The 115343-nt window shown below is 64.4% G+C and carries 96 protein-coding genes and 13 pseudogenes (2 of these 109 running past the window's edge); 47 read left to right on the top strand and 62 right to left on the bottom strand.

All coding sequences use genetic code 11. From position 1 onward, the window contains the following. The 3 genes from P5W99_RS33325 to P5W99_RS33335 all read right to left on the bottom strand — a co-directional run. On the bottom strand, positions 1-590 hold the 5' portion of the coding sequence (locus tag P5W99_RS33325; RefSeq protein ID WP_434665522.1) for a CoA transferase subunit A. It extends 298 nt beyond the left edge of the window; 590 of the gene's 888 nt are visible here — the first part of the coding sequence; it begins with the start codon at positions 588-590; the stop codon falls past the left edge of the window. A gap of 3 nt (positions 591-593) precedes the next feature. After that, positions 594-1511, bottom strand: a complete 918-nt coding sequence (locus P5W99_RS33330) for a VOC family protein (RefSeq protein WP_421028111.1) — start codon at positions 1509-1511, stop codon at positions 594-596. A gap of 342 nt (positions 1512-1853) precedes the next feature. Then, a complete protein-coding gene (locus tag P5W99_RS33335) occupies positions 1854-2906 on the bottom strand; it encodes an IS630 family transposase (RefSeq protein ID WP_421026256.1) in 1053 nt (350 codons plus the stop codon). A 35-nt stretch (positions 2907-2941) separates the two neighbouring features. Between P5W99_RS33335 and P5W99_RS33340 the strand changes: the two genes are divergently transcribed. Further along, positions 2942-3322 carry a hypothetical protein gene (locus tag P5W99_RS33340; protein WP_434665526.1) on the top strand — a complete coding sequence of 127 codons (381 nt, stop codon included), beginning with the start codon at positions 2942-2944 and terminating at the stop codon, positions 3320-3322. Between the two features lie 150 nt (positions 3323-3472). Here the strand turns inward: P5W99_RS33340 and P5W99_RS33345 are convergent, their stop codons facing one another. The 8 genes from P5W99_RS33345 to P5W99_RS33380 all read right to left on the bottom strand — a co-directional run bounded on the left by P5W99_RS33345 (position 3473) and on the right by P5W99_RS33380 (position 13649). Next, positions 3473-5077, bottom strand: coding sequence for a FadD3 family acyl-CoA ligase (locus tag P5W99_RS33345; protein ID WP_421028113.1), 1605 nt, complete (start codon positions 5075-5077; stop codon positions 3473-3475). A 110-nt stretch (positions 5078-5187) separates the two neighbouring features. Beyond that, complete coding sequence (locus P5W99_RS33350; protein WP_421028114.1) at positions 5188-6270, bottom strand: 2Fe-2S iron-sulfur cluster-binding protein; 1083 nt, start codon at positions 6268-6270, stop codon at positions 5188-5190. 11 nt (positions 6271-6281) lie between these two features. After that, positions 6282-7046, bottom strand: a complete 765-nt coding sequence (locus tag P5W99_RS33355; RefSeq protein ID WP_434665529.1) for an SDR family oxidoreductase — start codon at positions 7044-7046, stop codon at positions 6282-6284. Between the two features lie 16 nt (positions 7047-7062). Further along, on the bottom strand, positions 7063-8832 hold the full coding sequence (locus tag P5W99_RS33360) for an FAD-binding protein (RefSeq protein ID WP_434665531.1): 1770 nt from the start codon (positions 8830-8832) through the stop codon (positions 7063-7065). Between the two features lie 20 nt (positions 8833-8852). After that, positions 8853-9389, bottom strand: coding sequence for a flavin reductase family protein (locus tag P5W99_RS33365; RefSeq protein ID WP_421028117.1), 537 nt, complete (start codon positions 9387-9389; stop codon positions 8853-8855). Further along, the gene (locus tag P5W99_RS33370; RefSeq protein ID WP_434665534.1) at positions 9386-11140 is read right to left on the bottom strand and encodes an FAD-dependent oxidoreductase; all 1755 of its coding nucleotides are present in this window, start codon (positions 11138-11140) and stop codon (positions 9386-9388) included. Before P5W99_RS33370 ends, P5W99_RS33365 begins: the two co-directional genes overlap by 4 nt. Before the next feature lie 10 nt (positions 11141-11150). Beyond that, positions 11151-12344: an acyl-CoA dehydrogenase family protein gene (locus P5W99_RS33375; RefSeq protein ID WP_434665537.1), complete on the bottom strand. Its 1194-nt coding sequence runs from the start codon at positions 12342-12344 to the stop codon at positions 11151-11153. Positions 12345-12509: 165 nt separating this feature from the next. Next, the gene (locus P5W99_RS33380) at positions 12510-13649 is read right to left on the bottom strand and encodes an LLM class flavin-dependent oxidoreductase (protein ID WP_421028120.1); all 1140 of its coding nucleotides are present in this window, start codon (positions 13647-13649) and stop codon (positions 12510-12512) included. Positions 13650-13887: 238 nt separating this feature from the next. Between P5W99_RS33380 and P5W99_RS33385 the strand changes: the two genes are divergently transcribed. Beyond that, positions 13888-14238 carry a VOC family protein gene (locus P5W99_RS33385; RefSeq protein WP_175195135.1) on the top strand — a complete coding sequence of 117 codons (351 nt, stop codon included), beginning with the start codon at positions 13888-13890 and terminating at the stop codon, positions 14236-14238. Between the two features lie 105 nt (positions 14239-14343). Here P5W99_RS33385 and P5W99_RS33390 read toward each other — a convergent pair whose 3' ends face one another. Then, complete coding sequence (locus P5W99_RS33390) at positions 14344-15519, bottom strand: helix-turn-helix transcriptional regulator (protein WP_421028121.1); 1176 nt, start codon at positions 15517-15519, stop codon at positions 14344-14346. A 320-nt stretch (positions 15520-15839) separates the two neighbouring features. On the opposite strand from P5W99_RS33390, the gene P5W99_RS33395 reads away from it, so the two are divergent. Genes P5W99_RS33395 through P5W99_RS33410 form a run of 4 tightly spaced genes read left to right on the top strand, consistent with a single transcriptional unit; the run spans position 15840 to position 19775 of the window. Continuing rightward, a complete protein-coding gene (locus P5W99_RS33395) occupies positions 15840-16787 on the top strand; it encodes an alpha/beta hydrolase (protein WP_434665541.1) in 948 nt (315 codons plus the stop codon). 42 nt (positions 16788-16829) lie between these two features. Further along, positions 16830-17699, top strand: coding sequence for an enoyl-CoA hydratase-related protein (locus tag P5W99_RS33400; RefSeq protein ID WP_434665544.1), 870 nt, complete (start codon positions 16830-16832; stop codon positions 17697-17699). Beyond that, positions 17696-18865 carry a bifunctional 3,4-dihydroxy-2-butanone-4-phosphate synthase/GTP cyclohydrolase II gene (gene ribBA / locus P5W99_RS33405; RefSeq protein ID WP_434665547.1) on the top strand — a complete coding sequence of 390 codons (1170 nt, stop codon included), beginning with the start codon at positions 17696-17698 and terminating at the stop codon, positions 18863-18865. Before P5W99_RS33400 ends, ribBA begins: the two co-directional genes overlap by 4 nt. Positions 18866-18917: 52 nt before the next feature. Beyond that, positions 18918-19775: an SDR family NAD(P)-dependent oxidoreductase gene (locus P5W99_RS33410; RefSeq protein ID WP_421028125.1), complete on the top strand. Its 858-nt coding sequence runs from the start codon at positions 18918-18920 to the stop codon at positions 19773-19775. A 21-nt stretch (positions 19776-19796) separates the two neighbouring features. Here the strand turns inward: P5W99_RS33410 and P5W99_RS33415 are convergent, their stop codons facing one another. From P5W99_RS33415 to P5W99_RS33425, 3 genes are all read right to left on the bottom strand, one after another. After that, on the bottom strand, positions 19797-20150 hold the full coding sequence (locus tag P5W99_RS33415; protein WP_421028126.1) for a hypothetical protein: 354 nt from the start codon (positions 20148-20150) through the stop codon (positions 19797-19799). Further along, positions 20129-20278 carry a hypothetical protein gene (locus P5W99_RS33420; protein WP_421028127.1) on the bottom strand — a complete coding sequence of 50 codons (150 nt, stop codon included), beginning with the start codon at positions 20276-20278 and terminating at the stop codon, positions 20129-20131. Before P5W99_RS33420 ends, P5W99_RS33415 begins: the two co-directional genes overlap by 22 nt. Before the next feature lie 111 nt (positions 20279-20389). Continuing rightward, on the bottom strand, positions 20390-20512 hold the full coding sequence (locus tag P5W99_RS33425) for a hypothetical protein (RefSeq protein ID WP_421028128.1): 123 nt from the start codon (positions 20510-20512) through the stop codon (positions 20390-20392). A gap of 142 nt (positions 20513-20654) precedes the next feature. Between P5W99_RS33425 and P5W99_RS33430 the strand changes: the two genes are divergently transcribed. The 6 genes and pseudogenes from P5W99_RS33430 to P5W99_RS33455 all read left to right on the top strand — a co-directional run bounded on the left by P5W99_RS33430 (position 20655) and on the right by P5W99_RS33455 (position 24908). After that, complete coding sequence (locus P5W99_RS33430) at positions 20655-21398, top strand: GntR family transcriptional regulator (RefSeq protein ID WP_421028129.1); 744 nt, start codon at positions 20655-20657, stop codon at positions 21396-21398. A gap of 695 nt (positions 21399-22093) precedes the next feature. Next, on the top strand, positions 22094-22810 hold the full coding sequence (locus P5W99_RS33435; RefSeq protein ID WP_434665552.1) for an ABC transporter permease: 717 nt from the start codon (positions 22094-22096) through the stop codon (positions 22808-22810). Beyond that, complete coding sequence (locus P5W99_RS33440) at positions 22807-23742, top strand: glycine betaine ABC transporter substrate-binding protein (RefSeq protein WP_434665555.1); 936 nt, start codon at positions 22807-22809, stop codon at positions 23740-23742. The genes P5W99_RS33435 and P5W99_RS33440 overlap by 4 nt, the downstream gene beginning before the upstream one ends. Positions 23743-23752: 10 nt before the next feature. Beyond that, positions 23753-23875, top strand: a pseudogene (locus P5W99_RS33445) (choline ABC transporter permease); the annotation flags it as partial. Positions 23876-23891: 16 nt separating this feature from the next. Next, complete coding sequence (locus P5W99_RS33450; RefSeq protein ID WP_421028132.1) at positions 23892-24446, top strand: MarR family transcriptional regulator; 555 nt, start codon at positions 23892-23894, stop codon at positions 24444-24446. A 228-nt stretch (positions 24447-24674) separates the two neighbouring features. Continuing rightward, positions 24675-24908 carry a hypothetical protein gene (locus P5W99_RS33455; RefSeq protein WP_434665558.1) on the top strand — a complete coding sequence of 78 codons (234 nt, stop codon included), beginning with the start codon at positions 24675-24677 and terminating at the stop codon, positions 24906-24908. Positions 24909-25388: 480 nt separating this feature from the next. Here P5W99_RS33455 and P5W99_RS33460 read toward each other — a convergent pair whose 3' ends face one another. Continuing rightward, positions 25389-27395 (bottom strand): sigma-54-dependent Fis family transcriptional regulator, encoded by a 2007-nt coding sequence (locus P5W99_RS33460; RefSeq protein ID WP_434665561.1) that lies wholly within the window; start codon positions 27393-27395, stop codon positions 25389-25391. Positions 27396-27809: 414 nt separating this feature from the next. On the opposite strand from P5W99_RS33460, the gene P5W99_RS33465 reads away from it, so the two are divergent. From P5W99_RS33465 to P5W99_RS33480, 4 genes are all read left to right on the top strand, one after another. After that, a complete protein-coding gene (locus tag P5W99_RS33465) occupies positions 27810-28280 on the top strand; it encodes a lecithin retinol acyltransferase family protein (RefSeq protein WP_434665564.1) in 471 nt (156 codons plus the stop codon). Positions 28281-28498: 218 nt separating this feature from the next. Next, positions 28499-30643, top strand: a complete 2145-nt coding sequence (locus tag P5W99_RS33470; RefSeq protein WP_434665566.1) for a hydantoinase/oxoprolinase family protein — start codon at positions 28499-28501, stop codon at positions 30641-30643. An 11-nt stretch (positions 30644-30654) separates the two neighbouring features. Continuing rightward, positions 30655-32979, top strand: a complete 2325-nt coding sequence (locus P5W99_RS33475) for a hydantoinase B/oxoprolinase family protein (RefSeq protein WP_434665569.1) — start codon at positions 30655-30657, stop codon at positions 32977-32979. Between the two features lie 23 nt (positions 32980-33002). Further along, the gene (locus P5W99_RS33480; RefSeq protein WP_434665572.1) at positions 33003-33512 is read left to right on the top strand and encodes an acetone carboxylase subunit gamma; all 510 of its coding nucleotides are present in this window, start codon (positions 33003-33005) and stop codon (positions 33510-33512) included. Positions 33513-34006: 494 nt separating this feature from the next. Here the strand turns inward: P5W99_RS33480 and P5W99_RS33485 are convergent. The 8 genes and pseudogenes from P5W99_RS33485 to P5W99_RS33520 all read right to left on the bottom strand — a co-directional run. Then, positions 34007-35110, bottom strand: a pseudogene (locus P5W99_RS33485) (IS110 family transposase); the annotation flags it as partial. A gap of 82 nt (positions 35111-35192) precedes the next feature. Further along, a complete protein-coding gene (gene ltrA, locus P5W99_RS33490) occupies positions 35193-36896 on the bottom strand; it encodes a group II intron reverse transcriptase/maturase (RefSeq protein ID WP_421073582.1) in 1704 nt (567 codons plus the stop codon). A gap of 584 nt (positions 36897-37480) precedes the next feature. Continuing rightward, positions 37481-37735 (bottom strand): annotated as a pseudogene (locus tag P5W99_RS33495) (hypothetical protein); the annotation flags it as partial. 595 nt (positions 37736-38330) lie between these two features. After that, a complete protein-coding gene (locus tag P5W99_RS33500) occupies positions 38331-39188 on the bottom strand; it encodes an IclR family transcriptional regulator (RefSeq protein ID WP_421028134.1) in 858 nt (285 codons plus the stop codon). Between the two features lie 87 nt (positions 39189-39275). Continuing rightward, positions 39276-40676 carry an MFS transporter gene (locus P5W99_RS33505; RefSeq protein ID WP_421028135.1) on the bottom strand — a complete coding sequence of 467 codons (1401 nt, stop codon included), beginning with the start codon at positions 40674-40676 and terminating at the stop codon, positions 39276-39278. 112 nt (positions 40677-40788) lie between these two features. Further along, positions 40789-41622: a sugar phosphate isomerase/epimerase family protein gene (locus P5W99_RS33510; RefSeq protein ID WP_434665576.1), complete on the bottom strand. Its 834-nt coding sequence runs from the start codon at positions 41620-41622 to the stop codon at positions 40789-40791. Positions 41623-41635: 13 nt separating this feature from the next. Next, the gene (locus P5W99_RS33515) at positions 41636-42247 is read right to left on the bottom strand and encodes an NIPSNAP family protein (protein WP_434665578.1); all 612 of its coding nucleotides are present in this window, start codon (positions 42245-42247) and stop codon (positions 41636-41638) included. After that, positions 42234-44006 (bottom strand): FAD-dependent oxidoreductase, encoded by a 1773-nt coding sequence (locus tag P5W99_RS33520; RefSeq protein WP_421028138.1) that lies wholly within the window; start codon positions 44004-44006, stop codon positions 42234-42236. The genes P5W99_RS33515 and P5W99_RS33520 overlap by 14 nt, the downstream gene beginning before the upstream one ends. Positions 44007-44149: 143 nt before the next feature. Between P5W99_RS33520 and P5W99_RS33525 the strand changes: the two genes are divergently transcribed. After that, positions 44150-45055 carry an NAD-dependent epimerase/dehydratase family protein gene (locus tag P5W99_RS33525; RefSeq protein ID WP_421028139.1) on the top strand — a complete coding sequence of 302 codons (906 nt, stop codon included), beginning with the start codon at positions 44150-44152 and terminating at the stop codon, positions 45053-45055. A gap of 4 nt (positions 45056-45059) precedes the next feature. On the opposite strand, the gene P5W99_RS33530 is transcribed toward P5W99_RS33525, so the two are convergent. Continuing rightward, complete coding sequence (locus tag P5W99_RS33530) at positions 45060-46124, bottom strand: Gfo/Idh/MocA family protein (RefSeq protein ID WP_421028140.1); 1065 nt, start codon at positions 46122-46124, stop codon at positions 45060-45062. A 214-nt stretch (positions 46125-46338) separates the two neighbouring features. On the opposite strand from P5W99_RS33530, the gene P5W99_RS33535 reads away from it, so the two are divergent. The 8 genes and pseudogenes from P5W99_RS33535 to P5W99_RS33570 all read left to right on the top strand — a co-directional run bounded on the left by P5W99_RS33535 (position 46339) and on the right by P5W99_RS33570 (position 56751). Beyond that, positions 46339-47652, top strand: a complete 1314-nt coding sequence (locus tag P5W99_RS33535) for an ABC transporter substrate-binding protein (RefSeq protein ID WP_434665583.1) — start codon at positions 46339-46341, stop codon at positions 47650-47652. Positions 47653-47674: 22 nt separating this feature from the next. After that, positions 47675-48544, top strand: coding sequence for a branched-chain amino acid ABC transporter permease (locus tag P5W99_RS33540; protein WP_434665586.1), 870 nt, complete (start codon positions 47675-47677; stop codon positions 48542-48544). Further along, positions 48541-51099, top strand: coding sequence for a branched-chain amino acid ABC transporter ATP-binding protein/permease (locus tag P5W99_RS33545; RefSeq protein WP_434665588.1), 2559 nt, complete (start codon positions 48541-48543; stop codon positions 51097-51099). Before P5W99_RS33540 ends, P5W99_RS33545 begins: the two co-directional genes overlap by 4 nt. Further along, positions 51096-51947, top strand: coding sequence for a shikimate dehydrogenase family protein (locus P5W99_RS33550; RefSeq protein WP_434665591.1), 852 nt, complete (start codon positions 51096-51098; stop codon positions 51945-51947). The genes P5W99_RS33545 and P5W99_RS33550 overlap by 4 nt, the downstream gene beginning before the upstream one ends. After that, on the top strand, positions 51944-52684 hold the full coding sequence (locus tag P5W99_RS33555) for an SDR family oxidoreductase (RefSeq protein WP_434665594.1): 741 nt from the start codon (positions 51944-51946) through the stop codon (positions 52682-52684). Before P5W99_RS33550 ends, P5W99_RS33555 begins: the two co-directional genes overlap by 4 nt. Positions 52685-52760: 76 nt before the next feature. Further along, entirely contained in the window at positions 52761-53978 is a 1218-nt protein-coding gene (locus tag P5W99_RS33560; protein WP_434665597.1) for a porin, read from the top strand. A 147-nt stretch (positions 53979-54125) separates the two neighbouring features. Next, entirely contained in the window at positions 54126-55955 is a 1830-nt protein-coding gene (locus P5W99_RS33565) for an FAD-binding protein (RefSeq protein WP_434665600.1), read from the top strand. A 32-nt stretch (positions 55956-55987) separates the two neighbouring features. Continuing rightward, positions 55988-56751: pseudogene (locus P5W99_RS33570) on the top strand (aldo/keto reductase). 261 nt (positions 56752-57012) lie between these two features. Here the strand turns inward: P5W99_RS33570 and P5W99_RS33575 are convergent. Next, positions 57013-57539, bottom strand: a pseudogene (locus P5W99_RS33575) (ISNCY family transposase); the annotation flags it as partial. 1228 nt (positions 57540-58767) lie between these two features. Here P5W99_RS33575 and P5W99_RS33580 point away from each other — a divergent pair. Beyond that, positions 58768-61287 (top strand): EAL domain-containing protein, encoded by a 2520-nt coding sequence (locus P5W99_RS33580; protein ID WP_434665603.1) that lies wholly within the window; start codon positions 58768-58770, stop codon positions 61285-61287. A gap of 298 nt (positions 61288-61585) precedes the next feature. Here the strand turns inward: P5W99_RS33580 and P5W99_RS33585 are convergent. The 8 genes and pseudogenes from P5W99_RS33585 to P5W99_RS33620 all read right to left on the bottom strand — a co-directional run. Then, positions 61586-61786 (bottom strand): annotated as a pseudogene (locus tag P5W99_RS33585) (methyl-accepting chemotaxis protein); the annotation flags it as partial. A 112-nt stretch (positions 61787-61898) separates the two neighbouring features. After that, a pseudogene (locus P5W99_RS33590) lies at positions 61899-62120 on the bottom strand (IS6 family transposase); the annotation flags it as partial. A gap of 56 nt (positions 62121-62176) precedes the next feature. Then, a pseudogene (locus tag P5W99_RS33595) lies at positions 62177-62896 on the bottom strand (IS6 family transposase). 521 nt (positions 62897-63417) lie between these two features. Continuing rightward, complete coding sequence (locus P5W99_RS33600) at positions 63418-64146, bottom strand: amino acid ABC transporter ATP-binding protein (RefSeq protein WP_434665606.1); 729 nt, start codon at positions 64144-64146, stop codon at positions 63418-63420. Positions 64147-64217: 71 nt separating this feature from the next. Then, positions 64218-65177, bottom strand: a complete 960-nt coding sequence (locus P5W99_RS33605) for an agmatinase (RefSeq protein WP_434665608.1) — start codon at positions 65175-65177, stop codon at positions 64218-64220. A 29-nt stretch (positions 65178-65206) separates the two neighbouring features. After that, the gene (locus tag P5W99_RS33610; RefSeq protein WP_434665611.1) at positions 65207-65869 is read right to left on the bottom strand and encodes an amino acid ABC transporter permease; all 663 of its coding nucleotides are present in this window, start codon (positions 65867-65869) and stop codon (positions 65207-65209) included. After that, positions 65859-66539, bottom strand: a complete 681-nt coding sequence (locus P5W99_RS33615) for an amino acid ABC transporter permease (protein ID WP_434665614.1) — start codon at positions 66537-66539, stop codon at positions 65859-65861. The genes P5W99_RS33610 and P5W99_RS33615 overlap by 11 nt, the downstream gene beginning before the upstream one ends. Before the next feature lie 11 nt (positions 66540-66550). Continuing rightward, entirely contained in the window at positions 66551-67402 is an 852-nt protein-coding gene (locus P5W99_RS33620; protein WP_434665617.1) for a transporter substrate-binding domain-containing protein, read from the bottom strand. 122 nt (positions 67403-67524) lie between these two features. On the opposite strand from P5W99_RS33620, the gene P5W99_RS33625 reads away from it, so the two are divergent. Beyond that, the gene (locus P5W99_RS33625) at positions 67525-68400 is read left to right on the top strand and encodes a LysR family transcriptional regulator (RefSeq protein ID WP_434665620.1); all 876 of its coding nucleotides are present in this window, start codon (positions 67525-67527) and stop codon (positions 68398-68400) included. A gap of 13 nt (positions 68401-68413) precedes the next feature. On the opposite strand, the gene P5W99_RS33630 is transcribed toward P5W99_RS33625, so the two are convergent. Continuing rightward, entirely contained in the window at positions 68414-69457 is a 1044-nt protein-coding gene (locus tag P5W99_RS33630; protein WP_434665623.1) for an asparaginase, read from the bottom strand. A 143-nt stretch (positions 69458-69600) separates the two neighbouring features. After that, positions 69601-70614 carry a LysR family transcriptional regulator gene (locus P5W99_RS33635; RefSeq protein WP_434666624.1) on the bottom strand — a complete coding sequence of 338 codons (1014 nt, stop codon included), beginning with the start codon at positions 70612-70614 and terminating at the stop codon, positions 69601-69603. 65 nt (positions 70615-70679) lie between these two features. On the opposite strand from P5W99_RS33635, the gene P5W99_RS33640 reads away from it, so the two are divergent. From P5W99_RS33640 to P5W99_RS33660, 5 genes are all read left to right on the top strand, one after another. Then, positions 70680-72389, top strand: coding sequence for an alkaline phosphatase family protein (locus tag P5W99_RS33640; protein WP_434665626.1), 1710 nt, complete (start codon positions 70680-70682; stop codon positions 72387-72389). Further along, complete coding sequence (locus P5W99_RS33645; protein ID WP_434665629.1) at positions 72379-72831, top strand: cupin domain-containing protein; 453 nt, start codon at positions 72379-72381, stop codon at positions 72829-72831. The genes P5W99_RS33640 and P5W99_RS33645 overlap by 11 nt, the downstream gene beginning before the upstream one ends. A gap of 91 nt (positions 72832-72922) precedes the next feature. Then, positions 72923-74311: an MFS transporter gene (locus P5W99_RS33650; RefSeq protein WP_434665631.1), complete on the top strand. Its 1389-nt coding sequence runs from the start codon at positions 72923-72925 to the stop codon at positions 74309-74311. Further along, positions 74308-75150, top strand: a complete 843-nt coding sequence (locus P5W99_RS33655) for an alpha/beta hydrolase (protein ID WP_434665634.1) — start codon at positions 74308-74310, stop codon at positions 75148-75150. The genes P5W99_RS33650 and P5W99_RS33655 overlap by 4 nt, the downstream gene beginning before the upstream one ends. Before the next feature lie 210 nt (positions 75151-75360). After that, positions 75361-77100 carry an IS1634 family transposase gene (locus P5W99_RS33660; RefSeq protein WP_434661312.1) on the top strand — a complete coding sequence of 580 codons (1740 nt, stop codon included), beginning with the start codon at positions 75361-75363 and terminating at the stop codon, positions 77098-77100. Between the two features lie 192 nt (positions 77101-77292). Here the strand turns inward: P5W99_RS33660 and P5W99_RS33665 are convergent. From P5W99_RS33665 to P5W99_RS33675, 3 pseudogenes are all read right to left on the bottom strand, one after another. Beyond that, positions 77293-77871: pseudogene (locus tag P5W99_RS33665) on the bottom strand (IS6 family transposase); the annotation flags it as partial. Positions 77872-78147: 276 nt separating this feature from the next. Beyond that, positions 78148-79167 (bottom strand): annotated as a pseudogene (locus tag P5W99_RS33670) (IS110 family transposase). Positions 79168-79293: 126 nt separating this feature from the next. Then, a pseudogene (locus P5W99_RS33675) lies at positions 79294-79416 on the bottom strand (IS6 family transposase); the annotation flags it as partial. A 34-nt stretch (positions 79417-79450) separates the two neighbouring features. Between P5W99_RS33675 and P5W99_RS33680 the strand changes: the two are divergent. Further along, on the top strand, positions 79451-81022 hold the full coding sequence (locus P5W99_RS33680) for a beta-lactamase hydrolase domain-containing protein (protein ID WP_434666627.1): 1572 nt from the start codon (positions 79451-79453) through the stop codon (positions 81020-81022). A 33-nt stretch (positions 81023-81055) separates the two neighbouring features. Next, positions 81056-81859 carry a sulfite exporter TauE/SafE family protein gene (locus tag P5W99_RS33685; RefSeq protein WP_434665636.1) on the top strand — a complete coding sequence of 268 codons (804 nt, stop codon included), beginning with the start codon at positions 81056-81058 and terminating at the stop codon, positions 81857-81859. A gap of 136 nt (positions 81860-81995) precedes the next feature. Here the strand turns inward: P5W99_RS33685 and P5W99_RS33690 are convergent, their stop codons facing one another. From P5W99_RS33690 to P5W99_RS33700, 3 genes and pseudogenes are all read right to left on the bottom strand, one after another. Further along, the gene (locus P5W99_RS33690) at positions 81996-82343 is read right to left on the bottom strand and encodes a carboxymuconolactone decarboxylase family protein (RefSeq protein WP_421048255.1); all 348 of its coding nucleotides are present in this window, start codon (positions 82341-82343) and stop codon (positions 81996-81998) included. 230 nt (positions 82344-82573) lie between these two features. Continuing rightward, positions 82574-82813: pseudogene (locus tag P5W99_RS33695) on the bottom strand (DUF6691 family protein); the annotation flags it as partial. 193 nt (positions 82814-83006) lie between these two features. Continuing rightward, positions 83007-83867: a transposase gene (locus P5W99_RS33700; protein WP_434665639.1), complete on the bottom strand. Its 861-nt coding sequence runs from the start codon at positions 83865-83867 to the stop codon at positions 83007-83009. Between the two features lie 113 nt (positions 83868-83980). Between P5W99_RS33700 and P5W99_RS33705 the strand changes: the two are divergent. The 3 genes and pseudogenes from P5W99_RS33705 to P5W99_RS33715 all read left to right on the top strand — a co-directional run. Then, a pseudogene (locus tag P5W99_RS33705) lies at positions 83981-84514 on the top strand (ABC transporter permease); the annotation flags it as partial. Continuing rightward, a complete protein-coding gene (locus P5W99_RS33710) occupies positions 84511-85692 on the top strand; it encodes an osmoprotectant ABC transporter ATP-binding protein OsmV (RefSeq protein ID WP_434665642.1) in 1182 nt (393 codons plus the stop codon). The pseudogene P5W99_RS33705 and the gene P5W99_RS33710, both read left to right, overlap by 4 nt. 147 nt (positions 85693-85839) lie before the next feature. Then, a complete protein-coding gene (locus tag P5W99_RS33715; protein WP_421028143.1) occupies positions 85840-86127 on the top strand; it encodes a hypothetical protein in 288 nt (95 codons plus the stop codon). 35 nt (positions 86128-86162) lie between these two features. On the opposite strand, the gene P5W99_RS33720 is transcribed toward P5W99_RS33715, so the two are convergent. The 3 genes from P5W99_RS33720 to P5W99_RS33730 all read right to left on the bottom strand — a co-directional run bounded on the left by P5W99_RS33720 (position 86163) and on the right by P5W99_RS33730 (position 89099). Continuing rightward, the gene (locus P5W99_RS33720; RefSeq protein ID WP_421028144.1) at positions 86163-86414 is read right to left on the bottom strand and encodes a hypothetical protein; all 252 of its coding nucleotides are present in this window, start codon (positions 86412-86414) and stop codon (positions 86163-86165) included. A gap of 138 nt (positions 86415-86552) precedes the next feature. Further along, a complete protein-coding gene (locus P5W99_RS33725; protein ID WP_421028145.1) occupies positions 86553-87764 on the bottom strand; it encodes a M20 aminoacylase family protein in 1212 nt (403 codons plus the stop codon). Between the two features lie 39 nt (positions 87765-87803). Beyond that, positions 87804-89099 (bottom strand): MFS transporter, encoded by a 1296-nt coding sequence (locus P5W99_RS33730; RefSeq protein ID WP_421028146.1) that lies wholly within the window; start codon positions 89097-89099, stop codon positions 87804-87806. 243 nt (positions 89100-89342) lie between these two features. Between P5W99_RS33730 and P5W99_RS33735 the strand changes: the two genes are divergently transcribed. The 5 genes from P5W99_RS33735 (at position 89343) to arsH (ending at position 93140) form a co-directional block, all read left to right on the top strand. Continuing rightward, on the top strand, positions 89343-90356 hold the full coding sequence (locus P5W99_RS33735; protein WP_421028147.1) for a LysR family transcriptional regulator: 1014 nt from the start codon (positions 89343-89345) through the stop codon (positions 90354-90356). 91 nt (positions 90357-90447) lie between these two features. Then, complete coding sequence (locus P5W99_RS33740; RefSeq protein ID WP_421047586.1) at positions 90448-90792, top strand: ArsR/SmtB family transcription factor; 345 nt, start codon at positions 90448-90450, stop codon at positions 90790-90792. Next, positions 90789-91283, top strand: coding sequence for an arsenate reductase ArsC (locus P5W99_RS33745; protein ID WP_434665649.1), 495 nt, complete (start codon positions 90789-90791; stop codon positions 91281-91283). The genes P5W99_RS33740 and P5W99_RS33745 overlap by 4 nt, the downstream gene beginning before the upstream one ends. Before the next feature lie 17 nt (positions 91284-91300). Then, positions 91301-92374 (top strand): ACR3 family arsenite efflux transporter, encoded by a 1074-nt coding sequence (gene arsB, locus P5W99_RS33750; RefSeq protein WP_434665652.1) that lies wholly within the window; start codon positions 91301-91303, stop codon positions 92372-92374. Positions 92375-92417: 43 nt separating this feature from the next. Further along, a complete protein-coding gene (gene arsH / locus P5W99_RS33755; protein ID WP_421028151.1) occupies positions 92418-93140 on the top strand; it encodes an arsenical resistance protein ArsH in 723 nt (240 codons plus the stop codon). 46 nt (positions 93141-93186) lie between these two features. Here the strand turns inward: arsH and P5W99_RS33760 are convergent, their stop codons facing one another. Genes P5W99_RS33760 through P5W99_RS33775 form a run of 4 tightly spaced genes read right to left on the bottom strand, consistent with a single transcriptional unit; the run spans position 93187 to position 95825 of the window. Next, on the bottom strand, positions 93187-94563 hold the full coding sequence (locus P5W99_RS33760) for an ATP-binding protein (protein ID WP_421028152.1): 1377 nt from the start codon (positions 94561-94563) through the stop codon (positions 93187-93189). Continuing rightward, positions 94560-95300: a response regulator gene (locus P5W99_RS33765; protein WP_421028153.1), complete on the bottom strand. Its 741-nt coding sequence runs from the start codon at positions 95298-95300 to the stop codon at positions 94560-94562. The genes P5W99_RS33760 and P5W99_RS33765 overlap by 4 nt, the downstream gene beginning before the upstream one ends. Before the next feature lie 7 nt (positions 95301-95307). Then, positions 95308-95457, bottom strand: a complete 150-nt coding sequence (locus tag P5W99_RS33770) for a hypothetical protein (RefSeq protein WP_421028154.1) — start codon at positions 95455-95457, stop codon at positions 95308-95310. Then, complete coding sequence (locus tag P5W99_RS33775) at positions 95454-95825, bottom strand: GFA family protein (RefSeq protein ID WP_421028155.1); 372 nt, start codon at positions 95823-95825, stop codon at positions 95454-95456. Before P5W99_RS33775 ends, P5W99_RS33770 begins: the two co-directional genes overlap by 4 nt. A 162-nt stretch (positions 95826-95987) precedes the next feature. On the opposite strand from P5W99_RS33775, the gene P5W99_RS33780 reads away from it, so the two are divergent. Continuing rightward, entirely contained in the window at positions 95988-96722 is a 735-nt protein-coding gene (locus P5W99_RS33780) for a metallophosphoesterase family protein (protein ID WP_421028156.1), read from the top strand. Between the two features lie 26 nt (positions 96723-96748). On the opposite strand, the gene P5W99_RS33785 is transcribed toward P5W99_RS33780, so the two are convergent. Then, positions 96749-97285, bottom strand: a complete 537-nt coding sequence (locus P5W99_RS33785; protein WP_421028157.1) for a transferase hexapeptide repeat family protein — start codon at positions 97283-97285, stop codon at positions 96749-96751. A 182-nt stretch (positions 97286-97467) separates the two neighbouring features. On the opposite strand from P5W99_RS33785, the gene P5W99_RS33790 reads away from it, so the two are divergent. Next, a complete protein-coding gene (locus tag P5W99_RS33790; RefSeq protein ID WP_421028158.1) occupies positions 97468-98913 on the top strand; it encodes a DEAD/DEAH box helicase in 1446 nt (481 codons plus the stop codon). 204 nt (positions 98914-99117) lie between these two features. Here the strand turns inward: P5W99_RS33790 and P5W99_RS33795 are convergent, their stop codons facing one another. The 9 genes from P5W99_RS33795 to P5W99_RS33835 form a co-directional block, all read right to left on the bottom strand. Beyond that, positions 99118-100140 (bottom strand): Ldh family oxidoreductase, encoded by a 1023-nt coding sequence (locus tag P5W99_RS33795; RefSeq protein WP_421028159.1) that lies wholly within the window; start codon positions 100138-100140, stop codon positions 99118-99120. Continuing rightward, on the bottom strand, positions 100133-101725 hold the full coding sequence (locus tag P5W99_RS33800) for an aldehyde dehydrogenase (NADP(+)) (RefSeq protein WP_434665659.1): 1593 nt from the start codon (positions 101723-101725) through the stop codon (positions 100133-100135). Before P5W99_RS33800 ends, P5W99_RS33795 begins: the two co-directional genes overlap by 8 nt. Before the next feature lie 83 nt (positions 101726-101808). Next, entirely contained in the window at positions 101809-102729 is a 921-nt protein-coding gene (locus tag P5W99_RS33805) for a dihydrodipicolinate synthase family protein (RefSeq protein ID WP_175195211.1), read from the bottom strand. Positions 102730-102937: 208 nt separating this feature from the next. Continuing rightward, on the bottom strand, positions 102938-103708 hold the full coding sequence (locus P5W99_RS33810) for an AraC family transcriptional regulator (RefSeq protein WP_421028161.1): 771 nt from the start codon (positions 103706-103708) through the stop codon (positions 102938-102940). A gap of 127 nt (positions 103709-103835) precedes the next feature. After that, entirely contained in the window at positions 103836-105113 is a 1278-nt protein-coding gene (locus tag P5W99_RS33815; protein WP_434665663.1) for an FAD-dependent oxidoreductase, read from the bottom strand. Continuing rightward, the gene (locus tag P5W99_RS33820) at positions 105110-105397 is read right to left on the bottom strand and encodes a 2Fe-2S iron-sulfur cluster-binding protein (protein WP_434665666.1); all 288 of its coding nucleotides are present in this window, start codon (positions 105395-105397) and stop codon (positions 105110-105112) included. Before P5W99_RS33820 ends, P5W99_RS33815 begins: the two co-directional genes overlap by 4 nt. Continuing rightward, on the bottom strand, positions 105390-106568 hold the full coding sequence (locus tag P5W99_RS33825; RefSeq protein WP_421028756.1) for an NAD(P)/FAD-dependent oxidoreductase: 1179 nt from the start codon (positions 106566-106568) through the stop codon (positions 105390-105392). Before P5W99_RS33825 ends, P5W99_RS33820 begins: the two co-directional genes overlap by 8 nt. Positions 106569-106576: 8 nt before the next feature. Then, the gene (locus tag P5W99_RS33830; protein WP_421028164.1) at positions 106577-107527 is read right to left on the bottom strand and encodes a 4-hydroxyproline epimerase; all 951 of its coding nucleotides are present in this window, start codon (positions 107525-107527) and stop codon (positions 106577-106579) included. A 125-nt stretch (positions 107528-107652) separates the two neighbouring features. Then, entirely contained in the window at positions 107653-108606 is a 954-nt protein-coding gene (locus P5W99_RS33835) for a DMT family transporter (RefSeq protein WP_421028165.1), read from the bottom strand. 252 nt (positions 108607-108858) lie between these two features. Here P5W99_RS33835 and P5W99_RS33840 point away from each other — a divergent pair, with 252 nt between their 5' ends. Next, positions 108859-109380, top strand: a complete 522-nt coding sequence (locus tag P5W99_RS33840; RefSeq protein WP_421028166.1) for a hypothetical protein — start codon at positions 108859-108861, stop codon at positions 109378-109380. A 10-nt stretch (positions 109381-109390) separates the two neighbouring features. Here the strand turns inward: P5W99_RS33840 and P5W99_RS33845 are convergent, their stop codons facing one another. Beyond that, complete coding sequence (locus P5W99_RS33845) at positions 109391-111661, bottom strand: TonB-dependent siderophore receptor (RefSeq protein ID WP_434665671.1); 2271 nt, start codon at positions 111659-111661, stop codon at positions 109391-109393. Positions 111662-111944: 283 nt separating this feature from the next. Between P5W99_RS33845 and P5W99_RS33850 the strand changes: the two genes are divergently transcribed. Further along, positions 111945-112493, top strand: a complete 549-nt coding sequence (locus P5W99_RS33850) for a hypothetical protein (RefSeq protein ID WP_421028168.1) — start codon at positions 111945-111947, stop codon at positions 112491-112493. A gap of 109 nt (positions 112494-112602) precedes the next feature. Here the strand turns inward: P5W99_RS33850 and P5W99_RS33855 are convergent, their stop codons facing one another. After that, positions 112603-113733: an MBL fold metallo-hydrolase gene (locus P5W99_RS33855; RefSeq protein ID WP_421028169.1), complete on the bottom strand. Its 1131-nt coding sequence runs from the start codon at positions 113731-113733 to the stop codon at positions 112603-112605. Between the two features lie 151 nt (positions 113734-113884). On the opposite strand from P5W99_RS33855, the gene P5W99_RS33860 reads away from it, so the two are divergent. Then, positions 113885-114790 (top strand): LysR family transcriptional regulator, encoded by a 906-nt coding sequence (locus tag P5W99_RS33860; protein ID WP_421028170.1) that lies wholly within the window; start codon positions 113885-113887, stop codon positions 114788-114790. A gap of 64 nt (positions 114791-114854) precedes the next feature. Here the strand turns inward: P5W99_RS33860 and P5W99_RS33865 are convergent, their stop codons facing one another. Further along, positions 114855-115343: the end of an MFS transporter gene (locus P5W99_RS33865; RefSeq protein WP_421028171.1), read on the bottom strand. It continues 816 nt past the right edge of the window; 489 of the gene's 1305 nt are visible here — the last part of the coding sequence; its start codon lies beyond the right edge, outside the window; the stop codon is at positions 114855-114857.

Here is a 115343-nt window from a genome sequence, read left to right on the forward strand (position 1 = left end):
CTCACGAAGGTGCGCTTCGCGGCGCGCGCGAACCAGGCGTCGAAGAACGGATCGGGACCGTCGATGCGCGTGTTGCCCATCGCGTCGGCAGCATTCACGTGCAGCAGCGCAGCGTCGAGCTCGATGGCCGGCATCGCGAGTAAGGTTTCAGCATCGTCATAGGGCGAGCGAATCGTGCGCAGATGCGGCGCATGGCGCAGCAAATCGGTGCCCAGGCCCACGCGCGTGGGCAAGAACGGCAAGCGCGCGGCCGCCGCGCGCAGGCCCAGTTGCAGAAGGCCCTCGTCGAGTTCCCAGACATCGATCGCACCGGTCTCCCGAGCGCGGCGGAAATGCGCTTCCAACGGAATCACGTCGAGCGAGACGAAGCCGAACACCACCTTCTTGACCTTGCCCGCGGCACACAACAGGCCCACGTCGGGGCCGCCATAGGCGACCACAGTGAGATCGCGCAGCGACGAGCGCGCAATCTCGCGCACCAGCGCCATGGGCTTGCGGCGCGGACCCCAGCCGCCGATGCCGATAGTCATGCCGTCTTCGAGCTGAGCGACCACGTCGCGCGCGCTCTGGCGTTTATCGATCGTTTTCATTCGTTATCCTCTAAATCCGATGCTGAAATCGTGGCCCCAGAGACTCACGCGCGTGGCTTCGTAGACGCTGTGCTCGCGCCAGTCCACCTGCAAGCCGCCATAGCCGTATTCGAGGTCGAAGCCGCCCGGCGTCTTCATGTAGAACGACGTCATGTGGTCGTTGCAGTGGCGGCCGAGCGTGGCCGAGAGCTTCACGCCATGCGCGTTCATGCGGTCGAGCGCGCGCCCCACCTCGTCCATGGACGGCACCTCGGCCATCACGTGGATGCAGCCCGAAGGCACGGCGAGGTCCATGATCGCGAGGCTGTGATGGCGCGCGTTGCCGCAATGCAGGAAGTGGATGCGCTTTTCGGGCTCGGCCGGATCGGCGGAGAAGCGCACGCGGTAGATATCGGAGAGCGCGAAGCCCAGCACGTCGCGCAGGAAGCGGTCCGTGGCGTCGAATGCGGGGGCGGGCAGCACCGTGTGGCCGAGACCGATGGCGCCGGTCACGAAGCCCGGCACGCCCACGGGCGAGACGAAGCGGCGGAAGTCCGAGCGCACGCCCCAGAAGAACTCGTGGCGGTTGCCCGAAGGATCCAGGCACCAGACCATCGCCTGGACGCGGCGCAGCGCCGTTTCTTCTGCGCTGGCGCGGCGTGGTTCGACACCGGCTTGCTCCAGCCGCGCAACCATCGCGGCAAGCGCTGCTTCGTCGGCCAGTTCCCAGCCCGAGGCAAAATAGCGGTCTTCGGCGCCCGGCACGATCAGATAGCGGAAATCGCGCTCGTCCATCTTGAGGTAGAGCGCGCTGCCTGGCTCATTCGTGCCCTGATTCGCCTCAAGCGCCTCCATGCCAAGCACGTCCCGCGCATAGTCGCGCCACTTGTCCATCAGTGCCGACTGCACGACGACGTAGCCCAACGCTCGCACATCGCTCATCTTCGCCCCTCCAGAAAGCCCGTTGTAGTGAGGTCTATTCTGGCCGCCCGGGGCGGTGGCAACATCGTCTGTTGGGACTATTGGATGGGGGTTGGTTTGGCTGGGAGTGCCGGCGATGTGATCCGGGTATTCCCCAAGTTCATTCAAGGCTGGTGGCCGGTTCAAGCACTCTGGGGCAAAGTTCGACCGTCCGAATAATTCGCTATCTCAGGTCGGATTTATCGACAGTCAAACCAGGTATGCGTTCACGCGTGGCGCGCGCCTTACCTTGACTCGAACGCTAACGCTAACGGTATCGAGCGCCTTCGCAGCGGTTGCAATCCTTGGGGCTAGTCCGCTGCGTCATTGAATTGGCACCACTCGAATCCGACGCGAAGGATCGTCATATTTCCACTTGATCGGCTTCGGGTTCTTGTTGTGCTCGCGAATGTAATGCATCAGTTTGCGATCCAGATCCTTCACCGAAGTGAAGATGCCGCGCGCGATAACATCGCGCTGGATGCGCGAGAACCAGTTCTCCACCTGGTTGAGCCACGACGAGTAGGTCGGCGTGAAGTGCAGGCGCACGTTGCGATGCGCATCGAGGAACTCGGCGACCCGATGCGTCTTATGGCTGCTGACGTTGTCGCAGATAACATGGATTTCGCGGCGTTTGGGCTGGCTGGCGACGACGTCGGTCAGGAAGGCCACGAACTGTTCGCTGGTGTGGCGTGCTGCCGTTTTGCCCAACACCTCGCCGGTGGCGGTGTTGAATGCCGCGAACAGACTGAGCGTGCCGTTGCGCTTGTACTCGAAGCCGTGGCTCTCGGCACGCCCCGGTGACAGCGGCAGCATCCGGTCCTTGCGGTCGAGCGCCTGGATCGCGGTCTTCTCGTCCACGCAGAACACCGCTGCGTGCGCCGGTGGGTTCAGGTACAGCCCGATCACGTCGGCCGCCTTGGCCTCGAAATCCGGGTCGTTGGAGACCATGTGCCGCCCCAGCTGCTGCGGTTTGATGCCGTGCTTGCGCCAGATGCGCTGCACGGTCGAGACCGACACGTCGCTGAGTTCTGCCGCGAGTTTGTAGCTGCTCCAGTGTGTCGAACCGTCGGCAGGCCTGTGTTTGAGGGTTCGGTTGAGCACCCGCGCTTCCAGTCTCGCGGGAGGCTGCCTGGGCGCACGCCCGGGGTGCCGGGCATACATGCCGGCCAGCCGCTCACTGAGGAATCGCGCCGACCAGCGCGCGATGAAGCGAGAATCACAACCGAGTGTGCGCATGATGCTGTCACGCGACTCGCCGTCCTCGAGCATCAGGATCAACTTCGCGCGTCGCACGTCCGCCGCACGCACCGTCCGGCTACGCGCCGCCGACAGCAGTTGCTCCCGCTCAATATCTGTCAGATTCATTTTTCCCATGACCTAGATCTGAACACAGACGGGGTGCTAATTCAATGACGCAAGCGACTAGTGGGCGCTATGTGTATGAATTGCATGCCCACTATCAGCACGCACAGGCGGCAAGGCCCGTTGTTGCAAACTTCGATTTTATGTACATGGCGATAGCAACGCGCGACGTGCAGACGTACACCAAGGCCGAGGGAAGCGCGGCGAAACCCACCCGCATCGTCCCGCAATGGGAGCGCTGCGTGATTGATGGCCCATCGTGCAACGGGCATCCAAAACAGGCACACGTGCTCTGCAAAAGCGGCGTCGTGTACGTCAATGAACCGGACTGGAAGGCATTTTCCCTAATCCCTCGGGAGAACCTGCCGGGCGCTATCGCCATGAGGTCCATGAACCTCTGCGCGCCCGGCAATTTTCCGGACAACTGAGGCAACCAATTGCGACGACGAAAGCACCGTGAATGACCCAACGCCACAAAGTTGAACAGACCCTAGTAGTAACCCCAAGGCCTGAATCCTGCATTTCACAGGACTCAGGCCTTTCAGTTTGAGCCTGAGGTGTTCATGGCCCAAACCGCCCTAAGCCGCCACCCCTTCCCGCAATCGATACTTCAGCACCTTCCCCGCCGCGCTCACGGGCAGCGCTTCAACAATCTCGATGCGCCGAGGCACCTTGTAGTTCGCCATATTCCCGCGCGCCCATTCGGTCAGCGATACCGCATCCGCCCGAGCACCCGCGCGCAGCACGACATACGCATGCCCCACCTCCCCCAGTCGCTCATCGGGCATGCCCACCACGGCAATCTGCGCAACCGCCTCGTGCGCCGCGAACAACCGCTCGATTTCCGCCGGATAGCAATTGAAGCCGCCCACGATGAACATGTCCTTGATGCGGTCCGTCACGCGCAGATAACCGCGCTCATCAAGCGAACCAAGATCGCCCGTGTGCAGCCATCCCTGCGCATCGACCGCTTGCGACGTGGCCGCCGCATCGTTCAGATAGCCGCGCATCACGTTGTAGCCGCGCACCCACACTTCGCCGGTCTCGCCGGCCGCGAGCGGTTCTCCATCCGCGCCTGCAATGCGCAACTCCATGCCCGGCATCGCGCGGCCCGAAGTTTGCGCCACGGTTACGGCGTCGTCGCCGTGTCGGCACAATGTGGCGAAGCCGCACGACTCCGTAAGGCCGTAGCCCGTGAGCACGGTCTCGAAGTTCAACTCCGCGCGCATGCGCTCGACGAGGCTGGGCGCGATCGCAGCTGCGCCCGTCACCGCCACGCGCAGCGAAGATAGATCGAGTCCTGCGAGACCCGGCGTTTCGAGCAGCGCGTGATAGAGCGTGGGCGGCCCGGGCAGCACGGAAATGCGCTCGCGCACGACCCTCGCGAGCACCGCCTTCGGATCGAACACGAGATGCGGCAGCACGGTCGCGCCGCTCGTGAGCGCCGCGAGCCAGCCCGCCTTGTAGCCGAATGCGTGAAAGAACGGGCTCACGATCAGATAGCGGTCGCCCTCACGCAACGTCGCGATCTCGGCCCATCCGTACGCCGCCCGCACGTTCTGGCCATGTGCGGTCATCACGCCCTTCGGGCGGCCCGTGGTGCCCGAGGTGAACATCACGTCCATCAGCGTGTCCGGACCCACTTGCGCTTCGCGTGCGCGAAATACTTCGAGCGGCGTTCGCGAGGCACGCGCGAGAAACCGCTGCCAGCTTTCGTCGCGGCCATCGGCATGCAATACGTCGCCGAACACGACTACGCGCTCGAGCGTAGCGGGCCGGTGCGGCGCGAGCATCGCCGGATAGTCCTCGCCAAGGAACGCTCCGCAGCTGAACAGCACGCGCGCGCCACTGTCCGCGAGAATCGCGCTTGCTTCAAGGCCCTTCATGCGCGTGTTCACGGGCACAAGCGCCGCGCCCACGCTCTGAATCGCGAGTGCGGCAACGATCCATTCGGCCAGATTGGGCGCCCAGACGGCAACGCGTTCGCCTGGTTCGATGCCGCAGGCCATCAGCGCGCGCGCCGCCTCGATGCGCGCGGCGTCGAGCTGGGCATAGCTCAGGCTGATTTCAGATGTTTCGACCGCAATGCGCGCGCCGTAGCGTGCCGCGCCGCGTGCGATCAGCGCGGGGGTCGTCAAGGGTTCGTGGAGCGTCGTCGGGTTGGGCGTCGGGTTGAGCGTCATCTAAGGACTCCGGAAATACTTGCGCCGCCGCTGCGTGCGTCCACGACGGCACGCGTTGCGGCAGCGCTCAGGGTCAGGCACCTCGCATGCACGGCGTGCACGCGCGGCGCTTAATCGGGAAAGACGATGCGCAGCTCGGCGCTCGCCGGCGTCGCGCTGCACGCGAGCGTCCAGCCAGCAGCGCGCTCCTCGTCGTCGAGCACGCCGTTCTCGGCCAGCGTTACGCTGCCCGCCTCCACGCGGCACATGCACGCGCCGCACAAGCCGCTGCGGCACGAACTGGGCGGCGAGAGACCCGCGCGCTCCATCGCGTCGAGCAGCGTCTCGTTGGGCTCGCAAGTGAATTGCGCGCTGGCGCCGTCGAGTTGCGTTACGATGCGCGCGGTTTGCGGGGCGCTTTCGGCCCCGCCTTTCGTAGCATCACGTTCGACGCTTTGCGCCGGCGGCTGGACGCGCGCGGACGGTTCCGTCTGCGCGGGCCGGTCCGGCAGCGAAGCAAAGCGCTCGACATGAATCTTCGCGCGCGGCAGCCCGAGTGCGAGCATCGCGGCCAGTGCGCTTTCCATGAAAAGCGCCGGGCCGCAAATAAAGCATTCCTGACGACTCCACGGCCGCGCCAGTTCCTCCAGGTGGCGCTGTTGCGGCACGCCCTGCACGCTGTCGAGCCAGTGAATCACGCGCAGCCTGCCGGGATGCCGTTGCGCGAGCTCGCGCAGCGCCGCGCCGAATATCACCACGGATTCGTCGCGGTTCGCATAGATCAGCGTGAGCATGCCGCGCCCGCCCACCAGCGCCGCCTTGAGAATCGAGAGCACCGGCGTGATGCCGCTGCCGCCCGCGAACAGCAGCAGGTCGTCGTCGAGCGAGCGCGGTGTGAAGACACCCGCGGGCGCCATCACGTCGAGTTCGTCGCCGGGGCGCACGCTGTCGCACAGCCAGTTGGAGGCACGGCCCTCGCGCACGCGCTTGACGGTGATCTTCGGGGCCGTATCCACGCCTGGTGCGCTCGACAGCGAGTAGCAGCGCTGCAACGGCGCCTGCTCGCCCGGCAGGCGCAGCGTCAGGAACTGCCCGGGCCGGTATGCGAATGCGTCGGCCAGCGCCACGGGCAGTTCGAACACGAACGAGCGCGCATCGGCGCTTTCGGCTATCACGTCGGCTACCCGCAGCCGATGAAAACGCGCTTCGGTCATGATGGATTACCTCAGGCAACGCCCATGATCATCTGCGCATTGTCGATGCGGTACTCGCTGCCGTTGATGAAGCGCGATTCATCGGAGGCGAGGAACAGCACGAGTTGCGCGATGTCTTCGGGCAGGCACATGCGCGCGCGCGGGTCGACCGATTCGGTGATCTGCGGGCGCCCCGCTTCTGCCGAGCCGAAGAACGGCTCGGTCATGGGCGTGAGAATGCCGTCCGGGTGAATGGTATTCGCGCGAATCTTGTACCCCTGCTGCTTGCAGTGCGCGGCGATCGAGCGCGTCATGGCCGTGACCGCGCCCTTACTCGCCGAGTAAGCGCAGAACGCGCCCAGACCGCCCAGCGCCGCCACCGAAGACATATTGACGATCGAGCCGCCCTTCTCCTTCATCGCACGCACCGCGGCCTGGCAGCCAAGGAAGTAGCCTTCCGCGTTGATGCGCAGCACGCGCTGCCATTGTTCGAGCGTGGCATCTTCGATGCTGCCGAGTTGCAGGATGGCCGCATTGTTCACGAGCACGTTGGGCGCCCCGAACTGCTTTTGCGCAGCGCCGAACACGTCGTTCCAGCCCGATTCCGAGGCGATGTCGTGGCGCACGAACAGCGCCGCATCGCCGATCTGCGCGGCCACGGCGCGGCCCGCTTCCTCGTTCACGTCGGTGAGCACGACACGCGCGCCTTCGGCGGCGAACAGCAGCGCGTCGCACTTGCCCACGCCACTAGCGGCGCCCGTGATTACGGCGATCTTGCCTGTGAGTCTGTCTCCCATCTTCGTTCTCTCTTCGTCAGTGTGTCAGTGGATAAAGCGGAATGACTTTCGCGTTTGCCGTGTTAATTGTGGATGCGGTACGTTCGGCATCCTGATCATTGAGTATCCGCTCGTGCGCGGCCTGTGTTTGGCGCGCTGCCGCGCGCCCCGCCTGGCGGCCCGACCAGATGCAGTCCGCGAGCGAGAGGCCGCTCACGTAGTGATTCGAAGCGAGGCCGCGCGCGGCGCGCCCCACTGCGTAAAGCCCTTCGACGACGCCGCCTTCGGCGCGCAGCACGGCGTTGGTGGTTTCGTCCACGCGCAGGCCACCCAGCGTGATCGCGGGGCACGCAAACGTGCGGCTCCCCGCCGATATGTCGAGCGCATAGAACGGCGCTTGATCGAGCGGCGCGAGCATCGCGGCGGATTTGCCGAAGGCCGCATCGCGTCCTTCCCGCGCGGCGGCGCGATACGCGGCCAGCGAGCGTTCGAGCGTGGCGGCGTCGGCGCCGATCTGCTCGGCTAGCTGCGCAACGGTAGCCGCGCGCTTGCGTCCGCCCAGCATGAGCATCAGCGCGGGCACGCTCTGGAACGCCCACAAGCGGCCACGCACGCACTCGCGCAAGGCCTCGCGCACGAGCGCGGCGTCGAGGATCAGCCAGGCGCGTCCGTCGCGCGTCTCGCACATTTCATGGCCAAGCTTTGCACCGTAGACCTCTTCGTTGCAGAAGCGCTCGCCGCGCGCGTCCACCACGCAGCCGCGCGCCCACGCGAACGGCGGGTTGATGAAGCGCCACGCGGAGACGCGCTCCATGCCGTCCGCGATGCCGCCCGCCGAAAGACCCAGGCGAATGCCCGAGCCGTCACAGCCAGTGGTGCCGAGACGCCAGGTGGAGAGATAGCGCGGCGCGTGCTGCGCGACCATTTCGCGGTTGAAAATGAAGCCGCCCGTGGCGAGCACCACTGCGTCGGCACGGATATCGAGCGCACGGCTCGCGCGCAGTTCCAGCCGAAGCAATGCTGCGCGCAGGCGGTCGGCCAGCGCGGGCAGGCCGTTGTGCAACTTGTCGGCCCAGCGGGCGAGGCGCGCGTGCTGGCGCTGCGCGCGGCCCGGCTCCACGCGCCAGACCTGCGCGCCGATCACCTTGCCCGTTGTATCGACGATGAGCCTGCGCACGCCCGCTTGGCGCACGATCTCGACATTGGGCTCGGCCTGCACGGCGCGGCGCAGCGTGTCGAACAGCACGCGCCCCGACATGCCGCGCCCCTTCGTGCGATGCCCGCGCGGCGCGGGCGGCACGACGGGCGCGTCGCCCACGGCCTCATTGCCCGAGTAATAGAGAAACGCGCGCTCGGGCGGATAGGACGTTTTGCGCGCGGGCATTGTCGAGCCGAAGCGCACGCCCTGGCGTTCGAGCCACGCGAGCTGCGCAACGCTGCCGTTGCAAAAGCGTTCGAGCGCGTCCGGCGAAACCGCGTCGCCCACCTCGCCTTGCAGGTAGGCGGCCATCGCCTCGGGCGTGTCCGCATAGCCGGCCTCGCGCTGGTAGGTCGTGCCGCCGCCCGCATAGACCACGCCGCCGCTCTTTGCGCTAGCGCCGCCGCCCTCGAAGCGCTCGACGATGCGCACGCGCGCGCCGGCCTGCGCCGCCTCCAGCGCGGCGCACGCGCCCGCCGCGCCAAAACCGGCAATCAGCACGCCGCAAGCGTCGTCCCAGCGGTGCGCCGCTGCATCGGCGACGACGAGCGGAGGCTCCACGGGCGTCGCGCTCGCGCCTGCGTGGGCGTGCGTGTTCGCGTCGTTCATGGCGTGGGCAGCGCGCGCGTTCATACGGTGGCGCAACGTGCGAGCGCGGCGGAAGCCGCCGCCGTGGTGGCCGTGGTGTAAGCGCCATCCACGTACACAAGCGGATCGATATCGCCGCTCAGCTTCACTTCGAGCAGCCGGCCGATGAACACCGTATGCGTGCCGTAGTCGAAGCGGCCGTCCTGGCGACACACGAGATTGGCCTGCGCGCCGTGCAGATAAGGCACGCCATCGGCGGAACGCTGCCAGTCGCCGGTGGAGAAGCGCTCCTCGCCTTTCAGGCGCCCGCTGCAATCGATGGCGATGCCCTGCTGCTGCGCCGCCAGCAGGTTCACGCAGAAGTCCGCACCCGCCGCGAGCGGCGGATAAATCGACGAAGCGCGGTTGATGCAGACGAGCAGCGAAGGCGGCTCGGTCGACAGCGAATCCACTGCCGTGGCCGACATCGAATAGCGGCGCTCCACGTCACAGCAGCTGATGACGGTGACCGAACGCGCGAGGCGGCGCATCGCTTGCAGCATGTCCGCGCGCAGCGGTTCCAGGGAAAGTTCGCTCATTGTGTGACTCCACGAAGCTCGTCTTGGTGGTCGTTTGATACGTATACCGAATTTTTTGGATCGGCGAGGTCATTGGCGGCGCGGTAGCCGAAGGTCATCGCTGGCCCGAGCGTCGATCCCGCGCCGGGATAGCTCGCGCCCATCATCGAGGCGCTCGTGTTGCCGATGGCATAGAGGCCCGCGATGGCGCTGCCATCGGCGCGCAGCACGCGCGCGTCGGCGTCGGTGAGCAGGCCGCCCTTCGTGCCGATGTCGCCCGCATCGATGCGCACCGCGTAGAACGGCGCTTCGCCGATCGGCGCGAGGCACTGGTTCGGCTGCACCGACGGGTCGCCATAGTAGGTATCGAACACATTGCCGCCCTTGCCGAATTCCTCGTCCACGCCGCTTGCCGCGTAACCGTTCATGCGCACGACGGTCTCGCGCAGGCCGGCCGCATCCACGCCGATTTGCGCGGCCAGCGCATCGAGCGAATCCGCGCGCTGCAGAATCGAGCGAAACGCGGCGGGAATGCGCGAGTCCGGCATCATCGATGCGGGCATGATCGGGCCGCACGGGTAGTGCTTGCGAAAGCGCGCGTCGAAGATCATCCACGCGGGCACGCTCGCGCCCGTTGCCGCGTGATCGCGGTACATCGCGGGCACGAACTCCGAGTACGGGGCGGCCTCGTTGACGAAGCGCCGCCCGAGCGCGTTGACGATCACGCAGCCGGGCAGGTTGCGCTCCACGAACAGCGCACGCTGCTTTTCCTCGCCTTCCACGCGCACCGTGGGTGCGCCCCAAACGTGTTCCATGAGCGCGAGCGCGCCACCCGCCTGTTCGCCTGCCACGATGGCATCGCCGGTGTTGTACGGCGGCGTTGCGCTCCATTGCGTCTCAGTGGGCTGCGGCAGATAGCGCTCGCGCATCGCCTGATTGCGCTCGAAGCCGCCCGCCGCGAGAATCACGCCGCGCCGCGCAAGCAGGCGCACCGTCTTGCCCCGGTGCTCGGCCACCACGCCCGTAATGCGGCCGTTCTCCTCGATCAACTCGCGCATGGGCGTGGAAAGCCACAGCGGCACCTTGCGTTCGAGCAGCGCGTAACGCAGGCCGCCCACGAGCGCATTACCGAGCGTGAGCCGCCGGTCGCGCCGCGAGCGCAGTCGCGCGCCGATATCGAACCAGTAGCGCCCGAATTCGCGCAGCGCGAGCGTGACAAAGCCGCGCTCCTTCGCGAGCAGCGTATGCGCCTCTTTGGAGGTCACTGCCACGCGGCCGCCGATCAGCGTGCCGGGCGAAGGCGGACGCAGCCGCGCGAGTTCGGCACCCAGACGCCCGCCGTCGAACGGCAGCGGATCGAGCGCGCGATAACCGGGCATCGCGCCGGGCTGGCTCTGGAAGTAGTCGGCATAGCGCGAAAGCGACTGGTAGCGCACAGGCGTGCGCGCCTCCAGATAGCGCAGCATCTCGGGCGCAGTGTCGAGATAGGCGTCGAGACGCCCGTTGGTTGCCGCGCCTTGCGTGCAGGCTTCCATATAGATGCGGGCGGCCTCGCGCGTATCCATGCCGCCTTCCTCAGCGATATGGTGATTGCACGGCACCCAGATGCCGCCGCCCGACACCGCGGACGTGCCGCCGTAATGCGGGCTCTTTTCGAGCACCAGCACCGAGAGGCCGAGATCGGCGGCGCGGCACGCGGCGAGCATGCCGCCCGCGCCTGAACCGACGATCAGCACATCGAACGTTTCAGTTTCCGTGGACCGATCGTTCATGAGCGCCGCCTCAGATAAAAAAGTCGGTGTTGGTGCGACCGAGCATCACCGCGCCGAGGTTTTGGCCGAAGCGGTCGAGATTGTTGGCGTAGTGCGCGCGCGCCGCGTGCAGGTCGAGAAAGCGCCGCACGAGCGGGTTGCGCCGATAAATGCCGTTGCCGCCCGCGTAGCGCAGCAGCGCATTGGCCGCCTGCGCGCAGCGCTCTGCCACCTGCGCCGACTGATAGCGGAAATGCACGCGCCGCTCGATCGATACTTCGGGGCCACCCTGCACCCCAGCGAGCAGTTCATCGAAGTTGCGGCGCAACAGCACCTGCATTTCGTCGATGGCAACAGCCGCGTTCGCGCAGGCGCTTTGGGCGCCGGTGTCGTCGGCGGTCTTTGCGCCGCTATTGGCGCTCACGCGGTTGGTCGCGTAGGCGCGGAAGTCGTCGACTGCCCCTTGCAGCGCGCCGATGCACGCCGTGCAAACCGCGCGCACGAAGATCTGCGCGAACGGCAAACGGAACAGCGGCGCATCGTTCAACGCGAGACCCGGGCTCGTGCCCATCATGCCGTCCACGGCCTTGTGCGTGCGGTATTCAGGCACAAACACGTCGTTCACCACGATGTCGTGGCTGCCCGTCGCGCGCAGGCCCAACACGTCCCAGTCGCGCTCGATCGTGTAGTCGGACTTCGGCAGCAGGAAGGTGCGGTATTCGGGCGGCCCGCCCGCGCGCGCCGGCGGCACGAGCGCGCCGAGGAACACCCACTCGCACAGTTCGCTGCCGCTGGAGAATTTCCAGTGGCCCGAGAGCCGGAAGCCCCCTTCCACCGGCGTGACCTTGCCTACCGGCATATACGTGGAAGCAATGAGCGTGGCCGGGTCCTTGCCCCAGACATCCTGCTGCGCGCGCTCGTCGAACAGCGCGAGTTGCCAGTTGTGCACGCCCACCACGCCGTACACCCAGGCCGTGGACATGCAGCCACGCGCGAGCGCCATCTGGATTTCGAAGAACGTTTGCGGCTCCAGTTCATAGCCGCCGTAGCGCTTCGGCTGGAGCACCTTGAAGAAGCCCGCCGCCTGCATGTCGGCAATGGTCTGCGCCGGGATGCGGCCCGCGGCCTCCGCCGCGTCGCCGCGCTCGGCCAGCACGGGGGCGAGCGCGTGGGCGCGTGCGATCAGTTCGGCCGCAAGGGCATTCGATTCGTGGTCTCGGTGCACCGCTGTCTCCTATGTCTTCTTCGGTGGCGCCGTGCGCCACGGTGGTTCGTCGTCGATTCGATCTGCTGGGGCGCCCGAGCCCGGCTGGCCGCTTTTCAGTCGCGGCTTGTCGCAACTTGCATCGCGACCTGCGCCAGGCCGGGCGCGTGTGCGCTTGCGCCTGGATCAGGCGGCGGCGCGCGCCTTGACGCGGCTGAAGTACGGAATCACGTGCTCGCCGATATTGCGGATCGATTCCATCGAAGCTTCATGCGGCACCGTGCCCATCTGGACGAGGAACAGCACTTCGTCCACGCCCGCTTCCATCAGGCGTCCTACGTAGCCGATGCAATCGTCCACCGTGCCGTACGCGTGGTTGGGGTTCATCATCGAGAGCGCCGGGTCGCTGAAGTCCACCACCACTTCTTCCGAAGCGAAGCGCGAGCGGATCACCATCTGGCCGCTATCGGCTTGCACGAGGTCGTCGCCCCACTTCGACGGGTCCGGACGCTCGCCGCCCGTGTACCAGTACGCGAGCGACTCCATGAAATAGCGCTGGCCGCGAATGCCGATCTTGCGGGCCTGCTGGCCGTCGCCCATCACGATAGCCGGGCACAGCGCGGCGAGGTGTTCGGTCGGGCGGAAGCCCACCTGCTCCTCGGCCTTGCGCGTGCTGTATGCCTGGCGATAGAGCGCGTTCTTCTTCGCCACTTCGTCGGGGCCGCCGAAGCCGAGCACGAGCGCGCCAAGACCGCGCTGGCCAGCGCGCGTCAGGGCGTCGCTGTTGGTGCAGGCCATGTACATGGGCGGATGCGGATCCTGATACGGCTTCGGGTGAATCGGACGCTTAGGAATCTTGATGTATTTGCCGTCGTGCTCGATCTCGTCCTGCACGAACATCTTGGGCACGAGATACATCGACTCGTCGATCATCGGCTGCAACTCGCCCAGGTCATAGCCGAATGCGCCCGCTTCCTGCTGGCTGCCGCCCTTGCCCACGCCGAAGTGCACGCGGCCCTGCGAAAGAATGTCGAGCAGCGCAACGCGCTCGGCCACCTTGATCGGGTGATTCATCGCGGGGGGCAGGCAGACGACGCCATGGCCGAGACCGATGCGCGTGGTGCGGCCCGCGAGATAGGCGAGGAACGTTTCCGGCGCGCTCATGTGCGCATAGTTGGTGAGCGAGGTGTGCTCGACGCACCAGACGGTATCGAAGCCCATCTGCTCGGCGAGCAGTGCCTGCTCGACGGTCTCCTTGAAGATGCGGTGGTCGCCTTCGCGGGAGGCATCGGTCGTCTGGGCTTCGTAAATCAGGGAAAACTTCATCGCAGCTGTCTCCTTGTTTGTCGGACGGGGGCGGCGGGTGCCGCGCTGCCGCCGCAGGTGTGATCGTGACGGTCCACGAGATGAAGTTTCTGTGCGCCGGGCAAGCGATGCATCGTCTGTTTGGATTAGCGAAGGTTTAGGCACACCTCTAGTCCAATCGGACATGGCGCGCGCCCATACGCGCGCTAGCATCCCCACATGGCACAGCCGCGCCAGACCAACTCAAGGGGAAAATGCAATGAAGGCTTCGATGATGCTGTACCCGGTGGACGCGATCGAGACGGCGCTGCCGTTCTTCGTCGACGGGCTTGGACTCACGGTGAAAATGCGCGACGGCGAGCGGTATTGCGCGCTGGAGGGCGGTCCGCTCACGATCGCGCTGGTAGCCGGCGACGAGCGCATTGTCGAGCGTCCTGCTCTAACGTTTCGGATTGCAGAGGATGACGATCTCTATGCGGCCATGGAGCGCGTAGTGGCCACGGGCGCCAGCGTGCGGGCGCCCGTGCAGCAGGGTCCGCACGAATTGCGCGCAGTACTGGAGGACCGCAACGGCGCGCTGCTCGTGCTCACGCAAAAGAACCGGCCGTGAAATGCAAAAGGGCAGCCTGCATGAGGCCGCCCTTTACTTTACCAACGATAGACAACATCAGGCGCTTTGACGTACGAGGAAAGCGCCACAAAGCGCGCGCGCCCTTCAACCCAGCGGCACCACGCTGCCAAGCAGAATGCGCACGAGCGTCGCCTGCCGCGTCACGCCCGTCTTCGAGAAAATCGAGCGTAGATGGGCGCGCGCCGTGTTCTTGCTGATGCCCAGTTCTTCTGCTGCCTCTTCCAGCGTAGGGCCATTGGTCAGCAGCAGCGCGAGCGAGGTCTCGGCAGGCGTGAGATCGAACAGCTTGCGCACGATTTCCTGCGAGCGCTGCGACTTGCGGTCCGGATCGCGCAGGAACAGCACGGTGGCGGGCCGGCGGCGATTGTCCTCCGACCACTCCGAAAGCGGCACGGTGCGCACCAGCACGCCGAGCTTCGGCCGGTCGCCGCTGCGCGTCACGGGCATGGCCTCCACCAGCGGACCGGCGGTGCCGAAGTGGCCCATCATCGCGTGGCGGATCAGCCGCTGCAGCGTGCGGTTCTCCTGGCTGTCCATGGCCTCGACGGCCCCCTTCGAAATGCGCAGGCCGTCGCTTTCCGCGAGGATTTCATCGGCGACGCTATTGGTGTTCATGATCGCCCCGCTCTCGTCGAGCGTGACCATGCCCACCAGCATGCGGTCGATGGCGCTCGCATAGAGCGTGCGCTCCGACTCCACCACGTCCAGACGCGAATGCAGCTCCACCGCGCGGCGCAGATGCGGCAGCAGCAGCGCGCAAAACGCCTTGTCGCGCGCCGTGAACTGCGTGCCGGCGTGCTTGCGGCATACGCGGAAACGGCACTCCACGCCCGACTCGGTGCGCAGGTCGGCGCCCATGATATAGCGCACGTCACTGGGCTTCAGGAATTGCTTGTACAGCTCGCTCGAGAGCCAGCCGGTCTCGCCGAACACCTCGTCCACGGTCACGACACGGTCCGCCGGCAGGCCGACGAAGGGATCGAGCGAATAGTAATAGTCGTTATACGATGACTCATCGGGTATGCCGCTCTCCGATGCGTGCACCATCAGCCCGCGCCGGTCGCTCGAAGGCGAGCGCAGGATCAGCGTGGCATAGGCTGCGTCCAGATGCTGGCGCACCAGTTCGAGCGCCCCGGACCATGGCACCGTTTCCAGCGGCCCCTGGTACACGCGCGCCATCAGCGCGCTGAATTGCGAAAGGTCGACGCCAGCCATGACACCGGCGTCCTGGCCCTCTTCCGGGGCCCATCTTGTCTCCATCAACACAGTCTCCGTCCTCCATGCCGCCCCTAGCGACGGCAAACTTTACGGGGCTGTCTCGCCGCTGCCATCGGGATATTCCCCTGGCTGGCGCGTTCGCCTTTTCATTTGTATTCATCCGCGTCCCCCAACTGCTTCGGGCTTTTTTTGGGGCGATCGTGCGGGCCGTGTGCCTGCATTGCGGATGTCCGGACATTACGCCGGTCACGGTCCACGCTCCTCGTCTAATCGGACGATGCAAGCGCTTCGCGCAAGCGCTCCAATGCGCTAAACGGCGCCAACAAGGCGCGCTTCGATGACGTTTTCAGGGAGACACCTTCATGGCGCTGGACCCACAGGCCGCCGCACTGCTCGCCACGCTCGCCGGCATGCCCGCCCCCGATTACAGCCGGCTCGACGCCGCCAGCTATCGCGCCGCCATTGCGGCGGGCGGCGCATCCAGCCTCGTCAACCAGGGCGACGCCATCGCTGCCGAAGAAGACCTGGCGCTGCCAGGCGCGGCCGGCCCGCTCGCCGCGCGGCTCTATCGTCCGATCCCTCAGCCCCATGAGGGCGGGAGAACCCTGCCGCTGCTCGTGTTCTTCCATGGCGGCGGCTTCGTCGCTTGCGGGATCGACACGCACGCCAATATTTGCCGCACGCTCGCGGCGCGCGCAAACGTGCTCGTGCTATCGGTCGATTACCGGCTCGCGCCGGAGGCGCGCTTTCCGGCCGCCGCACACGACGCGATCGCGGCGGTGCGCTGGGCAGCGGCCCACGCCGCGCAACTGGGCGCGATTCCGGGCGCGCTCGCGGTGGCCGGCGACAGCGCGGGCGGCAATCTGGCCGCCGTCTGCGCGCAGCAGCTGCACGGCGAAGTGGCGATCGCGCACCAGTTGCTGCTCTATCCGGTGGTCGACTGCGCACATGAGCATCCTTCATACGAAACGTATGGCAGCGGCTATTTCCTCGATGCGGGCCTCATGCGCTGGTTCAAAGATCAGTACTTCGAACCGCAAGCGGACCGCGCTTCGCCGCTCGCGAGTCCGCTGGGCGCGGAGCGCATCGAAGCCATTGCGCCCGCAACCATCGTGAGCGCCGAATGCGATCTCTTGCGCGATGAGAGCGAACGTTACGCCGCGCGGCTCGCACAGGCGGGCGTGCCCGTCACGCACGTGCGCTGGCCAGGCCAGATGCACGGCTTCGCCAGCATGGTCGGCGTGCTCGACGCCGCAAGCGCCGCGCTCGAACTGGGCGCCCGCGCCCTGCGCGCCGCGCTGCATCCCTGATACCTTCCTACACCTTTACGCACCTACGCGCGCGGACGCCTCATGACCGACACGATTCTCGCCACGCACGCCAACGGCGTAGCCACGCTCACCTTCAACCGGCCCGACGCACTCAACGCACTGAGCGAAGCGATGGCCGTCGAGCTGTGCACGCGGCTCGAGCGCCTCACCCAGGAGCCCGCCGTGAGGGCCATCGTGCTGACCGGCGCGGGCCGTGCATTCATGGCGGGCGGCGACGTGCACGCCATGCGCGCGGCGCTCGAACTCTCTGCCGCGCGCCGCGAGCGCACCATCGGCAAGCTCGTGCGTCATGCACAGCGCGCGGTCGAGCTGATCTCCCACTCGGCCAAGCCGGTAATGGCGAGCGTGAACGGCACCGCGGCCGGCTTCGGCCTTTCGTTGGTGGCCGCCTGCGATGTGGCGATTGCCGCCGCCGACGCCACCTTCACCTCGGCGTACAACCGCCTCGGCACCTCGCCCGATGGCGGCGCGACCTTCACGCTGCCGCGCCTGATGGGCGCGCGCACTGCCGCCGAATGGCTCTATTTGGACGAACGCTACAGCGCTGAAGATGCGCTGCGTGTCGGCCTCGTGAACTGGGTCGTGCCCGCCGCCGAGCTGGCCAAGGCCACCATTGAGCGCGCCGCTCGCCTCGCAGCGCTCTCGCCCGCCGCGTTCTCGCACACCAAGCATCTGATCTCCGATGCGCCGCGCCACACGCTGGGCGCGCAACTCGTGGCCGAGCAGCGCGCCTTCCTCGCCTGCGCCGCCCAAGGCGATTTCCGCGAAGGCACCCGCGCATTCACGGAGCGCCGCGCGCCCGTGTTCGGCGCGGCCGATCGCACCGCCCTTCACGCCACCCATCCAGGCAATCGCGTCAATAGCGCCAATCGCGAGGAGCAGACCGTATGAAACTGGCCGACACCCCCGCCATCGTCGAAGAACTGCGCGCAGGCCGCATGGTGATTCTCGTCGACGAAGAAGACCGCGAGAACGAAGGCGATCTCGTGATTGCCGCCGACTGCGTCACGCCCGAGGCCATCAACTTCATGGCGCGCCACGCGCGCGGCCTCGTCTGCCTCACGCTGAGCGCCGATCACGCGGCGCGCCTGCAACTGGGCCCGATGAGCGCGCACAACGGCACGCAATACGGCACGGCCTTCACAGTGAGCATCGAAGCAGCCGAAGGTGTAACCACGGGCATCAGCGCGGCCGATCGCGCGCATACGATCCGCACGGCCATCGCGCCGGGCGCGCGCGCCGAGCATCTCGCGCAACCGGGCCATGTATTTCCGATCGTCGCGCGCGAAGGCGGCGTGCTGGTGCGCGCGGGCCATACCGAAGCTGGCTGCGATCTCACTGCGCTCGCGGGCCTGACGCCGGCCGCCGTGATCTGCGAGGTGATGAACGACGACGGCACCATGGCGCGCCTGCCCGAGCTGATGACCTTTGCGCGCGAGCATGGCCTGAAGATCGGCACCATCGCCGATTTGATCCGCTATCGCAGCGAGCGCGAATCGCTGGTGGAGCGCGTGGCGTCGCGCACGCTCGCCACTGCCTGGGGGCCGTTCGAGGCGATCGAGTATCGTGACCGCGTGCGCGACGCGACGCATCTCGCGCTCGTGCGCGGCCAGCCCAGCGCGGACGCGCCCACGCTCGTGCGTGTGCAGGAACGCGCCGCGCTGCTCGATTTGTTCGATGAAGACCCGGATGCGCATGGACTTGCGCTGCATGGCGCGCTCACGCGCATCGCGCAGGCAGGGTGTGGCGTAGCCGTGCTGCTCGATTGTGCTTTGCGCACCGGCGCGGGTGAGGCGGCTCATGCGAACAGCGGCCACGGTGCTGAATCGGGCAATCGCCAGTACGGTATCGGGTCGCAGATTCTGCGCGATTTGGGTCTGTCTCGTCTTAACGTGCTTGCGACACCGCTCAAGTTGCCCGCGCTTTCGGGGCATGGGCTGGAGATCAGTGCGTTTATTCCGCTTGGGGACTTGCCGGATGTTTCTGCGGATGCAGTTGGCGCGATACGGGCTGCTGCGTTTGCTGCGTGCGATGCACGAAGGCTTGTTGACGCGTGAGCGCGGTTTGGTCGCGCTTTTTCGCTGATATAACTACCCGAAGGATTCCTTAATGCCCAACCCCTACATCGCCCTCGTCACCGGCGCCTCGCGCGGCGCAGGCAAAGGCATCGCGCTAGCACTAGGCGCTGCCGGCACAACAGTCTACGTAACGGGCCGCTCGCAGAACGATGGCGACGCGCCGCTACCCGGCACCATCCACGCCACCGCGGCAGAAATCACCCGCCTGGGCGGCCACGGCATCGCGCTAGCCTGCGACCACGCCGACGACAACCAGGTCGAAGCCATCTTCACGCGCATCCGCGACGAACAAGGCCGAATCGACGTGCTCGTCAACAACGCCACGGTCCTGCACGACGAGCTGATCCGCCCCGCACCGTTCTGGGAAAAACCGCTGGAATTGGTGAACATTCTGGACGTGGGCCTGCGCTCAGCCTACGTCGCAAGCTGGCACGCGGCACGCATGATGGCCGCGCAGCGCGACGGCCTGATCGCGTTCACCTCATCGTTCGGCGCGAGCTGCTACATGCATGGCGCGGCCTATGGGGCGCAAAAAGCCGGCGTGGACAAGTTCGCGAAAGACATGGCCGTGGATCTGCGCGCGTTCAACGTGGCGGCAGTGTCGATCTGGATGGGCATGCTCAAGACCGAGCGCACCGAACGCGTAATCGCCGCGCATCCCGAGCAGTACGCCGGCTTCAGCGAGCTTGCGGAAAGCCCGCAGTTCACGGGGCGGCTCGTCGACGCGCTCTATCGCGATCCGCACCGCACCGAAAAATCCGGACTCGTGCTCGTGGGCGCCGAACTCGCGCGCGAGTACGGCATCACCGATATCGACGGACGCCAGCCGCCCTCGCATCGCGAGCAGCTAGGCGGGCCGGTGCAGGCGCATCCGGCCATCGTAGCCTGACGCGATGCGCCCCGACGCGTCTTACCGCGCCCTGGTAAGCGCCACATCCAGCGCGCGCGAGAACCTGAGCGACGCGCAGCGCCTGCGCGCTTGCGCGTCGGCGTTCTGATGGTGGCAGTTCGTGCCGTCGACGACCACCAGCGCGTCGCCGGCTGCCTGCGTGGCGCGCATGGCGGGCAGTGGTGACAGCTCCGCCATCGCGAGCGAGGTGGCGTAATGCTCGCTTTCGTAGCCGAAGCTGCCGGCCATGTCGCAGCATGACGATTCGACGGGCGCAGCCGCAACGCCCGGGATCCAGCCAAGCAGCGTCCTTCTGCGCCCGTGAGCGGATCGCGCGTGATATTCCATGCCGATCAGCCGGGCACCGGCCGCCACGCGCGCTCGTGATAGCAGGGCGCGAAGCGGAGATTCTCGACATCGTCCATTTTCGGCGGATGAACGATGCGGTCCGGACTCGTGCGATTCGCGCGATAGAAGAGCGCCTTAATTTCGGCGAATGCCACGTTGATCCGTGGTCCGTACTGCCAGGCAACCCATCCGCCCCCGACACGGGCCTTCGCCGTGCTCGCCAAAAAAACGCGCCCTGTACCAAACATTTTGGATAACTTACAAAATCAGGTTTCGTGACCATCGGCCAGCATCGCGTCGATCGCGGCCACGTTGTGCGCCATGATGCCGTACCCGATCGAGCGCCAACATGCGGCGGTGCCGAAGCCGTACAGAATGAAATTTTGCATGCAAAATACTCAAATGCATGATTGAGCAGATGCAAGGTCAACTTGTCGGCGAACGCCCAAGGGAAACCCGGCAGCAAGGCTCAGCAATGCGCCGGCGGCCTCTCGGCTAGAATGGGGGCAAGTCGGACGATCGGGATCTCGTATGCAAAATCCAGACATTCCGGACGCGCAACTCGCGTCCGCCCCGCCTGGCGCGCCGGAGTTCGCGCTGCCGAAGCTCGCGCGTCAGCGCCTGCACGACACGGTGGTCGATCACCTGCGCGAATTCATCGTCGAAGGGCAGCTCGCGCCCGGCGTGAAACTCAATGAACGCAAGCTCTGCGAAGTGCTGGGCATTTCGCGCACGCCGCTGCGCGAAGCGCTCAAGGTGCTGGCCGCCGAAGGGCTCATCGAGATCTCGCCGAACCGCGGCGCAACGGTTGCACAGTTGAGCGAAGCGGAGATACGCGACATGTTCGAGCTCATGAGCGGGCTCGAGGCGTTCGCGGGCGAACTCGCGTGCGAGCGCATCAGCGATACGGAGCTTGCGCAAATCAAGGCGCTGCACGCCGCCATGCTGCTGAGCCGTGCGCAGAACGACCTGTCCGGCTATTACTCGCGCAATCATGCGATTCACGACCTCATCAACATCGCCGCGCGCAATGCAGCGCTCCGCCAAACTTACGTGACGCTGAACCGCCGTCTGCAAGCGCTGCGCTTTCGCTCCAACTTTCAGACCAGCAAGTGGGACGGCGCGATCCGCGACCACGAAGGCATGATTGCCGCGCTCGAAGCGCGCAACGGCCCCGCACTGGCGAAAATCCTGCGCGGCCACCTGCTTGCCAAGCGCGATGCCGTGCTGGCCGAGCGCACTCTCGGCGTCACGGGCGCTAAGCGCGAGGCGTGACGCCATAGCACTGTGGCGGGCATGCAGCGGACCGCGTTTGACCGCTGCACGCCCGCACGCGCGATTACATAATTTCCGCTGGAGCCTGTTGAATTCAATCGGGAAATGATACCTGCATAATTTACTTCGACATCCAAATCATTTACCTTATATGACACGTGTGGGCACCTTTCCGCGGCCATTCACGGAGATGCGAGTCATATCGAATGCGTCGCACGGTAGACGCGCTTAATCGATTGGCCTATACTCGCCTTCCTGTCACAAAGAACATGACTTCTTGCGTAACGTGATGTAACTGCGGCGATATACCTGAGGTAATACAGCCGCTGTGGTGCAACAACAAACTAGTTGCGAGCGCATCCATTTCGCCATATCAAGGGGGCCACCGGCCTCAGCGGCCCGGGTTTCCGCCCGCCGCATCCATACCGTTCTTACGGAACGATGCCCTGTCCCAGGCGCGCTCGCTACGGCGTCGTTGCGCTGCTGGGCTGAACATGACAATCAGACGAACGCATCGGCGCGTTCATTCGACTGCTGACCGCCTCTTGTTGCGGCCAGCAAGGACTGTTTCCGTCAGTTCAATCGCGGCCATGCCGGGATCACGAACTTCCATCGCGGCGCCATCTGGCGTCATCGCGGCGCACGCGCTTTTTTCGGTCACGCGCGCCGCACCGAGATTGAGGGGACGCCTCTTCATGACTCGACGCACTGTCCAGTGGCTGGGCAGCCTGATAGCCATTGCCGTCATCGCATGGGCGCTCGCCCGTGGGATCGGCGCTGAAACGTTCGCCAGGCACGCCGGCGATCTCGCCTGGTACGCGGGCCAGCACATACGGCTCGTGGGCTGTTCCATGGCACTCGCCATCATCGTCGGCGTGCCTGCGGGCGTGCTGCTCAGCCGGCCGCGCTTTCAGCGCCAGGCCGAGCGCTTCATGCAGGTCTTCAACATCGGCAACACAATTCCGTCGCTGGCCGTGCTCGCCATCGCACTCGGCGTTTTCGGCATCGGCGACCTGCCCGCCATCATCGCGCTGTTCCTCGCCTCGCTGCTGCCCATCACGCGCAACACCTATGAAGGCGTGAAGAACGTGCCCGCCGCGCTGCGCGAAGCCGCCAAGGGCATCGGCATGACCGGCTGGCAGTCGCTCACCCGCGTGGAGTTGCCCAAGGCGCTGCCCATCATCGTGGGCGGCGTGCGCACGGCGCTCGCGATCAATGTGGGCACTGCGCCGCTCGCCTATCTGATTGGCGCCGACAGCCTCGGCTCGCTGATCTTTCCCGGCATCTATCTCAACGATCAACCGTTGCTGTTGCTGGGCGCCTCGCTCACCGCGATACTCGCGCTCGTGCTGGACGGCGCCGTCGCGGCCGGAAGCCGCCGGTGGAAGGCGCGCCGCGGAGGTGCAGCATGAGCGCCCTGTTGGCAGGCTTTCCCATGTTTCGCAGTACGATTCGATCGATCGCGCGGCTGTTCGCCGTGGGCACGCTGTGCGTGGCGGCAAGTTCTTCGGCGTTCGCCGCCAAGCTGGTGCTGGGCGCGAAAAATTTCACCGAGCAGTACGTGCTCGCGGAAGTGACGGCGCAATATCTGCGCTCGCGTGGCTATGAGGTGGAAGTCCGCTCCGGGCTCGGCAGCACGCTCATGCGCAGCGCGCTGGAGAACGGCAAGTTCGATCTGGCGTGGGACTACACCGGCACGGCGGCGCTCGTCTACGACAAGCTCACGGAAAAGCTCACGCCCGAAGAAATGTACCAGCGCGTGAAAGCGCTTGACGTGCCGCGCGGGCTCGTCTGGCTCGACGCCTCGCCGCTCAACGACACCTACGCAATCGGGCTGCCGAGCCCGTTCATGCAGGCCACCGGCATCAAAGCGGTTTCACAGCTCGCCGACTATCTGAAGACCAGCCCCGACGCCAGCCACATCGTGTTCGGCATGGACGCGGAATTCGCGAACCGCCCAGACGGCCTGAAGCCGCTGCTCGAAACCTACGACATGCATTTCAAGCGCTCGCAACTGAAGCAGATGGACCCGGGGCTCGTCTACACGGCGCTGCACACCAACCAGCTGAAGATCGGCCTCGTCTACACGACCGATGGCCGCGTGAAGGGCTTCGGCATCGTGCCGCTCGACGACGACAAGCACTTCTTCCCGCCGTACAACGCCACGCCCGTGGTGCGCAAGGAGGCGCTCGAGCGCAATCCGAAACTCGAGGCGCAACTCAATGCGCTTTCGGCGGCGATCAATAACGATGTGATGCAGGACATGAACAAGGCGGTCGATCTCGACGGCAAGTCGCCGCGCGAAGTGGCCGACGCGTTCCTGCGCACGCACGCGCTGCCCTGAAGGAGATCTCATGAGCGTATTCGACTATCTCTCTTCCAGCTGGCCTGAGCTGCTGCAACTCACCTTGCAGCACATCTGGCTGGTGAGCGTCGCGGTGGGCTGCGCGATCGTTGCCGGTGTTCCACTAGGCATCGGACAACGAGCGGATATTGGGGTTCGATAACGCTCACCCGGTCGAAGAGGGCTCGGGCCCCGGCGCTCGCACCCGCATCGAGCACGACCATCGCCACGCCGGCGACCGCGTCAGGTTCTACGAGTATAGCGACGCAGGCACGCTGGTGACTGACTTCTGGAAGGAAGTCAACGCGTTTCTCGAGAAGGGAGGGAACGAAATGATTACCACCATGAAGACGTTGAAGGTCGGCATCATGCCGCTGAAGGAATTCCAGGCCAGGACGATCGCGATCGCGAGCGGCAAACTCAAACCGGCTCCGGACGAACCCAAAGTCTGGTTTCAGTCCGTCGAGAGCTTCTCGAAGATCCTCTCGGATGGCAACCGCATGCTGCTTAGGCTCATTGCGGAAACCGAACCGCAATCGCTGACTGAACTGGCTGCTGCAAGCGGTCGCGAGAAGTCGAACCTCTCGCGCACACTCAAGACGCTTGAGCAATACGACCTGATCCACTTCGAGCAGGGTCCCGGCCGGCAGATGGCGCCGCGGGCGAACTACTCGGGCGTGTCGCTGGAGATGTCCTTCCAGTAACGTTGAGCGACCAGTTCAGGGAATGCGGTTCGGAGTATGTTGCTCTGCTGCGCCCTGACATCGTCAACCTGGGGCACTCAGAATCGTGCCGGCATTCGAGGATGCGGAAAAGGTCGCCGTCCACCAATATCTGCGGGCGCTCACTGCGCAGGGCTACCTGACGGAACTGCCCGACCACAAATTCCGCGTGTTGCCGGAGCCGCTTCCCAACGGGCTCTCGACGTTGCGGTGGAATCCAGATACAAGGTTGAGCGTCAGCGGCCTGCGCGTCTGCGCGTCTGCGCGGAGCGTGTGCGGCTGGCGATTCCGGCCAACCAGGTCCAGCGGCTCCTGGAATATTTTGAAGATGGCCATCCCGCAGTCTCGGTGGCGACCTTCGTGCAGGACCTGATGCTTCGGCTTCATGCCCCCGAGCGCACCATTGTGGCGCTGCTGCGCGAGGCCGATCTGGTCGTCGGATAGGCGGGTACTGATCTATACGATAGATAGTTTGAAGCGGCGCGCGCGCGTGTGCCCGGTCGGTGCAAACAGAAACTGCGCCGCGAGACCGGTAGCGTTCACCGGACAAACAGACACGCCGGGGAAGCGATGGAGATGATTCACCGCGCGTTGGCCCGGAAAAAGCGACTATGGAAGGCGTGTTGGCGGGCTTGAGGTTCGCTGGAGGGCAGCGCTTCCCTACCCGTTCCGCAGTTGTCAATCAAATCAAATTGCGGACCGAATTGAAGCACAATCCGATACCAACCTCCCGATAATTTAGTATGGATTCCTATGCAAAAATTGATCAATAGAATTATGTTAAATACCGTGCCCACCAATGCTAGCGTGCGCCGACTATCACGCTGCGTGAAAAGCGTCGATCTGGCCTGTGGAAGAAAGGATGGACTACGGCGCCAACCCTGAAACCTGCTCCGTGGCACACTGAATTCCCGCGCGCAATCTCTACATGACGGCGCCTGAGTTGCCAAGCTGGGCCCGGATCGTGGCCAGCTTCACATAAAGCGTACTCCTCGAAATTCCCAGTGTTCGCGCAGCCATCGAAATATTTCCATGGGCATTCGCGATCGCACCGAGTATTGCCTGTCTCTCCATTTCGTCGAGGCGACCGAATGAAGCAGGAATTGACGTGGAAGTTGATATGGGAAGTGAACTCCTGGTCTGCGCAATGGACGCGGGCAACAAAGATATATCGATAACGTTGCCTTCGCTGAGCGCGAACATCACTTCGAAGGCATTCTGCAATTCGCGAATGTTGCCCGGCCAACGATAGCTCAGAAGCGCCTGGTACACAGCCGGTTCAAGCCGCTTGGGCGCACAGCCATATTTGCGTGCGAGCTTGCCGTTCAGATGCTCGATGATTGCCTCGATGTCGCCAGGCCGGTCGCGCAGCGGCGGCAGTTGCAGGCTGACCGCGCAGAGGCGGTGGTACAAGTCTTCGCGGAAGCGCCCGGTGGCGATCTCATTTTGCAAATCACGGTTAGTGGCGGCGATGACGCGCACTGAAACACGCCGCTCGCGGGTATCACCAAGACGGACCACGATGCCATCCTGCAGCACCCGCAACAGGTGGGGCTGCATGTCGAGCGGCATCTCGCCGATTTCATCCAGGAACAGTGTGCCGCCATCTGCCTGCTCGAACTTGCCTGGAAGGCCACCACGACGCGCACCGGTAAAAGCGCCCTCGGTATAGCCAAAGAGTTCGCTGGCCAGGAGCTCACGGGTCAAGGCACCGCAATTGACGGCGACAAACGGGCCCTGGACGCAGTTACCCGCTCGATGCAACGCCCGGGCGAAGAGTTCCTTCCCGGCTCCGGTCTCGCCCAGGAGCAGAATTGGCAGGTCGAGAGGGGCAATGCGGCGAGCGCGTGCCTTGGTCGCCGCCAGAACCTCGCTTGCACCAACGATTTCGCCGAAAGGATCGTTTCCCGCCAGTGTCATCGTGGCCGCGGGCAGCGGCGATATGGTGGTTCGATTCCTTTGCGCACCGAGCGGAATCACGAGCATCGTACCGAGCGTAGCGTCATGGTCCTTCACTAAGTGCAGCCATTCTGGGCGCAACCATTCAGCGCGTTGGCCGCATCGCTCAGCGTCGGACAGTGCGAGGTTGAGTCCTGGCACCTGGCTGCCAGTTTGCAGAAGCGGCAACCGCACGTCGTGCATCTCTCTCGCCGCCTGCGCATTTCCGGAAGTGCGGACAATGCGTCCGCGGCTGTCGACGAGCACAACGTAGTCGCTGGCGTAGCGGATGAAATGATCGATGGCGCTGGCCAGCAGGCGCTCGTGGAGCTCCACGTCGAGGCGAGCCAGCTCTCCTTCGATCTGCCGTGCAGCGGTCAGCACCAATCCCAGGGTGTGGCCGTGAAACGTCTCCTTGACGCCGGAGACATCCACCACGCCTAGCAGGGTGCGAGTAAAGGGGTCAAGAATAGGTGCAGCAGCGCAGGTCCAGCGTTTGACGTCCAGGCAAAAATGCTCACTGGCATGGATCTGGACCGGAGCACCGGTGGCGATTGCGGTGCCAATTGCATTGGTGCCGATGACGTCTTCATTCCAGCACCCCCCGGTGGCGAGATTGACCTTCTCGCCGACGCCGCGGGCCTTGGTCTCACCATTGAGTTGGAGAATGGTGCCGCCCGGGTCGCAGAGCATGATGAGGGTGCCGCATTCCCTCAGGATATCGCGCAGACTATCGAGTGCCGGACGCGCAGCACCGCAGAGATCTCTGTTCTGCCATTGCAACTGACGGAAACGCTCGGCGGCGGCCCCAGGTGCAGAGTGCCTGGCAGGATCAACGGCCTCGGAACGGCACCGCTGCCACGAAGCCAGGACGACGCCGCGCACCCCCTGTCCCGCCAGGGGCTGATGCTGCAGAAAACGCTCCCAGGCCGAGGCCACGACAGGATCGTCGCTGCTGCGGGGAATCAGGACGCCGGATTGGGAGAACGGCATGGGACGGTCACACTCCATTGGTTGCAGCAACCGTAGCCCCTCGTCCTGGCAAAGTCAATAAACCCCTCAAATCAATAACTTGTGCTCTGCAGCAAGCGTAAGAATGCGTCCGGAATCCGGACACTTCTGTGTTGGACGTCCGGATTCCGAACAGCGATAGCAGCATTCAGGGCGTTGAATTCGCGAACGTCTTCCAGCGATACCGGATAGACCGAGAGTTCCCCGGGTCCGGGGCATCGCGACATCAGCGCTGTCCAACCGACGGAAGTGAGCATAACGCTTCCCCGCTGGCGACGATCGCTCCTGTTCCGAGTTGCAACTCGGGCCCGAAGCTCCCCCCCGCCGATCGCTGGTGGCGATGGCACACCGTATGCCTTGGTCTTGTGCGAGAGTCAGCGCACTGCGGTGAAGACCATGAAAGATTCAACGAGAACGAGGCGCCCGGTTGTCAAGACCGATGCCGGCGCGGATCTGACAATCGGCACCCACCTGGTCACCGGCCGATTTGGTTACACGCATCACGGTCTCTATGCGGGGGCCGGGAAGGTGGTGCATTACGCGGGGCTCTCGCGCTCACTGCGTCGCGGCCCAGTGCAGGAGGTCTCGCTCGCAACGTTCGCACATGGGCACCCGGTCTGGATCAGGCAAAGCCCCGACGCCAGATTCGCCGGCATGGAAGCCAGCCGCCGGGCCTACTCGCGTCTTGGCGAGAATCGTTATCGGCTGATCTCCAATAACTGCGAGCACTTCTGCACGTGGTGTGTATATGGCGAGAGTCGCAGTGACCAGATCGATGCCTTAAAATTTTGGACAACTAATCTCCTGGCAACTGTAGTAAATGCCGTCAGGCAGCTCGCCGTCACCAATCGGGCCACCTGTCCGTGACGCGTCCGGATCCCGGACACCGCTGCACACGCGTCAGGAATCCGGACAGCGTCGGCAGCCCCCATGTATCGGCGATTGGCAAGGGGAACGCACGCAACGTATTGATTTCATTATCCGATCAAGCACGGCCCGAGGTGTTGGCCACCGCTGGCACGCCCCCTGCAATGGATGGGACGTGGGGATCTCCCACTACGACTACATCAATGATAGGAGGCACTATGCAACCTCAGTCCACCATCCAGGTGATGGGCATCGATGCCGGCGGCACGATGACCGACACCTTCTTTGTTCGCTCGGATGGCCGTTTCGTGGTCGGTAAGGCGCAAAGCAATCCGAGTGACGAATCCCTTGCCATCTACAATTCTTCCGAAGATGCCCTCGCCCACTGGGACCGGACCGTGGACGACGTCTATCCCGAACTGGTGACCTGCGTCTATTCCGGTACGGCCATGCTCAACCGGATCCTCATGCGCAAGGGCCTTGCGGTTGGCCTCATCTGCAACCGCGGCTTCGAGCAGATCCATTCGATGGGCCGCGCGTTGCAGAGCTACCTGGGCTACGCGCTGGAAGACCGCATCCATCTGAACACCCATCGCTACGACGAGCCCCTGGTGCCGGTCTCGCGCACGCGTGGCGTCACCGAGCGCACCGATGTGCAAGGCAAGGTGGTGATCCCCCTGCGTGAAGACGAAGTCCGCCATGCCACCCGGGAGCTGGTTGAGGCTGGCTCGCAAGCCATCGTCATTTGCCTGCTGCAATCCCACAAGAATGAATCCAGCGAACAGCGCGCCCGCGACATCGTGCGCGAAGAGCTAAAGAAGCTGAAGGCAGATGTCCCCGTCTTCGCCTCGGTGGACTACTACCCGTCGCGCAAGGAAAGCCACCGGATGAACACCACCATCCTGGAGGCCTATGGCGCGGAACCTTCGCGCCAGACGTTGAAGAAAGTCAGCGACCGCTTCAGCAAGCACGGGGCGAAGTTCGATCTGCGCGTGATGGCCACGCACGGCGGCACCATCAGCTGGAAGGCCAAGGAGCTCGCGCGCACGATCGTTTCCGGCCCGATCGGCGGCGTGATCGGCTCCAGGCTGCTCGGCGAGGCCCTGGGCGACGAGAACATTGCCTGCTCCGATATCGGCGGCACCAGCTTCGACGTGGCGTTGATCACCAAGGGCAACTTCGCCATCAAATCGGACCCGGACATGGCCCGCCTGGTGCTCTCCCTGCCTCTGGTGGCGATGGATTCGGTCGGCGCGGGCGCCGGCAGCTTCGTGCGCCTCGACCCCTACAGCAAGTCCATTAAGCTCGGCCCCGATAGTGCCGGCTACCGTGTGGGCACCTGCTGGCCCGAAAGCGGCCTCGACACGGTCACCGTATCGGACTGCCACGTCGTGCTGGGCTACCTGAATCCGCACAACTTCCTCGGTGGCGCCATCAAGCTCGATGTGAGCCGCGCTCGCCAGCACATCAAGGACCAGATCGCGGATCCGCTGGGCCTGTCTGTGGAAGATGCTGCCGCAGGCGTCATCGAACTGCTGGACCTTACCTTGTCCGAGTACCTGCGCGCCAACATCAGCGCCAAGGGTTACAACCCGGCGGAATTCACCTGCTTCTCCTATGGCGGAGCCGGCCCTGTTCACACCTACGGCTATACCGAGGGCGTTGGGTTCAAGGACGTGGTCGTGCCCGCCTGGGCAGCCGGCTTCTCGGCGTTCGGCTGCGCCTGCGCCGACTTCGAGTATCGCTACGACAAGTCGGTGGATCTCGGCGTCGCGCAATTCGCGCCGGACACTGACAAGGCAGCGGCCTGCCAGACCCTGCAGGAAGCCTGGTCGGAACTGGCGGTCAAGGTCGTCGAGGAATTCGAGAACAACGGCTTCAAGGCAAAGGACGTCATTCTGATTCCGGGCTACAAGATGCAGTACATGGGTCAGCTCAACGACCTCGAGATCGTCTCACCGGTCGCCACGGCCGCCACGGCCGCCGACTGGGACGCGATTGTCGAGGCCTTCGAGACCACCTATGGCCGCGTCTACGCGAGTTCCGCCCGCTCGCCGGAACTGGGCTTCTCGATCACCGGCGCGATCCTGCGTGGCATGGTCACCACCCAGAAACCGGTGCTGCCGGAGGATCCCGATGCCGGACCGACGCCGCCCCAGCAAGCGTATCAGGGTACACGCCCCTTCTATCGCCACAAGAAGTGGGTAGACGCCGCGCTCTGGAAGATGGAATCGCTCAAGGCCGGCAACCACATCGTGGGCCCCGCCATCATCGAATCCGATGCCACCACCTTCGTGGTTCCGGAAGGCTTCGAAACCACGATCGACAAGCACCGCCTGTTCCATCTCAAGCAAGTGAATTAAGGAGACACGTCATGAACATCATGAGCAACAAGGAAGTGGGCCTCGGTAACCTGCTGAAGAGCGGAGAGACCCTCAAGGAGTGCCGCGACGCGATCATCGAGCGCACGCAGGCTTCCGGCCACTACAACGGCCTCACCAAGCTGGAGTTCCGGGACCGCGACCCGATCGGCTATGAAAAGCTGTTCTCCAAGCTGCGCGGTGGCCTGGTGCATGCCCGCGAAACCGCAAAGAAGATCGCCGCCAGTCCCATCGTCGAGCAGGAAGGTGAACTCTGCTTTACGCTCTACAACGCCGTGGGTGACTGCGTGCTGACCTCGACCGGCATCATCATCCACGTCGGCACCATGGGCGCAGCGATCAAGTACATGATCGAGAATAACTGGGAAGCCAACCCCGGCATCAACCCCGGGGACATGTTCACCAACAACGACTGCTCCATCGGCAACGTCCACCCCTGCGACATCGCCACCATCGTGCCGATCTTCTGGGACGGCAAGCTGATCGGCTGGGTCGGCGGCGTCACGCACGTCATCGACACCGGCTCGGTGACGCCGGGCTCCATGTCCACGGGCCAGGCCCAGCGCTTCGGCGACGGCTACATGATCACCTGCCGCAAGACCGGCGCCAACGACACGCCCTTCCGCGACTGGCTCCATGAGTCCCAGCGTTCGGTTCGCACACCAAAGTACTGGATTCTCGACGAGCGCACCCGCATCGCCGGCTGCCACATGATCCGCGACCTCGTCGAAGAGGTCATCCGTGCCGATGGCATCGAAGCCTACGACAAGTTCACCTATGAGGTCATCGAAGAAGGCCGCAGAGGGCTGCAGAGCCGTATCAAGGCCATGACCCTGCCCGGCAAGTACCGCAAGGTCTCCTTCGTCGACGTACCGTACAAGCACGAGGATGTGCAGGTCTCCAATGCCTTCGCCAAGCTCGACTCCATCATGCATTCGCCGGTGGAGATGACCATCAAGGCAGATGGCAAGTGGCGCCTCGACTTCGAGGGCGCGAGCCGCTGGGGCTGGCACACCTTCAATGCCCACCAGGTGGCATTTACTTCCGGGATCTGGGTGATGATGTGCCAGACCCTGGTGCCGACCCAGCGCATCAACGACGGCGCCTACTTCGCCACCGAGTTCCGCCTCCCAAAGGGCACGTGGTGCAATCCGGATGATCGTCGCACCGGCCACGCCTACGCCTGGCACTTCCTCGTCTCGGGCTGGGCGGCCCTGTGGCGCGGCCTCTCCCAGTCCTACTTCAGCCGCGGCTATCTGGAGGAAGTCAATGCCGGCAACGCCAACACCTCCAACTGGCTTCAAGGCGGGGGCATCAACCAGGAGGGCGAGATCCACGCGGTCAACAGCTTCGAGGCCAGTTCCTGCGGCACCGGCGCCTGCGCCGTCAAAGATGGCCTCAACCACGCCGCGGCCATCTGGAACCCCGAAGGCGACATGGGCGACATCGAGATCTGGGAGATGGCCGAACCGCTGCTCTACCTCGGCCGCAACGTCAAGGCCAACTCCGGCGGCTACGGCAAGTACCGCGGCGGCTGCGGCTTCGAGACGCTGCGCATGGTGTGGAACGCGCAGGACTGGACCATGTTCTTCATGGGCAATGGCTTCATGAACAGCGACTGGGGCATGATGGGGGGCTATCCCTCCGCCACAGGCTATCGCTTCGAGGCACACAAGACGGGCCTCGAGCAGCGCATCGCCATCGGCGACTCGTTACCTCTCGGCGGCGACATCGACCCAACGAACCCCGACTTCGAGCGCCACATCGACGCCACCGCCGAAGTCAAGCGCGACAAGCAGTGCATCACGACCGAGGACTGCTATTCGAATCATGACCTCTACCTGAACTACCTGCGGGGCGGCCCCGGTTTTGGCGACCCGCTTGACCGTGACCCGAAGGCCATCGAAGCGGACCTCAACCAGAAGTTCCTGCTGCCGGAATACGCGCAGAAGGTCTATGGCGCCGTCTTCACCCAGGATAGCAAGGGCGTGTTCACAGTGGATGTCGCCGGGACCGAAAGCCGCCGCGCCGAGGTCCGCAAGGAGCGCCTGGCCCGGGCCCTGCCGACGCGCGAATGGATGAAGGAAGAGCGCGAACGCATACTCAACAAGCACGCGTCCGTCCAGGTGCAGCACATGTTCGCCACCAGCTTCGCCCTGTCGGAGAAGTTCACGCGGGAGTTCAAGCAGTTCTGGAGCCTGCCCGCGGACTGGCAGTTGCTCGAGGAAGAACTGGGCGTGCCGTCCTACGGCGCGAAGCACCGCATGGATCTCTCCCTGTTGCCCGACGTCACCACCGTCGTCCAGGTCGAAGAGTAATCACCCCATAGAGGAGTAGAGAAATGTCAGCCTACACCAATGAACAGGTCGCGCACCTCGTCGAAGGCTCCCTGGACTGGGAAACCACGTTCCGCATGCTCTCGATGCCGAAGGACGAGAGCCGGTTCGAGCAGTATCTGGCAGCCTTGCAGGCCAAGGTCACGTTCGCCGACCGCATCGTGCTCCCGCTTGGCCCTCACCTCCATATCGTGCAATCGGCCAGGAGCAAGAAGTGGTTGGTCAAGTGCGACTGCGGCCACGAGTTCTGCGACTACCGCGAGAACTGGAAGGTGCATGCCGCGATCTACGTGCGCGACACGGAAGAGGCGATGACCGAGGTCTATCCGAAGCTGATGGCCCCGGACACGCAGTGGCAGGTCTATCGCGAGTACTACTGCCCGGCGTGCGGCACCATGCATGATGTCGAGGCGCCCACCCCGTGGTATCCGGTGATCCACGACTTCGAGCCAGACATCGAGGCTTTCTATAAGGAATGGGTGCAGCTACCGGTGCCGGAACGAGCTGCGGATTGACCGGCGGCTGAAGCAGAGGGGGCAGGTAACGCATGCCCCCTCCGTAACATGTGCTTCTCTGCACCGAGACAGAAATGAATGCAGCCAGAACGTCACTGAGAATGCAGATCCATAAGCGGTTCGGATGCGCTGTGCGAGAACGATCCATATCACGCGCACGAGCCTCGCGAACGGCGGGCGCGTCCGCTGCGTCACTGTCCGGGCCATACGGCCCGGTAACTTGCTTGTGGTCGCTGTCTTTCGGCACGAGGACGGATTGTGGCAAGTCTATTCGCCCCGATCCGAGCATCAGTGCATGACCGGCTATCGGCGAGCTGCCTGAGCCACGTAACGCGTTCATTCAACTGAACGTTGCGCGCCCCTCATTTGACTGAACGCTTCGAGCAGGTTGTCCTTGTGGATCTTTTCACAGAGCGCACTCCTGACGATGCCGAGCTGGCTAGCGCGCCCCATCTGCTGCGCTCTCCTGAGAAACATTAAAAAGCCGAGGGTTTTCAGGCTCGTGGGGTCGGGGTGATCTCGAAGCCCAGTGCGGAGGCACGGCGCCTGAGCGCGGCGATGCTGCGTTCGCGCTGCTGGTCTTCGTAGCGCTGCTGCCCCTGGTCGACGAAGGCCTCGCCGCGTGTGAGCATGAAGTACACCATTCGGGCGAGCTTGTGGGCGACCGCCGTATTCGCGCGCGGCTTGTCCATGCGCGCGCAGAGGCGCCGGTAGAACGCACCGAGCGCCGAATCGTTGCGTGACAGGCCCATGACCGCAAGCTTCAGCGCCTGCCGTACCCGGTTAGTGGAGCGTCGAGTGCGCGCGCTCAATACCTTGCCGCCGCTGATCTTCGTGCCTGGACACAGCCCCAGCCACGAGCAGAAGTGCTTGACGCTGGCAAAGCGGCTCAGGTCGGGGCCGATCTCCGAGAGGATCGTCATCACGGTGGTGACCGACAGGCCGTTGATGCGGGTCAGGTCCACCCCCGCCCAACGCGCCAGTGCGGCGCGCGCATCAAAGTGCGGCGCATTCTTGCCGCTGCGCTTGCCCGGACCGTCGAGCGTGAGGTCGTGACGTCCGAGGGGTATCAACAGCGCCTCGATCTTCGCGTCGCATTCGAGAATGCGCTGCGCGAGGCTGTCGAACATCGCCAGCGCCTGGCCGAGCACGAACACGTGTTCGTCGCGCCAGTTGCCCGTCAGCGCCCGCTCGATCTCGGCCGCACTGGCCCTGACGCGGCCGTGACGGTGTCTGGCCAGTACCTTCGGGTCGCGCTCGCCAGCGACGATTGCGCGCACGATCGCCTGTCCGGTTACACCCATCACGTCGCTGAGCACCTCGGCAAGCTGCAGGTTCATCTGCACGAGCGCCTTCTGCATGCGCTGCACCCAACTGCCCTGCTCGGTGAGCAACACCTCGCGCTGGCGTGCCACCGCGCGCACCACGCAGACGTCCGCGCCAGGGCGCCAGGCCGCGCGTAGCAGCCCCAGGCTCATGAGCTTTTGCAGCCATTGACAGTCCATGATGTCGCTCTTGCGACCTGGCACGTACTTCATCTGCCGCGCGTCAACGAGCCACACCGTCAGCCCGCGCTGCTCGAGCACTTCGTACACCGGGTCGGGTAGCAGCAGCGCATTGCTGCGCCGCCGCCCCCTGAGAACGGAACGTGCGAGTTTCCCCGCATTCCGCTCAAGCCTTTCAAAGCCCCGTCACCGGAGCCGGTTTCACCACCGGAAATCGGCGAACACGCGCGATCCTGTGACAGTCCCGGTGCAGCATCACCAGATTGCGGCTTGCGTCCGTGCCGCCGTCGGTCACTCGTTCCAGGTGGAAGAGGCGCCACCCACTGGACTTTGTGATCATCTGGCCGCACACGGGGCACGCGCGCTCCTGATGCAGCCACAACCGGATCAGTCGCATTCGGCCTTTCAGCGAGTTCATCATTGCGAGACCTGACCGCTCCTCGAAATAGCTTTCCCACTGCGGATCGAATGGATTGGCGGCACCCTTGATCTTGCGATGCCGCCGGATCGGCGTGCTGGTGATGTCGTGTAGCGCCAGAAGTTCAGGCTTTCCTGTGCTGAGCGTTCTGCCTGTTTCCGCTCCAAAGATCCAATGCCGTGCACCGACAGACCGGAAATACTTCTGCCGTACCCAGCGTGCGCCTTTGTTCCGGTGCCGACGTCGCGCCCAGCGCCACAGACATTGCCAGATCGCACAATTGGCCCTGTTGAAGATGCGTTTCGACACAACATGTCGATAGTAGTTGGCCCATCCACGAATCAACGGATTGAGCTTCCCGATCAACACGTCCTGCCGTACCGTGGCATTGCCCTTCACGATTTCCCGCAGCCTGCGCAGAAAGCGCTGAACGCTCGTTTTCGCCGGCTTAATCAGCAGCTTGCCGTCATATTTGCGAACGGTCATGCCGAGGAAATCGAACCCCTCGTCGATATGCGTGATCCGGGTCTTCTCTGACGACAGCGCTAAGCCCCTGTGCGCCAGAAACTGCTCGACCAGCGGCCGAACTTCCCCGGCCAGTACTTCCCGTGTTGCGCCGGTGATGATGAAGTCGTCGGCATACCGGACGAAGTGGACTTTCAACGGACTTTTGCTGCCCTTGTAGAATTTCTCAACAAGCACCTGCTCCAGTCCGTCGAGCGTCATGTTCATCAACGTGGGGGACACGATACCGCCCTGCGGGGTACCCGCCTCCGTTGAGTGAAGGATACGGTTATGAAGGTAGCCAGCCTTCAACCATCTTCGAAGTATCGCCTTGTCCGTGGGGATGTTGGCGACCAGCCAGTCGTGCGAGATTTCGTCAAAGCAGCTGCGGATGTCGGCCTCCAGAATCCACTGCGCGCTATCAGAGCGTACAAGAACTTTGAAACATTGTTCAATAGCGTCAGCCGTGGACCGGGCAGTCCTGAACCCGTATGAGTTTGGGTCCGCCCTGGTTTCTGCGATGGGATCCAGAGCCAGCAGATACAGCGCTTGCCATGCCCTGTCGACCATACACGGAATTCCAAGAGGTCTCATCTTTTTCCCATCGGCCTTGGGGATGTATATCCGCCTCAGCGGACGCGGCCGGTAGCCGCGCCGTTTGAGTGACAGCACTGCCTTGAGCTTCGCTCCCGGCGTGGACCATGTGACACCATCCACGCCCGGAGTCTTCTTGCCACGATTCCCAGTCACCCGTTTGACGGCGAGAGCCTTGCCGCTGAACGAGTGGGTCAGCAACCATTGCAGGGCTTTCACCCTGCCGTGCCTGCCAGCCTGTTCGGCCTTCACTATGCGTGTCTGCAGCCTTCGGACCTCGCGATGGCACCGGGCCCAGTCAATGCTGTGCCAGTGCTTCGCGCGATCGGAGGACGCACCAGTGCCTTGCCGCTGCACCGTCATCTGCCTCTCCTCCTTTAAAGGTTGATCAAACTCTCTAGTAATGAAAGACCATGCGGAAGTCTGCCCGCTTTCGCGTGGGATGATGCTGCCTTGCGACGCAATCCCTATCCGCCCGATTACAGGGCGGCCTTCGCTTTTTCCGCACTCCCATGCCCGCACCGCCTACAGCTTTCCTTGCGGTCAGCCTGCCCGAATGGGCAGCGATACGGGTTTTCCGTGTTCCACCAGATTCGCACGGATGGTTTAGATCCTGCCTCTTCACCGGTAGTGTTCCTGTCCGTGCCGCCCCATGGATCAGAGGCGGGCCCACTACGTTCCCATTTTGGGCAAGGCCTTTCAGTGTCTTTGGCCTTTTCAGTCTTGACGATGTTTACCAGCAGTTCAGATATCTTGACCATGCCATCCAGTCTAGGGCTCCCTCCGCATTGACACTCACAGAGGCACATCAGTCTCACGACTTCAGCGTAGCTTGCGCCGGGGCTCCATTGTCTCGGTGGCTTCACACCTTGCCGTTACCAGCAACGCATGCACCGATAGACTACGGGCGACGGAACGCCCGGTTTCCTACCGCCAACTTCAGCGATGAAACAACGAATCTGGCGACTTTCACGTCGCACTATCCAGTACACGCCCGTCGATTCCAGTGCCACCGTATCAACCTTGCACGCGAGCAGCCAGTCGGCCAGCGCGTGCAGGTCATCGGTCATCGCGCCGAATTCGCGCACAGGCTCTTCAGCTGCCGACCGGGGTACTGCCACCCAGTGGCTCGAGGCCCCCACATCGATGCCGGCGGCATTGGGAAATACTTCGGGATTGTCTTCGTGCTTGCGCATCGCCATGGCCGGCTCCACACTGGTTAGTGAGCGACAGCGCCATGGGATGCGTCGCAATTGACTCGATCTCCTGAACGGGATGCAGCTTGCGCTGCTCACCACTGTCGCCGACGAATCCCGGACCATGCTTATAAGCGGGCTCGCCTCGCGGCGTGAGGGCCGCAGACGCGCACCGTTGGTGGGCCGGTCATCGCGGCGCTGCCGTTCACCTGTATACACCCCACCCCTGTTTCTCCGCAAACGCCGGACCTGGCACGGGTTTGGACTGCTTATAATGTGTTATGTCCTGCTTGACGTACAGAACGCGGCGTGCCACGGGCGCCTCGCCTGAATTCAATGTTTCAGGTCGTGACATCGTGAGATCCAATCGCCGCGTCCGTCACTCTCAACGCGAACTTTGCCACTCCATCCTCTTATTTAGGATAACAAATATAACGACAAAAACGTCGACAATATAGAATTATGTCAAGTCATGACGACGAGCGCGCATATCTCCCGCGCGACAAAACGGTTTGCACACCGACCGGATCGAGACCGCCGACGATGCGCATACCTCCAAATCAAAACACGGTGAACGCCAGATGGTTGTGAACCCGACTGCTCATTTCTGCGCTGACCGGCTCCGCCCTTTGGCGACAGGTACTTGAGTGGCCTCCGGTGCCGACGCCGAAACCACGTTCCGTTTGAAAATTCGCGAACTGAGCGTGGCTGCCCCCATGTCCGAAGCGGCCTCGAGCAGGTACGGCGCGAGTTCCTTGAGCCGTTCTTCCGGCAAGCGGCTGCTCGGTCCCGCGAGACTCACGATACCCACAACTTCCTGAGTCACCGGATTGCGCACTGGCGCCGCAATTGACGTCATGCCCGCCTCGTAGGTCTCGATGGCCATGCCATAACCACGCTGCCGCGCACCGTTCAGATCTTTGAGAAATTGCTGGATTGTCTTTGGCGCGCGCGGCACGTTCTGTGCCTTCGGCCCGAGTCCACCCTGCTTCGACACCAGTTCGATCGCGCGCTCGTCCGGCAGCGTGGCGAGCCACGCCTGGCCGCTCGCCGTACAGTGCAACGGCGGGTTGCTGCCCATGTCGGGGTCGTAGCGCAAGCCCGACTTCGCGCCCTGCGCCTTGCCGACGAATGTGATGTGATCGTCCTCGACCACGCCCAGCCGCGCGAGCTCACCCGAAGCCTCGGCCAGCCGATCGAGAACCGGCTGCGAGATGTCGAACACGCCGCTCGTCGACAGGTAGATCAACGCCAGCGAGACGAGCTTCATGGCCAGCATGTACTCGCCATGCTCCTCGTCCTGACGCACGAAGCCCTCGTCGATCAGCATCGATAAAAGGCGGTGCGTGCCGCTGCGCGGGATATCCAGCGTGTCCGCGATGGTGGCCAGCTGCATGCGGCCACCGTTCTTCGCCAACAGTTCGAGGACGCCAAGTGCACGCTCAAGATTCCCTGCCATATCGCTTTCTCATCAGTGTCGTGATAGACAAATGAGAACACAATTCCACACTGGAATTCAAGCTGATTCGTATGTGTGTGTGCTCAATCAATGCCCTGCGCTCACGCTCACCGCCGTAAACTCGCCGCGGTGACGCGCGCCCTTGAGCAGCACCGCCATGCCTCCCACTGCCGCAGGCGCCGCCAGTACCGTGAAGACCGCGCCGAAGCTCCAGTTCGCATGCAGCATGGCGGCGCCCACCATCGCGCCCGCAATACCACCAAAGCGGCCCACGCCGAGCATCCAGCTCGTGCCGGTCGCGCGCATTTCGGTGGGATACGACCCGGCCGCGAGCGCGCAGAAACCGGTGTTCGAACCGTTCATGCAGTAGCCCATGCCGAACGCGAGCACGCAGATGATACTGAACGGGTGGGCCGACGCGCCCATATACCAGGCGAGCACGCCGCCCGCAAGCACGGTCGCGCCGAGCGCGCGATGCGGATTGAAACGGTCCATCTGCCAGCCGATCAAGACCGAACCCACCGTGCCGCCCGCCTGGAAAAGCGCACCCACGACGGCCGCTTCGGCAAGCGAGAAGCCGAGACCCCGAATCAGCGTGGGCAGCCAGTTGCCCAGCAGGTAAACCGTGAGCAGCCCCGCGAAATAGCAGATCCACAGCATCACCGTGCCAAACGCGTGCTCGCGCGAGAGAATCGCCCGCACTGGGCTGCGAGGCGCCCGCGCCGGTTCATGCGAGACGAAACGCGTCTGACCGTCGGCCGAACCGGGCTTCAAGCGGTTGAGCACGCTCACGAGGCGTTCGCGCCGGCTTTCCTTGAGCGCGAGATAACGCGCCGACTCGGGCAGCCATTTGATCAGCACGGGCACGTACACGACCGGCAGCACGCCGCCGAGCAGTAGCACCGACTGCCAGCCCCACTGCGCAATCAGCCATGCGCTCACGAAACCGCCGCCCGCGGCACCGAACGTGAAGCCGCAAAACACCGCCGTCACCATCAGCGCGCGGCGACGCGGCGGCGCGTATTCGGCCATGAGCGTCGCCGCATTCGGCATCGAGGCGCCGAGACCGATGCCCGTGAGAAAGCGCAGCGCCGTGAGCGACGGCACGTTCACGGCGAACGCGGAAGCGAAGCTCCACACGCCGAAGAACAGCACCGCCACCGTCATCACCGTCTTCCGCCCGAAGCGGTCCGACATGGGGCCGGCGGCCAGCGCGCCGAACGCAAGGCCGAGCAGGCCGCCGCTCATCACCGGCCCGAGCGCGTCGCGCGGAATCGCCCAGGCGCTGGAGAGCGACGGCGCGATGAAGCCGATCATGACCGTGTCGAGGCCGTCGAGCATCACAATCATCATGCACAGCAGGAGCACGAGCGCCTGAAAGCGCCCGACCGGCTGGTCGTCGAGAAACTGCTGGACGTCTAGCGCGGCCGCATTCTTGCCTGCGAATTGACGTTGACTGGCCGGTTGGGCCGCTTCTGAAAAAGCCATGTTTGTCTCCGTGTCATGTTCTTTTTGTTGTCGATTTCATATGCAAGCCTGATTGGCGCTTCTGCTGGCCACCTCGCCAGGCTGCTCGATGTTTGGGACGAACTACATGCGCTCAGGCTGTCACATTGGCCTTTTCGAGCACCGCGAGCGTCGCCTCGCGCAAACGCCTCGCGCGGTCAACGGCGCGCGTCGTCTTTGCCCATTGCTCGGTCGGCACTTCGACGCTGAGCGGCAGGTGGTCGGGCAATGCGCGCAGGATGCCGACCAGGTCGAGGCCGCCCTCGCCCGGAATCATCCGTTCGCAGCGCGCCTGGAACAGCAACGTGTCGAGGTCGGCGGGGCGCTCGGCTGGCGCGTCGCAGAACTGCACGTAGCCGAAGTATTCGCGCGGTAGCGCACGCAACGCGTCGAGCGACGAGCATGCGCGGTCGAAGTGGATCGGGTCGATGATGAGACCGGTGTTGGTCCGCCCGCTCGCCTTCACGACGCGCTCGCCCGCCGTGATGTCCTTCACGTCGGTCCACGGCATCGGCTCCAGCGAGGGCCTGAGGCCGAGCGGCGCCGCGATGTCGCAAAGCTGGCCCAGCCGGTCGACGGTGCGCGCTGCGTCCGGGTCGTTCCCCGCCACGAGCACATAGCGCGCGCCCAGATCGGCAGCCGTTTCCAGCATCGGCTTGTAGCTGTTCACGTCGGTATCGGGCTTCAGGCGCAGGATTTCGACGTCGAGCACGCGCATGCCCGTGTCCTTCAGAACCGCAAGTGTCTCGCGCTTGAGCGGCGTATCGCCGACGATCTCGTGACGCACTTCGTGGTCGGTCGCGGGCAGCAGGCGCAGACCCACGTAGTCGTAGCCCGCATCGGCCGCGCACTGCACCATCTGCGGCGGGCTTAGTTCGAGCACGGTCAGCGCCGAAAGCGACAGCGCGCGCGGTTGAGGCTGGGTCATGGTGTCCTCCTGGTTATCGCAGCGGCGAAAACGGCGCCGGCACGCAGATGGTCGATTCCATCGTCGTGAGGTGCGCGGGTCCACCCTTTGGCGGCCACACGCCGTCTTTCACCGCTTCCGCGCGAACGCGCGAGCGCTCGTCCACGCTCGCGTACGGCCAGATGTTGAGAAAGCGCGGCACGTCGCCGTCGAGTGAATACATCGCGCCCACGAGCGGCGAGCGCTTCGTGCGCTCGGGTACCGCCTGCTCCCACACGTTGATCGTGTGCTGCAGGCTGCCAAGCTTCGTACCATACACGCGCATCTCGTAGATGCCGCCATGCACGGCAGGCTCGATAGGCGGCAGGAACGGGAAGAGCGCGTAGCTTTCCGTCTTCACATCGTCGACGAACTCGCCCACGCCGAACGGATTGCCCTCCAGCAGCATGCTCTTGCGCTCGCCCACGAGCGCCGCCTCCGACTCGAAGCCGCGCAGCACGAGCACCTTGCCGAGCGCGCCGATATCCGAGTACCAGCAGCCTAGCAGCTTGCCGCCCTGCGGATTGCCGCTTGCCTTGATGCCTTCGAAAACCTGCGCGTTCGCGCCGATTTTCACGGTGAGCGTCACTACGTCATACAGTGTCATTGCATTGTCCTTGAGGGTAAATGGTGTTCGGACCGGAATCCGCTGCGCGCGCAACGATCTGCTGCGGTTCGGCAAGCGAGAGTCCGGCGAGATAACCGAAGGTCATCGCCGGGCCGAGCGTGATGCCGCCACTCGGATAGCAGCCGCCCATCATGCTGGCGCTGTCGTTGCCCACAGCGTAGAGGCCATCGATCACGCGGCCGCCCCGGTCGAGCGCGCGCGCGCATGCATCCGTGGCAAGGCCCGCAAACGTGCCGAGGCTGCCGGGCAGCAGTTTCACCGCGTAGTACGGGCCGTTTTCGATTGGCGCGAGACACGGGTTCGGCTCGTGACCGGCATCCCCCTGCACACGGTTGTACGGCGTCGAGCCTTTGTGAAACTGCGGATCGACGCCCTGCTTCGCATACTGGTTGTAGGTCGCGACCGTTGCTGCGAGCGCGTTCGCGTCGATGCCGCATTGCGCCGCCAGCGCCGCGAGCGTCGCGCCGCGTTTCAGGTAACCCGCGCGCCGATACGGCCCGGTCGGAAACGGAAACGGCTTCGAGAAGCCCAGGCCGTAGCGGCGCTGAAAACGGTGGTCGCACACGAGCCACGCGCAGACTTCTTCGCCGGCTGGCGTGGTGTCGAGCAGCGCACCGATGAAGTCGTGATACGACGACGCCTCGTTCACGAAGCGCTTGCCCGCGCGCGAGACTGCGATCACACCGGGCTTCGCGCGCTCGATCAGGTGAGGGAATGCAACGTCCTTCACGCCGTCGTGCTCAGGCACCATTGACACCGGCGCCCACGCGGCGGGCGCCTCCAGCGCGCCGTCGAAATACGCGCCGATCGACTCGCCGAGGCGAATGCCGTCGCCCGTATTGCTGCGCGGCGCGGCCGACCAGTGCTCGCGGCCAGAAGGCGTATAGCCGAAGGTCTGCGCGCGGCGCGCCACATCGTGCGGATAGCCGCCGCACGCGAGCACGACACCGCGTGCGGCGCGCACCTGGTGCACCACGCCATCGATCTCGACGCGCGCGCCCGTCACGCGCGATGCATCGCGCAAGAGTCCGACCGCCTTTGCGCGCGTACGCAGGTCCACGCCGCGATCCGCTGCCGACTTCAACAGCCGCGCGACCAGCGCGTTGCCATTCACGAGATGCATCGAGCGCCCGTAACGCAGCTTCTGCCAGCCGAATGCCGCGAGGCGGCGGCTCGCATAGAACGCCGAGCGCAGCGAGCGCGTAGCACGATAAAAGTGCACAAGATCCTGCCCGGAGCCGAGCGCCATGCCCTTGATCGTCGTGACCGAGAGCGGCGTGCGCAGTTTGCCGATCAACGGGCCCAGCTCGCGGCCGTCGAACGGCATCGCGCACACGGAGCGGCCGCCCGTGCCCGCGCCCGGCGTGGTATGAAAATCGGGAATGCGATTGCCGTCGATGAAGCGCACGGCCGTATGGCGCTCGAAAAACTCGACCATTTCCGGCCCGCGCTCGAGCAGCGCATCGACCTTGGCGACATCGTATTGCTCGCCCAGTTCGCTCTTCAGATAAGTGCGCGGCGTCTCGATGTCCTCGCGTATGCCCGCACGCGTCGCTAGCGGGGTGCGCGGAATCCACATCCACCCGCCCGACCACGCGGTCGTGCCGCCGAACACGTCTTCCTTTTCCGCGACGATCACGCGCAAACCCTGCGCCGCCGACGTCACCGCCGCCGAGAGTCCACCCGCGCCGGAACCCAGCACCAGCACGTCGCAATCGAGTATCGGTTCACGCTTCATGTTCGGTATCGCCTTTGCTCCTGTGTCTCCAGAGGCAGTGTCCATTTGCTCTTGTAGAATTAGTTTTCGTTGTGGAATACTATTCCACAAATTCAGATTTGGCAAAGACTTTGTGACCTGACCAACAACATGGAGACGGGACGATGCGGGTACTGATCACGGGTGGTAGTGGTTTTCTTGGGGCATGGATCATGAAGCGGCTACTCGCGCGCGGCATGGATTGCGTCGCGTTCGACCTGCGCGCGGACGCACGGATCGTCGAGGCACTTGCACCTGGTCGCGCGGCTTCGGTGCAATGGCGCACTGGCGACATCGCCAGCGCGGACAACACCGCGCGCGCACTCAAAGGCTGCGACGCCGTCGTTCATCTCGCCGGCATTCTCACGCACGATTGCGCAGCGAACCCGGTGCGCGGCGTCCAAATCAACCTGATCGGCACGCTCAACGTGTTCGAAGCCGCGCGCGCCGCAGGCATGCGTCGCGTGCTCTATGCGAGCAGCGCCGGCGTGTTCGGCCCCGACGACGGCGCCACGCCGCTGCCGCAAACGCACTACGGCGCGTTCAAGCTCGCCTGCGAAGGCTCCGCGCGCGCGTACTGGCACGATCACGGCATCGCGAGCATCGGCTTTCGGCCGCTGGTGGTCTACGGCGCGGGGCGCGAAACGGGTTCGAGTGCGGGGCCGAGCCTCGCCTGCCGCGCAGCCGCGCGCGGCGAACGCTACACGATTCCATTCAGCGGACAGACGGGTCTCGTGTTCGCGGACGATGTCGCCGCAGCCTACGAAGCGGCGCTGCTCAGCGAGTTCGACGGCGCGCACGCGTTCACGCTCGCGGGCGAGATGACGCCGGTCGGCACACTGATCGACAAGATCACGGCCATCGCGCCCGGCGCGCAAATTGACGCGAGCGGTCCGCCGCTGCCGATCGCCACGGCGTTCCCGCACGATCCCGCGCTAGCGCGCCTGCTGCCGGACCTGCCGCAAACGCCGCTCGATGACGGTCTGCGCCAGACCGTGGCGTTCTACCGCCACGGTCATGAGGCATCCTGATCGTCTAGCGCTGCGCCGCCTCGAGCGCTTCATCCAGCATCGGCGTGGCTGGCGCGCGCGTCGTGGCCGCGCGATGCACTGCCAGTGTCGCGGCCAGCGTGCGCGCGCCATCATCGGCCGCACATACCGGCGCTTCTTCGCGCGCGATCACGGCCGCGAAGTGACGCAACTGCTCATGATAGGGGTCGCGCGCGTGCGGCGTGCTGCGCTCCACCGTCAGCGGCTCGTGCCAACCCTTGCCGCTGCGGTACTCCCACACGTCGAGCTGCGGCAGCGTGAGCGATGCATCCGTGCCGATCAGGAAGTGCGTGTTCTCCTGCTGACGCGGATAATGGGTCGCCTCGCCCGCCGCGAGATCCCAGTTCCACGGCGCAGCGGCCGTGTCCGAGACGACAATCGTGCCGAGCGCCCCGCTCGCGAAGCGCAGCAGCACGGCGGCCGTGTCCTCCACCTCGAAGCCCCGCACGCCGTTCGAGGTCTGCGCCTGCACTTCGACGATTTCGCCGAGCAGGAACCGCATGATGTCGATGTCGTGGATCAGGTTGATGAGCACCGGACCGCCGCCTGCCTGGCGTCGCCACTGCACGTCGAAGTACGCATCGGGCTTGTAGAACGTGGCCAGCGCATTGGCCGCAACGGGCTTGCCGAGCCTGCCCGACTGCACGATTTCGCGCGCGCGGCGCAGGATCGGGTTGTGGCGGCGATGGTGGCCCACCAGCAGCGGCTCGTTCGCCTCGCGCGCGGCGCGGTCCAGCCGCAATGCGTCCTCCACGTGATCAGCGACCGGCTTTTCGATCAGCGCGGGTATCCCGCGCGCGACGCACGCTAGCCCGACATCGACGTGTGTCGCGTTCGGCGTCGCAACGATCGCGCCTTCGGGGCGCACCTCGTCGAGCATCGCCTCGTAGTCGGCGAACCAGCGCAGCGCTTCGGCGCGCGCGAACTGCTCAGCAGCCGGCGACGGGTCCGCGATCGCCACCACCTCTGCGTGCGGATGCAGCCGCGCGCGCTCCACATGCATCCTGCCGATCGCGCCCGCGCCGATCACTGCCAGACGTCTCCTTGCCATTGCCTCACTCCTCCTTGCTTCGGTTGAACGGGTTGTGTCCAGGGTGTCGCCGCGGGTGATGACGGTGATTACCCTGATACCCTGAAATTGCTTTTATTGTTGAATGCTATTCCACTTTGAACTAGAGTTCACAAAACTTTTCGGCACGGCGGGTTCGGCCGCTGTGGCGTCACAACGAAACAGACCCATTCAATCGGGACAGGAGCGGAGACAGATGACGGAAAAGCACAACGAGGACAGCAGCCTTCAGGCACAGGCCCACTCAACCCCCACGGCCAATGCGCCAGTAGGCCCGGTGCTCTCGCGGCGCGCGTGGCTCACCACGACGGGCAAGGCGCTCGCGAGCGGCGCGGCGGTGCTCGCGGCACCTGCCTTCGTGCGCGCACAGGGCGAACAGCCGCTCAAGCTCGGACTCTTGATGGCCAAGCAAGGCGTGTGGACCGAACAGGGCGAAGTGATCGCCAATGGCGTGAAACTCGCGCTCGACCAGGCAGGCAACCAGGCGCGCGGCCGCCGCCTCGATCTCGTCTGGTACGACGAGCCGAACCCGCAGTCGGCGCAGCAGAACATGCAGAAGCTCGTGGAAGAGGACAAGGCGATCGCCGTGATCGGCGGCACGAACAGCGGCACGTCGCTCGCGATGTCCTCAGTCGCGATGCGCACGAAAACGCCCTATATCGCGCCCAACGCTGCCGCGCGCGAGCTGACCGGCGGCAGTTGCAATCCGTACACCTTCCGCGTGCTGAGCCCGACGCCCGTGACCTGTCGCGCGCTCGCGCCTTCGCTGCTCGCCATCGGCAAGAAGTGGCATTTCCTCGTCGCGAACTACGCGTACGGGCAGGACATCCAGCGCTCGATGTCGGAGTTGCTCAAGCAGTCCGGCGGCACGATCACAGGCGCCGACGTCACGCCGCTCAACACCACCGACTTCAGCTCGTTCATCCTCAAGATCCGCCAGTTGATGCCCGATGTCGTGCTGCTCGGCCTGCCGGGAGGCGACCTCTCCACCTTTCTCAAGCAGTACGCGGAAATGGGCATGAAAGGCCAGATTCCGGTGGCCTGCCCGATCATCGGCGACTCGGACCTCTGGTCGATCAACGTTGACGCCGCAACCGGCTATTACGGCAAGCCCTGGCACTTCAGCTCACCGGGTCATTCGCCCGAAGAGGTTGCTTTCGTCAAACAGTACATGGCGAAGTACGGCAAACCGCCCGCAGACAAGGCGTGGATCGGCTGGTTCACCACGCGCGCGCTGCTTAAGGCAGTCAACGAGGCGAAGAGCACCTCGGGCGGCGACATCGTGCAGAGCCTCGAAACCGTGCAGGTCGGCGACAGCAGCAGCCCCGCGTATTTCCGGCCGTGGGACCACCAGTTGTTGCGGCGCTGGACCGTGTTCAAGGTGAAGGACCACATCACCGACAAATGGGACTGGCTCAATCAGGTCTCCGTCGTGCCGCAGAACCCCGCCGACCTCGACCGGCTCTACGGTTCGCGCCAGGAAATCGGCTGCACGATGGCCGCCCGCTGACGCCGCATTCTGGAGCACGGACATGGCAGAAATCGTCTTGTCCCAGGTAGCCAATGGACTGGTGCTGGGATTTCTCTACGTGCTGCTCGCGATTGGTCTGTCGATCATTTGCGGGCTGCTCGGTATCGTTAATTTTGCGCACGGCGCGCTGTTCGCGCTCGGCGCCTACTTCGCCATCGCGCTTTCCACGCAGTTCGGCTGGGGCGCCGTCGTGCTCGCGCCGGTGCTCGTGGCGGCTGTGGGTGTGCTGATCGAGGTCGTCTTTATCCGCCGGCTATACGGCAAGGAGCCGCTCCTTAGCCTCATCGTGACGTTCGCGCTCTCGCTGCTCATCACGGCGCTCACGCGGCTCATCTGGGGCGCAGGCGGCCTGCCATTCAGCCCGCCCGAAGCGCTCGGCGGTTTTCTCGTGTACGGGCCGCTGCTCATCACGAAGTACCGTTTTTTCGTGCTGGCTGCGACGGCGGCGATTCTCGTCGCGCTGTGGGGTTTCATGAAGTACACGCCTTATGGCCGCATTCTGCGCGCGGGAAGCCGGGATCCGGAAATGGTAGGACTACTCGGCATCAATCTGCCGCGCGTGCTCACTGGCGCATTCGCGCTTGGCGCGTTGCTCGCAGGCGCTGCCGGTCTGCTCGCCGCGCCGCTCGTCACAGTCACGCCAGGCATGGCGACCGCCGCGGTCATGCCGGCCTTCGTGATCGTGACTATCGGCGGCCTCGGCTCGTTTGCGGGCGCGGTGGTCGCCGGGTTGCTGGTGGGCGTCGTCACGGCGCTGGCCGTGCAGTTCTTCCCCGAGGGCTCTTCGGTCGCGATGTACGTGCTGATGTCCCTCGTCCTGCTCGTGCGCCCTCGCGGGCTTTTCGGTGAATGCTGGGAGCGCTTCGAATGAAACTCGGCAATCTGACCCGGCACCCCATCGCGGTGCTGACCCTCGGCCTGATCGTCGTCTCGCTCGCGCTCACCGCAAGCGGCACGCCGCTCGAGCGCGCAACGCAAATCGCCATCTACACGCTCTACGGCATGGGCGTGAACCTGCTCGTCGCCTATACGGGGCTCGTGCCGTTCGGCGCTTCGGTGTTCTTCGGCACCTCGACCTATCTCGTTGCGGTGTCACTGCTGCGCTTCATCGGCAACGAAATGCTCGCGCTTGCCGCGAGCGTCGTCATCACGGCGCTGATGGCTGCGCTGATCGGCGCGCTGGTGCTGCGCCGCCGCGGGCTCTACTTCTCGCTGCTGACGCTGGCGTGCTCGCAAATCGCCTTCGAAATCGCCTTCAAGTGGACCGACGTGACGGGCGGCGAGAATGGCCTGCAGAACGTGCCGCGCCCCACCTTCGCGACGTCGACGGCGTTCCACATGTTCGCCTGCGTCACCGTGATCGCCGTGGCGTGGGCGCTCTGGCGTCTCGTGCACGCGCCGTTCGGGCGTGCCCTGCAGGCGCTGCGCGACAACGAGCAGCGCGCCGCCAGCCTCGGCTACGACACCTACCGCCTCAAGCTCCAGGCATTCGTGCTCTCGGCGGCGGTGATCGGCTACGCGGGCGGCCTGCTCTGCCTGATGCTGCAAGGCGCATACGCCAACAACCTGAGCTGGGAACACGCGGGTGACAGCCTGCTGATGACCGTGCTGGGCGGCGTGCATCAGTTCCTCGGGCCGCTGTGGGGCTCGATTGCGTTCATCCTCCTGGAGGACAAGCTCAGCGGTCTCACCGAGCACTGGTGGCTGATCTTCGCGCCGATCATCATCGCGTTCGCATTCTTCTCGCCCGAGGGGATCCAGGGTCTCGTTCAGCGCATGCTGCGCCGGCCCGGCTGGACGCTGGTGCGCAACACCATTCCCTCGCGCCCCGAGATCATCGCGCCGTACCGCGCGAGCCGCGTGGACGCCGACCCCGCGAAGCCGGTGCTGAGCGTGCGCGGCCTCTCGAAGCGCTTCGGCTCGCTCGTGACCGCCGAACAGATCGACCTCGATGTGTATCCGTACCGGTTGCACAGTTTCATCGGCCCGAACGGCGCGGGCAAGACCACGTTCTTCAACATGCTCACCGGCGTGCTCTGGCCGAGCGCGGGCACGATCTCCTTCGACGGCCAGGACGTGACGAAGCTCGCGATGTTCCGCCGCGTGCGCCTTGGCATGAGCCGCTCGTTCCAGATCCTCAGCGTGTTCCGCAATCTCACCGTGTTCGAGAATGTACGCGTGGCCGTTCAGGCCGCACAGCGCGAACGCCTCGGCCTCTGGCGCGACGCGCATACGCTCGGCAAGCAGAACGCGCGGACCTGGTCGCTGCTCGCAGCCGTCGGCCTCGCCGATCGCGCGGCGCACGACTGCGACAGCCTCTCGCACGGCGAGCAGCGCCTGCTGGAAATCGCGCTCTCGCTCGCGACCGAGGCGCGGCTGCTCTTGCTCGACGAACCGCTCGCGGGCCTCGCCGAAGCGGATCGCGCGCGCGTCGCGGCCATCATCCGGGAGCTGGCGAATCATCACGCGGTGCTGCTCATCGAGCACGACATCGACCGCGTACTTACCATCTCGGACCGCGTGAGCGTGCTGCATCGCGGCCGCCTGATCGCCGATGGCTCGCCCGCCGACGTTGCAAAGCACCCCGAAGTGATCGAAGCCTACATGGGCCACGCCAAGGGCGAGCGGCCCGTCGATGCACGGCTTGCCGCGCGTGGCGGCGAAACGCAACCCGCCGCGAGCGCAACATCGCCGCGCCCCCTGCTGCGCCTCGAAGGCGTGAAGGCGGGCTACGCGGGCAACACGATCCTCGACGGCGTCGATCTCACGCTCAATGAAGGCGAAGTGGTCGCGATACTCGGCCGCAACGGCGTGGGCAAGACGACGACGCTGCGCGCCGCGACCGGCGTTGCCCAGGTCACGGCGGGCCGCATCATCTTCGACGGGCACGACGTCACCGGCCGCCCGGCGCACGAGATCAACAGGCTCGGCCTCGCGATGGTGCCCGAGGGCCGCCGGCTTTTCCCCAACCTCACGGTAAGCGAGAACCTGCGGCTCGCCGCGCGCAAGGGCGGCGCGAGTGTCGAGGAGATGTACGCGCTGTTCCCGCGCCTCGCCACGCGCCGCGACGCGCGCGCCGAGCACCTTTCCGGCGGCGAGCGGCAGATGGTGGCGATCGCGCGCGCGCTCATGGCGCCCGCGAAGGCGATCCTGCTCGACGAACCTTTCGAAGGACTCGCGCCCGCCGTCGTGCAGGAAGTGCTCGACGCCGTGGTGAAGCTGCGCGAGCGCGCGAGCGTCGTGATCGTCGAGCACCAGGCCGACATGGTGCTGCCGATCGCCGACCGCGCCTACGTGCTGGTCAACGGCCGCATCGCTTACGAAAGCAGCGCGAGCGCGCTCGAAGCCGACGCGCTCACGCAGGCAAGACTGCTCGGCATCATGCACGACGATGCCGGCACAACCCAGGAGATGAAAACAGCATGACTTTCCCCACCATCCAGGCCGCGCAGGCCACGCCCGCTTCGCTTGACGAAGGCCTGAGCGGCGCCACGCGTGTCTACTTCATCGCCGGCGATCCGATCGCGCAGGTGCGCTCGCCGAAAGGTGTGACGGCCGCGCTGCGCGAAGCGGGCCGCGACGCGCTCGTCGTACCCGCGCACGTCGCGCCCGCCGACCTCGCCGCGTTCTTCGCGGGCGTCGCGCCGATGCGCAACGTCGACGGCGTCATCATCACCGTACCGCACAAGTTCAGCGCGGCGGGGTTCTGCACGAGCCTTTCCGAAGAAGCCGCGTTTCTCGGCGCGGCGAATACGTTGCGGCGCACAGCGGACGGCGGCTGGCACGGCGGCATGTTCGACGGCATCGGCTTCGTCGCCGCGCTCGCCGACGAAGGCTGCGACCCGAGCGGCAAGCGCGCGCTGCTCGTGGGCGCGGGCGGCGCAGGCTCGGCCATCGCGCAGGCACTCGTGAATGCGGGCGTTGCCTCGCTCGACGTGCGCGACAACGACAGCGCGCGCGCCGGTGCGCTCGTCGAACGGCTCGCGGCGCTCGGGCGTGGCGCGGTGCGCGTCGCCGCTGCCGACGTGGCGGCCGAATCGTACGAGGTGGTCGTGAACGCCTCGCCCATGGGCATGCGCCCCGAAGACCCGCTGCCCATCGACGTATCTCGCCTGCCTGCGGGCACTTTCGTCGGCGATGTCGTGACGAAGCCGCCGCTCACGCCGTTCATCGAAGCCGCTCGCGCCCGCGGCTGCAAGACGGTGACCGGCACGCAAATGTTCGCGCGCGTGTGCGACCGCATGGTCGAGTTTCTTCTGGATTCGCAGGCATGAATGCGGACTCGCGGATCGCGGTCGTGACCGGCGGCGCGGGCGGCATCGGCCGTGCTATCGGGGCACGGCTGCAGCGCGACGGCCACCGTGTGGCGCTCTGGGATCTGGACGGCGACGCCGCCTCGCAAGCCGCCGCCGCGCTGCCCGAAGGCACGGCCATAGGCGTGCGCGTGGACGTTACCGACGAATCCTCGGTCGCGGCCGCCATGCAGGCCACGCTCGCGCGCTTCGGCGCACTCCATGTGCTCGTGAACAGCGCGGGCGCGACCGGGCCGGTCGCGAACGTGAGCGACTGCGACCTGACTGCGTGGCAACGCTGCATCGACGTGAATCTGCGCAGCGTGTTCCTGTGCTCGCGCGCAGCCGTGCCGCCGATGCGCGAAGCGGGGTTCGGTCGCATCGTGAACCTGGCGTCGATTGCGGGCAAGGAAGGCAATCCGCAAATGTCCGCGTACTCGGCCGCCAAGGCGGGGGTCATTGCGTTCACCAAATCCATGGGCAAGGAGCTTGCGCTCACACCCATCCGCGTGAACTGCGTCGCGCCCGCCGTGATCGAGACACCCCTGCTTCAGCAGATGACGGCCGAAGCGCTCGTGGCAAGCCTCGACAGAATTCCGATGCGGCGCGCAGGCACCGTGGGCGAAGCGGCGAATCTCGTCGCCTGGCTCTCCTCCGACCAATGCTCCTTTTCGAGCGGTGCGACCTTCGACCTCTCCGGAGGCCGCGCGACTTACTGATTCGCTTCTCGCATAACGGCGGCGCACCGCACCGCCGTCCCCTTTCTCTCTCACTACAACAAACAGGAGACAACCGATGAATCGCAGCACCGGACTCAAAACCGTTGCGGCAGGCGCCGCCCTGCTCGTCCTTTCCCCCGCCTTCGCGCAGTCGAGCGTGACGCTCTACGGCGTGGTCGACACCGGCATTGGCTGGACCAACAACCAGACCACTCTCGGCTCCACCACCGGCGGCCATTCGGCGGTGAAGATGGTGAATAGCGTGTGGGCGGGCAGCCGCTTCGGCCTGAAGGGCTCCGAAGACCTTGGCGGCGGCACGAAAGCCATCTTCACGCTCGAATCGGGCATCAATTCGGCCACGGGCGCGCAGCAATACACCAATGCGATGTTCGGACGGCAATCGTGGGTCGGCGTCACCAACCCCGAGTACGGCTCGCTGACCTTCGGTCGCCAGTACGCCTCGTATTACCAGTTGCTCTCCCCCTTCAGCCCGACCAACTCGCTTACCGGCTTCTACGGCGCGCATCCCGGCGACATCGACGGCTTCGATACCATCTATCGCGCCAACAACACCATCCAGTACCTCTCGCCGAAATTTCACGGCTTCTCTTTTGGCGGCTCGTATTCGCTCGGCGGCGTGCCGGGCAGTTTCAACGCGGGATCGACGTGGGCGGTGGCGGTGCAGTACCTGAACGGCCCGGTCGGCATGGGTGTGGGTTTTTCGCGCATCAACAACTCGACGCCTGGCGGCGGCGCGTTCGGCGCCGACTCCACGACCTCGAACAACGGCGCGCAGGCCGGCGTTTCCGCGCTCACCAACGGTTACCAGACCGCGCAGGCGCAGCAGCGCTTCGCAGTGGGCGCGAGCTACCGGTTCAACAGCGCATGGGATGTCTCGGCGACCTACTCGAACGTGCAGTACATTCCCGGCACAGGCTCGAAGTTCACCGACACCGCGATCTTCAACACGGGCGGCCTCGTGCTGCACTGGAAGCCGGCCGCGGCATGGGATTTCGGCGCGGGCTACAGCTACACGCGCGCCACGACGGCTAACGGCATCACGAACGCGGCGCAATACCAGCAATTCAATCTGTCGCAGTACTACGCATTGTCGGTGCGTACGGGCTTGTACATGCTGGAGGCATACCAGCACGCCAACGGCTCGACGCTCGGCACCGCCGGCAACGGCCGGATCATCGACGCAACGGCCACGCTCGGCGACGGGTTCAATTCGACACCGTCTTCCACGCGCAATCAGGTGGCCGTTGGCGTAGGGATCGTGCACCGGTTCTAACGGCCCCAATCCGGCACCACCTTCATTTTATTGAATACCATTCCACTTTTCATTTAACTGGAATAACATTCCACAATCATCAAGGACAATGTTCGCCTTCCGCGCCCAGCCGGGCGCGCGGCGAACCACAATGGAGGAGGCGCGGACATGGGTTCGAGCACAGGACAGCCCGGCCAGCAAGGCTGGGACGAGGAAGTCGATCTGCTGATCTTCGGCGCGGGCGCGGCGGGCATGACCGCCGCGCTCGTGGCCGATCACGAGAAAATGACCGTGCTGCTCTGTGAGAAGACCGGCATGGTGGGCGGCATTACGTCCACCTCGGGCGGCACCACATGGGTGCCCGGCACGAAGCTCAGCGTGGAGGCAGGCGTGCCCGACAGCGTCGACGATGCGCGCCGCTTCCTGCAGTCGGTTGTTGGCGCACGCGGCGGCGACGCAGCACGCGAGGCCTTTCTGCAAAGCGGCCCGCTGGCCATCGACGAACTGGCGCGCATCAGCGAAGTCAAGTTCGTCGCCGCCACCGCCCACCCCGACTACGTGAACGGACCCGGCGCGGCCTATGGCGGACGCGCGCTCGCACCGGCGCCATTCGACGCGCGCGCGCTCGGCAAGGACTTCGCGCGCGTGCGGCCGCCGCGCAAGGAGTTCATGGGGCTAGGCGGCATGATGGTCGCGCGCAACGATCTGAACATGCTGCTCGCGCCATTTGCGTCGTTTGCCAATTTCAGGCGCACGATCGCTGTAGTGGGCCGCTATGCGATGGACCGGCTGCGCTACCCGCGCGGCACGCAGCTCGTGATGGGCAACGCGCTCGCCGCGCGGCTCTTTTACAGCCTGCGCAAGCGCGGCGTGGAGGTGCGATTCGACACGCCCCTCGTCGAGCTGGTACGCGAAAGCGGCCGCGTGACGGGCGCGATCGTCGCGACGCCTGGCGGCGGCCACCGCCGCATTGGCGCGCGCCGCGGCGTGGTGCTGGCAACGGGCGGGATCACGCGCCACCCAACGCTGCGCAACCGGTTCTTTCCCACCGGTGCACGCGGCCTTTCGCTTGCGCCGGAAACGCACACGGGCGACGGCGTGGACCGCGCCCGGCAACTCGGCGCGAATGTCGAGAACGGCGGCGACAGCCCCGGCCTCTGGATGCCCTGCTCGATCCGCCGCGCGCCGGGCGGCGACTCAAGCGAAGACAGCGTCTGGCCGCACATTATCCTCGACCGCGCGAAGCCCGGCCTCATTGCGGTGAACAGCCGGGGTGAGCGTTTCGTCAACGAATCGAACTCGTACCACGACTTCGTGATGGGCATGCTGCGCGATGCGCAAGGCGGCGACGGGCCTAGCGTGCCCGCTCACCTGATCGTCGACGCGGCGTTCATCCGCGAGTATGGCCTCGGGCTGCTGATGCCTGCGCGCAGCGCGGGACGCATCGCCGCGTTCGAGCGCTCGGGCTATCTCGTGAAGGGCAATACGCTGGCCGAACTGGCCGCGAAGCTTCAGGTCGATGCAGCCGGCCTCGCGCGCACGGTCGAGACCTACAACCGCGCCGCAGTCGATGGCAAGGACCCCGCATTCGAGCGCGGCAGCAGCCCGATGAGCCGCTTCAATGGCGACGCGCGGCAGCAGCCCAATCCCTGCATCCGGCCAATCGGGGCGGGACCGTATTACGCTGTGACCGTCTGGCCCGCCGATCTCGCCTGCAGCGCCGGCCTGAGCGGCACCGCGAATGGCGAAGTGCTCGATCACGGCGGCAACGTCATTCCAGGCCTCTTTGCATGCGGCAACGATCTCGCTTCGATCTTCCGCGGCACGTACCCGGGCCCCGGCACGACGCTCGGCCCGGCCATCGTGTTTGGCTGGCGCATCGCGAAGTTCGTCGCCCAGCGCTGCCGCGAACGCGGCACAAGCCGTGCGCAAGGCCAAAGCGTGGGCCTGAAACGGAGAAAAGATTCATGCAACGCATCGTCAGTCGCCATCAACTGAGCATGCCCGCGCTCGGCCTGGGCACCTGGCTTATGCTTGGCGACGAATGCACGCGCCCGGTCGAGCAGGCGCTCGACCTCGGCTATCGGCATATCGATACGGCCGCCGCGTACAGCAACGAAGAGGCGGTTGGCAAGGCCATAGCGCAATCGCACGTGCCGCGCGAACAGATTCACGTGACCAGCAAGGTGTGGCGGGATCAGCTCAGTCCAGAGCGTATGCAGGCATCGTTCGAGAACACGTTGCGCTCATTGCGTTCGGATTACGTAGACCTGTTCCTGATTCATTGGCCCGCGCAGGACTGGGATCTCGAGCGGACGATCGAGACGCTCGTTTCATTCAAGGAAACAGGACGCGCACGCGCGATCGGCGTCGCCAACTTTCCGCTTGTGCTATTGCGCGAAGTTGTGGAAGGGCTGCAGGCGCCCCTGGCCGCCATGCAGGTGGAATATCACGTGGCGCTCAGCCAGGCGAAACTCCTGAACTTCGCCCGACAGCATGACATGACGCTCATCGCTTACAGCCCGCTTGCCCGTAACAAGGTACGGAGATGCCGGAACTCCGTCGAATCGCCGCAAAACACGGCGCGTCGTCCACGCAGGTCGCATTGAAGTGGTTGCTCGACCAGGAGAATGTGGCCGCGGTGCCCAAGGCAAGCGGCAGGGCGAATCAGCTCTCGAATCTGGAATCCTGCGACCTGCAGCTGGACGACGAAGATCGCGCGCTTATCGCACGGTTGCCGAAAAATATGCGCCTTGTCAGTCCGGCTTTCGCACCGAAGTGGGATGAACCTTAAGGCCGAAACGCGGGGGCGCCCGCCGCGGGTGTGGTGGCGCCGCTCCTGTTTGTAGAGTTCTGTAGGTTCCTCGGTGCTAACGACCCCGCTTTCACGAGCGCGATCGGCCCGATGTCAGATCGCCTCGTGACGTCGGCACTGCTTCGATCCAAAACATAGAACTACAGATCAATGTCAAAGCCATTTCAAATGTCCGCTTCCCGGCCAAGTTCAAATGTCCGCTTTTGCAGGGTTTAGGGTTGGTCTTTCACGGGTTGCAGCTCACGCCGTGTCGAAGATCGGGTCATGAACAGGCAGGGCGCTCACGTCCGTCGCGCCGCCCCTTGCAGACCGATGACCTGGTTCGGGATGGTCCTGTAGAGACTGCTTTTGCCGGGCTAGATCGACGATCACTTGCTCAATGTCGGCCTGTGTAAATTCGCGTTGCTTCTTCTTGCGCGCATGGCTTTGCTTGCGCTCTGTTCGGCTCGACTCCCCGCGGTGCGTTCGGGAAGGGGCTTTACCAATCCGCTCGTTATCGCGTTGAGCCTGAATCACCTGCGAGACCTGAAGCACGTGACTCAGCCGTTTGTGTTCAACGATGGCGCGCCCTGATCCACCTCGGTGAGCCGGTCATACTCGCGGTACGGCAGCACGCGGCCCTCGGCCCGCAACTCGATACGCCCGTCTGGGTACTCCCAGACCTCGACATACCGGCGAATAAGCTTGCGGGTCTCCGGCGTATCGTCGAGCAGGTACATGACCCGGTCGTACTGCACCGTCAGCGCCTTCGTCACAATCCTCGACTCGGTAGGTAGAGACGAGCCTTGAAGCGGTAGCCTTTGCGGAGCCTCGCTGTTGCTGGCGCTTTCGCGCCAGTGCCCTCACCGAGCCGGCCTGGCCTCTTGAACTCGTCCCCCCGCACAGAACCCACCGTGCAGATTTCCCGCAGTGGGCTCCCACAGATTGCATTCGCCTTGTCATGCTTGTCAGATCATCGGGTGCAGCAAGCGCCCGGAGGGCAGTTCGAACCATTCCCGGCTGGACAGGTACCATAGCTGAAATCGCAGAAGTCCGCTTCGAATATAGCTTCGAGAATGCGCGCCACCGCCCTCTGTAACAGGCGGTCCTCGACCGTCGGTATCCCCCGTACAAACAGGAAATTAACAAAATTCCTGCTGTACGCGAAATCGAGGCAGGGTCAGTCGCGAAGTGTGGACATCCTTGTCAGGCTATTGACGACGCACGCCAGAGCTTTCCGACCTTGCATTCTTCCTACAAAAACCTAAACTCGTTGCGGTGGCATGCAATCCCTGCCGCGACGTGTGTTTCCATGAACCGCAGGAGGCCCTCTCTCTGCGGTTTCTTTTTATCTAAAACGCATAGACGCGGGGCAGCGCGGGGAGCGCCGTCGGGCACCCAGACGGGCTCCTCGCGCGCGAGCCCGAAATAGCCCGGGCCTTCGAGACAGACCACCGTTTCCCGTCGCTCTCATGAAGCCAGGTCACCTCGCCTTCCGACAGGTCGAGTGTCTGAGGTCTCCCGAACCCAGGATCTTAGGAAATCTGACCTATCTTGAGCTCTCAACCAGCAAGAGAATTCTCAAACATCGCGAGAAGTCTTGAGCAGTGGGGAATGTCCCACGCGTGAATAAGGCGTAGGCGGGCATACTGCCGCGCTCGAGTGCTGAAGACAGCACCCTTATTCGCTAATCCACCCGTCTGCCGTCTGCACGAGCGGCATCCGCATAGGCGAGTGCCCCGCGCCAGTGACAAGCTTCGCGATGTCCGGATGGGCCTGCTTGCCCGCAGCCAGTCGGACGGACGGCTGTCGAGCCGAAAGAGCGCCGCCGATCCTTTTACTGCCGATGGAGCCCGACCCGTCGCGTTGAGCCAGGTCGCGCCATGCGACGTTTTGACACTCAAGCTCGAGGCCGTACCGTCCGCTAAGCCGTCACGACTGACCGCGTATCGACCCTGGCCACCCGCGCCGGGGGCGTGCGCGCAAGTGTGAAGGTCCACCGCTTCGGGTTCGAGCATGATTCATACGAGCAGCTACGCCATCCCCATCTCCCGTCTGATCACGCGCCCCATGCTGACGTGCCTCCCCTCCACCACGGTACGCGAGGTCACGCGGCGCATTTTTGCCGAACGCTGCAGCTGTGTCGTCGTGATGGAAGGCGACGAGGCCATCGGCATCTGGACCGAACAGGACGCGCTAGCCTTGAGCGGCGACACCGAAGAACTCGACCGTCCGATCCGCGCCGTCATGAGCGCGCCGCTGCTTACGCTGGATGCCCGCACGTCGCTCGGCAAAGCGGCCGTCCGCTTCAAGCAGTCGGGCATCCGCCATTTTGGCGTGGTCCGCGACGGCAAATGCATCGGCGTTCTGACGCAGACCGACGTGGTCGTCAACCAGGGCGCCGAGTTCTTCCTGCGCCTGAAGCCGATCGAGGCGATCCACGTGCAGCCGCTCGTCGTCGTGGCGGCGTATCGACCGTTGCGCGAGGCAATCGCCCTTATGCGGGCGCGCCGGCTCGATGCAATCGTCGTGGAATACGGCTGCGGCGAGCATGGCATCCTGACCGAGCGCGACGTGGTCCGGCTGATTGCCAACGACGCCCTGAGCGGCGCCGTCGGCGATCACGCAAGCCGCCCGCTGCAAACGCTTCCCGCCACCCAGAGCCTGTACGCCGCGCAGCACCACATGGTGCGCCAGCATATCCGCCATGTCGGCGTGCGTGACGCCAGCGGCTTTCTCACCGGCCTTTTGAGTTTCGCGGACATCCTGCAGAACATCGAAGACGAGTACGTGAGTGAACTGCAAAGCGCGTTGCGCGAGCGCGATGAGGCGCTTGGCCGCGCACGGTTCAGCCTGCGCATGGCCGATCGCGTGTTCGAGTCGGCGCTGGAAGGCATCATGGTCACGAACCGCGAGGCGAAAATCGAGCGCGTAAACCAGGCGTTCACGCGCCTCACCGGTTACACCGAAAAGGAGGTCGTCGGGCGCAATCCGAGCATGTTGAATTCGGGCCACCAGAACGCCGTTTTCTACCAGGACCTGTGGCGCGCCCTCAAGACCCAGGGTCATTGGCAGGGGGAAATATGGAACCGCCGCAAGAGCGGCGAGCTATACCTCGAATATCTGACCATCACGAGCATTCGCGACAACGACGGCGACATCTCGCACTACGCCGGCATCTTTTCCGATATCACCCAGCGCCGCCAGACCGAGGAACGTCTGCGCTACCTCGCGACGCATGACGTGCTGACCGCCCTCCCGAATCGCGTGCTGTTCGAAGAACGGCTCGAACGGGCAACCATCCACGCGCAACGCGGTGGCCGCAAGTTCGCCGTCCTGTATCTGGACCTCGACCGATTCAAGCTGATCAACGACACGCTGGGCCACAACACCGGTGACGAAGTGCTCAAGGTAGTGGCCGCGCGGCTGCGCGAGCGGCTGCGCGCAAGCGACACCGTCGCGCGGCTGGGCGGCGACGAGTTCGCACTGTTGCTGGAGGAGCTCAACGACATCCGCGACGTGGGCCGTCTCGCGCGCTCGCTGCTCGACTCCGTGGGTGAGGCGATCCACGTGGATGGCCGCGAGATCTTCACGACGCCGAGCATCGGCATCAGCATCTATCCGGACGACGGCACCCTGGCCGCACAGCTGATGATGCGCGCCGACCAGGCGATGTATGGCGCGAAGCGCCGGGGTCGCAACGCATTTCAGTTTTTCGAAGACGGGATGACATCGTCGGCATTGGCGCAGCTTGAGCTGTTGGGCGAACTGCATCGCGCGCTGGAACAAGGTGAATTCTGTCTGTTTTACCAGCCTCAGTACGATCTCGCGACGAGCCGCATCGTCGGCATCGAGGCCTTGCTGCGCTGGCGTCATCCGCAGCGCGGCATCGTGTCGCCAGGCGAATTCATCTCCGTGGCCGAGCAATCCTCCCTGATCGTGCCGCTCGGCCGCTGGGTGCTGCGCGAAGCCTGCCGGCAGGCGCGCGCCTGGCTCGATGCCGGCTTCGAGTTTGGTCGCATCGCGGTCAACCTCTCGGCACGGCAGTGTGTCACCGACACGTTGCTGAGCGATCTGAGCACGATCCTTAGTGAGACCGCGCTGCCGGCGGAACGGCTCCAGCTCGAACTGCTTGAAAGCATGGCAATGAACACGCGCGAAGAAATCGTCTCGCTGCTGCAGGAACTGGTCGCGCGCAGAGTCAGCCTCGCCATCGACGACTTCGGCACGGGATACTCGTCCCTCGCCTATCTGAGGGACCTGCCTGTCGATACATTAAAGATCGACCGCTCGTTTCTGGCCGAGCGCGACGCCCACAAGTCAGACCGCGCGATCATACGCGCGGCCGTGGCGATGGGCCGCGCGCTAGGTCTCGACGTGGTCATGGAAGGCGTGGAGACGCCCGAGCAACTGGACTTCCTGCGCGAGGCGGGCTGCCACCAGGCGCAGGGCTATCTCCTTGCACGCCCACAGCCGGCGGAATTGCTGAGCGCGTACCTGGCACGCGGGTACGCCGCCTCTTTCGCCCATCCCTGAGCGCGGCCTGACTGTTGCCCGAAGCGCTCATCCCATCAGCACGGAGACGGCATCCTCCAGTGTCTGAGCCTGGCGGGATTGAGCACGGCCGACTCCTCGACGAGTGTTGCATTCATTTGCGTGATCCGTGCAAGCAGCTCGACGGCGATCTGGGATTCGGCCATCTCGACGCTCTGGCTGCCGCGTGCCTCGGCGATCTGCGTGACGGCGCACGCGAGTTCGGCGACCGACTGCTCGCCCCGGCTCATGTTAGCGCCCGCGCCCGCGGCGGCCTGCGCGCTCACGGTCATCATTTCGAGCGAGCTTTCGATCAGCGACTTGATCTCGGCGGCCGCCGCCTCGGACCGCTTCGCCAGGTTGCGCACCTAGCGGGCCACCACCGCGAAGCCGCAGCCGTTCTGCCCCGCTCGCGCTGCTTCCACCGCCGCGTTCAAGGCGAGTAGGTCTGGAACGCAATGCTGTCGATGGTCCCGGTGATTTCCGAAATGCGCCGCGAATGGCCGGCCAGTTCCTCTGCGAGGGGCTTTGTCAACTTCGCAAGTACAGGATATGTATCTGAACAAACATAGTTATCCCGATCAGACAAAATACTCGAATTCAAAACGGACGGCTTAACCATGCCAGATGGTGAGCCGTTTCTTGAGTACGACGCAATGATATGCTGCGTTCATCTGATTTCTGGGCACGGCGAAGTGCTGCCGTATCGGGCCAAAGCATGAGAGAAACACCTGGGTGAGACGTGCATCGCGAAAGCCGCACATGTGTCTTGCGCGCCTGCGGGTCGGTTGATGGCTGTTCTCGGCGCGATTGGTCACGCCTGCAGCGGCTTTCACGGGATCTGGTGCAAATAGATGGCGAGTCCGCGATGTCTCTTACAAATATGGATACCTTATCGATTGAAAAGGACAGCGCTCCAGACAGAGGAAGCAGTGATGTCCTCAAGCGCGAGAGCGGATAGGTCGAACTGCCCCTTGCGAATGCGATGCATCAACTCGATGCCTGATATCGTGGTCGCGGCAGTTCTGAAACGTTTGAACCCGAGCATCACGTTCGTTCTGGACTTGATGTGGCGATGGTCCTGCTCGATCAGGTTGTTGAGGTACTTCGAAGAGCGCTCCTTCGTGCCCTCGGGAAGCAGGCCATCAATTTTCATCTCACGCACGGCTCGATGCGACGCGGCATACCCATCAAGCGTGTCCGTCTCCGGTGGTCGGCCCTGATGCTTGATTGCCTTGCTGAAAAAGGCCTTCGCTGCAGCCACATCGCGCTTTGCCCTGAGCATGAAGTCTACCGTCTGGCCGCTCCGATCCACCGCCCGATATAGATAAACCCATTTGCCCCGGATCTTGAGATACGTCTCGTCAACCCGCCAGGACCGCCCCGCAGACATGGCGAAGTGGTTCCAGCGCTTGACGAACTCAGGCGTATAGCGCCGCACCCAGCGCAGGATCGTCGTGTGGGCAAGCGACAACCCTCGCTCAGCCATCATCTCGACGAGATCGCGCAGGCTGAGTTTGTAGCGCAGATATCATCGCACACAAAGAATGATCACGTCGCGGTCAAAGTGACGGCCAGCGAACAGCCCGTCCAGATTCTTCAGTTTGCTCATACCGAGCCCTAAAATTGCTCAGCCCGCCACTCTAACCGATTCGTAGGTCGCTATTTGCACCACAACCGTTATCGAGTACTGCAATTCTCATATGTCTAGAGTGCCACTCTTCACTATTCCACCACCGCGCCCAGCGCACCGGGCTTCCGCCTCCGGTACTTTTCCACGCCGCGACGCTCACCATGCCTTGCAATCAACGCGAGGGTAAATTATCCCAATGATTGGGCACGGGACTATGCTTCTGGTAGTCGAAGACGCACGTCCTCCCTTCGGATGCTGGCCGCCTGCGCGACATTGCAGGTGCGTCAGGCAAAGACGAGCATCACCGCCAGACGGCCGTTTGCAGACAGCAGCCGAACCCACTACATGGCGCTACTCGCTGACATCGCTGCTGCTTCGAGACGCTGGTCGCCAGGCATCATCCCAAACGCGCCCCACGCGCAAGGGAAATCCAGTACACAACATGCGCCGTCACACCGCAATGACTCGCCAGCCTCCCAGCCGTGGAATATCATTCGAACTCAATGCCCAAGGATCCTGGAAAGAAACGATTTCGATCTCTCGGAGGCGGCGCCGCTGAAGAAGCGATCCACTGGACAATCATCGATCACGGAACCGGTCTCCATGAACACGATGCGATCGGCAACACGCTTCGCGAAACCCATTTCGTGCGTCACGACCATCATCGTCATGCCCTCTGCGGCAAGCTCGGTCATCACGTCGAGCACCTCGTTGATCATCTCCGGGTCAAGTGCGGACGTCGGCTCGTCGAACAGCATGACGACCGGGTCCATGCACAGGGCGCGCGCAATGGCAACGCGCTGCTGCTGACCGCCGGAGAGCATTCCCGGATATTTGTCGGCGTGTGCGCGCAATCCCACGCGATCCAGAAGGGCGAGCCCTTTCGCAACAGACTCGTCACGGCGACGCTTCAGCACTCGCGTCTGTGCGAGGACGAGATTCTCCGTGATCGTCAGGTGCGGAAACAGCTCGAAATGCTGAAAGACCATCCCGACACGCGAGCGCAGCTGCGAAAGATTGGTCTTGGACGCCGTCACAGAAATTCCGTCGACCACGATGTCGCCCGACTGGATCGGCTCGAGGCCGTTGACGGTCTTGATCAGCGTCGACTTGCCTGACCCCGACGGTCCGCATACCACCACGACCTCGCCGCGTCCGATCGTGACTGAGCAGGACGTCAACACCTGATGAGCGCCGTACCATTTGTTGACGTCGCGAATCTCGATCATCGTCTCGCCCGCTACAGCCTTCGACGGTTGTTCAGCGCGTGCCGGCGCGCAGTCCCGCTCAATCATGTCACTCATTTGTCGAAATACCCCGCGCGGATCGTCGCGCCAATGAGGTTGAGGATCAGCCGGCCCGCGGTCACGCAAGTCACCTGGCTAGCGTTGTCCTTGGACGGTTGAATCTCGACGATATCCATGCCGACCACGCGGCCCTTCCTGACCAGGCCGTGAATCAGCTTGCGCGCCTGAACGAAGTTCACGCCGCCGGGCGCCGGTCCATCCACCGCCGGCATGATGGTCGGATCGAGCCCGTCCGCGTCGATCGTCAGGTAATAGTTGCCACCATCGGGAATCTGTGCGAGCACAGCGTCCATGCCTACGTCGTGCAATTCGTATGCGGTGACGATTTGCGCGCCGTACGCCTTCGCCGCCGCAAACTCCTCGGGCCGCGCGCTTCCTTGCGCACGCAAGCCAATCTGGAAGATACGGTCTACATGATCCATTTCCGAAGCGCGGCGGATCGGGCTCGACAGGCCATCCCGCACGCCGTTCACTTCGTCGCGCCAGTCGAGATGGGCGTCGATATGCACGAGCGTCACCGGCGTTTTGCTGTCGTATGCCCGCAGCACCGGCGTCGTAATGCCATGGTCGCCGCCGAGCACGATGGGCAGCGCGCCAGCTGTCAGGATCTTGCGCACGGCCGCCTCGCAGCGACGATAGTGGTCGCCGGGCTTGGCCAGATCCGGCATGATGTTGCCGCAATCGACGAAACGGATATCGTCTCGCCCTTGAAGCATCGGGCCATCGATATCGAAATCATAGTGATCAGGTGCGCGAACGATCCGGTCTGTGACCGCGCGAATGGCTTGCGGCGCATTCGTCTGGTCATTGGTGAACGACTTCGCGCTGTACGCCGATCCGAACGGCATGCCAAGGATTGCGATGTCCGCTTTCAGATTTTCCAGATCCGTCACAAGTTCGGAATACAAAAGGGTCTTGTGTCCCGTAGGCGGGGCGATAGTGAGATGTTCCATACAATCTCCGTCTTTGCAAGCTTTGTGTCCTAGCGATGGCTCCAGCGTTGTGCACGCAATTCGATTGCACTACCGCAGACATCCAGGAGGACACTACATGCCCAATAAAAAATCGCTGTCGTCCCGAGTACCTCCACGTACGCAAAGGTGTCGGCGGTCAGCAGGTTGCTTTGATACGTCAGCTCGGGAAGACTCATCACCGAGAAAATAGCGGTGTCCTTGAACATCATGATCACGAGACTCGTGGCCGGTGGCGTGACGAATCCAAATATTTGCGGCACGACCACGAAGCGCTGCACCTGCCACGGCCGCATGCCGAGCGACTGTGCAGCCCGCACCTGACCGCGCGGAACGCTATGAAATGCCGCTCTCAGGATTTCGCAGAAGTAGCCGCCCGTATAAAAGGCCATGGTGCCGACGGCAACCATCATGGTTGACGCCTGCACACCCAGTTTCGGCAAGCCGAAGTAGCCGAGATAGACGATGATGAGGAACGGAATGTTGCGTACCAAATCGATATACGCGAGTGCCGGCGTGCGCAGCCACCAACGCCGCGCGTCCGCCATGTAGGCAACGATCGTTCCGACCACACCACCCAGCGGAATGCCGATGGCGCTCACCAGCGCCGTGATCTTCAATCCGTGAAGCAGGACCGGAATCCCGGAAACGACGATGTCGAAGTCAATGTGCATGGGGCAACACTCTCGCAATGCGACGTTCGAACATCCTCGAAAGAGACGAAACGCCAAGAAGGATCATGAAATACACGGCGGCGGTCGCACTGAATACCTGCAGCGGCAAATCGCTCTGCAGCGTGGCGTTGCGCGCCACGGTCGCGAGATCCGTCACGGCAATGATCGAAAGCAGCGACGACGCCTTGAGCAAGACCGTGAACTCGCTTGTGAGCGGTGGCACCGCGCGGTAGAACACCTGGGGAAGCAGAATGTGCCGCCATATCTGCGACGCGCGCATGCCGAGGGCGTAGCCAGCCGCACGCTGACCCCACGCGATGGTGCTGAGCGCCGCTCTCAGAATCTCGCTGATATAGGCCGCCGTATTGAGCGAAAGCGCCAGAATGCCCGCCGTGATGGGTGCAAGCGTCACGCCGATGAGCGAAGGCACCACGTAATAGGCGATAAGCAACTGGATCAGCATCGGCGTTCCGCGAATGGCACTCACGTAGAGCATCACAGCGGACCTTGCCGGCCGCCCTCCGCCGATGCGCAGCGCAAGCAGCAGCACGCCCAACCCGAGACCGACAATGAACGCAACGCCGCTCGCCACCACCGTGATGGCAACCCCCTTGAGCAGCCCATGATAGAAAGGCGCGAGCGCGCCATGCGCAGTCAACCAGTTGATCATGGCCGTTCTCTTTACAGCGCGCCCGGAGGCAGATAGTTCGAAGTCGGCAGGTCGAGCGTCTCGCCGAACCACTTTTTCTGCAACTGGGCGAGCGTCCCGTTCGCGCGCATGTCGTCGAGGCTGCTGTTGATGAACTTCAGCAGTTCCTTGTCCTCGGGATTCACGACCCAGGCCAGCAGCTTGGGCTGGCCCGCCTCGCCAATCACCCGAAAGGCATCGGGCTCCTTGCGCATCTGCACGGCGAGCACGTTCGACGGAATCACGCCCACGTCGATCGAACCGTTGTCCAGCGCCGTTTCGACATCGGGATAGCTCTGCAGCAATTTGAGGTCTGCGTAGCCCTTACCCGTCTTCTTCTTGAGCCCCTGCTCGAACTCTTTCGCCAGCGGCTGCGCCATTGAGCCCATCTGCGTGCCGACGGTCTTGCCAACCAGGTCGTCTGGAGTATTGATCGAATGATTGCTCTTCTTGACGACGAACAGCGAATGCACGACGCCGATTGGCTCCGTGAACGAGAAGCGCTTCGCGCGTTCCGGCGTAATGCCCACGCTGGTCGCCACGAAATCGAAGCGTCGCGTGAGCAGCCCGGGCAGCAGCCCCTGGAACGGTAGATTGAGCTGGTTAAGCTTCACGCCCAGCTTCTTCGCCATGTATTCGAGGATGTCATGGCCGTACCCGACGATGGCACCGTTCTGAACGAACTCATAGGGTTCGTAGGCTGCCTCCGTGCCTACGGTTAGCTGGCCGCGCGCGCGGATATCGGCGAGCGATCCGCCTTCGGCGAAGGCCGTGCCGCCCATGCAAGCTGTTATCAGCATCGCGACAGCACTCTTCAATAGGGTTCGACGCAGGTAGGGGCTCATGTTGTCCTCGTGGGTGGGATCGTCATTGCATGCCGCGTAATCTATGCCGCGAAAATAATGTTGAAAAACGATTTTTTTGACGATATGGTTTTGAAAAACAAAACCTTCAGAACCTTCGAAACATGAGCAAGACTGAGTTCGACGAACGCAACCTCCGTTCCCTCCGTATCTTTTGTGCCGTCGCGCAGGCGCACGGATTCGCCGCAGCCGAAAAGGAGCTCAACCTCTCCAAGGCCTCGATCAGCCGGCACATCCGGGAAGTGGAGGAGAAGCTGAATACGCGCCTGTGCGAACGCGGACCGCGAGGGTTCGAGTTGACGCGTGCCGGGCGCGTTGCGCTGGAAGTGGCGTCTTCTGCGCTGCGGGCACTCGATCGGATCAAGCCCGAAATCGATGCCGTGGGCGGTCTTCTTTCGGGCACGCTTGCCATCGGCATCACGGAGCACATCGTGACGGCAAAAGCCTGCAGGGTTCCAGAAGCGATCGCCGAGCTCAGACGTCGCGCGCCCGCCGTACGCCCTGAAGTGCAGGTCATGTCGTTCGCCCAGCTCAACCAGGCATTGCGGGAGCGGCGTGTGGAAATCGTGATTAGAGGCAGTTACAGGAAGGAACGGACTTTCGACTATCTGCCCCTTTTCGTCGAAACACACCGCGTCTATGTGCGTGCCGACGCTGCGCGCTGCAAGGCGGGAACACCCCTGCCCCTGATCTATCGCGAGCATCCGTTCGTAGACGACCTGCTCGAAAAGCCCGGATTCACGAAGGGTCCGATCGCCGCAGGACTGGAAGCCATCGCGCTGTTGTTGACCTCTGGCGACTACGCCGGCCTGCTGCCGGAGCACTACGCGGATAAGGTCGGCGAGCATTACCCGCTGAGCGTCGTCAAGGGAAGCCCGGCCTATCGCAACGGGTTATGCGCGATCACCGAAGCCTCGCGACCCATCTCGCGCAATGCCGAACTCTTTCTGGAAATTCTCGCTGATCTGCATTCAGGCTGACACCAGCCTTGCTTCACCAGCAATCGAAATAGCGTTGTGCGATCTGGAAATCAGCAGTTTTCGTGAGCACGAGCATCAATAGCAGCCGCGCTTTTTGAGGATTCAGCCCATTTGCGCAGATGGTGTGAAAGTCCGCATCGTCGGCCAGAGGCAGGACCGTGCCGCTGCCGGTGCGCGTCGAGCGGACCATCAGCACGCCGTTGTGCTGCGCCTTTCTGGCGCCCGCGCGCGCGGACACGGACAAACTGCCGTTTCCGGTGGCGGCCAGCACAATGCCTTTTGCTCCGGATGCAATCGAGGCGTCATACAGATGCTCACCAGCGCCGATGTGATCGAAAATCACATCCACCTGTGGCAGCATTGCCATTTTATCCAGGGCAAACGCCATTCCTTCGACATGGCGGGGCACGAGGGAATAGAAGAATCTGACTATCCCGCCAGTGATCTCGCCAAGCAAACCGTGCTCGTGGGGCCGAAATGCGTCCGTCGCGCTGGTATGCCGCTTGGACGCGTAGCGCGCGGCAACGATGCGGTCGTCGAGCACCACGAGCACCCCCTTGCCTCGCGCCTGCGGCGACGCCGCCACCTTCACCGCGTTGTAAAGATTGAGCGGACCGTCGGCACTCAAGGCTTGAGCGGGGCGCATCGCGCCAACGACGACGACGGGTTTCTCCGAGTTCGTCACCAGGTCGAGAAAATAGGCGGTCTCTTCCAGAGTATCGGTACCATGAGTTAACACGATGCCGTCTACGTCGGGGTCGTTTAGTGCCTGTGCCACGCGCTGCGCCAACTGCAAGAGCATGCCATTGTCGATGTCGTGACTCGGAACGTTAAAGACCTGCTCCCCGGTCAACGAACCCAACGCATGCATGTGCGGCACGCTCGCCATGACCTCTTCGAGAGTCGCCGTTACCCGGTAATCGTGCAACTGGGTTGCGCTCGCACCTGATGAAGCAATGGTTCCGCCTGTCCCGAAAAGAACAATGCGTGGTCCGGTGCAGGTGCTCTCGATAGTCTCCTGGCCATGGTCTGATGGGGTCACTCGGGTTGTATTCATAGGATTCAGTTACCTGTGCCGTTTCCAAATATTGTCGAATCGACGGGACGATTGAGATAGCCATGCCGGCGCAACATCGACACCCGATTGCCGCTGAGGACTCGCTTCCGCAGCATCCAGTCCAGGACCTCGGCCGAACGCGCCTAACTGACGGCAGCGCCATGCCGTATTACAGCCTCGGACACGAACGACTCGAGCAGACGCTGCGCCGGCACGGTCAGTGGCATGTCGGCGCGGTACAGGGCATGAATGGTGCTGCGCGGAAGCGCATCCGCAATCGGCAGTTCGATGAGATCCATCGCGCTCCCGTAGCGATCGAAAAAACCTCTCGGCATGATTCCCGCCACGTCCATGCGCGGCATCAGTGCCAGCAGTGTGGCGAACGACTCGCATTCTAGCCGGATCTTCGGTGTCAGTTCGACCTGCGCCTCGATATACAGGTCCCGTGGATCGCCGGGGCCGCCTGCGGGGCCGGTCAGCACCCAGTCGGCGTTTGCAAGACCCGCGAGCGTTTTCACGCCTGCAAATGGATGTCCACGTCGCGCGGCAATGACTATGCGGCTCTCAAACAGCGGCTGAGCCAGCAGATCGCGCCCCGCGCCGTCGGTCGGCAGCGGCCCGAGCGCCAAATCCAGTTCGCCGGTCCGCACCTGCTCCAGCGCACGCGGATAAAGCGTGTCGCGCACTCGCAGGTTGACCTGGGGCCAGCGGATACTGAATCGGGCAAGCGCCCCCGGCGCAAGCAGAATGGCGGCTACCGGGGAAACGCCGATCGTCACCTGCGCCTGCGCATGCCGCAAATGCCAGGCGACCTCCTCGCGGCCGCGCTCGATCTCACGCACCGCGTTGCTGGCACGGGCGGCCAACATCTCGCCAGGCGACGTCAGACGCACCCCCTTGGGCGTGCGCAGCACGAGCGCGGTACCGAACTCTTCCTCCAGTTGCCGCAGCGCCTTGGTCAGCGCAGGCTGCGTGACGTTGAGCACCTGTGCCGCGGCGCGCAGGCTACCGGTCTGCGCGATGGCCAGCAGCAGGTGGAGGTGTTGAAGCCGCACGAGTGTTTCTCCTGGAGGGCGATAACCCATGGTAATCGAATTAAAAAAATGTGAAGCGCTTTTCGCAGAGGCAATCGCTACGATTTTCCCAGCACGACGCATCGTGCCGCCAAAGTCGATGCGAGCGTATGCCAATACCGTGTTTTCCCTTTTTTCGGGAGCTTCAATTGCAAAAGCGTGTGAGGAATGTCCTCTTCATCATGTGCGATCAGTTGCGAGCCGACCATCTCTCCTGCTTCGGCCATCCCGCACTTCAAACGCCTAACCTCAACCGCCTCGCCACGCGCGGTGTGATTTTCGAGCGTGCCTATGTGCAGTCGCCGGTGTGCGGCCCATCGCGCATGAGCTATTACACCGGCCGCTACGTGCACTCGCACGGCGCGAGCTGGAACTTCGTGCCGCTCAAGGCGGGCGAGATGACGATCGGCGACCATCTGCGCCCGCTTGGCGTGCGCTCGGTGCTCGTCGGCAAAACGCACATGCGCGCGGACCTCGCCGGCATGTCGAGGCTGGGTATCGATCCCGCCTCGCAGGTCGGCGTGCGCATTGCCGAATGCGGCTTCGATCCGTATGAGCGCGACGACGGCATTCACCCGTATTCCGGCCACGACCCCGATCCCGCCTATAGCCGGTATCTGCGCGAGCAGGGTTTCGATGGCGATAACCCGTGGGAAAGCTGGGCCAATTCCACGCTCGACGACGACGGCACATTGCGTTCGGGCTGGTTCCTCAAGTATTCGAACCGGCCGGCGCGCGTGCCCGATGGGCACTCCGAGACGCCCTACATCACGCGCCGCGCGATGGATTTCATTCGCGAGGCCGGCGATCAGCCGTGGTGCCTGCATCTCTCCTATATCAAGCCGCACTGGCCGTACATCGTGCCCGAGCCCTACGCCAGCATGTATGGGCCTCAGGACGCGCTGCCGGTGGTGCGATCCGAAGAAGAACGAAATAATCCGCATCCCGTCTATGCGGCCATGATGGACCACCGCGTTTCGCGCACTTTCTCGAAGGACGGCGTGCGTGATGCCGTGATGCCGGGCTACATGGGCCTCATCAAGCAAATCGACGATCAGATGGGCGTGCTGTTCGCGTTCCTCGATGAGCGCGGTTTGATGGAGTCCACCATGATCGTCTTCACGAGCGATCACGGCGACTACCTCGGCGACCACTGGATGGGCGAGAAAGACCTGTTCCACGAGCCCGTGATCCGCGCACCGCTGATCGTCTACGACCCTGACGAGCGCGCCGACGTCACGCGCGGCACGCGCTGCGACGCGCTGGTCGAAGCCGTGGACCTGGCGCCCACCTTTCTCGACGTATATGGCGGCGAGCCGGTGCCGCACATCATCGACGGACGCTCGCTGCGCCCGTTGCTGTTCGGCCAGCGCCCCCGCGACTGGCGCGAGCACGTGGTCTGCGAGTACGACTTTGCGTTTCAGGATTCGCGCATCGCGCTCGGCACCCAACCGCGCAACGCATGGATGCGCATGATCTTCGATGGCCGCTGGAAGTACGTGCTGTTCGAAGACTATCGGCCCATGCTGTTCGATCTGCTAACCGATCCACACGAGTTCCGCGATCTTGGCGCGTCCGTTGCGCCCGAGCACGTGGCGGCGCGCGCGCGGCTGCACGAGGCGCTGTTTCGCTGGGCACGCCAGCCGCGCCAGCGCGTCACGATCGCCGACGGCACCATCGCGTCCATCGAGGTTCAGCCGCGCATTTCCGAAGGCGGCATCCTGATCGGCTACTGGGACGAGGAGGATCTCGCGCAGGCGCGCCAGACCTTCAAACCCCGCTTCGCATCCTCCAACCCACTGGTCAAGCCCACACTGGATCGGTTGACCCATCCTCAAGGAGCCCAGCATGGCGACTGAAACGCCCGATATCACACGCGCCTTAACCGGCCTCGATGGTGTGTCCTGGAACATCCTCGGCCAGGTCTACGTGCCCAAGCAGGTGAGCGACGACAGCATCGCGTGGCACGCGACCTTTCCTGAGGAAACCTTCGTGCCGCCGCACACACATCCCCATCAGGACGAGTACATCTATGTGCTCGACGGCCAGATCGACCTGCTGCTGGGCGGCAAGCGCACCACGGCTTCGACGGGCGACCTCGTGCGCATGCCGCGCGGCATCGAGCATGCGTTCTTCAACAACACGGGCAAGCCCGTCACGGCGCTGTTCTGGGCCGCCCCGGCCGGCAAGCTGCTCGAGCTCTATCGGCGCATCCACAATATGTCGAGCCCCGCAGAGGTGATGAGGGTCGCGCGAGACTACGACGTGGTGTTCGCGCCGCCGGTTTCATCGGCGGCCTGACTTCGCGCATCGGCTCGCACCGCCGGCCGCGCAGCCGGAGAATCAGTCACTCCGGCTCCATAACATGAGATTCGACCAGAGGTTCGACGCAATGGAGACATTGGCAAACGACGGCGTTGCGCCCGGCACGGGCGGTCGACGCTTCCACGACGCAGCGACGCGACGCAAGGCCTGGAGCATCACCGCAATGCTCACCGTGTTCATGGTGCTCAATTTCGCCGACAAGGCCCTGCTCGGCCTCGTGGCGCGTCCCGCCATGACCGAACTGGGACTCACGCCGGTAGAGTTCGGCTTCATCGGCAGCAGCTTCTTTTTTCTCTTCAGCCTCAGTGCGATCGCGGTGGGTTTCGTGGCCGACCGCATCTCGAGCCGCTGGCTCGTGCTCGCACTCACCGTGACCTGGGCGGCAGTCCAGTTCCCGATTCTGGCTGGCGGTGGCGCGACCGTGCTGCTCGTCTGCCGGATTATCCTCGGCGCGGGGGAAGGGCCCGCGCTGCCTATTGCCTTGCACGCCACGCACGGCTGGTTCCCGGCTGAGGATCGGGCGCTGCCCAGCAGTGTGATCGCCGTCGGGCCAACCATCGGCGCTGCCCTGGCCGCGCCCGCCCTCTCGTGGATCATCGCTTCACCTGCGCTCGGCTGGCGCTGGGCGTTCGGGATTCTGGGTATCGCCGGCATTGCCTGGGGCATCGGCTGGGCCTGCATCGGCAAAGACGGTCCTTATTTCGGCACCCATCCGGCCAGCGAGGGCGGCTCCGTGCCGCTGCGGCGCGTGTTCGGCTGCCGGATGTGGCTCGCGGCTACGCTGGCCGGCTTTGCCTGCTTCTGGGCGCAAGGCGCGATGACAACCTGGGTACCGCAATACATCGCCGGCGTGCTGGGCATCCAAGCCTCGCGGGTCGGTCTCGTCTATGCGTTGCCATGGACATTCGGCACGCTCCTGCTCGTCGCGCTGGGTTTTGCCGGCCGGCGCATCATGCGCCGCGGCGGCTCCGCGCGCCTCGCGGTGGCGAGCCTGTTCGGCGCCTCGCTGCTGGTGTCGGGCGTATGCCTGATGTGGCTCACACACGCTTCCGGAACGCTGGCGCTCGTGCTCACGACGGTAGGCTGGGGGGCGTTCCTGGTATTCCCGATGGCGCCGACCGCGATAGCCTATGCTGTCCATCCAACCCAGCGCGCGGCCGTGATTTCGGCGATGGTCGGCATCGCTTCGATCGGCGGCGTGATATCGCCCGCGGTGTTTGGCTGGCTCGTGCAACATGCGGGCTACGCTTTGAGCGCCTACGGCACCGGCGACCCGGCGTTGCTCGTCCAAGGCCTCGGCAACGCGATCTCGCTGACTGGCGGGTTGCTGATCGCCACGGGCCTTGCCGCCATCTTGTGGATCCGCCCCGAAGAGACCGCCCGGCAGTTGCAGCACCACGCCACCGCTGGACAGGCCACACCCCTCATGGCACCAGAAACGAGGTCGAGTCCGTGAACGACGCCGAATTTCAATACGTAACGGGCCAGGGTCGCCCGAGCTTTCCGGCCTTGCTCGCAGGGTTCGAAGCGCAGAGCGCCGCTGCGGTGCATACTGAGGACTGCCGCCTCGACCTGCCTTACGGGCCTGGGCCGAGACAGGTCTTCGACTTCTTCACCGCCCGCCGCCGGGCGCGCGCAACACTCGTCTATTTCCACGCGGGCTATTGGCAGTCGCGCGACAAGGCGACGTTCCGCTTCATCGCGCCGGCCTTCACGCGGCTCGGCTTGAATGTTGCACTCGTCAACTACCCGCTCTGTCCCACTGTCTCGCTTGGCAAGCTGCTCGAATCGGCGCATGCATCGCTCGATGCGGTCGCAACGGCCGGCAACGCAAGTGCACGACAACAACCGCTGCCGCTCATTCTTTCCGGGCATTCGGCGGGCGGTCATATCGCCGTCGAACTCGCCCTCGCGCAAATGCCCGTTGCCGCCGCACAGCGCCCGGCCGTTGCTGGCGTCGTAGCGCTCAGCGGCATCTATGACCTCGCACCACTGCTCGCCACCACGCTGAACCGCAATTTGATGCTCGATGCCGCCGATGCGGACCGTCACTCCCCCCTCCATCGCGTGCAACCGGAACGCGCACGCGCGTTATTTGGCGTGGGGGGCGACGAAACCACGGCGTTCCTCGATCAGAGCCGCCAAATGTGCAAAGCCTGGCAACAGGCGGGTAATCATGGTGTGCTGGAAATCGCACCAGGCGCCGATCACTTCAGCCTGCTGCAACAGTTCACTTCGCCTCAAGCCAGTCTATACAGTACGACGGCGCGGTTCCTCGACGAAGCCCTGAGCTGATTGCCAGGATGCTGGACGCTCTGTGCCAGAAGGTGTTATTCCCAGCGACGGTCATCAACCATGCGGTGCGCTAGTCCGAGCTTTGCCTTCTCAAATAGCTGGAACCCCTATCAGTGCTGGGTTTCGGCTATTTTTTGAGGCTATCGTGTACCCATGTAAATTAGTATTTTTATATTGCATTTAGCGGTTTTTGTGCTTGAATTAGTGTTCATGTACGTCGAACACGTTCCCAACCGCAATTCCCCACCCGCGATCCTGCTGCGTGAGTCGTATCGCGATGGCAACAAGGTGAAGAAGCGCACCCTCGCCAACCTCTCGGCGCTTCCCGCCGAGGTCATCGAGGGCTTGAAGGTCCTCTTGCGCGGGGGCGTCGCGGTGCCCTCGGCTGAAGAGGCCTTCGTGATCGAGCGCAGCCTGCCACACGGACACGTGGCCGCGGCGCTCGGCGCCGCGCGCGCCTGTGGCGCCGAGCAGTGGTTTGCATCGGCGCCTGCCGCGCTGCGCTCGGTGGTGATGGCACTGCTGGTGGCGCGGGTGGTCTCGCCGGCTTCCAAGCTCGCCACCCATCGCATGTTGCGCGACGAAACCGCCACCCATTCGCTGTCGCGGCTGCTCGGTCTGGGCGACGTTGACCTTGAGCAGATCTACGCCGCGCTCGACTGGCTCGGCGATGCCCAGGAAGGCATCGAGAAGCGGCTCGCCAGGAAACATCTGGCCGGCAACACGCTGGTGCTCTATGACCTCACCTCCACCTGGGTGACCGGACGCTGCTGCGAGCTCGCCGCCCACGGCTACAGCCGCGATGGCAAGCGCGACGATCCGCAGATCGTGTTCGGGCTGGTTTGCACTCCTGATGGATGTCCGGTGGCCGTCGAAGTCTTCGCGGGCAACACCGCCGATCCGGCTACCGTGGCCTCTCAGGTGGAGAAGCTCAAGACGCGCTTTGGCATCGGCAAGCTCGCCTGGGTGGGCGACCGGGGCATGCTCACGCAGGCGCGTATTGACACGGTATTGCGCCCGGCGGGCCTGGGCTGGGTGAGCAGCCTGCGCGCGCCGCAGGTGAGCGCGCTTGCCCAGGAGAAGGGGCCCTTCCAGCCGTCGCTGTTTGATGAGCGCAATCTGCTCGAGGTGACCAGTGAGTCGTTTCCCGGTGAGCGGCTCATCGTGTGCCGCAATCCGCTGCTGGCCGAGGAGCGCAGCCGCAAGCGCGAGGCGCTGCTGCAGGCCACTGAAGCCGAGTTGATGAAGATCGCCGCAGCGACCACGCGGGCCCGCAACCGCCTGAAGGGCGTGGAGACGATTGCCTTGCGCGTGGGCCGCGTCATCGACCACTACAAGATGGCCAAGCACTTCGATCTGAGCTTTACCGACGAGGGCTTCACGTGGACGCGCAAGTCCGAACAGATCCGGCAGGAAGCGTCGCTCGACGGTCTATATGTGGTGCGCACCAGCTTGCCCGAACAGGACCTGCCAGCCGAGGCGGCCGTATCGGCCTACAAGGGCCTGGCGGTCGTGGAGCGTGCGTTCCGTTCGCTCAAGACGGTCGACCTGCAGGTGCGCCCCATATTCCACTGGAACGCCCAGCGCGTGCGCGCTCACGTGTTTCTGTGCACGCTCGCCTACTACGTCGAATGGCACATGCGCGAGACCTTGAAGCCCATGCTGTTTGACGATGAATACATCGAGCTCGCGCGCGCCGCCCGAGCTTCGCCAGTCGCCAAGGCGCAACGCTCGGAGCAGGCGAAATCCAAGGACACCACCCGGCTGGGTGAGGACGGCTTGCCACTCCACAGCTTCCGCACGCTGCTCGATGATCTGGCCACGCTCGCCTACAACGTCTGCCACACACCTCTGAACCCTGAGGCGAAGATCGTGATGACCACGCGGCCCACACCTGTTCAGGAAAAGGCCTTCCGCCTGCTCAACATCAGCCCCGCGCGTACCCAGTAACCGACTCCGCCGGACACGCGCAACCGCGACAAATCAAAGACTTGCGCGCGCCGCGCGCTCAAAGTTCGGGCTAGTACTTCCGGAAGAACGCTCGCGTAGCCGCCCTGCGAAGAAGCCGCGTCCAAGCCACACTGCCTGGTTCTGTCGCGATAAGGATGGCAGGGTGAGCAAGTCCCGATATGCTGAGGATTACTACATGACAAGTGAATAGAATTGCTCGGCAGCAGTGCGCCGGATTCCAGCGTCCTTCATCTGCCCCTTCCGGATCATATGCATCACTTCGATGCCCGACAGGATGATGCGGGCGCAACGAAAATCCTTGAACCCTAACATGGGTCGCGTGCGACGCTTGATGGTCCGATGGTCCTGCTCGATTAGGTTATTCAGGTACTTGTTCTGGCGAATCTTGATGGGTGTTTTGCGTTCTGCGTTCAGAGCGTTAAGCGCAGCCAGATTGGCGCCGCTCTTGTCGATGGTTACCGTCTCGGGTTCACCATTCTGCTGGATCGACTTTTCAAAGTAGCGCCGGGCAGCGGCCTTGTCCCGTCTGGCTCGCAGCAGAAAATCAACCGTGTTGCCTTCCTTGTCCACGGCCCGATAGAGATACCTCCAGTCGCCCCGAACCTTCACGTAAGTCTCGTTCATTCGCCAGCTCTTGCCGACTGGGCGCTTGCAGCGGCGGAACGACTTCTCGAGCACTGGCAGAAGCTTGATGGCCCACCGGTGAACCGTCGAATGATCGACCGCAATCCCACGCTCGGCCATCATTTCTATATGAACGCGTCCCTTTTGCGCAAGTGTTTCGTGTGTCGTGACTGACAGGATGGGCTGCTGCTCTATATCCGGGCTTGTTGCAGCTCGACAGGCTGCGGCCCTCTATGAAATCCGCTGGCCCGCGCCTCATTCTTCCAACGAGCTGCAAGCTCTCGAAATGATTCAGGCTTGGCGGGCCCCGGTCCTACCTGGTTTGTCATCACACCCGATTGCTGCGCAACCTTTCGATGTTCACCCTGTTTAAACGTTGATCTTCTTCATCGTGCAAGCTGTTCAGTCTGGCTTCACACTTACGTAGTCCCGCTGGTACGGCCGGTCATGGGCCAGCACCGCCCAGATCGTCCGCGCCATCTTGTTGGCGAGCGCCACGACCACCACATTGCGCGGGCGTCGCCCGCCGATCTGGTCGGCCCATTGGCCCGGCTCCTTCGCACGGGTCAGTACGCTGCGCGCGCCGTGAATGAGGAGCGTGCGCAGATACGTGTCGCCCCTTTTACTGATGCCATGCAGGTTCACCTTGCCTCCCGAGCCGGTCTGCCGGGGCACGAGACCGGTCCACGCATCAAACTCTCGCCCAGAACTGAATACCTTCGGATCACCCATCATCGCCACCGCCGCCGTTGCCGTGAGCAGCCCCACGCCAGGAATCTCGCTGATCGCCTTCACGGCTGGATCTTCCTTCTTCCATTCGCGCATTCGGCGCTCGATTTCTGCGATCTGCTCATCCAGTTTCGCCAACCCGTTCCACTGGTCACGCAATGTGTCAATCAGCACTGCAGGCAATCGCTCCGCAATCCGTTCCAGCAACGCCGGTATCTCCTTGTCGAGCTTTACCCGGCCCTTGCTCATCACTTCGCCATATTCTGCCAGCAGCCCGCGCAGCGCATTGCCCTGCATCGTGCGGAACTTCACCAGTTGTGCGCGCATCCGGTGCAGTCCCAGCATCGCCTGCTGCATCTCCGTTTTCACTGCGACCGACTTGCCTGGTTGCTACACTGCCAGCCAGATCGCCCGCGCATCTGCTGCATCATTTTTGTTGCCGATGTTGAACGCCTTGACGAACTTCGCTGGCATCAGCTTGACCTGATGGCCCATCTTCACCAGTTGCCGGGCCCAGTGGTGCGCACCGCCACACGCCTCCATCCCGATGAGGCAGGGAGTGCGATTCGCAAAGTATTCGAGGAACTTCGCCCGCTTGATCTGCCGATTCAAAATCTCGCCGGTATCCTGATCGACGTGATGCACCTGGAACACCGACTTCGCGATATCTACGCCCACTGCCGTACAATTGATCACTGGATCCTCCGGTTGCCTGGAAAGATTCTATTTTTTCCACGTGGGCACATCGATGCCGTTGGCCCGAGAGGATCCACTTTACTCTTTTCCTCACTCGGCCACTGGTGGGACGCGTTCATTTCATTCTTCCAGATGACGCAAGCTTAGCGGATAGGCGACGTACCACCGAACGCAGGTCAGGATCACCTCCAGCGGATAGTGCAGCCGTTTGAGCACACGGGCCACAGTCGGATCCTGCGTCTTCATTCATCTTCCAAGCGTTCGTTTTGAGCAAGCCAGCATAGCAGACCTCCCTATTGCGACGAAACCCGGCGAAGGCGCGGACCAGCCCACGTTCACCGAAATCGAGCAGGCAGCACGACAGCTTGGCATGGAGGCACACTACCTTCCTGTAGAATCGGGCAAAGTGAGCGATCAGGACGCCGAACAATTTCGCGGTTATCTGGACACCCTTCCGCGGTCCCTGCTCGCGTACTGCTGCAGCGGCATGCGCTCGGCGACCCTGTGGGCACTGGCCAGCACATCCACCATGTCGCTCGTCGAGATCCTTGCCGCAGGCAAGCGCGCCGGGGTCGACTTGAGTGGGCTCGCGCGCCGCATCGGCTCGCCGCACATCTCCACCGAGGAACAGCACGACGTCGTCATCATCGGCGCGGGAGCGGCGGGCGTCGCCACCGCGTCGAGCCTGCTTGACCGGGCGCCCAATCTTGACATCGCCATCATCGACCCCGCCGACGTGCACTACTACCAGCCCGGCTGGACGATGGTGGGCGCGGGCGTATTCCGCCCGGAAACGACCGCTCGTCCCATGGGTGGGGTACTCCCGCGCAATGTTCGCTGGATCAAGTCGGCTGTGGCCGCGTTCGAGCCCACAGCGAATGCCGTGATCCTCGAAGGCTGCCGCGTCGTGAAATACCGGCAACTCGTGGTCTGCCCAGGCCTTAAGCTGGACTGGAATGCCATTGAAGGACTGCCGCAGACGCTTGGGCGCAACGGCGTGACCTCCAACTATCGTTACGACCTTGCGCCCTACACCTGGCAACGGGTGCAGCAGCTAAAGGGCGGCCGCGCGCTCTTCACGCAACCGCCCATGCCGATCAAATGCGCGGGCGCACCGCAAAAGGCCATGTATCTCTCGTGCGATCACTGGCGCCGCACCGGCAGGCTCAACCAGATCAACGTCGAGTTTTACAACGCTGGCGCGGCGCTCTTCGGTGTAGCCGACTATGTGCCAGCACTCATGAAGTACGTTGAGTCGTACGGCATCGATCTGAACTTCGGTTTCAACCTGACGGCCGTGGACGGCGAAGCACGGCGCGCGACCTTCACGCGAGCACTCCCTGGCGGCGGCAGCGAAACATTCGAGACCGGTTTCGACCTGCTCCACGTCGTGCCGCCCCAGAAGGCGCCCGATTTCATCCGGGTCAGCCCGCTTGCCGATGCCTGCGGGTGGGTCGACGTCGATCAGGGTACCTTGCGGCACAAGGTCTACGAGAACATCTTCGGACTAGGAGACGTGACCAATACGCCCAACGCAAAGACCGCCTCAGCCGCGCGCAAGCAGGCGCCGGTCGTCGCGCACAACGTGCTTGCCGCGCTGGGTGTCACGCGCGGAGCGGCGATCTATGACGGTTACGGTTCGTGCCCGCTCACGGTCGAGCGCGGGAAGATCGTGCTCGCCGAGTTTCTCTACGGCGGCAAGGTCGCGCCGACCTTCCCCGGATGGATCATCGACGGGAAGAAGCCATCCGGTCTCGCCTGGCTGCTCAAGGAGCGCATCCTCCCTCCGCTTTACTGGCAAGGCATGCTCAAGGGACGAGAGTGGTTCGTGCAACCCCAGGTAGCCGACTGATACTCGTCCACTTGCCGTATCTCGAGGTGATCGATGCTGGTCTCGCTTCTTCTCGGCGCCGCAGTCGGCGCCATTCTCGGACTCACGGGCGCCGGTGGCGGCATCCTGGCCGTACCCGCGCTCGTATTTGGAATGGGATGGCCAATGCAGCAGGCCACGCCAGTTGCGCTTGTCGCCGTCGCGGGCAGCGCGGCAGTGGGCGCGCTCGAGGCGTTCCGCAAACGCCTGGTCCGTTATCGCGCCGCGTTCCTGATGGCCGCGCTCGGGGTCCCCGCCACGGCGGTGGGAGCGCGCCTCGCACGCGCCCCGCCCCAGAGGCTGCTGCTCGGCTTGTTCGCCTGCGTCATGCTTTTCGTTGCCTTCCTGCTACTGCGTCAGACGCTCAGGCGCAACGCACCGGCAAAACAAGCGTCGCCGCTTTGCGTCGCTCATGTCAACCCGGCAACAGGCCGGTTTGACTGGTCATGGCCCACTGCGCTGGCACTGGCGGCGACCGGGTCGCTTACCGGCCTGATGACTGGGCTGCTCGGCGTGGGCGGTGGATTCATCATCGTGCCGTTGATGCGCAAGCTGACCGACGTATCCATGCACGGCATCGTAGCAACGTCGCTGATGGTGATTGCGCTGGTTGGCAGTGGCGGTGTGCTGGCGACGGCGATGCATGGCACAGCATTTCCGTTCGACATCGTCCTGTGGTTCAGCTCCGCGACCGCCGCGGGGATGTTAGGTGGGCGCCTCGTTTCGCATCGCCTGGCCGCCCATCACGTCCAGTCCGGGTTTGCGGCCATCCTCGTATGCGTGGCGCTCGGCATGCTCGCCAAGGCCGTCCTCGCATGAACCGGCGGGCGCAGCGAGCACCATGTGCTTCATGCGGGGACGATGGATGATCGCAAATGGCGCGATGTGCCCGACATGACATTCCAGCGCGTGTGGAAACAATTGCCCGTCATGGTTGGACACGCGATTGCGCTTGTCAGGCGGAAAACTCGTCGAACGCTGTTAGCGCGTGGGTGGCGTACATCATCGACGGGCCGCCACCCATGTAGACTGCAGTAGCCAGCACGTCTTCGAGTTCCTGTCTCGTCATGCCAAGCTTCACCAGCGTCTGGACATGGAAGCCAATACAGTCGTCGCACCGGGAAGACACTGCGATACCCAGCGCAACCAGCTCCCGGGTCTTTTTGTCCAGAGCGCTGTCCTTTGTGCCCGCAGCCGCCAGTTGGCTAAATGCCGTCATCAGGTCTGGCTGCGTTTGACGCAGCGCTCGCATCTGGTTGGAGACCGCGCGTACGACGTCTTTAAATACAGGTAATCCACTCATTGCTGTTCCTCCGGCTATCAAAGATCTAACGGAAAATTTGGAAGCCAAAAATAAAGCGAACCAGGCATACCGCTATCGATCTGGCCATTGGGCCACGCGATTCCGGTATCGGGTCCGCCCCATTCGGCCGATCAAGGGATGTGTGCGCTCAAGCCGTGGTTCACGGAAGGCAGAGTATCCGAACGCGGAGCCCACTGTGACCAGCCGCGAGCCGTTGTTGTACGCCTTGCTTACGCCCGTTGCATGCCCGATTTCGTCCGTTCGACGAGATCGAAGACGACCATACCCACCACCATCGCTGCCACGAATCCAATGGCCTTCGGATAGCCCGCACCCAGTGCAACCAGCGCCGGCCCCGGGCAGAAGCCCGCCAGGCCCCAGCCGATACCGAAGGCGGCGCTGCCGAGGACGAGCCTTGGCGTAATTGCCGTGCTTGCCGGAAGCTGCACAGGCAAGCCCAGAACTGGTTGCGCGTTTTCGTGTTTGAAAACACGCGGGCGCACAGTGAAGCGAGACCGCGAGTGATTTCAGGGGTGACATTTGGGGAAAAGCGACCGACACCCCATAGGGCATGGTAGTTTCATCAGGATAACAGATGAAAATGTGCGCACCAATGCCTCGCGCGGGGTGCCATCACCGTGGTAGCTGCCCGAAGAGGGGGCGTCAGCCGTAGTGCCGAAGGTTGATCATCGTATACGCGAGCGTCTTGAACGCGTAGTGCACGTCACTGATGCGTTCAAAGCGCAGCAGCAGACGGCGGAATTTATCTTCCCAGGCGAAGACGCGTTCGATGGTGCGAAAGCGTTCCTCGAATATAGCCGGATCAAAGCGCTGCCTGCGTCCGCGTTTGGGTGTCTTGCGACCACGCGGATTTTCGGGGATATTCGGGATCATGCCGAGATTGAAGATCGCCTTGCGGTTGGCCCGGCAATCGTAGACGCCATCCAGACTGACGGTCGAACCGTGCAGGTTAGCGCCAATGGCGCGAGCCATTCCGGTGAGTTTGGGCAGCGCGTCGCGCAGCAGCGGCGACTCATTGCGGTTGCCCGGCGCGCTTACGAATGGCGCGATGATGTTGCAGTTTCGATCGCAGAACGTAACGACCTTGTCGCCATTGAGATGTTTGTGTCCGCTGTACCCGAGATTGTCGCCGCCTTTCTTTGCCGCAGTCGTGGTGCCGTCGCCGTGGATGACTGAAAGGTCGAGCAAATGGTCCTGATGAAGTTGATGGACCGATCCCGAAAAGATCCGCCCGATGCTGCCATCGGCATGCCAGCGCCGCATCGCACGGTAGATGCGCGTGTAGTGAATTTCGGGAAGACCTTCTGCATTCCTCTCGATTGGCAGCATCTTCCATTGGCATCCCATGTACAGTGCCTGGAGGATGTAGTTGAAGAGCTTGTGCAAGGACAGCGTGGGGGAAGGACCGCGACGGCCACGCCCCAGATGCGGCAAGACAAACTGCTCGAACTGCACCTCGCTCAATTTCGTTGGAATCCCTTGCCAGCATGGGTTTGCGGTCATGCGCTGCGTCCAGAAATCTGGACTCTACCCGATCAGGTGCCGTCGGCCCGAAACCCGCTCCGGAGCTGACTTGCAGACAAATTCAACGATCTCGGAAAACTAGCAACCAGTTGATCCTGATCAATCGTCATGAGTGGCTCGCGGGACCGCTGCTCGGCCTCGCCACCATCGTGCTCACGCTGCCTTCGATCGCGCTATTCGGTCTCATGATCCCGTTCTTTTCGCGCTTCGGCCAGGGCATCGGCGCGGTGCCCGCGATCACGGCGGTGTTCCTCTATTCGCTGCTGCCGATCATGCGCAACACCTGGCTCGCGCTACACAACGTGGAAGCCGGTATCAAGGAAGCCGGCACCGGCATCGGCATGACCTCGTGGCAGCGCCTGCGCCTCGTGGAGCTGCCCCTCGCGGTGCCCGTGATTCTCGCGGGCGTGCGCACAGCAGTCGTGATGAACATTGGCGTGATGACGATTGCCGCCGTGATTGGCGCGGGCGGTCTCGGCTCGCTGATCCTGCGCGCCATCGGCCAGAGCAGCATGATGAAGCTGCTGGTGGGCGCGGTGCTCGTGAGCGTGCTCGCGATCGTCGCCGACCTGATCCTGCAATGGCTGCAGCGCGCGTTGACACCGAAAGGAGTGCAGAAGACATGATCGAACTCGAAAAGCTGACCAAGACCTTCACGCATAAGGACGGCCAAGCCGTGCGCGCCGTCGACTCGGTGAGCCTTTCGGTGGCCGAAGGCGAAATCTGCGTGTTCCTCGGCCCCTCGGGCTGCGGCAAGACCACCACGCTCAAGATGATCAACCGCCTCATCGAGCCCACTTCGGGCCGCGTGCTCATCAACGGCGAGGACACCTCGGGGCTCGACGAAGTCGACTTGCGCCGCCATATCGGTTATGTGATCCAGCAGATCGGCCTGTTCCCGAACATGACCATCGAGGAGAACATCACGGTGGTGCCGCGCCTGCTCGGCTGGGACAAGAAACGCTGCGCCGGGCGTGCGCAGGAGCTCATGTCGATGGTCGCGCTCGATCCGAAGCAGTATTTGAAGCGCTATCCGCGCGAGCTCTCGGGCGGCCAGCAGCAGCGTGTGGGCGTGATTCGCGCGCTGGCAGCCGATCCACCCGTGCTGCTGATGGACGAACCGTTCGGCGCGGTCGATCCGATCAACCGCGAAACCATTCAGAACGAGTTCTTCCAGATGCAGCGGCAGTTGAAGAAGACTGTGATCATGGTGAGCCACGACATCGACGAGGCCATCAAGCTGGGCGACCGCATCGCCGTGTTCCGGCGCGGGCAGCTCGTGCAATACGATCACCCCGACACGCTGCTCGCGCGCCCGCGCGACGAATTCGTCGCGCGGTTCGTGGGCCAGGACAGCACACTCAAGCGCCTGTTGCTCGTGAAGGCCGGCGACGCCGCCACGCAGCCCGAAACGGCGCGCGTGGACACGCCGCTCGCGCACGCCTTCGCGGTCATGGACGAAACCGATTGCCGCTATCTGACCGTGCTCGACGATGCGGGCCATGCGCTCGGTTACGTGACGCGGCGCGCGGCGCGTGGTGGCGACGGCGCATGCGGCGAACGCGTGACGCCGTTCCCGGCCAGCGTCTCGGCGGACGACAATCTGCGCATCGTGCTCTCGAAGATGTACCAGTTCAGCGCTTCATGGATGCCGGTGCTCGACGGCGACGGCGCATGGATAGGCGAAATCACGCAGGACTCGATTGCCGCTTATCTGAGCTCGGGACGCTCGCGGCAGCAAACTGGCCAGCCGCCAGGCGGCCCGCTTGCCTTCGCAGCCGCCGCCAGCAACGCGACGGCCTGACCGGCACGGCCGGGTTGGCGCAGCGCGCATCCGCATCACATGGGCGCGCGTTGCGCCGGCGTTGTTAAGCGTTTCCTAAGTTTCACACGCGCAGAATGTCCGGCTCCCGCAACACGCCGCAAATCGCCGGCGCTCCAGGTTTCACGCATGAAACGCACGTATCAACATCGCGGCCACACGCTCCACGTGAGCGTCGAAACGGTCTGCCGCACGCGCAAGGGCGCCGCTGCGCTCGACCACGTCGCCTTGCTCCTGATTTCCTCGGATGAAACCATGCCGTTCGCTTCGCTGCGCATCGACCGCGTGGCGGGGCGGGCGTTTGCATCGGAAGCGGAAGCGTTGATGGGGGGCTACAGCATGGGCTGCAGCATCGTCGACAAGCTCGTCGGCGGCGGCGAGTTGATGACGGCGAGTATCGCCAGCGGCGCAATTTAATTCGGATACCTTAGATACCGCCGCGACCCGGCGATTCACGACGGCGAATGCGTCTTGATCGCGTCAAGCGTCGCACGCCGCGCGATCCAGCGCACCGCGAATACCGTTGCGGCCGCGATCCCAACCACGCCCAGACGAAACTCCGGCGTCGCAAACGACATCTCCGGCACGCGCAGCACCACGATCGCGACGAACACGGCAGCTTGAATGAACATCGTCACCAGGGCGATGACGAACAGATCTGCACGCAATCGTGCAAGAAACGGTGCAGACGGCAGCGGCTTCATGGCAAGACTCACTTCAGGGCGCAGAGGCTTCGCGATGTTAGCGAAGCCTGGCTGAAGAGAAGCTTAAGCACATGGCGGACTCACGATGGACAAGCGGCCTTCATGCCACAATGAAAGCCGCTTGTCAGCACAACACTTTCATCCTGCAAGAAAGCGCTGCGCGAGCCGCACCCATGCCGCCGCGCCCAGCGGCAGCACCTGGTCGTTGAAGTCGTAGCCGGGGTTGTGCACCATGCAGCCGCCGAACTCGCCCTCGCCATTGCCGAGCAGCAAATAACAACCCGGCACCGCGTTGAGCATCCACGCAAAGTCCTCGCTGCCGTTCAGGCCCTTGGGGGCCTGAACGACGACATTCTCCGCTCCCACCAGTTCCGCGCAAACCTGTTGCGCAAGCAACGTTTCGTCAGGCGTATTGACCATCGGCGGCGTGAGTTGCCGGTAGTCGATCTGCGCCTGGACGCCGTGCGCCTGCGCCGTGGCCGCCACGATCTCGCGCACGCGCTGCTCCACCAGTTCGCGCGTCTCGGGGCGCGCCGCGCGTATGTTGATGCCCAGCGTCACCGTTTCGGGTATCACGTTGTGAGTCGCGCCGCCCTTGATGAAGCCCACCGACACCACGGCGGTGTCGTCGGGCGCGACGTTGCGCGCAACAATCGTCTGCAGCGCCGTGATCAACGCGGCAGCCGCCACGACCGGATCCTTCACGCGGTGCGGCATGGCCCCATGGCCGCCCACGCCCTTGAGCGTGACGTCGGCCACATCGGATGAAAGGCTCACCGAACCCGGGAGCACACGGAACGTACCCGCCGGCACGCCCGGCATGTTGTGCAGTGCGTAGACCGCATCGCACGGAAAGCGTTCGAACAGTCCGTCGTCGATCATCGCCTTCGCACCGCACAGGTTCTCTTCGTCGGGCTGGAAGATGAGGTTGAGGGTGCCGTCGAAGTCGCGCCGCTGCGCCAGCGTTTTAGCTGCCGCAAGCAGGATGGCCGTGTGGCCGTCGTGACCGCATGCGTGCATCTTGCCCGCGTTCTGGCTCGCATAAGGCAGACCGGTGTTCTCGACAATGGGCAACGCATCCATGTCGGCGCGGATGCCCAGGCGCCGCTTGCCCTCGCCCACTTTCAGTTGCCCCACCACCCCGCTGCGCCCGATCCCCGTGTGAACCTCGTAGCCCCACTTCTCGAGCAGCATCGCCACGAGCTTCGCAGTCGCCCCGACCTCGAAGCCCAATTCGGGCTGCGAATGAATCTGCCTGCGAATATCGATGAACGCTTCGGCGTCGATTTCGATCTCGGGCAGCAGCGTGGGCAGCAGTTGAAACGGCGTGAGCGTGGGTTCGCGCTTCATAGGGGCGGGTCCTTGTGGTGTTCCAGAGGTTCGAATGAATCAGTCGGCGCGGCGCTCGCGAATGCTCCGGACCGCGAGCAGCGTGACGAGGCCGCAGGCCACCATGTAGAGCGCCGGCGCAAGCGGGTTGCCGGTCTTCGCGATGAGCCAGGTGACGACGAACTGCGAACTGCCGCCGAACACCGTCACGCCCACGCTGTAGATCACTGAGAGGCCGCTCGCACGCACCCCGGCCGGCAACATTTCCATGAACACGAGCAGCATGGGTGTCGAGCCGAGGTTCGCGGACGCCGTCAGCAGCACCGAGAGCGCCAGCACCAGCGGCACGCTGGGAAAGCGCGTCATGAGCCAGAACGCAGGCACCACCGCGATGAGGTTGAAAGCGACCGCGCCCATCACGAGCGGCTTGCGGCGCGTGAGACGATCGGCGAGCCGCCCCGAGACGAGCGAGGCGACCAGCATCGTGACCCCCGTGGCGCAGCCCGAGAGCAGCGACAGCGAAGGCGGCATTTTCAGCACGCGAATCATGTAGGTGGGCATGAAAAACACCACGAGATACATGCCGACCGTACCCGCCGTGACCGAGAGAATGCCCTGGAGCACCTTGCCGCCGTGCTCGCGCATGAGCATGCCGAGCGGGCTGGGCGCATCGGGCGCGGCCTCGTGCGTCTCGTCGAGCTTCGCGCGGATATAGAGTCCCACCGGCGCGATCGCGAGACCGATGAGAAACGGCACGCGCCAGCCCCAGCTTTCGAGCGCATGCGGCGTAAGCGTTGCGTAAAGCACGGCGCCCGTGAACGCGCCGACCAGCGCGGAAATGCCCTGGCTGCCCAGTTGCCAGCTCACGCGAAAGCCGCGCTGCCCCACCGAACCCGCTTCCATCAGCATGGAGGTGGCCGCGCCAATCTCGCCGCCGAGAGAAAAGCCTTGCAGCAAGCGCCCCGCGAGCAGCACGAGCGAGCCGTACACGCCCGCCTGCGCATAGGTGGGCGCCAGCGAAATGCACAGCGTGCCGGCCACCATCAGCGCAATGGTGAGCGTCATGGCCGCCTTGCGGCCGCGCCGGTCGGCATAGCTGCCGATCACGAGGCCACCGAGCGGACGCATCACGAAGCCGATGCCGAAGGTGGCCACCGCGAGCAGCAGCGAGCCAAACGGACTCTCCGATGGAAAGAAGAGCCGGCCAATCAGAAGCGCGAAAAAGCTGTAGACCGTGAAGTCGTACATTTCGAGCGCATTGCCAATCGAGCATGCGGCAATGAGGCGGAACTGGCTCTGGCGCACCGGCGCGTGGGCGGGGGTGGCGCCCGCGATGGCGAGCGTGGCGTCATTCATGGCGGATCTCCGCAAGCGGGGTTGAACATCGCGTTCGTGGCGTTCGTCGTGCGCCGCGAGTGAGAGCCGGCAGGCACGCATCGATATTCAGGCAAGGTTCATTTTTGAAAAAAGTGAGAAATTTTCATCGTGATAACCAGATAGAATCGCCGTCATAACCATCGGTCAGCGGACATCGGGACAAATACCGACGCTCCTGGACATGCCGCCCCGGTCATGCGAAGCACTGGAGGCAATCGTCGGATGAAACTGCACCAATTGCGCGTGCTGCTCGCGCTCGCGCAGCACGGCAGCATGCACGAGGCATCGCGCAGCCTGCACGTCTCGCAGCCCGCGCTTTCCAAGGCGATTGCCGAGCTGGAACGCGAACTGGGCGTGACGCTCATTTCGCGCTCGGTGCGCGGGGTGAGCCTCACGAATTACGGGCGCGCGCTGGTCAAGCGCGCGAGCGTGGTCGAGCATGAATTGCGTCACGCGCTCGAAGACATCGAATCGATGCGCGGCCACGCCGAGGCGCAACTCAATATCGGTTTCTCGGCGGTCGCGTCGAGCGGCCCTTTGCCGGAGGCCATCGCCGCTTTTCGCGCGCGTTTTCCCTCGGTCGCCATTCGTGCCTACGAGATGCGCCCGCAGCAGATTCTCGAAGGCCTGCGCGAAGGTCATCTCGATCTCGCGCTCATCTCCACGAACAGCGGCCCCGGCACCAGCGCGTTTCAATGGGAGCCGCTTTTTTCGGTCGGTATGCTGGTGGCTGCTCGCCCCGGTCATCCGCTCGCGCGCGCGACGCGCATCCGCTCGCTAATCGATGCGGAGTGGCTCACGCTCGATCCGCTCGACGACCCCGGCAGCCCGCTCGCGAGCCTGATGCGCCTGCACCGGTTGGAGATGCCGCGCAATATCGTGCAGAGCAGTTCGAACCTGCTCGGGCTGCAACTGGCCACGTGCACGGACCTTATCAGCGTATGGTCCGACTTCGTGTTCTACGGCCGCACCGGACCGCTCGTGCTGAATCCCGATGCGCTCAAGCCCCTGCCGATTCGCGATGAGCTGCCGGACTATCACGTGTTCATGGTGTACCGCTCGCCCGATCTGATGACGCAGACCTGCCTCGAATTCAGCAAGGAGGTGCGTCATCGGGGCCGCAAGATGGCGTCGCCGCGTGTTGCGGCACAGGCGGCACAGGGGGCGCAGGCGGCACGAGCGGCACCGGCACCGGCGGCGGCGCGAACGCGCAAAGGCGCAAGCACGGCGAAATGAGCCACACGCCCGCCTCATCGTCTTTCGTCTGACCGCCGCATCATTTCGATAACTCTTGAAATATCGAAATATAAGGTATACGCTCTCGGCCATGGACTCCAGCCTTGCCGTACGCGCCCTCGGCGCGCTTGCTCATGATTCGCGTCTCGCGATTTTCCGCTCGCTCGTCGTTGCCGGAGAAAACGGCATGGCGGCCGGCGAAATCGCACAGCAACTGGATCTCGCTCCTTCGAGCCTCTCGTTCCATCTCAAGGATCTGTCCCACGCGGAACTCGTGAAGTCGCGCCAGGAAGGACGCTTTGTCATCTACACAGCGAACTTCGATGCAATGACCGATCTGCTGGGCTTTCTTACGGAAAACTGCTGCGCTGGCGCGGCGTGCGCCGTGAACGCGCCTCCCCAAGCCTGCGGCAGCCATCACAAATCTTCGCGATGACCACCAACGTACTCATTCTGTGCACCCACAACTCAGCGCGCAGCGTGCTTGCCGAAGGCATGCTGACTCACTGGGCGCACAAGCTCGGCAAGGACGTGCGGGCCTATAGCGCTGGCAGCGCCCCGAGCGGACGCATCAACCCGTTCGCGCTGGAGGCGCTTGCGAACGCCGGCGTCGACACGCGAGGCTACCGCAGCAAAAGCTGGGACGAATTTGCAGCAAGCGATGCCCAGCCAATGCGCGTGGTCATTACCGTGTGTGACAGCGCAGCGGCAGAGCCATGCCCATACTGGCCGGGCAGTCCGGTCACGGCGCACTGGGGATACCCCGACCCCTCGCATGCCGCTGGCGGCGACGAAGGCAAGCGCCAGGCGTTCGAGCTCACGCGCCAGGCCATCGGCTATCGCATGCTGCAGCTGCTCGCGCTTCCTCTGGATAACTTATCAAACGCCGATCTCCAGCACGCGCTGAACGGCATCCTGCACAGCTGACACGCTCCACAATCCCGATGAATACGCCCACCAATGCAGCCACCGCTGCGAACGCCGCGCCCAAGCCCGCTATCAGCTTCTTCGAGCGCTACCTGAGCGTCTGGGTCGCGCTGTGCATTGTCGCTGGCATCGTGTCGGGGCGGGTTTTTCCGGGCGTGTTCCAAGCCATCGGCCGCATGGAATACGCACAGGTCAATCTGCCGGTCGGCCTGCTCATCTGGGTGATGATCGTGCCGATGCTCGTCAAGGTCGACTTCCGCTCGCTCCATGAAGTCCGCCAGCACATCAAGGGCATCGGCGTCACGCTCGTCGTGAACTGGCTCGTCAAGCCGTTTTCCATGGGGTTGCTGGGCTGGCTGTTCATCAAGCACGTATTCGCGCCGCTGCTGCCCGCCGCGCAACTCGACAGTTACGTAGCCGGCCTGATTCTGCTGGCTGCCGCGCCATGCACGGCCATGGTGTTCGTCTGGAGCCGGCTGACCGGCGGCGACCCCCTTTTCACGCTGTCGCAGGTCGCCCTGAACGACAGCATCATGGTGGTCGCATTTGCGCCGCTGGTCGGCCTGCTGCTCGGCATTTCCGCCATTACGGTGCCGTGGGCGACACTGCTCACGTCGGTCGTGCTCTATATCGTGATTCCGGTAATGCTCGCGCAGATACTGCGAAAGCTGCTGCTCGCCAACGGGCAATCGGCATTCGACGCAATCATGGCGAAGATCGGCCCCTGGTCCATCGCTGCGCTGCTGGCAACGCTTATCCTGCTGTTCGCCTTTCAGGGTCAGGCGATTATCGAGCAGCCGCTCGTGATATTTTTATTGGCAGTCCCGATTCTGATTCAGGTCTTTTTCAATGCGGCGCTTGCCTATGGGCTTAATCGCGCAGTCGGTGAAAAGCACAATATTGCTTGCCCATCCGCGTTGATTGGTGCGTCCAATTTCTTCGAACTGGCCGTGGCCACCGCGATTGGCCTGTTCGGCTTTCACTCGGGCGCTGCCCTCGCAACCGTAGTTGGCGTGCTCATCGAGGTGCCGGTCATGCTGCTCGTCGTGCGCATCGTCAACCGCTCTAAAGACTGGTACGAATGCGCGTGAACAACACGCGCGCCCACATTCGCCGCCAATCCGGAGAACCCATTTGCCCGATCTCACCACCGTTTTGCCGCAACTCGATACGGCGCACTTCAGAATTCCCGATATCAGCCAGTTGCAGCCGGGGAAAATTTCGACACATCCGCCGCGCATTCTGCTGCTTTACGGCTCGCTGCGGACACGCTCGTTCAGCCGGTTGTTGACCGAGGAAGCCGCGCGGCTGCTCACGGCAATGGGCGCCGACGTGCGCACCTTCAATCCAGGCGGTTTGCCCTTGCCGGACGACGCGCCCGAAACGCATCCGAAAGTGGTCGAGCTGCGCGAACTCGTGCAATGGTGCGAAGGCATGGTCTGGTGCTCGCCGGAGCGCCACGGCGCCATGACCGGAATCATGAAGTCGCAGATCGACTGGATTCCGTTGTCCGTGGGCGCCGTTCGGCCGACCCAGGGAAAGACGCTCGCGGTCATGCAGGTGAGCGGCGGCTCGCAGTCGTTCAACGCCGTCAACCAGATGCGCGTGCTCGGCCGCTGGATGCGCATGCTGACCATTCCCAATCAGTCGTCGGTTGCCAAGGCGTTTCTCGAATTCGACGAAGCCGGGCGCATGAGGGCGTCTGCGTACTTCGACCGCGTGGTGGACGTCATGGAGGAACTCGTGAAGTTCACCTTGCTGACTCGCGACATCGGGCCTTATCTGGTGGACCGGTATAGCGAACGCAAGGAAAGCGCGGAGGAATTGTCGAAGCGGGTGAATCAGACTCGCATCTGAAACCGTGGATATTTGAAAACCCCGATGCACGTTGAACACATCGGGGTCATTGCCGGCGCTCGTCATGCAGCACGAGTCGCGCTTCCAGCCCGCCGCCCGGGCGGTTCTGCAGCGAGAGCTGCGCCCCCATTGCACTAGCCAGTTGACGTGCAATCGCAAGGCCCAGCCCCGTGCCGCCCGTACCGCGATTGCGCGAGGTTTCGAGCCGGTGGAACGGTTCGAACACCGCTTCCAGCGCATGCTCGGGAATGCCCGGCCCACGGTCGAGCACCGCGATCGTGACCTGCGCTTCGCCCGGCCCCTCGCTCAATGCAATCTCCGCCGCGCCCGCGAATTTCAGCGCATTGTCGACGACATTGCCGACGATGCGCTTGAGCGCCTGCGCGCGCGTCACCACCGCGAGCGGCGCGCGCGCCTCGTAGCGCACGTCGCTGCCGGCATCGGCGTAATCGCACACGAGACTGTCGAGCAGCGCGTCGAGGTCCACGCGCACCGGCGTCTCGGCGGTGCCATGCAGCGTGCGCGCGTAGGCCACGCCCTCTTTCACGAGCTGCTCCATCTCTTGCAGGTCCTGCCTGAGCCTCGCGCTCTGGACGCCGTCGTCCATGGTGTCCACGCGCAGGCGCATGCGCGTGATCGGCGTTTGCAGATCGTGCGAAATGGACGCGAGAATCTGCATGCGCTCGGTCATATAGCCGGCGATGCGCGTCTGCATCGCGTTGAATGCGCGCGCGGCGCGCGCGACTTCGGAAGGGCCGCTCTCGTCCAGATGCCCGGCCTTGAGGTCGGGGCCCAGCGCGTCGGCGGCGCGCGCGAGCGCATCGAGCGGACGCGTCGCGATGCGCACCGCGAGCCAGCAGCACACGGCCAGCACCACGAGCTGCAGAATCAGCACGAGCGGCAGCCAGCGCGAGAGCGGCAGCGCCGCCTGGGGGCGCACGTCGATGGTAAGCGGCGAGCCGTCGCTCAACCGCAAATGGACTTGCAGATGCTCGCGCTCGCCGGGAATCGCATTGACCGTGAGCGCGTAGTGCTTGCCGATGCCCTTCGCGATAGCCGACTCGTAACGCCGCGAAAGCTGTGCGTCGGGCGCAACGCCAGGCATGCCCGGATCGAGCATGAAGGCATAGCTGCGCCGCGCGAGCTTCGGCAGCCAGGCGGCGCGCTGCGCGGGCGGCAGGTTGTCGAGCAAGGCCACCGAGCTGGCCACTTCGCGCTCGACATAATCCATCATCATATTGGCCGTGGATTCGTCGCGCTCGGTGAGCGTCAGCCAGACCGACAGCGTCTGCGCCAGCGCGAGGCCCACGCAGAGTATCAGCGCGAGCCGGGCAAACAGCGTGCGCGGCCAGCGCAACCTCGGGCCGCGCGACGCCGCCGCGGCGGCCGCGCCGCGCTGCGCGTCGTGACTCGCGGTGCTCATGGCGCCCCTTCGATCACGTTCACTGCCGACGAGAACACGTAGCCCTCATTGCGCAGCGTCTTGATGTAGCGAGGCTCGCGCGCGCCGTCGCGCAGGCGCTGCCGCAAGCGGCTCACGAGCAGATCGATCGAGCGGTCGAACGCGTCCGCCTGGCGCCCTTGCGTGAGGTTCAGCAGTTGATCGCGCGTCAGCACGCGCTGCGGGTTGTCGAGGAACACGCGCAGCAGCCGGTATTCCGCGCCGGACAGTGCCACGAGCGTGCCGTCCTCGTCGAGCAGATGGCGCGCCGTGGTGTCGAGCCGCCATTCGCCGAAGCCGAGCATCGACGCCGTCTCGCTCACCTGCATGCCCGGCGGCAGCATGCGCGTGCGGCGCAGCACCGAGCGGATACGCGCGAGCAACTCCCGCACGGCGAACGGTTTCGCAAGGTAGTCGTCGGCGCCCATTTCGAGGCCGACGATGCGGTCCGTTTCCTCGCCGCGCGCCGTGAGCATGAGCACCGGCACCGCGCGCAAGCGGCTCGCACGCAAGTCGCGGCACAGCACGAGACCGTCTTCGCCGGGCATCATGAGATCGAGCACGATGAGGTCGGGCGCGCCGTTCTCGAGCGCCGCGCGCATCTCGCGCCCGTTCGCAGCGAGCGACACGCGCATGCCGTTCTTTTCCAGGTACTCGGCAATCAGCTCGCGAATACCGCGATCGTCGTCGACGATCAGAATGTGGTCGGTCTTTTCCATGCGCCGATCATACGCTGCGTGGCGCCGGCTTGCGCCTGCCATGACGCGTGACTTTCTCGCGACGCGTGAGCGTCGCGAGCGAGCACGACAGCGGATGCACTGCCTCGGTCGCCAGCCCGCCGGCCAGCAGCGCGAGCACCGCCAAGAGCCGCTTCACGCATCCTCCACGACGGAAAGACTGGCGCCGTCGTTCAGGCCGGCTTCCAGCGCATAGGGGTCCACGCCGTCGAGACAACCGAGGTTCACGCGCCATCGCACGGGGTCCTTGCGTGTCTGATGAAATGGATAGATGCCGCAGTGCTTGCAAAAGTAGTGCTTCGCCACGCGCGTATTGAATTGATAGAGCGTGAGGTTGTCCTGGCCGCTCACGATGGTCAGCTCGCTCGCGGCGAACAGCGGCGACATCAGCGCGCCCTTGCGGCGGCACAGGCTGCAATTGCAGCGCGAAGCGGGCGTGAGCGCGGTGCGGACCGCGAAGCGCACGGCCCCGCAGTGACAGGAACCGTGCAGCGTTTCGGCATTCATGGTGCATTCTCCTCGTCGCGTCGATAGCGTTGGCTACGTTATAGCGCAGCGTGCGCGGCGGCATGTATCCCAATGTATCCGGGCGGATGGCCGATACAAAAGATTGCACAAGCACGCTGGCATGGTCGAGAATGAAGACCTCTTCTCACCCATTGCGATGTCATGAAAATCGCTGCACTCTCGGACATTCACGGCAATCTCGCCGCGCTCGATGCCGTCCTGCGCCACATCCGCTCGCAGGACGCAGACCTGATCGTCAATCTCGGCGACATCGTGTCCGGATCGCTCTTGCCAGCCGAAACGGCCGACCGGCTGATGGCGCTCGACCTGCCCACCATTCGCGGCAACCACGAACGGCAACTGCTGGGCAGTGACATCGAGCCTATGAGGCAATCCGACCGCTTCGCGCGCGCGGCGTTGCGCGCCGACCAGCTCGACTGGATCACGCGGCTGCCGGCCACGCTTAGCATCGGCGATGACGTGCTCATGGTTCACGGCACCCCGGACAACGATCTCGACTATTTTCTCGAGACCGTGACGGATGCGGGATGCCGCGCCGCCACCCTGGAAGAGGTCGAGCGCCGCGCGGGCCATGGTGCGGAACGCCTGATTCTGTGCGGTCATACACACATGCCGCGCTGCGCGACACTTGGCGATGGGCGGCTCGTGGTCAATCCGGGCAGCGTGGGACTTCAGGCCTACGACGATGACCGCCCATGGCCGCATCGCATCGAGACGGGTTCGCCGCACGCGCGCTATGCAACGGTCACGCGCACGGCGTCAGGCTGGCGCGCCGAGTTTCATGCGGTGGAGTATGACTGGGATGCGGCAGCGGATCTGGCGCGCGCCAATGGGCGGCCCGAGTGGGAACGGGCGTTGCGTGAGGGGCGGTGTTGAGGGGAACGTTCGGGTTGGAGTGTCGATCATCGCGCCTCGCCCTCCACCTCCTTCATCGTACGCAAGCAATCTCGTGCAAGCTGCTGATAAAGCCGCGTGCCTTCCGCCTTGCCGGCAATCTCCGCTTCATCCAGACGCCGCACGACGCGTCCGGGCACGCCGGCCACCAGCACGGCGGCCGGCACTTCCCAGCCCGCCTTGACGAAAGCACACGCGGCGACGATCGTTTGCCTGCCGACCGCGACGCCGTCCATGACGACGGCGTTCATGCCGATCATCACGTCCGGTTCGAGACGGGCGCCGTGCACGACCGCCCCATGTCCGATGTGGCTATTGACGCCCAGCCAGCAGGTCTCGCGAACGCCGACGTGCAACGTGCAGTTATCCTGAACATTACTGCCTGCTTCGATCACGATCGCCCCGAAGTCGCCGCGCAGGCTCGCGTGCGGGCCGATATAGCAATGCGCGCCAATCGTCACGTCGCCAATCACGACTGCGGAAGGATGCACATACGCGGATGCGTCGACGCGAGGACGCATGCCGTTGAGTTCAAAAAACGCCATGAAGCGGCTCCGTTGCAGTTGAGGTCGCCGGGTGCGCGGCGGCCCCGGCGTGTTTGTTGTTGATGTAATCGAGGCCGGCGCGGGTGGCGGCACGGCTCGTCGATGTCTCGTAGTGCAGCGTGCCGTCGCGGCGCAAGCGGGCGGCAACCGCTAGAATTGCGTTTTTTTCCCGGAATACGCCAATGTCCTTTGCCTCGCTTGGCCTGATCGATCCCTTGCTGCGCAATGTGCAGGACCTCAATTACCAGACACCCACGCCGGTGCAGGCCAAGGCGATTCCTGCTGTGCTCGGTGGCAAGGACGTCATGGCCGCGGCACAGACCGGCACGGGCAAAACGGCGGGGTTTGCGCTGCCGCTGTTGCAACGGCTGGTGCAACACGGCCCGGCAGTGTCCAGCAACCGCGCGCGCGTTCTGGTACTGGTGCCCACGCGCGAACTGGCTGAACAAGTGCTGCAAAGCTTTATCGCCTACGGCAAAGGTCTCGACTTGCGATTTCTGGCCGCCTACGGCGGTGTGAGCATTAACCCGCAGATGATGAAGTTGCGCAAGGGCGTGGATGTGCTCGTTGCCACGCCGGGCCGTTTGCTGGACCTCAATCGCCAGAACGCCGTGCAGTTCGATCAGGTACAAACGCTGGTGCTGGACGAGGCCGACCGCATGCTCGATCTCGGCTTTGCGCGCGAACTCAACGCCGTCTTTGCGGCCCTGCCCGCCCGGCGCCAAACCCTGCTGTTCTCCGCCACGTTTACCGACGATATCCGCGCCATGGCGGCGAACATTCTGCGCGGCCCAGTCAATATCAGTGTCAGCCCGCCCAATGCCACGGCCAGCAAGATCAAGCAGTGGGTGGTGCCGGTGGATAAAAAGAACAAGCCTGATCTCTTCATGCACCTGGTGGCCGGGAACAAGTGGGACCACGCGCTGGTGTTCGTCAAAACCCGCAAAGGCGCGGATTACCTGGCGGCCACACTGGACGACGCGGGCTATGCGGTCGACACCATCCACGGCGACAAACCACAACCCGCGCGTCTGCGAGCGCTGGAGCGCTTCAAGGCCGGCGAAGTCAACATGCTGGTAGCCACCGATGTGGCTGCGCGAGGGCTGGATATCGACGACCTGCCGCTGGTGATCAACGTCGATCTGCCGATCGTGGCGCAAGACTATGTGCACCGTATTGGCCGCACCGGCCGCGCGGGCGCCAGTGGCGTGGCGGTGTCCCTCGTGTGCGCCGATGAAGCCCCGCAGCTCGCCGCCATTGAAGCGCTGATCGGGCAAACCCTGCGTCGTGAAGAGGAGCCGGGTTTCGAAGCCGACCACCGCGTGCCGGAAACCAGCGCGACGGGCCAGATCATCAAGAAACCCAAAAAGCCCAAGAAGCCCAAGGTGCCGCAAGCCGCGCCGGTCGCTGCGCAGATGCCCGGCAAAAAACCGCGCCCGCAAGGTGGCGAAAACAAACGCAAGCCCGCGGCACAGCCCGCTGCGGCCACGGGTATGGACACGAGCTTGACCGCCGGTAGTCCATTCAGCGTGCAAAAGCCACGCAGCAAAGCCGCCGGCAAGCCAGCCGCGGGGCCACGTACGCCGGCAGGAAAACCGGCTGGTGGCCGCGGCAAGCACCGCCCCTGATCCGTGGGGTCTCCGCCACCTCGCTACGCCAGATCGTCACGCGCAGCACACGATCTCTGGGGCACCGGCGATCACAGCGTTATTCCACGTAATTGGGAAAATTGCCAAATTTGCAATAAATCTCCACGTGGAGAATGATGGCGCAGTTACAAAAATTGCGCGGCGCAGCATAAACCGCGCCGCGCGCAAAAGCACCTTCGGGTGTCACTCAAACAACTTCATCACATCGTCATACAGCGCCTGCGCAATGCGCACGCCATCGCGCTCGCTGCGCTCGCGCGCCTCGAAGCGCCGCTGCGACGGCAAGCGCGCGCCCTGCCCGACCACCGCCGCAAACAACCGCTCGGCCCGTTCATGCCCCGCCGCGTAGTCCGCGCCCAGGAACCGGCGCGGATCAATCGCAATCACCAGTTCGCCATGACACGGCGCCGCTCCCGCGCCATCGTCGAACGCCTGCGACTCCATGCTCGTGAGATCGCCGATCAGCGCGCCTGCCAGCAGCTCCACCATGGCCGCCAGCGCCGAGCCCTTGTGGCCGCCGAACGTCTGCATTGCGCCCTCCAGCGCGGCGCGCGCGTCGGTGGTCGGCTTGCCTTCGCTGTCGATTGCCCAATGGTCGGGAATGGGCTTGCCCTCGCGCGCATGCAGTTCGATGTCGCCGCGCGCGATCGCGCTGGTCGCGAAGTCGAACACGAACGGATGCCCATGCTCGCGCGGCCACGCAAACGCAATCGGATTGGTGCCGAACACGCCGCGCGTGCCGCCGGCCGGCGCGACCCAGCTATGGCTCGGGTTCATCGCAAGACCGACCAGGCCATGCGCAGCAACGGCTTCCACCTCCGGCCATAGCGCCGAAAAATGGAAGCAGCGATTGATGGCCATCGCCGCGATGCCTTGCGTGCGGGCTTTTTCCGCGAGCACCGGCAAGCCCCGCTCGAAGGCGAGCAGCGAAAAGCCGTAATGCGCATCCACGGCGAGCACGCCCGGCGACACGTTACGCAAGGTGGGCTCCGCACCCGGATCGACCTTGCCGCTGCGCACGGAGCGCACGCAGCCGAGCAAACGGTAGATGCCATGCGAATGGCACTCGTCGCGCTGGCCCTGGGTGATGACGTGCGCGATCGCTTCCGCGTGCGCGAGCGACAGGCCATGATGGATGAGCGCCTTGCGCGCCAATGCAAATAGTTCGTCGAGCGACAGCGTGACGCCCGGATTTTGATTAGTCATCCTTATGCACCTCGCGATCGATCACGCCGTCCACGCGCCGCGTGAGCCCGAGCGGATTGGCTGCGCGCAGCGCTGCGGGCAGCAAGGCGTCAGGCAGATCCTGATACGAAACCGGGCGCAGGAAGCGCTCGATGGCGCGGCTACCCACCGAAGTCGTGCGCGCATCCGTGGTTGCCGGGAACGGGCCGCCGTGCACCATCGCATGACCGACTTCCACGCCCGTGCCGAAACCGTTCACGAGAATTCGGCCCGCCTTGCGCTCGAGCGTTGGCAACAGGGCGCGGCACGCTGCGTGGTCGGCGGCGTCCAGATGCACGGCCACCGTCAATTGACCTTCCAGCGCCTTGAGCACGCCATGCAGCTCGTTCAGATCCTTGCAGCGCACGATCAGCGACACCGGGCCAAACACTTCGTCGCGCAGTTCGGGCTGGCAAAGGAACGCATCAGCCGTGGTCGCGAAGAGCGCCGCCTGAGCGTCGAAACGCCCGCCTGCCGCGCCGCTTGCAAGCCGCTCCACGCTGGGGTTCGCCGCGAGACGCTCGACGCCCTTGCAGTAGTTCGCGTGAATGCCGGGCGTGAGCATCGTCGCTGCGCTCGTATTCGCAAGCGCCGCGCTCGCGGCCTGCTCGAAGGCGTGCAGGGGCTCGCCTTGCACGGCGAGCACCAGGCCCGGATTGGTGCAGAACTGGCCCGCACCCTGAGTGAGCGAAACCGTGAACGGCTGCGCGATCGCCGCGCCGCGCGCGGCCAGCGCGCCCGGCAACAGCACCACCGGATTGATCGCGCTCATTTCCGCATAGACAGGAATCGGCTCGGGACGCGCGTTCGCAATCTTCATGAGCGCCACGCCCGCTGCGCGCGATCCCGTGAAGCCCACCGCCTTGATGCGGTGATCGGCGACCAGCGCCTGGCCAACGGCGATTCCGCTGTCGAACAGCATCGAGGACACGCCTTCGGGCAGACCGCATCGTTGCACGGCGCGCTGGATCGCGCGCCCGACGAGTTCAGATGTGCCCGGATGCGCGCCATGCGCCTTCACGATCACGGGGCAGCCGGCCGCCAGCGCCGATGCCGTATCGCCGCCCGCCACCGAAAACGCCAGCGGGAAATTCGATGCGCCGAACACCGCCACGGGCCCGAGCGCGATATTGCGCAGCCGCAGGTCCACGCGCGGCAGGGGCTTGCGCTCGGGCTGCGCCGGATCGATGCGCGCATCGACGCAATCGCCATTGCGCAGCACCGCCGCAAAGAGCCGGAGCTGCGTGACCGTGCGCCCGCGCTCGCCTTCGAGGCGTGCGCGCGGCAAGCCGGTTTCGGCCATGCAGCGTTCGATCAGCACATCGCCGATCGCATTGATCTGCTCTCCTATCGTTTCGAGAAAAGCCGCGCGCGCTTCCAGATCCGTATCGCGGTACGTGTCGAAAGCGGCTTCCGCAAGCGCGCATGCGCGCTCCAGATCATGCTGGGTCGCGCCGCCGAATGCGGGTTCGAGCGCTTCGCCCGTGCGGGCGTCGATGCCGTGAAATGCGCCGTTCGTGCCTGGCACGCTTGCCGCGCCGATCAGCGACTGGCCGGTGATAGTCATAATGCCCCTGCAAAAATGCAAACCGGGCCAGTAAGGCCCGATTTCAAAACGGATGGAAAGATCGCGTTCAAGAACGCCAGGCTTCAGAGTCCCACGTCAGGCAGTTGCGGACGGGTCGCGAGCGCCTTCTCCATCACGGCCTTCACGTGCGCGAGCGCTTCGCCTTCCAGCGCGAGGCGCGGCGCGCGCGTGAGCGCGCTGCCGCGGCCCACGAGCTCTTCGCACAGCTTGATGCACTGCACGAGGTCGGGGCGCGCATCGAGGTGCAGCAGCGGCATGAACCAGCGGTAGAGCGCGAGCGCTTCGTCGAAGCGCTTTTGCTTCGCGAGGCGGAACAGCGTCTCGCCTTCCTTCGGGAACACGTTCGACATGCCCGAGACCCAGCCCTCGGCGCCTACGGCGATGCTCTCGACCACCACGTCGTCGAGGCCCGCGAACAGCACGAAGCGGTCGCCCACGGCATTGCGCAGGTCGATGAAGCGGCTCGTGTCGCCCGACGAGTCCTTGAAGCAGACGATGTTCTCGCAATCCTGAATGGCGATCAGCACATCGGGCGTGACGTCGTTCTTGTAGATCGGCGGGTTGTTGTAGACCATCACCGGCAGGTCGGTGCTCGACGCGACCGCGCGGAAGTGCGCGGCCGTCTCGTGCGGCTTGGCCGAGTACACGAGCGCCGGCATCACCATCACGCCGTCCACGCCCACGCGCTGCGCTTCGCGCACGGTCTGGCGCGCGAACTCGGTGGTGAACTCGGCCACGCCCGCGATCACCGGCACCTTGCCGCCCGCCGCATCGCGCGCGGCTTCGATCACGGCCAGCTTCTCGCTGGTGTTCAGCGAAGTGTTCTCGCCCACGGTGCCGCACACCACGAGGCCCGACACGCCGTCCTTGACGAGGTTGCTCACCACCCGGTGGGTCGCTTCGATGTCGACCGAGAAGTCCGGCTTGAACTGGGTGCTGACGGCGGGAAACACCCCGCTCCATTGGATAGCGTTACGGCTCACGGTGACAATCTCCTTCGGTGAATGGGTCCGCCAACATGGTGTGGCGATGGGAGAAGTATCGCTATCCGGCGTGCGTAAATCTTGAGAGCTTTCGCGACTCAAAAAGACGAAATCGGCACAGTCGGGCGCGCGGGCGCCTGCCTGTGCCGTTTTATCCGGGACAACCCCTGGAGATCCGCGCGCGAAGCCGCCGGCGTGGCTTTCGCGCTCAGGCGTCGCCGGTTTGCGGATGCAGCAACGCGCGGTATTGGCTCGGCGTGAGCCCCACCGTGGCCTTGAATTGCCGCGTGAACGCGCTGTGATCGTTATAGCCGCAGCGCGTGGCCACGTCGGTGATGCTGAGGTCGCCGGCGAGCAGTTCGGAGGCCGCGTCCAGCCGCGTCTTCAGCAGCATCTGGCGCGGCGTCAGATGGAAGATCTTGTGGAAATAGCGCTCGATCTGCGCAACCGACATGTCGATGAGCGTGGCCAGGTGCGAGAGCTTGAGCGGCTGCGCATAGTTGTCCTGGATGTACTTCGCGGCGACGGCAAGACGTTGATACGCGGGATGCGTGCCTTCCGCGGCCTGCAGGTCGCGCGAGATGCCGGCCACGCCCAGCACGCGCCCTTGCGCGTCCTGCAGCGGCACCTTCGAGGTCAGGCACCAGCCGGGCTGGCGCCCCGGATACAGATGCAGTTCGAGCTGGTCGATGAGCCGGCTGTTCAGGCGCACGACGGCCTGGTCCTGTTCGGTGTAGATGCGGCCGAAGCGCCTTGGAAAGACCTCCTCCGCGGTTTTGCCGAGCAGCGCGCGCTTGTCCTTGAAGCCGCAGCGCGCCGCAAGCGTGAGGTTGGCGATCACATAGCGCGCCTCGTGGTCCTTCACGAAGAAGACCACATCGGGCATGGCGTCGAAGAGTGGTTCGAGCAGGGAGAAGTGCGCCACCATCTGTGGCAGCGTCGTGTTTTCCAGGGCGGCGGGCAGAACCAGTGCGGACATTGCGCGGCGTATCGAGTCGGGACCCGCTCGATTATGCCCTTGCCTTGCGGGCTTGGGCATCCGCGACAAAAATCGGCGGCGAACGTTTCGCGCCGCCCGTTGGCCGTGCCGACGCAGGGGTCCGGCGTTATGCCTCGCCGCTCACTTCGAGCAAGGTGCCGATGCGCGCCGGCGAAAACGGCGGGCGCTGGCCGTTCTGTCCAGTGCGCGGCCAGCCGAAGCAAAAGGCCGCCGCTTCGCCGCAGATCTTGCCCTGGCAAGGCCCCATGCCGCAGCGCGTCTGAAGCTTGGCGTCGCGCCATGAGCGATGCCGGGCGGCATCGCCGTAGCGCACGTCTTCGCAGCGGCACAGCACCGTGTCGGGTTCGGCAAGCGTGCGCAATTGCGGATCGAGCGCGAAAGCCGCATGCATGCGCGCAGCAAAGCGCCGATAGCGCGCGCGTTGCGCGAACAGCGCCCGCGCCTGATCGACTTCGCCAAGCGCCGCGTGCGCCGCAATGCGGCCTTCCACTGCCGCCAGCTCCATGCCGCCCACGCCCGTGCATTCGCCCGCCGCGTAGACATCGGGCTGCGACGTGGTCTGCATGTCATCCACGGCAATCGCGGCCATGCCCAGCGTTTCGTCGATCCTGCACCCGAGCGCCGCGCCCACCAGCGTATTCGGCACCAGTCCATAAGCGCAGGCGAGACGTTCGCAATCGATGCGGATCTCCTCGCGGCCCTTGCGAATGCGCACGTGCGTGAGTTGCGTCTCGCCGCCCGCCGCCGCCACATGCGCGCCGCACAGGTACGGCGTGGCGCGCAGATCGAAGCGCATGCGCGCCGCCTGCACGAGCTTCGCGGGCGTCGCCACGAGCCCGGCCGCGAATTGGCGCACGGCATCGGGCGGCGCCTGCTCGACGATGGCCGCCACCTGTGCGCCATGCTCGCGCGCCGTGACGGCGGCGGCCCACAACAGCGGCCCGGTCCCCGCGATCACGATGTGTTCGCCGCGCACCGGCATGCCGCCCTTCACGAGCGCCTGGAGGCCGCCGGCACCCGTCACGCCCGGCAGCGTCCAGCCTGGATACGGCAGGAAGCGTTCGCGCGCGCCCGTCGCCACGATGAGCTTGCCGTAGTCGACCGTAAAGCCGCGCGCGGCATCTTCGAGCAGCAATTGCCGCGCGCCCGTGGCCTGCACGACGCGCGTGCCGCCCATGCGCGAGACGTTGGAAAGCTTCGCGAGCGCCTCGATGGCCTCGCGCGCGCGGCCCGCCGGCGGATGCGCGGGGCCCTGACGCCAGATCTGGCCGCCGGGCAACGCGTTGTCGTCGACGATGCCGACCTGCGCGCCCGCATGCGCCGCCACGCGCGCAGCGTTCAATCCCGCCGGGCCCGCGCCGATAATCAGGATGTCGAACTTCATGCGGCAGCCCTCCCCGTGACCACTTCCATGCCTTCCGCGCAGAGCGTCTGGCACGCGAGCCGATGCTGCACGCCATCGATCGTCACGCGGCACTCCTGGCATACGCCCATGCCGCACAGCGGCCCGCGCAGCGCACCGCTCACGGAGCGGCGCGTAATCACGGCTGCATCTCCCGTGCAACCCTTGTGCATTCCCGCCGCAAGCGCCACGGCCGCTACGACCGAACTGCCTCGTGCGACGCTGACGCGTTGGCCATCGACGTTGAGCGTGATCGTCTCAGCCATGCGCGGCTCCTGTCGTTGCAGCCTGCGTCGCGGCATTTGCACCGAAGCGTGCCGGCAAATACGGCGTGGCGTCGATCCTCGACATCTCCGGCATGCCGAACATCTGCGCGGCGATCAGTTTGGCGGTAGCCAGCGCCGTGGTCACGCCCAAGCCTTCGTGCCCAGTTGCGAGCCATGTCGAGGGATAGTGCGTGTCGCCGGAAAATTGCGCAGCCGGGCCGATGAGCGGCAGGCCGTCGCGGGTCGCGGGCCGCAAGCCCGTCCACGCGCGAATCGCGTTGAGCGACGGCAGCTCCGGCAAATACTCGGCTGCGCGGCGCAGCATGCGCGCGAGGATGGCGGGCTCCACGGCGGCATCGAGGCTGTCGAACTGGCGCGACGAGCCGATCAGCAATTGCCCCGTGGGACGCGGCTGCACGTTGAACGCCACCGAGGTGCCGGTCGCGTTGTGCGCGCTCTTGATGTAGCCGAGTTCGAGAATCTGGTGGCGCACCGTTCCCGGGTAACGGTCCGTGATGAGCAGATGTCCCTTCTTTGCCTGCATCGGCAGGCCGGGCAGCAGATCGACGGCTTGCAGGCCGTTGGCGATCAGCACCGCGCCGGCCGCAAGCGTCTCGCCGTCGGCCAGCACCACGCCCGCGCGGTCCACGCGCGCGACGCTCGCGCCCAGCCGGCACGCGACGCGCCCTTTCACCGGCTGCGCGAGCAGCCAGGCGGCAACCGCCGGCGCGTAGACCACGGCATCGTCGGGAATCACCATGCCGCCTTGCAAATCCTTGCGCAATGCGGGCTCCGCTTCGCGCACCTGCTGCGCGTCGAGCATCGAGCACGCCACGCCCTGACTGGCGAGCGCCTGCTGGCGCGCTTGCGCGAGTGCGTATTCTTCATCGTCGGCGGCGACCCACAGCGTGCCGCAACGCACGAACGCCTCGCGCGCAGTGAGGCGCGGCGCGAGATCGAGCCACAGCTCGCGCGACCATGCGGAAAGCGCGAACTCCGCGGGCGAATCGTCCATCACCACGAGGTGCCCCATGCCCGCAGCCGTCACGCCGCTGCCCACGCCCGCGCGATCGAGCACGAGCACATCGGCGCCCTGCTGCGCAAGCTCGTGCGCGCACGCTGCGCCCACGATACCCGCGCCCACCACGATCACATCGGGACAGGAACCCATCGGCTTCGTCACGCGCGAATGCCCCACGCGAAGGGATCGTCGTCGCCGAAAATCAGCCTGGCTTCCGCGCTGATGTGCGCCGTGCCGCGAATGCTCGGACGCACGTAGCCGGGCGCGAGATCCGCGGCGTTTTCGTACTGCGCCTCGAACACGCTGCCCACGATGCTCTCCTGGCGCCAGTGCGCGCCCGGCGCGAGCACGCCGTCGGCGGCGAGGCACGCAATCTTCGCGCTCGTGCCGGTGCCGCACGGCGAGCGGTCGTAGGCCTTGCCGGGGCACAGCACGAAATTGCGGCTATCGATGCCGGCCTGATCGGAGTGCGCGAACAGCTCGATGTGGTCGATCTGCGCGCCCCCCTCGCCCGTGATGCCATTGGCTTCGAGCGCCTGGCGGATGGCCCACGAGACTTCCGTGAGCGCTTCGACATTAGCGAACTCGAGTTGCTGGCCGTGATCGGAGACGAGGAAGAACCAGTTGCCGCCCCACGCGATGTCGCCATGGATGCGGCCGAGGCCGGGCACGTCGAGCGGCACGCCCTGGCGGTAGCGCCAGGCGGGCACATTGCGCACCGTCACGCTGCGATCCGTGTGCAATTCGGCCTCGACCACACCCACGGGCGTCTCGATGCGATGCACGCCCGGCGCGATGCGCCCCAGATGCGCCAGCGAAACGACCAGGCCAATCGTGCCGTGCCCGCACATGCCGAGAAAGCCCACGTTGTTGAAGAAGATCACGCCCGCCGAACAGCTGGGATCGTGCGGTTCGCAGAGCAGCGCACCGACCATCACGTCCGAGCCGCGCGGCTCATTGACGATGCCGGCGCGCATGTGGTCGAAGTCGCGGCGGAAAATTTCGAGCCGCTCCTTGAGCGGGCCGCGGCCCAGCTCGGGGCCGCCTTCGGTCACGAGCCGCGTAGGCTCGCCGCCGGTATGGGAGTCGATTACGGTGAGGGCTTTCATGGCGACAATCGTAGGTCTCGCCCGCGTGTCCGTCTTGCTCGAACGGCGCAATGGCAATGACGATTTCGGCATAGCGCACCTGACGCCCTGCCCAATACAGCCCGCGACGAGTCAGCCCGCGCCCCTCAAACCCCTGCGCCGCCCTGGGCGCGGGCGCCGCGTGCGAATAGCTGGCGCAGCCACGCCTCGCCGTTGACGATCAAAAGGCCCGTGAGCACGAGCGCCGAGCCCGCGAGAAACGCCGCATCCACATGCTCGCGCAGCAGCACCACACCCATCGCCACGCCGAACAGCGGCGTCATGAACGAGAGCACGCCAAGACGCGCCGCAAAATAGCGGCGCAGCAGCCAGAACCACGTCAGGTAGCTCACGAAGGCCACGGCGACGGCCTGGAACGCGAGGCTCGCGAGCGCGAGCGGCGCGCTATGAAGCGTGGTCTGGCCGGTGGCGAAGGCGACCGGCAACAGCAGGAAGGCGCACGCGAGCTGATAGAAGAGCGTCTGGGTGGGGGGCGCCTCGCTCAGGCGCGTGGTGCGCACGACGATCGTGGTCATGCCCCACGCCGCGCCGCCGCACAGCGCCATGAAGTCGCCGAGCAGCCAGTCGGGGCCTGCCGTCGCGTTTCTCGAGCCCCCGCCCAGCAGCGTTGGCCCGAGAAACGCGACGGCGATGCCCGCGAACGCAAGGCCGATGCCGCCCCATTGAAGACCGGCGAGGCGTTCATCGGGCAGCTTCAGATGCAGCCCGATCGCGGCGAACATGGGCGCGGTGTAGAGCAGCACGGCCACGTGCGAGGCGTGGGTCCAGCGCAGCGCCTCGGCAACGAACAGGAATTCGAGCGCGAACAGCATGCCCACCGCGAATCCCGAGCGCAGCGCGACGCCGGGCACCCAGCGCTCACGCGTCACGAAGCGGTTGTACAGCCACACGAGCACGGCAGCGATGCCCGAGCGCACGCTCACTTGCATCATGGGCGCGATGTCGCCGGCCACCGCCTTGATGGCCACCTGCTGAAAGCCCCAGACCAGGCACAGCGTCACCATGATGGCCATTGCCGTGCCATCCACATGCTTTCTCATTGCCGAACCGCCGAGTTTCGTTCTTGGTCGACGTAGTATTCCCGCGTCATGATCAAGTCATATAGCGTAAAACTGACAACCGATAGCGGCAGACCGCCAGCGCCACAACTGTGCGCTTCCGCATACATTCGAACAGCATGGCGCGTCTGACTGACTAGAATGTTGGAGTAAAGCCAGGCGATAAAGACGGTCGGTCCGGACGCAACGATTCCGGTGGCGTGACGTTTTCATTCTTTCAAAGGAGGCATGTCCATGACGTGCCTGAACGAAAGGATTGTTGGCGCGGTGTGCCTCCTGCTGAGCGGGTACGCGCTCGCGGACGGCACGCTCGCCGGCCCGCCCGAGGAGATCACGGTCGCCAGCATCGCACCGTTGCCCATGGAAGTCATGACTTCCATCCCGGCGCCGCAGAGCTGGCTGCATCGCTACGAATTCCAGTATCAGGCAGAGCAGCGCGCGCCCTTCGACGCGCAGTTGCCGGACTTCTACAGCGTGAAGATCGACCATGATTTCCGGCTCGGCGGCGAGAGCGCCAGTCTGGCGCCAGGGGCGGCGCAGCCGCAGCAGTCATCCGCGTATCTCCAGATGGGCCGTTCGACCGCGCCCGCGCTCGCGCTCACCGAAGTCCCGAACGCCACGTTGTCGATCGGCGCGCAACCGCAGCGGCGGCTGTCGCTGACCGTCAACGACTGGGTGTTCTCGGGCACCGCGCGCCTCGCGATCCTGCATTCGCGCAGCACCGGCGCAACGCTGACGGTACGGCACGGTTTTTGAGTATGGGCGCTCAAAAATCGATCTTCGCGTTCAGGCTCACCGTGCGCGGGTCGCCCGGCGCGATGTAGTTGTCGTACTGGAACATCCAGTACCGCCGGTTCGTGAGGTTGTCGATGGCCGCGCGCAGCGTCACGTCGTGGCCGCCGATGCGCGTCATATAGTTCGCCCCAACGTCCACGATCATGTAGCCGCCCGTCTCCAGGTTGCCGGCCGGACGCACTTCCGTGTTGCCCGTGTACTTGGCGTCGGCGCCCAGGCGCAGGCCCGGCACGAATGGCACGTCGTAGCTCACGCGCGCCGCCGCGACGAACTGCGGTGCGCCGGCCACGCGATTGCCGTTGTACTGCTGCCCCTTCGCATACCACGTGTCGAGCAGCATGAGATCGCCCGCCACCTCCCAGCTACGACCGAGACGCACGCTGCCGCCCGCCTCGATGCCCTCGTAGATCGAATTGCCGTCCTGCGTGAGCACGTTCTGGGCGTTCGCGTAACTCGCGCCGCGCTCGATGCGGAACAACGCCGCGTTCGCGCTCCAGCGCGCATGCTCGCTCTTGATGCCCATCTCGTACTGGCGCGAGCGCAGCGGCTTCAGCACCGATCCGCCATTTGCATAGATATCCGAAACAACTTGCCCAGGCTCCAGCGATTCCACATAGCTCGCGTAGAGCGTGGTTTGCGGTTCAAGCTTGTACATGAGCGCGAAGGTCGGCGTAATCACGCCGTTCTGCCCATACGATGCAGTCGTCGCACCCGATTCGGCGAAGGACTCCTGATCGTAATTCGTGTAGCGCACGCCCGCGAGCAGCGACCAGCTGCGGGTCAGATCGACGGTGTCGCTCAAGAACAGCGACTTCTGATTGATCTCGCTGGCGCGGTATCTTTGCAGGCCGCTGCCCGAGTAATAGCGGAACGGATTGGGCTCGTAGAGATTGCCCTCGCCCAGCGTCCGGATGACCGTGCCCGCCGCTGTGCCATAGTCGTTGGTCTGATGCTGGAGCGCCGCGCCCAACACCAGATGATGCGTGAGCGGCCCGGTCCTCACGTTGCCTTCGAACGCGCCCTGCCAGTAGATGTCCTGGTGGCCTTCGTCGCCGTTCCAGCGGCTATCGGTGTAGTTGCCCGCCTGGTCGAGCAGCGTGAGCGTGCTTTCGTTGCGGTCCCGCGCCGACTTGCTATAGCTCGCCGAGGTATTGAAGGTCCAGTCGGGTGCGATCTGGTATTTGATGCCGGCCGTGTAGAGCTGCAGGTTGGTGTTCAGATGCTGGTCAGTTCCCGCGAGCCAGTTGGTGCCGCCGCTGACGGTCGCGGGCAGGCTCGAAGCCGTGTAGCTGCCCGTGTAGATGGCCGGCGTCTGGCCGCTCGAACGGCTTTGCTGATAGATCGCGTTGAAATAGACCTGCAGGTCGCGCGTGAGCTGCCCGTCAAGAGCGAGCGCCAGCGAGTTGCGGTTGATGTCGCCTGCGTTGTAAGTCTTGCCCGCTTCGTGCGTGTAGTTGATGCGCGCGCCGAACCTGCCGTCGGGGCCGAAGCGGCGGCTCAAATCGACGTGCTGGGTAAGCACGCCGTCCATGCGATAGCCGAGGTCGAAGCTCGTGACCGGGTCCTGGCCCGGCCTCTTTGTGACGTAATTGACCATGCCGCCCGGCTGCGCAAAGCCGTACATGAAACCGCCGAGCCCCTTGAGCAGCTCGACGCGCTCGAGATTCTCGTAGGGCATGGTGATGCCGTACGAAATGAACGGATTGCCGTCGATGCGAAAGCCGTTCTGCCAGTCGATCGGCAGGCCGCGAATCGTGATGTAGGTGGCCCACGCACTATAGGCATTGCTGTTGTCGGTGACCGATGCATCGCCAGCGAACACGTCGCCGAGCTTGTTCGCCTGGCGGTCGGCGAGATCTTCGCCCGTGACCACCGTGGTCGAGAACGGGGTATCGAGCTGCGAGCGCGTGCCGAGCGCGCCATTCGACACCGGCGTGTCCAGATGCAGCGGCGAGTCGGCCACGGCGGCGGCGCTCACCTTCACGGCAGGCAGCGACTGTTCGGTGATGGACGGCGCGGCGCCTGCGGCTGCCCCATCGGGTGTCGCGACGCGTGGGGCGGCCCCATCAGGTATCGCGACGTTCGCGCCGCTTGCGGCATGCGGCCGCCCGGCGGCGCCCCCGTCCGCGGCGGATTGGGCGAAAGCGGACTGGGCCGCGGCGGCAAACGTCAGCCAGGCGGCAATCCGCACTGGGCGGTGGAGCCTGCGTCCCGTACGGCGCGTGGTTCGTTGGTTGTTCATATCGGCCAGAGTTGGAGAGCCTTCTGCGCCGGAATATTCCGAAACACAAATGCGACTCATTCTCATTACATATCGGCCGGGATATTAGCAAAGCCTTTTGTCTTTTGAAAGCCTCTGGTGGAAATTCGTCAGGATGCGCGACGCAGGTCGAGTGCGCGCTCGCGGAACCGGCGGTTTAATGCCCGTTTAAGACTGCGTCCGCATAGTTTTCGGCGACTCCCTTGGGGAGTTGCATGAGTCTTTCGTGTTGATTCGAGCACTATCGATCGAAGGAGGTACGAAAATGCGATTACGTTCGTATTTGGCGTTGGGAGCGCTGGCGCTCGCCCCGATGCTTGCTCAGGCCGGCGAGGGGGGCGCGTCGATGGACGGGCAGCACGCCGCGCGGCCGATGTTCGTCAACGTCAACGGCCAGGCGGTGCCGGTGAAGGCCGAAACCCACGTCGTCCAGACGGCCATGGGCCCGATGAAGGTCAGTACGTGGAGCTGGCGCAGCCCCGGCGGGAGCGCCAGCTACGAAATGCAGACGAGCACGGGCGGCGCGCCGTCCGCCGCCGCGCTGCGGCAGATGCAGGCCGCCCAAGCGCAAATGGTGGCGATGCAGCAGCAAATGATGGCCATGCAACAGCAAATGATGGTGCTCCAGCATGCCGCCTTCGCTGATGGATTCGCGATGCCGGCGCCACGGAACGTGGTTTTTGCGGTGCCGTTGTGGGCCATGCCGGACCCTGTGGTGATCGTGGAGCCGGCGCAGCGAGTGCCGGCGCCTGCTGTGGCGCCGCAGAATCCGCTGCCGACCGCGCCGGCAAGGTCGCCGGGGATCAGAGCGTAGGGAAGCGTTTTCGGCCACCTGTCTGCCAGGTCGTGTTTATGAAGCCGCCGGCGTTTGCCGGCGGCGTTGTTTCTCGCGGGAGAAAACTTGCGCGCCCCGCATAGCCCCCTCACGACCCCGCCCCGCTCTCTTCCCTGCACAACCGCCACCCACGCGCGCGCGCGCCCGTTGCCTGCGCCTCGCTCGCCGCTTCTCTCCACCAGCGCTCGCCACGCCGCGGCTCCACGAGATCGAGCCGCTCGCCCATGCGCGGCGTGGCCAGCGCCACGCCGCGCGCGAGCGACAGGCCCGTCACGCGCTCGAAAGGCTCCTGCCAGTGATGCATCGCCAGATCGAAGGTGCCGTTGTGGATCGGCACGAGCCAGCGGCCGCGCAAGTCGAGGTGCGCCTGCACCGTTTCCTCGGGCTGCATATGCACATGGGGCCACTGCGCATCGTAAGCGCCGGTCTCGATCAGCGTGACGTCGAACGGCCCGAGGCGCTCGCCAATCTCGCGAAAGCCGTCGAAGTAACCCGTATCGCCGCTGAAGAACACCCGCAGATCGGCATCGGCGATCACCCACGAGGCCCATAGCGTGCTATCGCCGTCGAACAGGCTGCGCCCGGAGAAGTGCTGCGCGGGCGTGGCCGTGAATGTGATGCCCATCACTTCCGCGCTTTGCCACCAGTCGAGTTGGCGCACCTTGGCCGCGTCGATACCCCACTCGATCAGCCGCTCGCCCACGCCCAGCGGCGTGAGAAACAGGCCCGTGCGAGCGTCCAGCGCGAGCACGGTCTCGCGGTCGAGGTGGTCGTAATGATCGTGCGAAAGAATCACGCCGCGCAGCGGCGGCAAATCGGCAAGCGCAATGGGCGGCGCGTGGAAGCGCTTCGGGCCCATGCGCTTGAACGGCGAGGCGCGCTCGCCGAACACCGGGTCGGTGAGCCAGTATTCGCCGCGCAACTTCAAAAGCAGCGTCGAATGGCCGAGCCGGTACAGGCTGCGCTCGGGCGCGGCATCGAGATCCGCCCGGCTCAGCGCGTCGACGGGCAGCACGCCAGCCGGCCCCGTGCCCCGCGGCTTCCTGAACAACACGTTCCACGCGATGCGAAGCGTCTTCGCAAAGCCTTCCTGCGGACGCGGGCGCACGTTGCGAAAGCGCGTGCCGTCGTGCTGCGGCGAGCCGTCCGAGACGACGCGCGAGCGCCGCGCCGCAGCGAGTCCGAAGGTTCGGCCAAGGAAATCAGGGATCGATGCCATGGAGTGTTTCCGCAAAGTAGACTCATCAGTGTAGTTTATTTTCTGGATAAGTAAACTGCACGGTGTAAAAGAGGTTGCCTGCGTCAGGCCAGCGAATTTTTGATAGCATCGGGATAGCGGTTACAGACCTTTAAACACCTTTCCCGATTAAATGATCGACGCTCGCCAGCTCAGATACTTCACCGCCGTGGTCGAGGAATTGCATTTCGCGCGCGCGGCGGATCGCCTCGACATCGCGCAATCGGCGCTGAGCGCCCAGATTCAGCGTCTCGAGCAAGACCTCGGCGTGCGCCTGCTGAACCGCAACAAGCGCCAGCCCGTCACGCTCACCGATGCCGGGCGGCTGTTCCATGCCGAAGCCGTGGCGGCCTTACGGCATATCGAACGCGCCGATCAGATCGGCCGACTGGCGGCCCGCGGCCTGGCCGGCATCGTGCGGATCGGCTACGTGGCGTCGGGCGTGTCCAGCGGCGCGCTCTCCGCGATGCTGCGCGACTTCCGTCTATCGCATCCGAACGTGCGCGTCGACGTCGTGCCCATGGAAACGCCGCGCCAGTTCGAAGCGCTCGATGGCGGCGAAATCGATATCGGCATCGCGCGGCCGAGGCGCCAATATCCGCCCGGCATCGTGGCCACGATCGTCCATACCGAGCGCCTCATGGTTGCGATGGCCGACACGCACCCGCTGGCGACGCGCCGCAAGCTGATGGCGCGCGACCTGAAGGACCAGAGCTTCATTTCGCCTCAATTCGACGAGGACGAAGGATTCGGCGAGGTGCTGTCCGCATTGGGCGCCGCCGGCGGTTTCTCGGCTTTTCTCGACTATCGCGTGCGCGACTTCATCTCCGGGCTCAGCCTCGCGTCGGCCGGCTATGGCGTCGCCGTGGTGCCCGAATCGATGTCCCATTTCACGCAGCCGGGCCTCTGCTACAAGCCCATTGCCGATTTCGAACATCCCGTTCACCTCGCGCTGGCGAGCCGGCGGCGGGAACTCTCCCCCGCCGTGCGCGCGTTCGTCAGCGCATCGCTCGCGCGCCCAGGCGACGAGCCAGCCTGAGCGCGCGCCGCGTTACGGCAGCAGCACCGCCGATCCGATGGTCTTGCGCGGTTCGGCGCAGATTTCAATGCGCATCGACACGCGCGAGATCGCGCGCATAGCTGCGTTTGCCGATGAAAAATGCCGTGGCCGAAATCACGCTGACGAACGGCATGTACTGCAAGGCGCCATGCAAGCCGATGCGGTCCGCGAAGAAGCCGGTGAAGTACGGCCCCGGCGCGGTGCCGAGCAGGTTGTAGGTGATTGCCAGCAGCGCGAAAGCCGATGCGTGAATGGCGCGCGGCGTGAGATTCGCCACCATGGCGCCACCCGGGCCATTGGTTCCCGACGTGATGAACATCGCCACGCCGATCAGCACGAGTTGCAGTGCGCCCGGCGCGAGACGGAACGCAATTGCGAGCAGCGCGAACACCGTGAGGCAATAGAGGAACGCCGCGTCCCACTTGCGCGCCGGCCGCGTTTTGCTGATCCGGTCGGCGATCAGGCCGCATGCGATCATGCCGACGCCCGAGAGCATCACGAACCCGGCTGCCGTCAGCGCGGCCCGGCCCGT

This window comes from Paraburkholderia sp. A3BS-1L (genome assembly GCF_051125215.1).
In the GTDB taxonomy this organism is placed as follows: Bacteria; Pseudomonadota; Gammaproteobacteria; order Burkholderiales; family Burkholderiaceae; genus Paraburkholderia.

Excerpts from the sequence above, each read along its gene's own strand:
- P5W99_RS33330 (WP_421028111.1), bottom strand. The coding sequence starts at position 1,511 with ATGAGCGATGTGCGAGCGTTGGGCTACGTCGTCGTGCAGTCGGCACTG.
- P5W99_RS33335 (WP_421026256.1), bottom strand. The coding sequence starts at position 2,906 with ATGGGAAAAATGAATCTGACAGATATTGAGCGGGAGCAACTGCTGTCG.
- P5W99_RS33340 (WP_434665526.1), top strand. The coding sequence starts at position 2,942 with ATGACGCAAGCGACTAGTGGGCGCTATGTGTATGAATTGCATGCCCAC.
- P5W99_RS33345 (WP_421028113.1), bottom strand. The coding sequence starts at position 5,077 with ATGACGCTCAACCCGACGCCCAACCCGACGACGCTCCACGAACCCTTG.
- P5W99_RS33350 (WP_421028114.1), bottom strand. The coding sequence starts at position 6,270 with ATGACCGAAGCGCGTTTTCATCGGCTGCGGGTAGCCGACGTGATAGCC.
- P5W99_RS33355 (WP_434665529.1), bottom strand. The coding sequence starts at position 7,046 with ATGGGAGACAGACTCACAGGCAAGATCGCCGTAATCACGGGCGCCGCT.
- P5W99_RS33360 (WP_434665531.1), bottom strand. The coding sequence starts at position 8,832 with ATGAACGACGCGAACACGCACGCCCACGCAGGCGCGAGCGCGACGCCC.
- P5W99_RS33365 (WP_421028117.1), bottom strand. The coding sequence starts at position 9,389 with ATGAGCGAACTTTCCCTGGAACCGCTGCGCGCGGACATGCTGCAAGCG.
- P5W99_RS33370 (WP_434665534.1), bottom strand. The coding sequence starts at position 11,140 with ATGAACGATCGGTCCACGGAAACTGAAACGTTCGATGTGCTGATCGTC.
- P5W99_RS33380 (WP_421028120.1), bottom strand. The coding sequence starts at position 13,649 with ATGAAGTTTTCCCTGATTTACGAAGCCCAGACGACCGATGCCTCCCGC.
- P5W99_RS33385 (WP_175195135.1), top strand. The coding sequence starts at position 13,888 with ATGAAGGCTTCGATGATGCTGTACCCGGTGGACGCGATCGAGACGGCG.
- P5W99_RS33390 (WP_421028121.1), bottom strand. The coding sequence starts at position 15,519 with ATGGAGACAAGATGGGCCCCGGAAGAGGGCCAGGACGCCGGTGTCATG.
- P5W99_RS33395 (WP_434665541.1), top strand. The coding sequence starts at position 15,840 with ATGGCGCTGGACCCACAGGCCGCCGCACTGCTCGCCACGCTCGCCGGC.
- P5W99_RS33400 (WP_434665544.1), top strand. The coding sequence starts at position 16,830 with ATGACCGACACGATTCTCGCCACGCACGCCAACGGCGTAGCCACGCTC.
- ribBA (WP_434665547.1), top strand. The coding sequence starts at position 17,696 with ATGAAACTGGCCGACACCCCCGCCATCGTCGAAGAACTGCGCGCAGGC.
- P5W99_RS33410 (WP_421028125.1), top strand. The coding sequence starts at position 18,918 with ATGCCCAACCCCTACATCGCCCTCGTCACCGGCGCCTCGCGCGGCGCA.
- P5W99_RS33425 (WP_421028128.1), bottom strand. The coding sequence starts at position 20,512 with ATGCAAAATTTCATTCTGTACGGCTTCGGCACCGCCGCATGTTGGCGC.
- P5W99_RS33430 (WP_421028129.1), top strand. The coding sequence starts at position 20,655 with ATGCAAAATCCAGACATTCCGGACGCGCAACTCGCGTCCGCCCCGCCT.
- P5W99_RS33435 (WP_434665552.1), top strand. The coding sequence starts at position 22,094 with ATGACTCGACGCACTGTCCAGTGGCTGGGCAGCCTGATAGCCATTGCC.
- P5W99_RS33440 (WP_434665555.1), top strand. The coding sequence starts at position 22,807 with ATGAGCGCCCTGTTGGCAGGCTTTCCCATGTTTCGCAGTACGATTCGA.
- P5W99_RS33460 (WP_434665561.1), bottom strand. The coding sequence starts at position 27,395 with ATGCCGTTCTCCCAATCCGGCGTCCTGATTCCCCGCAGCAGCGACGAT.
- P5W99_RS33465 (WP_434665564.1), top strand. The coding sequence starts at position 27,810 with ATGAAAGATTCAACGAGAACGAGGCGCCCGGTTGTCAAGACCGATGCC.
- P5W99_RS33470 (WP_434665566.1), top strand. The coding sequence starts at position 28,499 with ATGCAACCTCAGTCCACCATCCAGGTGATGGGCATCGATGCCGGCGGC.
- P5W99_RS33475 (WP_434665569.1), top strand. The coding sequence starts at position 30,655 with ATGAACATCATGAGCAACAAGGAAGTGGGCCTCGGTAACCTGCTGAAG.
- P5W99_RS33480 (WP_434665572.1), top strand. The coding sequence starts at position 33,003 with ATGTCAGCCTACACCAATGAACAGGTCGCGCACCTCGTCGAAGGCTCC.
- ltrA (WP_421073582.1), bottom strand. The coding sequence starts at position 36,896 with ATGACGGTGCAGCGGCAAGGCACTGGTGCGTCCTCCGATCGCGCGAAG.
- P5W99_RS33500 (WP_421028134.1), bottom strand. The coding sequence starts at position 39,188 with ATGGCAGGGAATCTTGAGCGTGCACTTGGCGTCCTCGAACTGTTGGCG.
- P5W99_RS33505 (WP_421028135.1), bottom strand. The coding sequence starts at position 40,676 with ATGGCTTTTTCAGAAGCGGCCCAACCGGCCAGTCAACGTCAATTCGCA.
- P5W99_RS33510 (WP_434665576.1), bottom strand. The coding sequence starts at position 41,622 with ATGACCCAGCCTCAACCGCGCGCGCTGTCGCTTTCGGCGCTGACCGTG.
- P5W99_RS33515 (WP_434665578.1), bottom strand. The coding sequence starts at position 42,247 with ATGACACTGTATGACGTAGTGACGCTCACCGTGAAAATCGGCGCGAAC.
- P5W99_RS33520 (WP_421028138.1), bottom strand. The coding sequence starts at position 44,006 with ATGAAGCGTGAACCGATACTCGATTGCGACGTGCTGGTGCTGGGTTCC.
- P5W99_RS33525 (WP_421028139.1), top strand. The coding sequence starts at position 44,150 with ATGCGGGTACTGATCACGGGTGGTAGTGGTTTTCTTGGGGCATGGATC.
- P5W99_RS33530 (WP_421028140.1), bottom strand. The coding sequence starts at position 46,124 with ATGGCAAGGAGACGTCTGGCAGTGATCGGCGCGGGCGCGATCGGCAGG.
- P5W99_RS33535 (WP_434665583.1), top strand. The coding sequence starts at position 46,339 with ATGACGGAAAAGCACAACGAGGACAGCAGCCTTCAGGCACAGGCCCAC.
- P5W99_RS33540 (WP_434665586.1), top strand. The coding sequence starts at position 47,675 with ATGGCAGAAATCGTCTTGTCCCAGGTAGCCAATGGACTGGTGCTGGGA.
- P5W99_RS33545 (WP_434665588.1), top strand. The coding sequence starts at position 48,541 with ATGAAACTCGGCAATCTGACCCGGCACCCCATCGCGGTGCTGACCCTC.
- P5W99_RS33550 (WP_434665591.1), top strand. The coding sequence starts at position 51,096 with ATGACTTTCCCCACCATCCAGGCCGCGCAGGCCACGCCCGCTTCGCTT.
- P5W99_RS33555 (WP_434665594.1), top strand. The coding sequence starts at position 51,944 with ATGAATGCGGACTCGCGGATCGCGGTCGTGACCGGCGGCGCGGGCGGC.
- P5W99_RS33560 (WP_434665597.1), top strand. The coding sequence starts at position 52,761 with ATGAATCGCAGCACCGGACTCAAAACCGTTGCGGCAGGCGCCGCCCTG.
- P5W99_RS33565 (WP_434665600.1), top strand. The coding sequence starts at position 54,126 with ATGGGTTCGAGCACAGGACAGCCCGGCCAGCAAGGCTGGGACGAGGAA.
- P5W99_RS33580 (WP_434665603.1), top strand. The coding sequence starts at position 58,768 with ATGATTCATACGAGCAGCTACGCCATCCCCATCTCCCGTCTGATCACG.
- P5W99_RS33600 (WP_434665606.1), bottom strand. The coding sequence starts at position 64,146 with ATGATCGAGATTCGCGACGTCAACAAATGGTACGGCGCTCATCAGGTG.
- P5W99_RS33605 (WP_434665608.1), bottom strand. The coding sequence starts at position 65,177 with ATGGAACATCTCACTATCGCCCCGCCTACGGGACACAAGACCCTTTTG.
- P5W99_RS33610 (WP_434665611.1), bottom strand. The coding sequence starts at position 65,869 with ATGCACATTGACTTCGACATCGTCGTTTCCGGGATTCCGGTCCTGCTT.
- P5W99_RS33615 (WP_434665614.1), bottom strand. The coding sequence starts at position 66,539 with ATGATCAACTGGTTGACTGCGCATGGCGCGCTCGCGCCTTTCTATCAT.
- P5W99_RS33620 (WP_434665617.1), bottom strand. The coding sequence starts at position 67,402 with ATGAGCCCCTACCTGCGTCGAACCCTATTGAAGAGTGCTGTCGCGATG.
- P5W99_RS33625 (WP_434665620.1), top strand. The coding sequence starts at position 67,525 with ATGAGCAAGACTGAGTTCGACGAACGCAACCTCCGTTCCCTCCGTATC.
- P5W99_RS33630 (WP_434665623.1), bottom strand. The coding sequence starts at position 69,457 with ATGAATACAACCCGAGTGACCCCATCAGACCATGGCCAGGAGACTATC.
- P5W99_RS33635 (WP_434666624.1), bottom strand. The coding sequence starts at position 70,614 with ATGCGTCGTGCTGGGAAAATCGTAGCGATTGCCTCTGCGAAAAGCGCT.
- P5W99_RS33645 (WP_434665629.1), top strand. The coding sequence starts at position 72,379 with ATGGCGACTGAAACGCCCGATATCACACGCGCCTTAACCGGCCTCGAT.
- P5W99_RS33650 (WP_434665631.1), top strand. The coding sequence starts at position 72,923 with ATGGAGACATTGGCAAACGACGGCGTTGCGCCCGGCACGGGCGGTCGA.
- P5W99_RS33660 (WP_434661312.1), top strand. The coding sequence starts at position 75,361 with ATGTACGTCGAACACGTTCCCAACCGCAATTCCCCACCCGCGATCCTG.
- P5W99_RS33685 (WP_434665636.1), top strand. The coding sequence starts at position 81,056 with ATGCTGGTCTCGCTTCTTCTCGGCGCCGCAGTCGGCGCCATTCTCGGA.
- P5W99_RS33690 (WP_421048255.1), bottom strand. The coding sequence starts at position 82,343 with ATGAGTGGATTACCTGTATTTAAAGACGTCGTACGCGCGGTCTCCAAC.
- P5W99_RS33700 (WP_434665639.1), bottom strand. The coding sequence starts at position 83,867 with ATGACCGCAAACCCATGCTGGCAAGGGATTCCAACGAAATTGAGCGAG.
- P5W99_RS33710 (WP_434665642.1), top strand. The coding sequence starts at position 84,511 with ATGATCGAACTCGAAAAGCTGACCAAGACCTTCACGCATAAGGACGGC.
- P5W99_RS33715 (WP_421028143.1), top strand. The coding sequence starts at position 85,840 with ATGAAACGCACGTATCAACATCGCGGCCACACGCTCCACGTGAGCGTC.
- P5W99_RS33720 (WP_421028144.1), bottom strand. The coding sequence starts at position 86,414 with ATGAAGCCGCTGCCGTCTGCACCGTTTCTTGCACGATTGCGTGCAGAT.
- P5W99_RS33725 (WP_421028145.1), bottom strand. The coding sequence starts at position 87,764 with ATGAAGCGCGAACCCACGCTCACGCCGTTTCAACTGCTGCCCACGCTG.
- P5W99_RS33730 (WP_421028146.1), bottom strand. The coding sequence starts at position 89,099 with ATGAATGACGCCACGCTCGCCATCGCGGGCGCCACCCCCGCCCACGCG.
- P5W99_RS33735 (WP_421028147.1), top strand. The coding sequence starts at position 89,343 with ATGAAACTGCACCAATTGCGCGTGCTGCTCGCGCTCGCGCAGCACGGC.
- P5W99_RS33740 (WP_421047586.1), top strand. The coding sequence starts at position 90,448 with ATGGACTCCAGCCTTGCCGTACGCGCCCTCGGCGCGCTTGCTCATGAT.
- P5W99_RS33745 (WP_434665649.1), top strand. The coding sequence starts at position 90,789 with ATGACCACCAACGTACTCATTCTGTGCACCCACAACTCAGCGCGCAGC.
- arsB (WP_434665652.1), top strand. The coding sequence starts at position 91,301 with ATGAATACGCCCACCAATGCAGCCACCGCTGCGAACGCCGCGCCCAAG.
- P5W99_RS33760 (WP_421028152.1), bottom strand. The coding sequence starts at position 94,563 with ATGAGCACCGCGAGTCACGACGCGCAGCGCGGCGCGGCCGCCGCGGCG.
- P5W99_RS33765 (WP_421028153.1), bottom strand. The coding sequence starts at position 95,300 with ATGGAAAAGACCGACCACATTCTGATCGTCGACGACGATCGCGGTATT.
- P5W99_RS33775 (WP_421028155.1), bottom strand. The coding sequence starts at position 95,825 with ATGAATGCCGAAACGCTGCACGGTTCCTGTCACTGCGGGGCCGTGCGC.
- P5W99_RS33780 (WP_421028156.1), top strand. The coding sequence starts at position 95,988 with ATGAAAATCGCTGCACTCTCGGACATTCACGGCAATCTCGCCGCGCTC.
- P5W99_RS33785 (WP_421028157.1), bottom strand. The coding sequence starts at position 97,285 with ATGGCGTTTTTTGAACTCAACGGCATGCGTCCTCGCGTCGACGCATCC.
- P5W99_RS33790 (WP_421028158.1), top strand. The coding sequence starts at position 97,468 with ATGTCCTTTGCCTCGCTTGGCCTGATCGATCCCTTGCTGCGCAATGTG.
- P5W99_RS33795 (WP_421028159.1), bottom strand. The coding sequence starts at position 100,140 with ATGACTAATCAAAATCCGGGCGTCACGCTGTCGCTCGACGAACTATTT.
- P5W99_RS33800 (WP_434665659.1), bottom strand. The coding sequence starts at position 101,725 with ATGACTATCACCGGCCAGTCGCTGATCGGCGCGGCAAGCGTGCCAGGC.
- P5W99_RS33810 (WP_421028161.1), bottom strand. The coding sequence starts at position 103,708 with ATGTCCGCACTGGTTCTGCCCGCCGCCCTGGAAAACACGACGCTGCCA.
- P5W99_RS33815 (WP_434665663.1), bottom strand. The coding sequence starts at position 105,113 with ATGAAGTTCGACATCCTGATTATCGGCGCGGGCCCGGCGGGATTGAAC.
- P5W99_RS33820 (WP_434665666.1), bottom strand. The coding sequence starts at position 105,397 with ATGGCTGAGACGATCACGCTCAACGTCGATGGCCAACGCGTCAGCGTC.
- P5W99_RS33825 (WP_421028756.1), bottom strand. The coding sequence starts at position 106,568 with ATGGGTTCCTGTCCCGATGTGATCGTGGTGGGCGCGGGTATCGTGGGC.
- P5W99_RS33830 (WP_421028164.1), bottom strand. The coding sequence starts at position 107,527 with ATGAAAGCCCTCACCGTAATCGACTCCCATACCGGCGGCGAGCCTACG.
- P5W99_RS33835 (WP_421028165.1), bottom strand. The coding sequence starts at position 108,606 with ATGAGAAAGCATGTGGATGGCACGGCAATGGCCATCATGGTGACGCTG.
- P5W99_RS33840 (WP_421028166.1), top strand. The coding sequence starts at position 108,859 with ATGACGTGCCTGAACGAAAGGATTGTTGGCGCGGTGTGCCTCCTGCTG.
- P5W99_RS33845 (WP_434665671.1), bottom strand. The coding sequence starts at position 111,661 with ATGAACAACCAACGAACCACGCGCCGTACGGGACGCAGGCTCCACCGC.
- P5W99_RS33850 (WP_421028168.1), top strand. The coding sequence starts at position 111,945 with ATGCGATTACGTTCGTATTTGGCGTTGGGAGCGCTGGCGCTCGCCCCG.
- P5W99_RS33855 (WP_421028169.1), bottom strand. The coding sequence starts at position 113,733 with ATGGCATCGATCCCTGATTTCCTTGGCCGAACCTTCGGACTCGCTGCG.
- P5W99_RS33860 (WP_421028170.1), top strand. The coding sequence starts at position 113,885 with ATGATCGACGCTCGCCAGCTCAGATACTTCACCGCCGTGGTCGAGGAA.